The following is a 115,343-nucleotide window of genomic DNA, read 5'->3' on the forward strand; positions in this document are numbered from 1 at the left end:
TACTGTCGCCAAAAATCGTATTCATCGTCGGTTCTATACAAATATCTGTCACCAAAAAATTACAACTGACACCACAGAGTTTAAGTATTATGAAGTAGACACCACAGGTGTCGTTCGTCAGAAAAAGCTGTATTTAGATCCTTTCATGGATTTCTACAATAGTGAAATTCTATCTTATCGGATTTCTGAAAAACCAAACGCACTAGCCATAATGGAAGGATTAGAAGAAGCAATCCAGATGACAAATGATTGTCCATTTCGTAGAACCTTCCATTCAGATCAAGGATGGGCCTATCAAATGAATGCTTATAAGAATAAATTGAAGCAGCATAAAATCTTCCAGAGTATGTCTCGTAAAGGGAATTGTTTAGATAACTCACCTATGGAAAACTTCTTTGGTTTATTAAAGCAAGAGATTTTTCATGGAGAAGTCTATCGGAGTTTAGATGAATTGAAAACAAAAATTGACCAATATATCTATTATTACAACCATAAACGCATCAAAAAGAAATTAAATTGGCGAAGTCCGGTTCAGTTTCGAGAAGCTGTAAAAACAGCTGTCTAACAGTTAATTTTATCGTACAAAAAAGGAGTGGATTTCTCCACTCCATAAAAGTCTAACTTTTTGGGGTCACTACAAATCAGCAAGTAAGGGTTCTTTTTTTTAGAAAGGAAGCACAGGAAATGGCAAATACGCTGGTTGTCAATACACTCGCAAATTTAGGCGCAATTATCATCAATATTTATTTGTTATTCAAAATCAGTGACGGATTCGTTGGCCAAGGGACGTTCAAAGCGAAACAGATCGCAGCTGCGATTGCTTGTGAAACCGTGGTGGGGATGCTGATGATGAATTTCTCTTACGTCGTATATGAAACGCGATTTGACCTGCGCTTTTTGCTTTACGCTTTTTCCATGAAATATCTGGGGTGGAAGGTGACCGTACCGACGATGGTCAATCTAGCGTTAGGGCGTTTCTTGTTTGAAGTATCAAAATCGTCTTGGTTGAACTTATATCTTACGTTTTTTTTGATAGTGACACTGACATTTCTGCATGCCTGGGCCAAACGGCGATTTACTGACAAACAAGAGTTATTCCTATCAATTACCTACTTGATCGCTATCTCCTTTCTTTTTGGTTTTTATCTGACGGGTGATATTCAAAAAACGACCCTAATTTATATAGTTTATGGCATTCTCGCCTATACATTGGCGTTTTTCCTTTACTCGATAGTAAATGATATGCAGCGCATTTTGGCATTGGTCAAAATCGATGATCTTACGCAGTTGAACAACTTCCGTAAATTTCAAGATGACCGCCAACGCCTAGACACGACCGAGGTGGACTTATCGATCGCTTTGATCGATATCGATCATTTCAAAAATTACAATGACCGTTACGGACACCGTGCTGGGGATGTGATTTTGCAAGAAATCGCTCGTATTTTTTCGACCTACTGTACGGCGAGCAATCCTGTCTATCGCATCGGTGGGGAAGAGTTTGCGATCTTGATCCAAGGAGACGCACAGGCTGCTGCTTATCTCCTCGAAAAAATCCAAAAGCGCATCCGTTACCAAGAGATCATCTTGGATGCAGGCGATTCGGTCAGCATCACGTTGTCGATTGGGATCGCACAACGGCAAAAGGGCGAGTTGCTACAGCAAACACAAGAACGAGCCGATCAAGCATTGTATCGAGCCAAGCGCAGCGGTCGCGACCAACTCTGTCTTTACTGATGGAGTTGGCTTCTTTTCTTTTTTATTTTCAAAAATACTACCTTAAATGAGGAGCGCATATGGAAAATAGTTTAATCATGATTCCTTCGCTAGAACCTGACCACAAACTGCTGGCTCTGGTGGAGAAAATTCGTTTGCATAACCAGCACCTGCCGATTTTGGTCGTGGATGATGGCAGTGGGGCAGCTTATCAGCCTGTCTTTTCGGCATTGGCACAGCAGCTTGGTTGTCAGGTTTTGACCCATCCAAAGAATCTTGGAAAAGGCGCAGCCATCAAAACCGCCCTCACCGAAGTGCTGACAAACCAGCCAGCTGTTGAATTTATGGTGACCATTGATTCGGATGGGCAGCATGAGTATACCGATATGATGGCTTGTTTAGCAAAGGCCCAAGCCCATCCCGACAGTATTATTTTAGGGACCCGATCCTTTGGCAAAGAAGTGCCCTTACGGAGTAAGTTCGGCAACATATTGACCCGAAATATCCTACGTTTAGCGACTGGTCTTGCCATCGAGGATTCGCAGACGGGCTTAAGGGTTTTCCCTCGGAAATTCATGACAGATTTGTTGGCGATCTCAGGTGAGCGCTTTGAATATGAAACGCGGATGCTGATCGAAGCCCAGAAACGGGGGTGGCCGATTCTCTCGCAACCGATCGCCACCATCTATATTGAAGAAAATGCCTCTTCCCATTTTCGGGTCTTGGCAGATTCCGTCGCTATCTATAGCGTCTTTTTGAAGTATTTGTTTTCATCTGTGGTCTCCTTTTTTGTCGATGTGATCGCCTATGCGTTATTGATCCATTTCTTGTCTGTCATCGATCTGTCCTCCATCGTGATCGCTTCGTTGGGTGCCCGCTTGATTTCGGCGATCGTCAATTACTACATCAATCGCGAGCTTGTTTTTGGTCAACGGACAAAGAACAGTATGCTGCAGTATTTTTTATTAGTCATCGTACAGATTTTGCTGTCCTCTTTCCTCGTCTACCTGATCTATTTGATCCTGCCGATCGGGGATTCTGTGTTGTTAAAAATAGGCGTCGATTGCCTGCTCTTTTTCTTTAGTTACCATGTGCAAAAAAATGTCATCTTTAAGGAGTGATTGAGGTGGAACAAAAACGTTTGCCTTGGGCGAAAAAAGTCGTTTACTTTCTGGCGTTTGTCTTTTCGCTGATCTATTTATCATGGCGGGGGCTGTATACATTGCCATGGCACGAATCTTGGTTTGCCTTACTGTTTGGTTTGCTGCTTTGGGGCAGTGAGATCGTATCGAACTTTACGGGCTTGCTGTTGATTTGGAACAAAAACAAAGCAAAGCCTTTTGAAAAACCGATCGTGCCAGAAGCCGACTATCCAGCGATCGATGTGTTGATTGCTACCCATAATGAAGAAGTGCCGCTTTTATTAAAAACAGTCAATGCGGCAGTTCATATGAAATACCCCGATCCCAAAAAAGTTCACATCTACTTGTCAGATGACACCAACCGTCCAGAGGTCAAAGCACTGGCAGATAAATTTGGCATCGGCTATATCGGATTGACAGGCAATCAGCATGCCAAGTCAGGCAATCTCAATCATGCATTGTCAAAAACCAATTCACCGCTAGTGGCGACCTTTGATGCAGATATGATTCCTTACTCAGATTTTTTGCTGGAAACAGTGCCATATTTTGTGGCAAATCAGCAGGAACGCCGCAAAGATCAGACCATCAAACCGTTGGGCTTTGTCCAAACACCGCAAAGCTTTTACAATGCGGATCTTTTTCAGTACAATCTTTTTTCAGAAGCGGCGATCCCTAACGAGCAGGACTTCTTTTCCAGAGAAGTCAATGTTTTGAACAACGCCCATGATACAGCTATTTATACAGGTTCCAATACGGTGATCGCACGAGAAGCGATCGAAGCCGCTGGCGGATTTCCGACGGACACGATCACGGAAGATTTTGAATTAGGCGCCTTGATCAATTGCCAAGGTTATCGCAGTTTATCAACACTGCAGCCCATGGCCAGCGGTCTGTCTCCCATTGATATCCCAAGTGCCTTAAAGCAGCGGATTCGCTGGGGAAGAGGAGTGGTCCAAAGTGTCCACAATCTCCATCTTTTTAAGAACAAGACGTTGTCTTTGGCGCAAAAAATGGTTTTCTTAAACAGTTATTTGTATTGGTGGTCGTTTTTACGTCGGTTGCTGTTTATTTTCGCGCCGATTTTGTACACCGTCTTTAATGTAAGGGTCGTAGAGACCAACTTTTGGGTCTTGCTGCTGTTTTGGCTGCCAAGCTATACGTTCTTGCATTTGGCGATGCAGGATTTGAGCAGTGATATTCGAACGCAGCGCTGGGGCGAGATCCAGGAAACGATTTTTGCACCTTACCTAGTGATTCCTGTCTTTTTACAAGCCATTGGCATCAAAGAGACCCGTTTCAAAGTGACCAATAAAGCAGCAACTCAGTCTAAAAAAGACTTGTTGTTTGTGGTGCCGCATTTGTTGCTGTTGATTTTGAAGATTATCGGCTTAGTGAAGTTTAATTACGGCAAATTCGGCTCAGAGATTTTCTATGGCAGCGTGTTGACTTTCTGGTTGCTGACCCATTTCTTTAACTTAACCTTTGCGGTCTTATTTTATCTCGGTCGCCCGATTTACCGAACGACGGAACGGTTCAGAGCCCATTATCCTGTTGAAGTTTCCGACCAAGACGCCAGCTATTCTTTGATGACAGAAAATATCTCAGAAAACGGCTTGTCCTTTGTTTCTGACGTTCCTCTTTATTTTCCGCCAGATGCGCAGCTGACGTTTAAAATCACCCGTAATGGCTACCAAGCAGAGATGACGGGAAACGTCGTCCGCGTTTTTTCAGGCAAGGATCGCTGGGTCTATGGGGTTGCTTTACACCAATTATCAGAAAAAGACTACTTGGCTTATTTGCAGATCATTTATGATGGCTTCAATCAAAGCCTGCCAGTTCTGCGTGACCCGTGGATGACCTTCTTTGACAGTCTTTTTGAAAATCTCGGTAAGCATCTGCTGCAAGCCAAACAAAAGCCATTGCCGCCTCAGCGAGTGCCTGTCCTGTCGATTGATCAAGAATGGGTCTTTGAAGAAGGAGCCTATACGGTCACAACGTTTGGTTTTGACCAGCTCACGTTGGTAAAAACAGAAGAAGTCGAGATGCCTGCCCGTCTAACCTTACCGTTCAGTAATCTTGTGCTTCACGCTGAAAAAGCAACGCTTCAACCAACAGAAAATCAAGTGATTTATCAAGTAAGCAATCTTTCCGAGCTGCGTTTTACAGCAGCCTTTCAAGAATGGGTAGACAGCTTGCTGAGAAAGGAGGAAGATGATGATCGAGATCCTGCTGCGATTTAGTCTTTTTGGTTTATCATTAGCTGGCTATGCCTATCTTTTTGTACGAGTTTGCCATTTTCCCAAACACATCAGCTGGATCGCTGCTTGCTGTTTGCCGATCCTCGTTCTTTCCTTTGTCGCATATGGTCCAAAAGGATGGTTGATCTGGGGGGCATGGGTTTTATTTGGTCTTGGCTTACTATTATGCGTTTGGCGTTTTTGGCAGGAGCGCTATCAGGTACGTTGGGGCTTGCAAGAGCCCATCCTGCTGTGGTTTTACGGCTATTTTGCTTTGTTCGTTTTAACCTTGCTTCACAGTCATTTGACCCACTATGACAACTTCTCCCATTGGGCGACGATCGTTAAATTCCTTTATACGCAGGGACAATTGCCAACGGCAGCCGATGCCATCATCAGTTTTACTTCCTATCCTTTAGGCAGCTCGCTGTTTGTTACTTATACAGCGATCATTGTTGGCTATCATGAGAATGTCTTGCTGATTGGTCAATTGATTTTGATTTTCTGTAGTCTGTATAGTTTCTTTGCGATTATTCGTGATCCGAAAAGAAAGCTGGCTTTTGCCCTGATCTTCACCAGTATGGCGGTTTTCAATTATTTTAATATTGCGATTCGAATGAATAATTTGTTAGTGGACTTTATCCTGCCAGTGTTGACTTTAGCTGGCATCGCTGGCTTATTCGCTTTAAAAGGCAACGTACTACCGTCGATCGGTTTCTTTCTTTTGATTGGCGCCTCTCTTGATTTGGTCAAAAATAGCGCCGTCTTTTTTCTGCTGATTTTAGGTGGCTATTTACTAGTCTGCTTGTGGCAGGCATCAGTTCGTTGGCGGCAACGGCTGGGCATGATGATTGTAGGATTAGCTTCCATTGGGCTCTCTGTCCTGCCGGCGATTCTTTGGAACCTGCATGTCAAAGCGAATTTTCCTAAATCGAAGCATGAAGTCAGCGTGACCGCTTATAAACAGATTTTTGGTGAAAAGGATTCTCAGATACTGCAGCAGATTACGGATGTTTTTGTCAAAACCATCACGGATGTTGCGACGATCTCCACGCAAGGGATTCTCTTGATCCAGGTCATCCTGTTGGGCAGTTGGCTATTTGTCCGATTTATCATGAAAAAACGCAATCCATTTTTCAAAGAACTGCTGTTGATCGATGGTATCATTGGTGGGTATTATTTAGGAATCTATGCCATGTTCTTGTTCTCGATGCCCACTGATGAAGCATTGTCTTTGGCAGGGTTCGATCGCTATGCCTCAAGTATCGTGATTTTAGCACTTGGATTAATGACCTTTTTCATGGTCAGAGGCATTGATCATTTGTATCATGAACAAGCGATCGATCGGCGAAACTATCGTAGTTTTGCCAGCTTGACTACGAAAAAAATCTATCAATACAGTACCTTGATTCTGTTGTTTTTTGCGACATTGCTGATCCTTTCTGAAAATAATGGCATGCGTTATACCAATCGTGAATATGCTGCTTCGATTCCAGCACAAGTTTCAGCCGTTACTGGCGATCACTTTGACCTAAACGAGAAAAAATATTTGGTGGTCAGTACTAACAAAGAAGCAGTAGATAGCTACTTAGTTGGCTATGTCGGAAAATATTACTTGTTTTCACCTAATGTCGATGGCCGAGAGAATTTCCTCTTATCCGATACAGATTTTCGCACGCTATTAAAGCAATACGATGAAGTCGTCGTCTTAGAAGAGCACTATACCTTTAATGCCATGACGAAGAAGCTAACAGGCAAGACCTTTGCCCCAGGCGTTTATTCGGTGGCGGAGGTGTTGGGGCGTTAAGGGAAGGATTTGCTCAAGCGTATCTCGTTATTAGAGAATCAAAAGTTAAAATACCAATGAAACAGACGACAGTTCGTTTGTTCATTGGTATTTTTTTTCTGTTCCCACTGAGTAATATCCTCTATACTATGAAAATACCAAGGGACATGTAAATAATCTGGATTAAACGAAAAAGTACACATGAAAAAAACGGCGCAATATATTCAGTGCCTATGATTTACTGTAATGAATGCAGTAAAAGTAAGTGTTTTCATTTTTTTAAGAAAAAGCTACCATTAGAAATGTAGACGAGGTGATAGTTTCATGATCAGTGAACGGGAAAAAGCAATTATTCGATATCTCTTAGAAAATGGACCAACAACGGTTGCTAAAATTGGGTTGCATATGTCGCTTTCGCAAAAGACAGTTTCGCAATCGCTAAAGAGAATTGATGAATTTTTGCAGGAAACAGCAATAAGGCTTGTTCGCAAACCTAGAGTAGGGGTATTTCTTGATGGCGATTCAGCTGAAATTCTAAAGTATCTTGATGGGAACGAGGAATCAAACTTACCGACGAGCAAAAAAGATCGTATTCAGTTTCTTTGCTTTGAAATACTGAAACAAAAAACGTATTTTACGCGTCAACAACTGCAAGATGCACTCTACATCAGTAAATCAACTTTAGAAAATGACATGGGGCAGGTAAGCGAGATCTTTCGTCACTTTAACGTTACGATTGAAGTTTTACCGGGGAAGGGTTCCTTTTTGAATTTGTCAGAACAAGAAAAACGTCGATTAGCATTTGATTTGATCTACTATTTCTGGGGTGGAAATTGGAAAATAACACAAGAGCAGCAACGCTATTTGCATTCGATTCAAGGAATTCCTCAGTTTGTTAATGATTTTATTGACCTGACAAAGATTTCTTTAGTTGATACGCTCTTACAAGAGTATTTGAAAAAAGAACAAATTACGCTTAATGATGCTGCCTATCACTCACTATTGCTTCATCTAATCATCATGATTGATCGGGTCAAAGAGAAGAATTATCTGACTTTCGAAGAAAGAAGACATCCTTTGATGGAGAACAGAGCTTTTTATCGTTTTATTGCTTCAATAGAAGAAACGTTTTCTCTGTCATTGCCAGTTTCGGAAGTTCATTATATTTCGCTTCATATCTATGGGGATTCGTTGATGAAGAAGAATGACTCCGATGATTTGCTTGATGAAACGATACGCAAATTGATTCATGAAACGATCTCCCTACGCAATGAAAGTCTTTTGTTAGGATTGGTATCACATATCAAAGAAGCTATTTATCGCATTCAAAAAGGATTAGTCATTCATAACCCTTTTCTAAATGATGTGAAGAAGAATTTCCCTTTGTCTTTTGAGGAAGCGCTTCGATTAGCTCATGCCTTAAATTGGCATTTTTCGATTTCGATCCCTGAAGATGAGGTTGCCTTTCTGGCCGTACACATCCAAGTGATGAAAGAACAACGAGAAGAAAAACAACCTAAGAAAGTGAGTGTCTTATTAGTTTGTAGCAGTGGGAAAGGCACTTCACAGCTACTAGCTGCTCGTATTCGGAGAAATTATGAGCAAATCGATATTTCCAGGATTCTTTCAATTCAAGAGTTGATTCAGACCAATATTTATGAGGACTTGATTTTATCGACAGTGGATTTAAAAATCGATTCGATTCCAACAATCCATGTTTCACCTGTACTGAATAAAGATGAGCAGCGAAAAATAGAAGCCTTTTTAAGAAAAGTCGAAGAAAAACAAAATGGTTCTTTCAGTCAGTTTGCGAAATTGATTCATGAGGACTTGATTTTTTTAGATCATCATTTTGAAGATTATCAAGAGGTGATTACATTTATTGGGGAGCAATTGATTACTCGTGGGTATGTAAACGAGGAAATGATTGACTCTTCGCTAAAAAGGGAACAGCTTTCCTTTACTTCTTTTGGACGATTCGCAACACCTCATGGTACACCAGAATACGTGAAAAAATCAGCGATTGTATTTTTACGTCTTAATAATGAGATCCACTGGGGAGAAACAAAGGTGAAATATGTCTTTTTCATCTGTATCAAAGATGAAACTGTACAAGAACTTGAGGAAATCTATGACACGATGCTTAATGTGATGGAATCAGATGAACGAACCTTCCTCCTTAAAGGGACGAAAGAGGAATTAAAAAAGTATTTACAAGGGGGAACATAAAATGAATATAGAAACACTACTACCTTTTGAACATATTGTTCTTGGTCTAGAGGCAACCACTAAAGAAGAAGTGGTCCGTCAATTAGCGAAAATATTGGTAACTGGAGGTATCGTTCAATCCGAAAATGAGTATGTTCAATCAGTTATGGAAAGAGAAGATCACTCGACCACAGGAATAGGCAATAATATAGCAATCCCCCATGGAAAAAGTCGTGCAGTTTCTGAACCCGCAATCGTTTTTGCTCGGTTAAAGGCACCATTAGAATGGCAATCCTTAGATGATGAACCAGTAACGGTTGTGATTATGCTTGCTATTCCTGAAGAACATCAAGGAGACACCCATTTACGGATTTTATCAGAAATTGCCATGAAATTGATGGATGAAGACATCACAGAAGCGCTGAAAAGCGAAACAGATAAAGAGATTATCGCGAAACTATTAAGCGAATAAAACGGAGAAAAGGAGAAAGAAGAATGAAGAGAAAAATTATTGCAGTAACGGCGTGTGCCACAGGAGTTGCCCATACCTTTATGGCGGCACAGGCGTTAAAAAAAGCAGCAGCGAAACGTGGGGATTTAATCAAGGTTGAGACACAAGGAGCAACAGGTATCGAAAATGAATTGAACGAGCGGGATTGTCAAATTGGGGAAGTCGTGATTTTTGCCGTTGATACGAAAGTGAGAAATGAAGAGCGTTTCAATGGCAAGGAGATCCTTAAAGTCCCGGTAGCAGCCCCTATAAAAAATGCAGAAAAAGTAATTGAAGATGCATTAAAGCTGATTGATCAATAAAGAGGAGGAAAATCAGATGAAAAAGTTGGCAAGTGAAATGAAAAATCATGTTTTAACAGGAATATCTTATATGATTCCTCTGGTGATTGCCGGAGCAGTTATCATGGCGATTTCTCGAGTAGGCGGATCAATATTTGGGATCGTCGATATTTGGGACGCCTCTCATGGAGAAAGTGCGAATACGATCATCCGATTACTCCATAGTTTAGATGGATTCGGTGGCATCGCTTTAGGATTGATGTTTCCCGTAATATCGGCATTTATTGCTTATTCGATTTCCGATAAGCTAGGGATTGCCCCTGGTCTTGTTGGAGGGATGTTAGTAAAAGACATTAACGCAGGCTTCTTAGGCGCAATTGTTTCAGGGCTGATCGCTGGGTACATCTGCTTGTGGATCAAAAACCATATAAAGCTGCCAAAATCGATGGCATCGGTAGTTCCAGTGTTCTTAGTTCCTGTTTTAGGTACTTTAGTCACTGTCCTACTTGTGAATTATGTGATCGGTACACCATTTGCAGCTATCAATGTGGGCTTAGAGTCATGGTTGAACGGATTGAGTGGCGGAAATGCGATCGTGATGGCGGCAGTTGTAGGGGCAATGGTTGGATTTGACCTTGGGGGACCAGTAAATAAGGCAGCTGTGACAACCGCGATGGCTTTATTGACAAGTAACGTTTATGCACCAAACACTGCAGCGCAAGTGGCAATCATTATTCCACCAATTGGTTTAGGCTTAGCGACTGTTTTTGCAAAGAGTAAATACAATAACGAATTAAAAGAAGCAGGAAAATCGTCGATCATTATGGGTCTAGTAGGCATTTCAGAAGGAGCGATCCCATTTGCGGTGGAAAATCCACTAAAAGTGATCCCAGTGAATATGATTGGTTCAGCGATTGGTTCTGCAATGGCTGTAGGTCTTGGAGCTGTCAATACAGCCCCAATCTCTGGTTTTTATGGCTGGTTCACTGTAGAAAAATGGCCACTGTATGTTTTATCGATTGCTACTGGCTCATTATTCATTGCGATTTGTACAAGCTTGCTACGTTCAAAAGATGCGGGGAAAGAAACAGATACCACGATGGAAGAATTTGACGAAGCTGCTTGGGAAGAGCAGTGGGAAGCATAGCTATGACAAATGTACACATAGTAAACCACACCCATTGGGATCGTGAATGGTATTTTACTTCAATGGACTGTGTCGTTTTGAGTGATCAATTATTTAGTGATGTACTAAAAGAACTAAAGAGGCAACCGACTGCTTCTTTCGTGTTAGATGGACAAATGTCTATTCTAGACGATTATTTAGAACTCTATCCTGAGCGCTTGACTGAGGTCAGAGAGTTGATCGCCAATGGTCAATTGTTCATCGGTCCTTGGTACACCCAAACAGATGCCTTTTTTGCTTCTGGTGAGTCCATCATTCGAAATGCCATGATTGGTATATTTGATAGCAAAAAATATGGCAGCTATATGTCGATCGGCTATTTGCCAGATACATTTGGTTTTAATGCTCAAATGCCAACCATATTGAACGAAGTTGGACTTGATAACATTATCTTTTGGCGAGGCATCGATTTAGGGGAACAGGTCAAATCCCCTTACTTTAAATGGACGAGTTTAAGTGGGCAAGATTCACTGTATGCGGTGAATTTTCCTCAAGGATATGGTGCACAGCAGCAATTGGAGCCAACGAGCAGTTATGTAGATGGCAGACTCGATAAAGGTGTCGATTTTATTAAGAGCTACGCGAATGAACCTGAAATCTTGATTCCAACTGGAAATGATCAGTTAGGCATTGTTTCTGCCATAGAAGAAAAACTAACGAAAATCAATCAGCTTGGAAAATACAAGTATCAATTGAGCACCTATCCAGCATTTATGGAGATCGTCCGTCAAAAAGAACTGGAAGTTTATCAAGGAGAGTTTCGTGCACCGGTTTTTGCTCGGGTCCACAAAACAATTGGTTCAGTACGAATGGATCTGAAACGTGAGATTTTTCGATTAGAAAACAAATTAGTTTTAGAAATTGAACCAATGCTAGTTATTGCGAAAGATTTAGGGATTGAATTAAGTAATCGATTGCTAATGAAAGCTTGGAAAAAGTTATTTGAATGTCAAGCCCATGATAGTTTGGCAGGCTGTGTATCAGATAGTGTTGCTCAAGATATCAGTCATCGATTAAAAGAAATCAGTGAGATTTGTGCTAGTATTGAAAATTTGATTTTAAAAAGAATCAGTGAAGGACTCGCTTTACAAGCCAATCAATTTCTGATTCTTCATCCAACACCAGTGCCATTTCAAGGGGAGAAATTCGTTAAGATCGTATCTAGAACCAACAATATCAAGGTTATTGGAGCTGATTCATCTGTTCTTCAAGCAGTGTATATCCCAAGCAGGAAAAATATTATGGAAGAAACGCCTGCTGGCAACCGTTTTATTGAAGAAGAGGGGTATTATCTGTTAACTGTTCAAGTGACTTGTGCCTTTTCAGGTCTTGGTTATCGAGTCTTTACATTTGAAGAGCAAGAGACAACTCCTGAATTGTCTTTAGATCAAAACCCATGGATTAGAAATGGGAAATACACGCTTTCCTTTGAAGACGGCCACCTGATTTATTCAGATGGAAAACAACAGATCGTGGATTTCTTGTCGATCATCGATGATAGTAATGCCGGTGATACGTATGACTATTCGCCTATTTTGAATGATCAACCGATCACGCTTTCTTTTGCCAGCTGCAAAGGAAAGCAAGAAACGTTGGTTTTGGAAGGAAGTTTACATCTACCGTATACGATCGAAGAACGGATGAAAGGGATCGCCACCAAAACATTCGCCTATACATTGATCCTCCAACTGACAAAAAACGGTGAGGTAAACGCAAAGCTACGTTTTAAAAATACGCTTTTAAATCATCGGATTCGAGTGAAAGCTCGACTAAACAAGCCGATAGAAAGAGCGGTTGCAGCCATTCAATTTGGTTATCTTGAAAAAAGAAATCAAACACTGGAAAATTGGCAAGAAAAATATGCAGAAAAACCCGTCAATATTGAACCATTTGAAAAACAAGTGGTTGTTTATGATCAAGAAAACGCCCTCGTTTTTTATAGCGAGCAGAGCAAAGAGTATGAATATCTCGACGACTCCTTATATGTAACGGTACTAGCTACAACCGACTCCCTTGGAAAACCGGATTTGTTGTATCGACCAGGTCGCGCTTCTGGCGATACAACCAAAAAGGGACATATTATGATGGAAACGCCTCTTGCTCAAATGGAAAACTATGAGATGGTCTTCGATTTTTCCCTGCGAGTTGCATCAACAGCTATTTCTGAAGAGTTGTTGGCTACTTGGAAAACTGTTAAAGAACAGCCATCGATTTCTTATCAATTGCAAGATTTGAATTACTTTATTTATCGCATAGATAATAAAATTCAAAAGCTCATTGATCCATTATCTCTGACCGACATGTCTCTTTCTTTGCTGTCCTGCAGCTTAGAACCGGGTGTGGGAGTCAGTGCGCTTCATAATGCGTATTACTCTGAGGGAATCGTTATCCGTTTCGTCAATTCAACAAACAAAGAACGATCTCTTGAGCCAAAAAAATTATTTAATGGGTACGCATATCAACGAATCAATGCATTAGAAGAACCGCTTGAAGCGGATCATATCATCCATGCTTATGGGGTAGCAACCTATTTATTAACTAAAAAATAGGAATAAAGAACACAAAATTTGTCGAGAAGGAATTGCTTCTGTAACGTTTTCCTCTACAAGATTTTGTGTTCTCGCTTTTTACAATGTTTAGAAGGAGTTTTTATGTCCGTACAACTTTTATTGCTTGCCTCACTGCCTGCACTAGGATGGGGCTTAATGCCAATCGTCGCTAAATTGATGGGAGGGAAATCAGAGGAACAACTGCTAGGAACAACAATCGCAGCCTTGATTTTCGGTAGTGTATTTGGTTTTTTGAATCAAGTGAGTTATGCCATGGTGCCATTTTTCATCAGTTTATTATCTGGGGTTTTTTGGGCTTGCGGACAATACTTCCAATTTCTCGCTTTGGAAAAAGCGGAGGTTTCTAAAGTAATGCCCGTCTCCGTCGGTACCCAATTATTATTTGTTACATTAGCATCTGGCTTCTTTCTCAAAGAATGGAAAGATTTAACGACGGTAATTTTCTCAATCATGGCACTAGGAGTCATCCTAACAGGTGTTTACCTTGTAACTAAGACAACTCATCAGAAAACAAGCTTATCACAGCAAGTACTTCTTTATCTATGTTGTTCTTCAGCTTTTTTGATGCTATATGTGACAGTCACTGGTCTGTTTCAGATAAGTGGAGCACAGATTTTCTTGCCTCAGGCAGTAGGGATGGTTCTCGGGGGAAGCGTGATTTCCTTGAAAAGTAAGAAACAACTGCGTTTCCGCAAAATAATCCGCAATTTAGGTACTGGTAGCACTTGGGTTCTCGCGAATGCTTCGTTATTCGCTGTGTCGTCTTCTTTGGGTGTAGGCGTAACCTATTCATTTTCTCAAATGAGCTTACTTGTTGCCACCTTTGGAAGTATTATTTTCTTAAAGGAACGAAAAGTTGGCAGAGAAAAGCAATTTGTTGCTCTTGGTAGCTTGCTCTATATTGTTGGTGTATTAGGGATGAGTTGGTTGAAATAAATTTATCAGTTGAGCAATTTTAGTTAGCGACCAATAAAATAGCAGATAATAGTATAATCAATAAATGAAAAGAAACATGAAATCAGTGAATGATTTCATGTTTCTTTTTTACCGTCCATTCTCCGTCTGTCGATAATCACTAGGTGAAATGCCGACTTTTTTCTTGAATAAACGGCTGAAATAGACGGTGTTTTCGATGCCGATCGCCAATGAGATCTCTTTGATGGAAAGGCGAGAATAGCGCAAAAGGTCTTTCGAATAAGAGATGCGTTTGCTGATCTGGTACTCGATGGGGGGCAAGCCCATATATTTGGAAAACTCCTTGACGATTTGATACTTATTGATATGATACCTTTCCTCCAAAGATTCCAATGTGATCCCTTGACGGAAATCTTCTTCTAGCTGGTCACGAATCTGCAAAATATAAGGCGGGATTTCACTATCCGAAAAGTCGAGATGATATTTTTGCAGGAGCAGTTCATTGAGCAGCTGATGGATCAAAACAGAGCTTTGGAAGGCAGTTTTCGCATTTGGTTCTGGCTGTAACATCAATAAATCTTGTAAGACCAAATGGATCGGATTTTGACGACTGCTGGCAGGATTGGTGTGAAAAACTGGACTGCCATTTTTGAAAAATTCCTCATAAAACGCTGCGACGTTGGCGCCATATAGATGGATCCAGTCCATTTCCCAGGGCTCTTGACTAACGGTACGGTAGTACTGATAGTCTAGACAGTCGATAAAAAACACATCACCTGCTTTCAATTGATAGCTTTTTCCTTTGTAGCGCAATTCACCGCAGCCGGACAATGTATACTTGATCAAATAAGAAGGCAGGTTCTCTCGTTCTGTAAAGTAAGGTTTGCTTGCTTTGAAATAGCCGATTTCTTGAATGTAATAAAAAAGTTCACGCTGCTTTTGGGTTGAAGTATTGATGTAACGCAGTGAATCAGTTGACCATGAGTGGTTGGCTTTTTCCCAGTAATCCATCGGATCCTCCTTTTTACCAAGATTGTGCAAGTCTTTATCAAAATTGTGTGATGAAACTCGTTGATTGTCAAGCTAAAATTGAGGCAACAAGAATGAATCAATGAATTGTAATCGATTTTTTTTTTAACAAGATAATGAAAGGTGGAGACCAGTGAACACATTTATCGCAATCGATATCGGTGCATCAAGCGGTCGTCTGATGCTGAGCCGTTGGGAAAATGAGCAGATCACTTTAGAAGAGATCCATCGCTTTAAAAACGGCTTTCGTCCTCATGAAGGCTTTGACCGTTGGGCGATCGATTATTTGATCCAAGAGATTTTAGTAGGACTGCAAAAAGTGAAACAAGCAGGTATCCATGACTGCTTCGTCGGAATCGACACCTGGGCAGTGGATTACTGTTTGATCGATCAAGCAGGCGAACGTTTAGGCGACCCAGTCGCTTATCGAGATAGTCGCACCAATGATGCGATCGCAGCTTTTGGTCAGCGCTATTCTTTGCAAAAACTGTATGAGAAAACAGGCATTCAGCTGCAGCCCTTCAACACGATTTTTCAGTTAGCCGCAGAAGAAGCGCAACTGCTGCAAAAAGCCGACAAGCTGCTGTTGATTCCAGACTACTTGGGCTACGTTTTTACTGGTAAGATGGTCACGGAAAAAACCAATGCTTCGACGATGCAGCTTCTAAATGCCAACACCCAAACATGGGATGCAGAATTGTTAGCTGAGATCGGTGTAACAGAAGGACTATTCCCACCATTGGTTGATGCAGGAACGGTTTTAGGCGCACTGCAAACACAGAAGTTTCCAGCCTATGATTTGCCACAAGCGACCTTTGTCACTGTCGCTAGTCATGATACGGCATCAGCGATCATCGGTACACCTGGAGAGGGGGCAGATTGGGGCTACATCAGCAGCGGGACTTGGTCATTGCTGGGGATCGAAACCAAAGTACCCAATGTTTCCCTTGCCGCCTTCGATGAAAATTATACGAACGAATGGGGTGCCCACAACACGATTCGCTTTTTAAAAAATATTATGGGCATGTGGCTGATCCAAGAAGTGGCTCGGCAGCAAGACTATCAGTATTCCTATGCAGAATTGGCGGAATTGGCGCAAGCAACGCCTGCTTTTCAACAGTTTGTCGATGTCAATGATCCTCGTTTTTTGAATCCAGAAAACATGATTACTGAACTGCAAGCGTATTGTCGAGAAACCCAGCAGAAAGTTCCAGAAACCTCAGGGGAACTGGCTCGCTGTGTGTATGATAACTTAGCGCTTTGCTATGCCAGTGAATTGCAAAAGCTGGAACAGCTGACAGGTACGACGAACAAGCTGCAAAAACTGCATATCGTGGGGGGCGGTTCCAATAATCGCTTTTTAAATCAACTGACGGCTGATGCTGCGCAGCTGACGATCGAAGCTGGCCCAAGTGAAGCAACGGCGATCGGTAATCTTTTAATGCAGATGATGAGTGCTGGCATCTTCACGTCGCTGGCTGAAGCACGCCGCGCGGTCAAACACTCATTTCCTTGCAGTGTTCATGAACCACAGTCTTTTGATCACAAGATTTTAAGCAACTATCAACGTTTTATAAAAGGAGTAGGAAAAAATGACAACGATTCAACAGCGTTATGAAGAAGCTAAGACAGCATATGCCAAATTAGGCGTCGACACGGATGCGGTTTTGAAAAAATTAGCCGATGTGAAAATCTCGATGCATGTTTGGCAAGGGGACGATGTCCAAGGATTTTTGAGTGATGAAGCATTATCTGGTGGGATCTCTGTAACGGGGAATTATCCTGGTGCTGCCCATACCCCAGAGAAGTTGCGCCAAGATTTAGAAAAAGCCTACTCTTTGATTCCTGGAAAACACAAATTGAACCTTCACGCCATCTATTTAGACACCGAGGAAGCAGTGGATCTAAATGAATTGGAGCCGAAGCATTTTGAAAAATGGGTTGCTTGGGCGAAAGAACAAGGCTTAGGTTTAGACTTCAATCCAACCTTTTTCTCACATCCCATGTTCAAAGATGGCTTTACCCTTGCTTCACCAGATGAAGAAGTTCGTCAGTTCTGGATCGAACACGGCAAACGTTCTCGTCAAATCGCTGCTTATATGGGGAAAGAAACTGGGCAAGTCTGTGTCAATAATTTCTGGGTGCCAGATGGCTACAAAGACAACCCAATCGATCGTTTTACACCACGGGAACGCTTGATGACAGCATTAGATGAGATTTTTGCTGAAGAATTGCCAGCGGAATACACGGTAGATGCCGTGGAAAGCAAGTTGTTTGGTCTTGGTGCCGAAGCCTACACCGTCGGCTCTCATGAATTTTATATGGGCTATGGCTTGACGCGCGATAAATTGATTTGTTTGGATGCTGGACATTTCCATCCAACCGAAGTGATCTCCAATAAATTGTCTTCATTGGCACTATTCAGCAAAGGCATTTTGCTGCATGTCAGCCGTCCTGTACGCTGGGATAGTGATCATGTCGTGATCATGGACGATGAATTGCAAGAGATTGGCCGCGAATTGGTTCGCAATGACTTATTGCCAAAAACCAACATTGGGTTAGATTTCTTTGATGCGACGATCAATCGGGTCGCTGCGTGGGTGATCGGGACGCGCAATACTCAAAAAGCGTTGCTAAAAGCGATGCTAGAACCGATCGAAGAACTAAAAGCAATCGAATTGTCAGGTGATTTCACCACTCGTTTAGCCATGACGGAAGAATTAAAAGACTATCCGTATGCAGATGTTTGGAATTACTTCTGTGAAAGCCAGGGGGTACCAGCAGGTCTGGATTGGCTATCAGAAGTGAAAGCCTATGAAGAAACCGTCTTAAAAGCCAGAAAGTAGGAGAACGATGAAAAAGATTGATATTTTACAAGCAAATTTTGTACAAGAAATGATGGAAACGACAGCAAACCTTTACCGTTTAGGGTGGGATGAGCGCAACGGCGGCAATATTTCTTACTTATTAACAGAAGAAGAGATCTTGCCTTTCATCGATCCGCAAAGCGTCTTGCGGGAAATTCCCATGATTTTTGATGCCACGGCACTAGCTGGCAAGTACTTTATCGTGACAGGTTCAGGAAAATACTTTAAAAATGTAGCGGCACATCCAGCGGAAAACCTTGGTGTGATTCGAGTCAAAGAAGATGGGCAAACATTGGAATTGCTTTGGGGCTTGGAAAATGGTGCGGTGCCAACGAGTGAACTGCCAAGTCATTTCATGAGTCATATCGCTCGCTTGTCGGTCGATCCAGAAAACCGAATCATCATGCATAACCACGCATCGCATCTTTTAGCCATGAGTTTTACCCATGAGTTGGATGAACGCAGTTTCACGCGGACCTTGTGGCAAATGTGTACGGAGTGCTTGGTGGTCTTCCCAGAAGGTGTTTCCATCATTCCTTGGATGGTTCCAGGAACGAACGAGATCGGCGAAGCAACGGCTGCTAAAATGAAAGAGACCCGTTTGGTTCTTTGGCCGCAACATGGCATCTATGGTGCTGGCAAAGATATGGACGAAGTCTTTGGCTTGATTGAAACGGCAGAGAAAGCTGCGGAAGTGTACACCTATGTCAAAGCGCAAGGCCCAATTTTACAAACCATTACAGATGAAAATCTGAAAAAATTGGCTGACGCTTTCAAAGTCACTCCCCGAGCAGGCTATCTTGAGGTATAATCAATGGTAGAAGAATAGAAAAGGCTTTCAGTTTTTTCTATTTAAAATATATTGTGAATAAACAAACAAACGGAGGTAGGAAGAATGGCAAATAGAATGATTTTGAATGAGACATCGTATTTTGGAAAAGGAGCGATCGAGAACGTACCGACCGAATTCAAGGCACGAGGGTTTAAAAAAGCGGCAGTGATCACCGACAAAGATTTGGTGAAATTTGAAGTTGCGACCAAAGTGACGAAATTATTGGAAGAAGCAGGTGTCGATTATGCGTTATATGATGGGATCGTGCCGAACCCAACGATCCAAAATGTCAAAGACGGCTTAGCGTTTGTCAAAGAAGCCCAAGCCGATTGTATCATTGCGATTGGCGGTGGTTCACCGATCGATACGGCAAAAGCGATCGCGATCATTGCTACGAATCCTGAATTTTCAGATGTGATTAGTTTGGAAGGCGTGGCAGACACGAAACATCCATGCTTGCCGATTTTAGCGGTACCGACAACTTCTGGGACTGCAGCCGAAGTAACGATCAACTATGTGATTACGGATGAAGAAAATCATCGGAAATTTGTTTGTGTAGATCCTCACGATATTCCTCTGGTAGCCTTTGTGGACAGCGATATGATGATGGGGATGCCTAAGAGCTTGGCAGCCGCAACGGGAATGGATGCCATGACCCACGCCATCGAAGGCTTCATTACCAAAGGCGCTTGGGAAATGACTGATATGCTGCACATCAAAGCAATTGAGATCATCGGCCGCTCATTGAGAGATTCCGTGAATGGCGATCAAGCAGGACGAGAAGCGATGGCGTTAGGACAATACATTGCCGGTATGGGCTTTTCAAACGTCGGCTTGGGCTTAGTCCACGGCATGGCCCATCCATTGTCCGCTTGGTACAACATTCCTCACGGAGTAGCGTGCGCGTCCTTGTTGCCAACCATCATGAAATACAACAAAGACTTTACAGGTGAAAAATACCGTGAGATCGCGATCGTTTTAGGCATTGAAGGGGCAGATACGATGTCACTTGAAGACGTCCGCGATGCTGCTTGCCAAGCAATCGATCAGTTAAGCAAAGATGTGGGCATTCCAGCGACCATTTCTGAATTAGGCGTCAAAGAAGAAGATATCCCAGCCATCGCCAAAGATGCCTTGAACGATGTCTGCACACCAGGCAACCAGCGGGATACGACTTTAGAAGAAATTATTGAGCTTTATCGTTCGTTGATGTAATCTTGTTAAAGGTATGAAATTCGAAGAAATGAACGATACTTCTGCAAGTTTCCCTTAACAACGATCTGCTGATCAGTTGCTGTTTTATTCTGAAGATTTCAGTAAAATTGCGAGGCAAAGCGTTAGATTTTTGAAGAAATCGTTGTGCCCATATACTAGTAATCAAATCAAAAAAAGTGATCATTAGAGTTGGTTCTCTAATGGTCACTTTTTTGCTGTACGCAAGATCACAGCGTACCGATCGCTTCAAAATCATCACCTATCAAGAGCTGAGAGTTTCAGAATTGGTTAGTCAGCCATCCAATCATCTCTCGATAGCACTCATCAGCGCTCGCATTTGGTGTCCGATCAAAGTCATGCTGATCTAAGTCGAGCCAAAGTGTTTTGGCATGGGGGACTTGTGCTGCGAAAGCTTCGGATGCGCTGAAGGGAACATCTGGATCTTTTTTGCAATGAACGACAAAGCAAGGAGGAAAGTCTTGGTAAGCGGCAGCAGGAATCGCCAAGGCTGCTAGCTGTTCCCGATTCCCTAAATAACGCTGCCAGTTGCCATATTGACGGGCGGAAAGGTACAAAGGGAATCGTTTTTCTAACGTGCCGTGGGTGATGGGTTGGCTTTCGATCATGGCTTCAGCGACGAATGGTGGGACTTTCGGAAATTGTGTGTAAAAGCGTGCCGGTTGCAAAAATTCTTTACAAAACAACTCTTGGTAACCGTAAAATCGGATCAAGCCCTTTTGCTCCGAGTGCTTTGTGCGTGCGGTCAGTAAGGTCGCTAAAAAACCGCCGGCGGAGCGACCGAACAAAACGTACTCATTTGTACCAACGCCGCTGAACTGCCAGCCTTCGGCCAAAAACCACGCCACTGCCTTTTTGGCATGAAGGTAGATATCGTGTAGCGCTACTTCGGGAGCCAGTGGATAATCGAACAGGTAAAGGCTAACACCGGCAGCCAGCAATTGGTGGACATAATCATGCGGAAGGTCTTCTCGCTGACCATAGAGGAAGCCACCACCATGAAAATACAAAAGGCTGATCCGAGGCTGCGCTGCTTTTAGGATCGTCACTTCTAACGGCAAAGTGCCATAGGTATCAAATTGGATTTTTTCTGTTTGCGCAAAGGCATTTTTAGGATAAACCATTGTTTTCTTCCTTTCTCTTCTTCGATAGTATAAGGAAGAGTATAGGAGAAGGAAGCGGTTTAAAAAACAGCGTTATGACTAAAAATAGAAACGGTTTTGTCGAAAGTGAACAATGATGTCCTTCAGTAACACGCTTACAATAACTGTATAAATCAAAGGAGGCAGAACAATGGAGTTGAAAAAAGAAGTAGCGGCAATGATCGATGCACTATCTCAGATTGGGAGTGATCCAACTGGAGGAATGACTAGACTGCTTTATACCGATTCATGGAAAGAAGCGCAATCATTTGTAGAAAAACAATTAAAAGAAACTGGCTTAACGACGTCCTATGATGCAGTCGGCAATCTCTTCGGCAGAATGGAAGGCAGCCAGTATCCAGAAGAAACGATTCTTTCAGGGTCACATATCGATACCGTCGTCAACGGTGGCACATTAGACGGTCAATACGGGGTCGTTGCTGCTGCTTTAGCGATCAAGTATTTAAGAGAGACCTATGGGCAACCTTTACGCTCCTTGGAAGTCATCTCAATGGCAGAAGAAGAAGGCAGTCGTTTTCCAACCGTTTTTTGGGGAAGTAAAAACTTTGTCGGAGAGGCCAAAAAAGCCGATGTTGAAGCGATCGCAGATTTTGAAGGCAATCGCTTCGTGGCAGAGATGCAACGCCAAGGCTTTGATTTTCGCGACCCACAAGAACCGGTTCGATCAGACATCAAAGCCTTCGTGGAAATCCATATCGAACAAGGCAGTGTTTTAGAAAAAGAAAATTTGCAGATCGGTGTCGTCAATAGTATCGCTGGTCAAAAGCGCTACACCTTTGTCTTAAAAGGACAAGCCAATCATGCAGGAACCACACCGATGGGCTATCGCCAAGATGCTGTGTATGGTTTTGCCAAAATGTGTGCCGCAGTGATCGACCGTGGCTTAGAGCTTGGGGATCCATTAGTAGTGACATTCGGTAAAGTTGAGCCAAAACCGAATACGGTCAACGTGGTTCCTGGTGAAGTGTTGTTTACGATGGATTGTCGCCATACCGATGGGCAGCTATTGGATGCCTTTACTGCTGAAGCAGAACAGATCATTCAAGCGATCGCCAAAGAGCACGACCTGACAGTGGAGATGGATCTATGGATGGATGAACGCCCTGTGCCGATGGACGAGACGATCGTTGCCACGGTGGAACAAGCGGTGAAGCAAACCGGCAAACGTTACAAAGTCATGCATAGTGGGGCGGGGCATGATTCCCAAATCATTGCACCACATTTTCCAACTGCGATGCTGTTTGTACCAAGTATTGATGGGATTAGCCACAACCCAGCCGAAGCAACGACTATCGAAGATTTAGTAGCTGGGGTTGAAGTTTTAGCAGCTTCCCTTTACGAGCTAGCATACAAAGAATAGAAAGCAGGGACACACATGGGATATAAAAATAATAATACGGGCTATTTAGATGGATTGCTGCAATCACGAGCAGTCATTAGAAAAAATAATTTTGCGATCTTGCCGCATGATGGGCTAGTGAATAATGTCATTCCAGGATTCGAAAACTGTGAATGTTCGATACTAGGCACACCAAAATTAGGGGCGTCTTTTGTCGATTACATCATTTCATTCAAAAAAGATGGCGCCAACCAATTGGGCTTCGGCGGTCCAGAGATCGAGAGTTTCTTGTATGTCATCTCGGGCAAACTGGAAGTAAGTGATGGCAAAGAAACCCATACATTGACGGACGGAGGCTATATCTATCTGCCTGCTGGAGAAAAACTGTATATGAAAAATCTCCAAGAAGAAGCGACAGAAGTGTTCTTGTATAAGAAGCGTTACCAATCGCTAGAAAATTACCAAGCCTACAAAGTAGTGGGGAATCTTTCAGAGTTGACACCGATCCAATACGAAGGGATGGCAGACGTCCTACTTTGGGATTTCTTGCCAAAAGAGTTGGGCTTTGACATGAATATCCATATCCTTTCCTTTGAACCAGGGGCAAGTCATGGCTACATTGAGACCCATTACCAAGAACATGGGGCGTACTTACTGTCAGGTAAAGGGATGTATAACTTAGATAATGAGTGGTTCCCAGTGGAAAAAGGCGACTACATTTTCATGAGTGCCTATGTACAGCAAGCGGCCTATGGTGTTGGTCGTGACGAACCATTGACCTATATTTATTCCAAAGATTGCAACCGCGATCCGGAAATTTAAAGGAGTTTATAAGATGGAAGAAACGGTTATTGTACAGTCACAAGAGTTACAGCAATTGATCCAAAACAAATTAGCGGCTGCTGGTTTGTCTGAAGAGCACGCAGCCATCGTTGCAGAGCATTTGGTCTTTGCCGATGCCAGCGGGATCCACTCTCACGGGGCTGTGCGGGTAGACTATTACGCAGAGCGGATCGCTAAAGGCGGGATGAATCGCACCCCGCAGATCACGTTTGAAGAGACTGGGCCGAGCAGCGGGATCGTTCACGGTCAAAATGGCGCAGGGCAGGTCGTCGTATTAGAAGCGACAAAGTATGCCATTGAGATGGCCAAACGTTCTGGGATCGCGGCGGTTGGTGTGCGGAAAACGAGTCATAGTGGGGCACTATCCTATTATGTCAAAAAAGCCGCAGAAGCTGACTTGATTGCATTATCTATGTGCCAATCGGATTCAATGGTGGTTCCTTTTGGCGGCAAAGAAAATTATTTTGGTACCAATCCGATTGCCTTTGCGGCACCGCGAAAGCATGGTGCGCAGGTGGTTTTTGATATGGCAACGACGGTCCAAGCGTGGGGCAAAATTTTAGATGCTCGTTCCAAAGATAAAGAGATTCCAGCAACATGGGCCGTTGATGCCCATGGCAAGCCAACGACAAATCCGCATCATGTTCATGGGTTATTGCCAATCTCAGGACCAAAAGGCTTTGGGTTGATGATGATGGTGGATATCTTGTCTGGAATGCTCCTTGGGCTGCCTTTTGGCAAGCATGTTTCCTCTATGTACAACGATCTGACGAAAGGCCGCGACTTAGGGCAATTTATTTTGCTGATCGATCCGCAACGATTTACAGATTTAGAGACATTTAAAGAGTCAGTCGAAACGATGATCGAAGAGCTGCACGCCATACCGGCTGCTGAACAGTTCCAGCAAGTCTATTATCCAGGCGAGATCAATCAACTAACCTATGAAAAATATATGGCAGAAGGCATTCCTATCGAAAAGAACATTTATCGCTATCTCATTAGCGACACGGTTCATTTTGACCAGTATTCTGGGTCAGATGCCTTTGCACAGACAGGAACAGGAAAGTGAGGAGACCCATGTTACACACTATTATTCAAAAAAACAATTACCAAGATTCCATTGTTTTAATGCTTTTGACCAATCGTTTACTGACGATCGAAGGGATCAACAACGCTTCGGTCATGATGGGTACACCTGCCAATAAGGATATCTTCAAGACGGGTGGTCTTTATACCGAGGAGATGAGCAATGCGACCTCCAACGATATGGTGCTCGTGTTAGACATTGAAGAGGAAGAAATCATCGAAACAGTCCTGTCAGAAATCGATGCCTTCTTATCGGACCAAAGCAATAGCGCAGGAGAAGAAACCCAAAGCGTCAAAACTTGGGAAAAAGCCTTAGATCTTGGAAAAGATGCGAAGGTCGCTGTCTTATCGATTCCTGGTACTATGGCAGCACCAGAAATTGAAACCGCATTAGCAGCGGGCAAACATGTCTTTTGTTTCAGTGATAATGTTTCATTGGAAGAGGAAGTTCGGCTAAAGAAAATGGCTCATGAAAAAGGGCTTCTTTTAATGGGACCCGATTGTGGCACAGGGATTCTCAATGGGATACCAGTAGCCTTTACGAATGCCGTCCGTAAAGGGAAAATCGGTGTTGTCGGCGCTTCGGGTACGGGCATCCAAGAAGTCACCACCATCATTCATAAATTGGGTGCCGGTGTGACACAAGCCATCGGAACCGGTGGACGAGATCTCAAAGAAGCCGTCGGTGGGATCACCATGAAAGACAGCATTCTTGCCTTGGAACATGATCCTGATACGGAGGTGATCGTGGTGATCTCCAAACCACCTGCACCACGTGTCCGCGATGAAGTGTTGGCATTATTAAGAATAGGAACAAAACCTGCAGTCACGATTTTTCTTGGGGAAGAGCCAACGGACCACGAAGAAAATCTTTACCGAGCTTACACGCTGGAAGAAGCGGCTCAATTAGCCGTGCAGCTCCTACGTCAAGAACAGATTGGATTAGAGCCAGTAAAAGAGGAAACGGCAGCTGCCGCTTTTGGACCTGAACAGCAAAAAATCAAAGCTTACTATTCTGGCGGAACATTGGCGTACGAAGCAGCGATGCTGGTCAAAGCAGGATTAAATCTAGAACAAGAAGATGCCCATCAGGAAGGGTACATCTTAAAAGCAGCTGGCCATGAGATCATCGATTTAGGTGATGACATCTATACGCAAGGCAAGCCCCATCCGATGATCGACCCAACAAAGCGGATCGAACTGTTGAAACAAGCGGGAGAAGATCCTGAAACGGCAGTGATTTTGTTAGATATCGTTTTAGGGTACGGCTCTCATCAAGATATGGCGAGTGAATTGGCACCGACCATCAAATCGTTGAAGGAAGCTGCACAAGCAGCTGGCCGGGAGTTAGCGGTGATCGCTACGATCGTCGGAACTGATTTAGATCCCCAAGACAGCAACGAGCAAGCAGAGATTTTAACCGCAGCTGGCGTGATTTTGTGTCAAAGCAATGCCCAATCAGTCAAACAAGCTTTAGCAATGCTCGGTCACCCATTTTCCCCAATTAGTCGTAAGCTGTTGCCAAAAGCAGTGACAACTGCCGATACATTGCCAGAGCCATCTGAAAAGAGCCGTGAATTGTTGGCGAATGACGCGTTCATCAATGTAGGGTTGCGTAGCTTTGCGGAAGCGATCCAGGCGCATCACGGTCAAGTCGTTCAATATGACTGGCAGCCAATTGCTGGTGGAAACGTAACGTTACAAAAAGCCTTACGTTTCTTAGCACAAGTGTCACTATCAGAGTAGGAGGAAGTTATCGTGTACGAAACTATTGAAGAAGCAAACCAAGCCGTTATTGCCAAAATCGTTGCGGGTTCGCCTTTTTTGCTGGATGTCGTTCCAGCAGTCAGTGTCATTCCAGAATTAGGTGAAGGAAAAGTCCTATTGCATGCAGGACCACCGATCCGCTACGACCAGATGATCGATCCGATTCAAGGTGCTTGTGTTGGTGCGGGGCTTTTTGAAGGCTGGGGCGAAACGGAAGAAGAGGTACGTCATTTATTAGCATCTGGGGAAGTTCAACTGATTCCTTGTCACCACGTGCAAGCGGTTGGCCCAATGGGGGGCATCACCTCTGCCAATATGCCAGTGCTCGTAGTGGAAAACAAAACCGATGGCAACCGTGCGTATTGTACGATGAACGAAGGGATCGGGGCAGTTTTGCGATTTGGCGCCTATTCTCAAGAAGTCATTGATCGCTTGCATTGGATGAAAAATACGTTAGCACCAGTTTTAAGTGCTGCACTACAAACAAAACCCGATGGCTTGAACATCAATGTCTTAGTCGCAAAAGCTATCGCCATGGGGGATGAGTTCCATCAACGGAATATCGCTGCTTCGTTGGCGTTCTTAAAAGAAGTAGCACCAGCGATCGTTACCCTGGAAGGATTTGAAAAAGAAAAACCAGAAGTCATTCAGTTTCTTGCAGACACGGATCAGTTCTTCTTGAATATCATGATGGCTTCTTCAAAAGCGGTGCTTGATGGCGCCCGGACGATTGAAGAAGGCACGGTTGTGACCGCAATGTGTCGCAACGGGCATGAATTCGGTATCCGTATTTCTGGCATGGGAGATGAGTGGTTTACTGGTCCTGTCAATACACCAAAAGGGCTGTATTTCTCAGGATTCAGTGAAGAAGATGCCTCTCCAGATATGGGCGACAGTGCCATTACGGAAACCTTTGGTGTTGGGGGAATGGCAATGATTGCTGCCCCAGCTGTGACACGCTTCGTTGGTTCTGGTGGATTTCACGATGCGTTGAAAACCAGCAATGAGATGTTAGAGATCTCCATTGATACCAATCCGAATTTTCCCGTTCCTACATGGGACTTCAAAGGAATCTGTTTAGGGATCGATGCTCGGAAAGTCGTGGAAACAGGGATCTTACCGGTGATCAATACAGGGATCGCCAATAAACAAGCTGGACGGGGACAAATTGGTGCCGGGACAGTGACACCACCAATGGATTGCTTTGAAAAAGCTGTCTTGGCTTATGCAAAAAAATTAGGATTTGAAGAATAAATCAGGGACTGAAAACGTGAAAAAGGAGCAACCTAGCGATGATACAGGCAAAATGGATCGACCAAGCTTTATTTGAACCCGCATTTATCAATGGCAACTGGCTCGTTCACAGTGTGTTTCAGCATAGTTTCAATCTGCAAGATCCTCGTCAGGATCAGCTGATCTGTGTTTCCAAACAAGCGACTCGCGTGCCCAAAGGGATGATTTTAGCTGCCGACGATTATGCAGCGTTGGCGACAGGCTTAGTTGCTGGTACCACTCTTTTGGTTCAGCAACGGGTGATCCATTTTCCGCATCATCGTCTGTCTTTTCAAGAGGCAGCCCAATTTACAACGACCGTTCCGGCTGGCACAGTCCCATTTGATCGAGAACTGTTTTGGTCAACCCTTCAAAACGTCACGGAAAAGACGGGGATTCAAGAAGCTGTTTCAGAAACCATCCGCAGCAATCATCCGTTTTATGACGCAATCGATCAGCTATGCACGCCTTCATTTAAGGAACAACGGCAAGCAGTCGCTTATTTAGTCGGACGGGGTGTCGGATTGACCCCCACAGGCGATGATATGCTAGTTGGTCATTTACTGGCTCGCCGAGTGATGGGGCAAGAAGATACCCGCTTGGTGGCTTATCTACAAAGAAGGCTGTTGACAGTCAATGATTTAACGACTGACGTCAGTAAACATTATCTTCTGCATGCACTGACAGGCGCATTCAATCAATCGGCATTATCCTTGACCAAGTGTACCGATTCAGTGGCTTTTTCCCAAGTAATTAAAGAGATACTAGCGATCGGTCATACCTCGGGGGCCGACTTTTTGGCAGGGTTTGCTCGCAGTATCGATCAATTTCAAAACAATAGAAATGAGGAATTCATATGGCAAAACGAGTGGTCATCGCTCTAGGGGGCAATGCAATTTTAAAACCGAATCAACTAGCGACCGTTGAGACACAGCTTGCAAATATCCAGTTAAGTGCAGAACAGATCGCTAAAATCGAGAAGCTTGACCATCAAATCGTCGTGACTCACGGCAATGGTCCGCAAGTCGGCAATATTTTACGACAAAATGAAGAAGCCAAAGAAGTCGTGCCGCCTTTTCCACTGGATGTCTGCAATGCAGAGTCACAAGGCTTTATCGGTTATTTAATGGAGCAAAGCATCAAAAATAAAATTGAGCAAGAAGAATTGACCAGCAATGTCGTGACCTTATTGACCCAAGTGGAAGTGGCAGCGGATGATCCCGCGTTTGAAAAGCCAACGAAGCCAATCGGCTTGTTCTACTCAGAAGAAGAAGCAAAAAAGATGGCTGAGGAAAAACATTGGGTGATGGAAGAAGATGCTGGACGTGGGTACCGTCGCGTCGTGCCATCTCCACAACCTGTGACGATCCACGGCGTGGAATCAATGGTTCATTTATTGAATCAAAATACCATCGTGATCGCTGGTGGCGGCGGAGGGATTCCAGTCGTAAAACAAGCGGAAGGCTTGAAAGGGATCGAAGCAGTCATCGATAAAGACCGAACCGGGAAGAAATTGGCAGAACAAGTGGATGCCGATGTATTTATGATGCTGACCGACGTCAACAACGTTTATATCAATTATGGAACACCGGAGCAAGAAAAATTAACGGGCTTATCCGTAAGTGAAGCGCAAGCATATTTTGATGCGGGGCATTTTGCAGAAGGTAGTATGGGGCCGAAAATGGAAGCGGCGATTGCGTTTGCCAAACAAGGAAAGACAGCAATCATCTGCTCATTGGAAGAAGCGGACTTAGCATTGTTAGGTGAAGCAGGCACAAGGATCGCTGGGTAACACCAGCGATCCAACTGCTTGATTCGCCTATTAGTCGCCTTCTTCGGACAGCTCAAGGGCTAAACGCAGATCCAGGCTGATGCTAGGATCATGCACGTTTTTTCCTAGTAGCTTTTGACACTGTTCGATGCGGTATTTGATCGTGTTGCGATGAACGAACAAGGCTTTGGCGGTGCGGGTGATCTCACATTGATAATCCAAGTAAGCTCGTAAGGTTTTGCGCAATTCGATGGTGGCATCTTCTTGCGGAAACGCCAATTCTTTAAGAATAGTACGGCAGAAATAATGGATATCTTCAGGACTCATTTTTTCAAATAGACTCCGCATTCCCCGTTGATGGTAGAAAGAGACGATGGACGAATCATGTTGGCCTCTTCGTTCTTCATAAGCAGTCTTTGCTTCGATGTAGGAGCTGGCTAAATCATTGATACTTTCACAGACACTCCCTACCCCAAAGGCCATTCGAAATGGCAACCGATTGGTCAAAGCATTGGCGGTCTCGATCAAATGGTCTTCTAAGGCATCACACTTGTGCTGCACGAAAATCGCAAAGTGATTGCTGCCCTTTAAGCGAAAGAGACAAACATCTTTGATGCGATAAGGTAGTTGTTCACTAAACCACTGATAGACCAGGTCACTTTCTTCTTTTAGGTATTTGTCTTTGCCTTTGGTTTCTTTGGTTGGTTCACAGGCACCATAGATGACACGATAATGGCGGGCTTTGACCAACCCGTAAGTCTTTCCGAGATCTAACCAATCCTTTTGTTCTTGCTTGGTGGATTGCTGGTATTCGATCATCCGTGTTAAAAAGTCACTTTTTAAATCTTCAAAAGATTCTTGCACTTTTTGGTTCTTGTAGAGCATAAACGACAAGACCAAGGCTGCTTGTTCCAGCGCAAAATCCGAGACAGGATAAGGAATCGCCTCAGGATTCAAAATGACTAAATAATGCGGGAAATAAGTGGAGGTTTCAATAGCATAATAAGAAATTTGTGACGTTTTTTCATGAAGATCTTTGATAGGAATCGCCCCGCTTTTTTCACCAGTAAAAACCCCTTTCGTTTGTCCTAATTGATGGATGTAGTACTCCGCGGGTTTTGACATGCGGGTGAAATGCTTGGAGTGGGCAATCACTTGTTTAAAAGGATTCAACAAAATGATCGGTGTATTGACCATTTGGCCAAAATCAGCGATAAAGCGAGCGATGCTGACATCCTTCATCAAGGAAGCAGAGAACCGTTTTTGAATGTCTAACGCATAACTCAGCTGCTCGGTTTTGGTGTTCCACAATAAATTCAAAAGCTGGTGCATCAAACGACCTAGCGGCATCGTGGCAGGTACTTCTACGATGGGGAAACCCAAGCTATCGGCGTAGGCGATGACTTCAGGATCGATGACATCCAAAAAACGACCGATCTTGATGCCTAATCCAGCGGCATTTTTGGCTACGAGAGAATCGATCAGCTCCAGAAGCGCTCCTTGATTATCTTTATAAACCATCGCCGTGCTTAAGATAAAGGTATGCTCAGGAATATAGTGGGCGATATCGGGGGTCTCGGTGATTTCGATACTGTCGACGGGAATTTCCGCAGTCAGGGGATCTGTCAATAAACGCAAATTGGAAAAGCGTGGTATAGCAAGCAATTCAGCAACTAACTTCATAGAGAAACTCCTTTTGGAATTGAACAAAATAAACAAAAACATGTCCTTTTTTAGCTTTATTGTACAACAAACTTGGAAACGTTGACAAGGCGTTGAACAGTGAAATCAAAAAGAGAAATGAGGGAAAAAGATGTATAAAGAGTTAACGATCGCACAACGTACGATCATGACACCAGGGCCTGTGGAAGCCCATCCAGCTGTTCTACAAGCAATGACCAATCGCATTTTGGGGCAGTTTGATCCGAATTTTTTGGCGATCATGGATGAGGTCAAAGAAATGATCAAACAACCATTTGGAACCAAAAACAAAGAGGCATTTGCCATTGACGGGACTTCCCGAGCTGGTTTAGAAGCGGCGCTGATCGCTTTGATCGAACCAGGGGACAAAGTCTTGATCCCAGCCTATGGGCGCTTTGCTTTCTTACTGGGAGAAATCTGTGAACGTGCTCAAGCACAAGTCAAATATGTAGAAAAAGAGTGGACGGCTCCTTTTGCACCCGTAGAGGTCATCAAAGAAATCGACGCATTTCAACCCAAGATCGTGGCGATGGTCCACGGGGAAACCGCCAACGGGCAAATGCAGCCGTTAGCAGAAATCGGGCAGTATTGTCGCGCAAAAGATATTTTCTTTGTCGTTGACATGGTGGCGACTTATGGTGGCGTGGCCCTGTCAGTCGATGATTGGTGTGTCGATTTAGCGATTGCCGGTACACAGAAGTGTTTAAGTGTGCCGTCTGGTCTTTCATTAGTGACCTACAACGATCGCGTCGAAGCCGTCCTTAATGCCCGTTACCAAAAAGAATTAGGCTTGAGTAAAACGGATCGAAACAAGCGGCACATTATGAGCAATTACCTGGATTTGAGTCAACTGCAACGCTACTGGAACACTGAACGAATCAACCATCACACAGAAGCGACGAGTATGATCTATGCGCTTCATGAAGGATTACGGATGCTGCTAAACGAAGGCCTTGATGCAGCCTATCAACGTCATTTGACGAATGAAGGCGCGTTGGTCGCTGGACTGGAGGCAATGGGGCTGTCGATTTATGGGGAAAAAGCAACCAAAATGCCGACAGTTACCCCCATCTTTATTCCAGAAGGGGTTGATGGCGAAGCTGTCCGAGAAGAGATGCTTCACTCCTTTGGTGTAGAGATCGCTAGTTCATTTGGTGATCTAAAAGGAAAAATCTGGCGGATTGGAAATATGGGCTACAGCAGCCGCAAAGAAAATATTTTACATGTCCTAGCCGCGTTAGAAGGGGCACTATTGTACCAGCAAGCACCAATTTCTGCTGGCAAAGCGCTCATCGCTGCGTTAAATTACTACCAAAAAACGACTTAAATTTTTAGCACAAATGCACAACGACTGAAAGCGCTTTGTGAAAAATGACAAATGCAATCGTCGGCAAAAAAACGTACACTAAGACTATCTTAAAGCGCTTTCGTTGGCGTGCTTCACAAACTTTACTTGTGTAACTGATGGAGGGAAAAAAATGGAAATCAATAAAGAACGTGGTGGGCTTGCCTACTGGAAACAAATTATTATCTTAATGTGTTCAGGCTGGGTCACTATCTGGATTTATCGCGCTGCGTTATCGCCAGTCTATCCGCAAATCAATGAGTCACTTGGCGGCAATATTTCTGATACAGCATTAGGATCGATTGCCAGCTTTTACTTTTTCGGCTATGTGATCATGCAGATCCCGGCCGGCTTTTTGGTGGATAAGATTGGGAAGAAAACAGTTCTGCTTCCAGGATTCGTGGTATTTGCACTGGCAGCTTTACTGATTTCACAAGCCTCTTCAATCTCCATGATCTATACCGGTAGCTTTTTAGCAGGGATCGGCTGTGGGTCATTTTACGGTTCAGCGTATTCTTTGACCTCACAGAACATTCCGAAAGAAAAGAAGAGCTTCTCAACAGCGATCGTCAATAGTGGTTCTGCCGTTGGTTCAGGGTTTGGGATGATCTTATCAAGCTTTATCGTTATTCAGATGAACATGCCTTGGCAAACAATGATGTATTTATCCGCTTTCTTGATCGTTTGTATGACGATCGCTTTTGCATTGGTGATCCGTAGCAACAAAGAAGACGTGGCTTTCTTGGAGAGCCAAGCAGCAGCTGAAGAAGAAACAACGGATCAGCCGAAAGAAAAAGTTTCCCTTTCGACCTTGTTCTCACTGCGGATGCTCTTTACTTATGTGTTATATTTTGCGACGTGTTATGCCTACTATATGACGGTTACTTGGCTACCAAACTTCTTAGGAACAGAACGAGGCTTCCAAGGAGTCGCGATCGGTTTCTCTTCTTCATTAGTAGCATTTGCTTCCATTCCTGGGGCATTGTTCTTTAGCCGCTTGGCAGACAAATACATGCACAAAAAAGTAACTTTTATCGTTATTTTAGAAGTATTGGCGGCGTTGATGTTATTAGTAACGGTGCAAGCGACAAATTCGACCTTCTTAATGATCGCGTTGATCTTGTACGGGTTCCTTGGGAAATTAGCGGTTGAACCAATCATCATTTCTTGGCTAGGGGAAAATGCACCCAAAGTTGGGGTCGGTACGACATTAGGGGTCTTCAACTTTTTCGGCATGATGTCTTCCGTTATCGCACCAACATTGACCGGATCGATCTCGGATGCAACAGGGTCAAAAGTAATGGGCTTTTATATCGCAATTATTTTGTTGATCGGTGGTACATTCTTATTCTTGACTGTAAACTCTAAGAAAACAGCCAAGTAGAAAAGTGAGGCACAACAGATGAAAAAACGATCCTTAAAAATCAGTTTGACCAACCAAATCATGATTGCAACGGTATTGGGGATTTTTTGGGGCGTTTCCTTTCCCGGGTTAGGTGATCAAATGCAGCTAGTCGGGGACTTCTTCTTGCGACTGATTCAAATGTCTGTGGTCGTGCTGGTCATGGGCTCGGTGATTGAAGCGGTGGGGGGACTTGATCCAAAAGAATTAGGTGAGATCGGCGGGAAAGTCTTCCTCTGGTTTACTGGATCGACCCTCGTCGCCGCTATTTTTGGTCTCTTGTTCGCCTTGATCCTCAAGCCTGGCGCAGGCCTTGATCAGTCCCTGCTGCAAAGTACAGAAACCGCATTAAGTACCAGCAGCATGGAAGAAGTCATCTTAAACTTTGTTCCACTGAACATTATTCAAGCCATGGTGGAGCAGAATATGATCCAAGTGATTATTTTTTCGCTCTTCTTTGGCCTTGCCTTGAGCTTGATCAAGCATGAAAAAAAGAATCAGCTGTCTCTAGATATGATCAGCAGTTTTAATAATATTTTGATAAAAATGGTCAGCATGATCATGAAGTTGGCGCCGATCGGGATTTTCGGCCTTGTTGCTTCCTTAGTAGAAGATACCGGTATTCGTGTGTTGGGAATGTTAGCCAGTTTTTTATTGACGTTAGCAACAGCATCTTTGCTCTTTTTGTTTCTTTGGTTTCTCTTGACGTCACTCTACTGCAAAGTTCCCTTGTTTCGTTTGATAAAGAACATGTGGCGCCTCTCGGTGGTTTCCTTTACGACCACCTCCTCTGCTGTTTCATTGCCGTTTCAAATGGAAGATGGCAAAGAGCGATTTGGGATCAGTGATCGAATCAATAAGCTCGTGATGCCTCTGGGCATGACCTTAAATAGCAATGGGCTCTCCTTATTTTTAGCCCTGGCAATCGTAACCGTTGCTCAGGCGTACCAGATCCAATTGAGCTGGGGAGATCTTTTGCAAGTGGTCTTGTTGTCCTCGTTGGCATGCTTGGGAACGATCGTCGTTCCAGGCGGCGGATTAGTCACACTGGCTACGGTTTTACCTATGTTAGGACTGCCTAATGAAAGTATCGCCTTACTGGCAGGGATCGATTGGTTTTTTGGGATGTTTCGGACCCTCTTGAATGTTGACCCTGACGTCACAGTGGCGTTGATCGTTGCTCATGATGAAGGAGAACTGGATCATGCGGTCTTCAATGGTGAAAAAGCCTCGGTCAAATTAGCAGAAAAAATCACCGATGGCGTATAAGACCAATCATTCTTGTGATGAAACTTTACTCTTTTTTGAAAACGTGCTACGATTGATTCGTTGATAGACTAAAGAAGCTTCCTGAAATACCGTAAACGGTAAACAGTAGCGGCTGATTTTCCGCTGGTCATTCAACAGACAAATACGACAAAAAGAGGAGGAAAAAACATGACAGCATCGATGAAATTGTGGATTGACCTTTTGAATAGCTAATTTAAATCTATTTCAAAAGTCTAGGCAATCGTGATTTCAAGGGATGAGTGTCCTCTTTTTTCCAATTTCTTATTAAAATCAGGGTATAGCGGTAGGCTATGCCCTTTTTTTGTGCTTGCGTTTTCCTAGACGGGAAGGACAGACTGATGGAACAATTAAGTGTAAAAATAAACAATCTAATCAAAAATTATGGGTCCAAAGAAGTACTGAACATTGAAGAACTGAGCACCTATCAAACGGATCGTATCGGGATCGTGGGAGCAAACGGGCAAGGCAAGTCTACCTTGCTGAAGTTGATTGCGGGAGTGGTCGATCCTGATTCAGGAACGATTCAAAAAGAAAATTCGTTTCACTATTTCCCGCAAATCGCTGAGGTGACTGAAAAGACGGAGGCCCTTGACTGGGCGCTGTTCGGTCGTTTTTCGATCCCAACAAATGAATTGGCGACACTAAGCGGCGGGGAGGAGACCAAATATCGGTTGGCACAAACGTTATCTTCCTATCAGTTAGGACTTTTGCTAGATGAGCCAACGACCCACTTGGACCAGCAAGGAATTCAAGTCTTGATTGAGGAACTGCAGTATTATTATGGCACCCTGATCGTGGTCAGTCATGATCGGTATCTATTGAATCAGCTGGCAACGAAAATCTGGGAAGTCGATCAAGGAAAAGTCACCGAGTATGCTGGCAATTATGACAGTTACCGACAGCAAAAAGAGCAAGCGGCACAGCGTGTTGCCTGGGAGGCTGCGCAGTATCAGCAACAAAAAAAGCAGTTGACCCAAGCAATCCAAAAGAAAAAAGAACAAGCGATCAAGAGCAGTCGTATTTCTGAAAAAAAGCGGCAGCAGAACATCCGACCAGACCGTTTGTCGTCATCAAAACAAAAAGACTCGGTGCAAAAGTCATTGCAAAAAACAGTCAAAGCCATGGAAAGCCGCTTGGATCAGTTGGAAGAAGTGAAGGGCGTCGCCCGGCAGCAGGTGATTCGTTTTCCAGTAGTCCCTGCAGTGGAGCTGCATAATAAACGACCGATTCGTGGAGAGCAAGTAACCATTCAAAGAGGGGCGAAATGTTTGCTAGACAGCAGCAGTTTCCAGTTTGCTGCCGGGAAGAAAATCGCTATCGTGGGTCCGAACGGTTCGGGAAAGTCGACTTTACTAAAAGAAATCATCGCAGGCGGAGAGGGAATCTATGTATCACCGAAAATCGTCTTTGCGGTCTACGAGCAAATGGGCTATCGAAAAAACAGCACCACACCGCTTTTGACGGAATTGATGGCTCAAACAGACTATCAGGAACCACTGGTCCGCAGTATTTTACACAATCTGGGATTTAGCCAGATTGACGTGATGAAGCCAGTCAATGTGCTAAGCGGCGGAGAAGCGACACGGGTCGAGCTCGCACGCATCTTTACTCAACCTGCCAATGTTTTGATACTTGATGAACCGACGAACTTTATTGATCTGCCGACAATCACCGTCTTGGAACAATTGATTCGCAGCTATCGAGGCATGGTTTTGTTCACATCTCACGATCAAGCGTTTATCGATGCCGTCGCGGATGATGTGTATCAAATCGATCATGGGAAATTAACATTGGTTTCCAGTAACTAGCAGCATTGTCGCTTTTATAACTGTATAAAGAAAAACAGCGCGGGAAAGGAAGCGACCGCCCAACGTTCGATCAACAATCGGCCGTTGAGCGGTCACTACAAAACCCGTGCTGTTTTTTTCGCAATCATCGGTATCGCCTAGCTGTTGTTGCATCGCTTAATAAATCTTTTTCGTAAAGTATTTTAAGATCAGGGGAGAGATCAAGGTACTCAACAAGACAACGATCACCAAAGGGGAATACAATGCGGACGAAATCAATTGGTTTTGTTGACCAATCTGCAAAATGATCAATGCCATTTCACCTCGGGAAATCATTCCAGCTCCCACCATCCAAGCACTGTTGTTCGAGAATTTCGCGATTTTCGCCCCGACATAGCCGCCGACCAGCTTGGTCAAGATCGCGACCACGGTAAAGGCAAGAATAAAGAATAATTGCTCATTTAAGCGGGAAAAATCAACTTCTAAGCCAACGCTGACAAAGAACACCGGAATGAAGACGGCGTAACCTAATGCTTCGACACTGTGTTCCACTTCCTCACGAACCTTCGTTTGACTGACAGCGATCCCTGCGAAGAAGGCACCAATGACAGAGCTTAACCCAACGAGGTCAGCAAGATACGCCATTCCTAAGCAGATGATCAGTGACATGATGATCACTGCGGAATTTGCAAATAGCTTTTCTGCAAGTGCCAATAAGAACGGAGCGATCCATTTCACCAATAGAAAAATCAACACAAAATAAATCAATTCTACCAATAAGGTGACCGGCAGTGGTGTTGCTTGGCTGCTTTCGCCGCCTAAAAAGGAAAGGCTAAGACTCAAAACCAACACGACCAAAATATCATCCACGACGGAAGCACCAAGAATCGTCGACCCTTCTTTCGTATTCACCACATTCAACTCTTTCAATACTTCGACAGAAATACTGACTGAGGTGGCAGCTAATACGATCCCGAAAAAGAACGCTTCTGTGGGACTGCTTTGAAAACCGACCCCCGTGGCATACCCGAAGAGCATAGGGAACACGATCCCCAAAAGGGCAACGAGCATCCCTGGACGAAAATAGCGTTTCAATAAAGAAATATCACTTTCCAATCCCGCTAAAAACATCAGCAAAATAACACCAATCTCTGAAAAATCATGAACCAGAATATCTGGATGGACCCAATTGAGTCCTGCGCCTCCTAATAAAACCCCCGCTAACAACTGCCCGATAACAGCAGGAACGCCCATCCGTCTCGCGAGATGCGAGAAGAGGGTCGTCGTGATTAGGATCAAACACAAAATCCCGACAAAATGCATAAAACCTCATCCTTCTTTCCTATAACATACTCCCCTTTAGTATAGCATTCTCTCTTGAATTGAGCCTGTATCAAGCCTTTTTTTATTAAAAGAGTTTCATTAAACCGCACGTTTTTTGAGATAAGGAGGAAGCGAAGGCAATCAGAGTTTTTCTGTGCACTCGTCGAAATAAAAAAACATTATTTTCACTTTACTTGTATCAAATTATTGTTTGAGCCAACGGGCGAGCTGCTGAAACACCATTTGGACTTGCGGCTCCTCGACGTTTTTCAAAAAGTCGTGGGGCAAATCATAGACAGGGACAAATTTGCTTTTAGGCACTTTCTTCAAGCCTTTGCTGTAACGAAAAGGAACTTCCTCATCGGTACTGCTGGCACTGCTGAAAATTGGAGGAAATTGAGCAAGCAGCTCAGGATCAATGGCATAGTCAGAAAGAGCTTCAGCTGTTAGACCATAGATCGTGGTGAGTTCTTGCTGTTGAACCCAATAAACATAAGGCAAATAGCGCTGAAACTGCGGATCATCCCAAACGATCTCGGTTTGATCCAAAGAAGGGACTTGCTCTTTGCTTAAGAGCGGCTGCTGCAAGACTCGTTTGTTTTCAATAAAAGAAAGATCGGTATACCCATAAAAATTGACCAGTTTTTCAGGCAATCTCTGTTGTTCCTTCAGTAATTGCTGGGTCAGCGCCAGCATCAAATAACCGCCAGCTGAGCGTCCGCAGAAACAAAACGGGTTATCTTTAAGCACAGTTGCTTGCAATTCTTGAAAATTTTGCCAGTTCAGCGCCAAAATCTCCACTAACGAGGAATTGGGCGCCAGCAAATAATCGACTGTGAGGACGCTGTATTGCTGCTCTTGAAATAGTGCGATCAGTGATGCGGGAATGTCTTGACGGGTTCCAAAAACAAAACCGCCGCCGTGAAAGTAAATCACGTATTTCTCCGAAGCAGGATAAAGGGACACCGAAGCACCGGTGGTCAATTGCCATTCTTTTTTCATTTTGCTTGACTCCTTTTCTGAAGCTCTAATAAATAGGTGCCGATCTCGTAATTGACTAATTGGATCGGACTTGTCAGATCGATCTCTAGTAGCTGTTCGATTTTGCTTAGCCGATAACGAATCGTTTTGGCATGAAGAAACAAGGTTTCAGCCGTATTTTTGTAATTGCGATTCGTGATAAAAAAGGTATACAGCGTTTTGAACAGCTCTTCATTTTCTTCCGAGAGTTGATACAGCTTCGGGGGAATGCTTTGCTGCAGCTTTTCCAGTTGGTTCTCCTTGATAAAGGAACTAAAGATACCTAAGTCGCTATAGGCAATGATCGGCGCCAAATAAAACTGCCGATTGAAGCGGATCGCATCCAAACACTCTGGCAGGATCTCTTTGATCTGTTCCTTGCGCAAGACTTCGCTGACCACCAAGCAGCCATGTTCATCGGCTAACAGGGCATCATCAAAATGTGTCTGCAGCATCTGTTTCGTCACCTGATGGGCGATCGATTGGAAATTATAGAGGATCACCAAATAATTGTGGTGTTCAAAAAAGACGTGGGGTGTTTTCAACGCCCGTAGCTTGTGCAAAACGACGGACTTACGCTCCTTATCTTTGAAGCTGTTGGAAGCAAAGGCAATGCCTTGGTAGAAATCGTAGCGATCCAGTTGCGCTTCTTCTAACAAAAGATCCAGCTCAGCCAAATTACTAGGAGTGTTTTGTAAGATTGCATCGGCAAGATTGTTCATGCGATTGTAGCGTTCTTTCTTCAACAAATACTCCATTTGGAGGCGTTCATAAATGACGTCGATCACATTTTCAATGATCATGACTTTTGCCTCAGGGATCTGCGAATCTTTCTGATAAACGATCAAGGTACACAGATCATTGTAAGGATTGATGATCTCTACTTTTATGGCAGTCACATATTGATTGTTCTCATGAGAAAATAATTCCAAATATTCGTAGTGGTTCTTGGTAAACTCGATGGTTTTCATGGGTTCTTGTTTGGTCACCACGAAATTCTTAAAGGATTGACCGACGGACACATGCACATCTAAATGGGGGATGCGCAACGAACAAGGCTTTTCGATCAATTGATAGAACTCCTGCATGATCTGATCGAAAGAAGAGTGGTTGCGCTCAACTTTCATGAAGCGCTGGCGAACTTCGTAATAGGTACGCAGCAGCTGGGTTTGGTGATTCAGCAATGGTTCGTAAACCGCTAGCATGATGGCTTCATAGCTGACTTCTTGCTGCACTTTGATCAAAGGGATCTGATAAGCAAAGCTAAGCTCAATCACCCAATCTGGGATCATAGGGATCAAGCGATCCACTTTGATCACTAAACTGCTGACACCGATTTGCTGCATTTTTTCAAAAAAAACACGCAGTTCCTCAGGGGATTGGTCTTTGAAGGCATAAAAAGAAGTCAAAATCAATTGATGGGCTTTGCTCCACTTCTCAATGTCCATCGCTTCCAGCACCATGACGGAACCAACGGAATTTGTTAAACCAATGGAGCCAGTCAGTACTTTACTTTTTTCAAAAAGCGGCAGTTCAACCAATTCTTTTAATTTCATAAAATGCTCCTTTTTTCTCTTTTGGATAAAAAGTATAGCATTTTTTTAGAACTTTATCCAATGAAAACGCAAACAAGGCTCGTTAGAATGAGAGTATAAGAAAAGGAGGAGAACAAATGCTGCACACAGTAATCTTAAAGAATAACTACCAAGATTCCATTAACTTAATGCTGCTGACGAATACGATCAATGATCTAGGCGATGTCGAAATGAGTCAAATCATGATGGGGACGGATGCAAACAAAGACATATTAAATAACACTGGCTTGCTTTCTGAAGAGGCTGAAGGTGCTTCACCCAACGATATGATGATCGTAGTCGATAGCCAAAACGAACAGATCATGGATCAAGTAATGCCAGCGATCGATTCATTTTTAGCTGATCTTTCAGCAAAAGATCAAAGCAAAGAAACGCCAGCGGCGGCTTCATGGCAAGAAGCCTTGAGCGCAATGCCGGATGCCAATGTTGCATTATTTAGTATTCCTGGGGAATATGGCGCAGCCGAGATGGAAAAAGCCTTGAAAAATGACTTGCATGTTTTCTCGTTTACGGACAATGTTGCTATCGAAGATGAAGTTCGTTTGAAAAAGCTGGCTCATGAAAAAGGTTTATTGATGATGGGGCCTGACTGTGGGACCGGTATTATTTCCAGCATTCCGATTGCCTTCACGAATGTCGTGGCACCAGGAAATATCGGCGTCGTTGGTGCCTCTGGTACGGGGATTCAAGAAGTGACGACGATCATTGACCGATTAGGCGGTGGTGTCGTTCATGCCATCGGGACCGGCGGACGTGACTTAAGCGACAAAGTTGGGGCGATCACTGTCAAAGATGCCATCGTTGCTTTAGAAAATCATGAACCGACAGATGTGATTTGCGTGATCTCGAAACCACCTGCAAAAGAAGTGCGGGATGAAGTCGTTCAATTGCTGCAAAGTATCAGCAAACCAGTGGTAGCGATTTTCTTAGGAGAAAAACCAGAAGCCCATGAAGGAAAAGTCTATTTGGCACATACTCTGGAAGAAACAGCGCGCATCGCTGTTGATCTTGCCAATGAAGAACCCGTCAAAGCGAACTATTTTGAACGCGTGGCAACCCCAGATGTGCCCAAACTCGCTGAAGACAAAGTGGTCAAAGGTCTTTATTCTGGCGGTACATTAGCTGCCGAAGCAGGAATGCTGATCTCCGAAGCCTTGAATCTAGAAGGCCTTGTAAAACAAGAAGGCTATATCTTGCATTCCCACGGCTATGATGTGATCGACCTTGGTGATGATATCTATACCCAAGGCAAACCGCACCCAATGATCGATCCTGAAGTGCGCATCAAAAAAATCGAAGACTATGCGCAAGATGAGCAAACCGGGGTCATTTTATTTGATGTGGTGTTAGGTTACGGCGCACATGCAGATATGGTAGGTGCACTGTTACCAGCCATCGAAGCTGCACAGCAAACAGCCCAAGCAGCTGATCGCGCGCTATACTTTGTTGCTACCGTCTGCGGAACTGAAAAAGATCCGCAAAACTATCAAGAAGCAGTCAACCGTTTGAAAGCAACTGGCGTCTATGTGGCACCAAGCAATGCTCAAGCAGTGCAATTAGCCCTCGCCTTAAAAGGGGCGACTCTTTCTGAAGCAGACAAAGCGGTCAATGATTATACTGGTAGCAAAGTTGAGGTGCCGACAGTTAGCGAGAAAGTGATGGAGCTGTTGACCACCAAACCACGGATCATCAATGTTGGCTTGCAAAGCTTCAATGAATCGATCCTGCAATATGGCGGGAAAACAGAACAATTTAACTGGCGTCCTCGTGCCAACGGCAACAAGAAAATGATCCGTATTTTAGACGCGTTAGAAGAATTTGACGAAAAAATCACAGCTGAAAACCAAGCAGTGACGGATAAAATCAAAAATGCCCAACCATTCTTGATTGATGTCGTTCCAGCTAAATCAGTGATTGCTGAATTAAACGAAAGCCAGAAAACCTTGCTGCATGCAGGACCGCCGATCCAATGGTCGGAAATGACGGGACCGATGCAAGGGTCTTGTATCGGCGCTGCCTTGTTTGAACGCTGGGCGAAGGATGAAGACGAAGCCCGACGCTTACTCGAAAGTGGGGAAGTCCGCTTTATGCCATGTCACCATGTCCAGGCAGTTGGACCAATGGGGGGAATCACTTCTGGGAATATGCCTGTCTTTGTGGTTGAAAACCGCCTTGTCGGCAACAAAGCCTACTGTATTTTGAACGAAGGGATCGGTAAAGTCTTACGATTTGGTGCCTATTCACAAGAAGTCATCGATCGTTTGGATTGGATCAAAGACGTCTTAGGACCAACCATTGCCAAGGCATTACAATTAACAGAAGAAGGCATCAACTTGAATGTATTGATTGCCCGGTCGATCACAATGGGGGATGAATTCCATCAACGAAATATTGCAGCATCATTGAACTTTTTGAAAGAGATCGCGCCGTTGATCATCCAAACAGAGATCGATGAAAAGCAAAAATATGAAGTGATCAAGTTCTTAGCAGATACCGATCAGTTCTTCTTGAATATCATGATGGCAACCGGGAAAGCCATCGTTGACGGTGCCCGTGTCGATGCCAAAGGAACGATCGTGACCACCATGACGAGAAACGGTGTTAACTTTGGGGTTCGTGTCGCCCAAACAGAAGACCAATGGCATACTGCACCAGTCAATACGCCGAAAGGTTTGTACTTTACTGGGTTTACCGAAGCAGATGGCAATCCTGATATTGGGGACAGTGCCATTACTGAAACCGTCGGTGTCGGAGCAATGGCGATGGTAGCCGCACCAGGGGTAACACGCTTTGTCGGCGCTGGTGGCTTTGAAGATGCGCTGGAAACTTCCAACGAAATGGCAAAAATCTGTTTCGGTCATAATCCGACCTTCTCGATCCCAACATGGGACTTCCAAGGGACTTGTTTGGGGATCGACATCCGTAAAGTCGTTGAAACAGGCATCACCCCAATCATTAATACTGGGATTGCCCATAAAGAAGCAGGTGTCGGTCAAGTCGGCGCAGGCACGGTGCGTGCACCGTTAGGCTGTTTTGAAAATGCCTTGACGGCTTATGCGAAGGATCTGGGGATCGATGTTGACTGAGAAAATCAAAATCAGTGATTATCTAGACCCACTGCAACGATTCGGTCGTACCGGTCGGGTGCATAGCGTGTTTGATCGTTCATTCAATGTGATGATCGGGCAGCAGCTGGTCAATATCAACAACTATCGCTACTATTTAACTGGCTTCGGCGTCTTTTTACCCGATGCATTGTTTGAACAAGTCCTACCTTTGATCGAAGTCGGCAATCGCGTGCAAGTCCGAGAGCATGGTCTGACCTTTTACAGCACAAAAGGAACATTTTCTCTTTCATTAGAGGAGAAAGAATTGGTTTCGCTGCAGGTGAAGGAGTTATCCTTCACCTCTGCGGAATTGCAGCTTTTGAAAGAAATACTGCTTCAACAAGAACTAGAAACCAAGATTGGGTTGCCAGAAGATGAGAAAACCCAAGCAGTGTTTGCGGCATTGCGGCAGTCTGTCTCAGATTGGGAACCAATCATTGACCACCTGATTGGTCGCGGCAAAGGATTGACACCTAGCGGCGATGATCTTCTCGTTGCCTATCAAGCGATGCTCTATGCCTTGCAGCAGCCAGAAGCCGAAACGTTAGCGCAAGCATTGGCAAAACCGCTGTCTACGACGGATGTCAGCCTTGCATATATTCAAAGTGCCAGTCAAGGGTATGTCAATTCGGTAATGCTGCAATTATTCCAAGACGTAAAAAGCAAAAACCCACAGGTGCTGGAAAACGACGTGCAGCAGCTGATGTCCATCGGTCATTCGTCAGGCAAAGATCTTAGCTTTGGGTTGTTGTTAGCGTTGGAGTCATTGTCACTTGAGGAAAAAGAATAGAAAAGGGGAGAAATCATGGAAATCAGTAACCAGAAAGATGCGGTCAAAGTAAGCAATTCTTACTGGAAAAAAGTCGTTGCTATTTTCTTTGTCGGCTGGATTTTAATGTACGCCACACGGACGATCTTCAATCCAATCATGGGTGTGATCGGTGAAGAATTCAATTTAAGTAACACACAACTAGGACTTGCCAATAGTATTTTCTTTTTGACTTATGCCGTTGCGCAAATTCCTTTTGGGATCATCGGCGACAAAATCGGTCGCAAATTAGTGATCGCTCTAGGCTTTGTTTTATTGGCGGTGACTACGTACTTCAGTGGGCTAGCCACAAGCTTTGTTTTGTTTTTAGTGATTCGTGCCATTGCAGGGATTGGTCAAGGTGCCTATTACGGTCCGCAATACGCATTGTCTACCGAAGCGATTCCCGACAACAAACGAACCGTCGGAAATGCCATTATCAACAGTGGGATGGCGTTTGGAACGTCTGGTGGGTACTTGCTTTCTAGTAAATTAGTCTTGGATAACGGGGGCCATTGGAGCCAACCCTTCTTCCTAATGGCAATTCCGACCTTGATCGTCGGTGTCTTGTTCTATTTTGTTTTGAAAGAAAAAGTGATTCGTCCAGAAGATGAAGGACAAGAAATAAAAGAAGAAGGGCCGAAAGAAAAGATTTCCTTGAAGCAGATTTTTTCAAACCGCAATCTCGTGGCAGCCTTTGTTCTATGCTTTACCAGCATTTATGCAAACTTTGTGATCATTACTTGGCTGCCGCAATTCTTGATTGCCGAGCGTGGCTTTGAAGGGGCGAGTGTCGGCTTTATTGCTTCCTTAGTCCCATGGGCATCAATTCCAGGTGCGTTGATTTTTGCTCGATTGAATGATAAAACAGGCGCAACGAAAAAATTAGTCTATTTATTGGTCCCATTGGCGACCCTTTCCGTATTTGCCATTGCCTTTGTAACGGATCGTACCTTATTGATCACTGTTTTGATTTTGTATGGATTGACTGGCAAGCTGGCGCTTGATCCAATCGTCGTGACCTTTGTGACGAAAAACGCACCAAAAGGCGCCTTAGGAACGACCTTGAGTGCCTATAATTTTATCGGGATGTCGGGGTCGATCTTAGCACCTTATGTTACTGGCTTTTTAGCCGATTCTTTAGGATCGATGCAGGTCGGGTTTTACCTGTCTTGTCTATTACTGCTGATCGGATTAGGTGTTTTTGCCGTATTAGCAAAGGAAAATCAGAAGGAGAGCATAAAATGAGTTTGAATGTGATCGCGTTAGGCGGCAATGCTATTTTAGATAAAGACCCTAGTGATGAAGGACAAAAAGCAGTTGTTGCGCAAGCAGCACGTTATATTGCCGATTTTGTCGAAAAAGGGGAAAAAGTCATTGTTTGTCACGGCAATGGACCACAAGTCGGCAACTTACTGTTGCAGCAAAAAGCAGGGGAAAGTGAAAAAAATCCCCAATTGAAATTAGACAGCTGCGTGGCGATGACCCAAGGAAGTATCGGTTATTGGCTGCAAAATGCCTTGATCAATGAGTTTGCCACACGTCAAGCACATCCTTCGGTGATCTCATTAGTCACCCAAGTTCGTGTCGATCCAGCAGATCCATCCTTTGAGAAACCTTCCAAACCAGTCGGACCTTTTTATAGTGAAGAGGAAGCCAATGCTGCGATGGCAGCCAATGGCGGGGTATATCAAGAAGATGCTGGGCGTGGTTACCGGAAAGTGGTTCCATCCCCGAAACCGCAAGAAATCGTTGAAAAAGAAGCCATCAAAACATTGGTCGATGCTGGTGTGATCACGATTTGCGCCGGTGGTGGTGGCGTACCTGTCGTTCGCAACGACAATGGGTTTACTGGCGTGGAAGCCGTCAACGACAAGGACTTTACCGCTAGTGTCTTAGCAAAAGACGTGCAGGCCGATCGCCTGATCATTTTGACTGGTGTCGACAATATCTACATCAATTACAACCAGCCGAATCAGCAAGCCTTAGGGGAAATCAGTGTGGCACAAGCCAAGGGCTACATCGAGGAAGGCCATTTTGCAGCGGGTAGTATGTTGCCAAAAATAGAAGCTGCGATTGATTTTGTCGAAGAAGATGCAGCCAGAACCGCGATTATTACCTCAATCGAAAAGTTAGCTGAACTGGATCAGCATACAGGAACCATACTTCGAAAATAAAGAGGGGATCAAAGTGAAAGCAAAAAAACTACCGATGGTGACGCAGATCGTTATTGCCGTTCTTCTAGGGATTCTTTGCGGTTTGTTCTTTGGGCAAGCCGCTTCGTTCCTAAAAATTTTGGGCGATCTTTTCTTGCGTCTGATGCAAATGGCGATCCCGTTATTGATCGTTGGCCAAATCATTCAAGCAGTTGGGGGGATTGCCCCGAAAGAACTCACTCGTTTGGGTGGAAAAACGATCGCTGTCTTTGGGATTTCCTCCTTATTCGCTGCTGCATGGGGCGTGCTGATGGCGCTCTTCTTTGCTCCAGGCAAAGGGATCGACTTTTCACAAGCTGCCGGCGAACCTCTGCAAGCACAAGAAATTTCTATATCAGAGACAGTGATCAACTTTATTCCCACGAATATTTTCGATGCGTTGAGTAAAGGGTCAATTATTCAAATCATCGTTTTTGGGTTATTTTTTGGTGTTGCCCTCAATCGCTTTGTGCAAAAGAAACCTGAGTCAGCTCTTTATGGGCTGATCGTGGATCTGAATGAGGTCGTCATTGCCATCATTCGTTACGTGATGATCGTGGCACCAATCGGTATTTTTGCTTTGATCGCTTCAACGATCAGCTCCCTGGGCTTGCAGATCATTTTGCCATTAGGCAGCTATTTGCTCGTCTACGGTCTAGCCACCGTCACGTTCCTTGGGCTGTGGCTAGTCTTGTTGACCGTGTATTGTCGGATCAATCCGTTACGATTGATCAAAAATATGAAAAATATGTCGGTCATGGCATTGGCGACAACCTCCTCTGCCATCACGCTGCCGATCGCTATGGAAGAATCCCAGAATAAATTAGGACTCAGTAGCCACATCACCAATTTGGTATTGCCGTTAGGGATGTCTTTGAACAGCAATGGGTCAGCGATGCATATGGCGATTACAGTCATGACGATCGCCCAAATGTATCAAATCAACTTTGACGGGATCCAAATGGTGACGGTAGCTGTAACTGCGACTTTCGTTTCTTTAGCCAATGCAGTTGTTCCCGGAGCGGGGTTAGTTTCCTTGGCAATCATTGTTCCCCAGCTCGGTTTACCAATCGAAAGCATTGCGCTATTTGCTGGTGTCGAATGGTTTGTTGGTATGCTGCGGACGATCTTGAACGTGAACTCAGACGTCTATTCAGCGCTTTTGATCGCTAAGTCTGCTGATGAACTCGATCATCGCGTGTTTAATCAATAAGAGAAGCCGTTGCCAAGCGTGCTTCTCTTTTTCTAAGGAGGAGAAAAGATGGAAGAAATGAGCAGACGATCTTTGCTGGAATTAGAAGCATTGATGAAAAAGAAACTCTTGGCTGCTGGTTTGCCAGAAGCCGCTGCCAGTGAAACAGCGGCGCATTTGACCTTTGCGGATGCGTGCGGGATCCATTCTCATGGTGCCGTGCGGATGGACTACTATGCCGAGCGCTTAGTAAAAGGCGGCATCACGCTAGAACCAAACATGTCTTTTGAAAAAACAGGCGCCGCTACTGGAATTTTTCACGGAGATAACGGCATGGGGCATTATGTGTGCAACGAAGCGATTGCGATCGCCATTCATCTGGCGAAAGAAGCAGGGATCGCTGCAGTAGGAATCGAGCAGACCAGCCATAGCGGGACGATGGCGTATTACGTCAAACAGGCTGCTGAAGCCGACTTAGTGGCGATCGCCATGTGTCAATCGGATCCGATGGCGGTGCCTTTTGGTGGGACCGAAAACTATTTTGGCACCAATCCAATCGCGTTTGCAGCACCACGAGCCAATCATCCGCCGGTGGTTTTTGATATGGCGACAACGGTTCAAGCGTGGGGCAAAATTTTGGACGCTCGCTCGAAGAAGCAGCAGATCCCCGATACTTGGGCCGTAGACGAGCAAGGCTTGCCTACCACCGACCCCTATGCAGTCCAAGGATTATTGCCAATCGCTGGTGCCAAAGGATATGGCTTGATGATGATGGTGGATATTTTAGCTGGCTCGATGTTGGGCTTGGCTTTTGGTAAACAGGTCACCTCCATGTATGCGGATTTGACGGAAAAACGCCGCTTAGGACAATTTCTTCTTGTGATCGATCCGTCTCGTTTTACGGAAACCGAAACCTTCAAGCAAAGCGTCGATCAGATGGTGACTGAGCTGCATGCAATCTCGCCAGTAAAAGGGCAATCACAAGTCTACTATCCTGGAGAGATCAGCCAAATACACTTTGAAAAAGCTCAGCAAGAAGGGGTCCTGATCCCCAAAGCGATCATCGATTATCTCGAAAGCGAAACCCTCCATTTTGATCGCTATGGTAGTCAAGATTCCTTTGCTAAATAAAGATTTGCAGAAGACGGTTGGTTCATAGGGGTATTGAACCAACTGTTTTTTTGCTGTGTGGAGCAAAGAGAATTTTTCCGTCAAAAAATCGCAGCTTTTTGACAGGAGCAGACGAATTCTTTGAGTTGGTTCATTTTTTTCAAAGCATTTCTTAAGCCATTCGCCCTTTGATTGCTTGTTTTTTGGAATATGGTAGAATAGGTCGCATAAGTTTAGATCACTCAAGAAATGAGAGAAAAGCGAGGATGCAGCGTGGCAATGAATAAAGTGGTTCTTACTGGGAAAATCGCAGCGATGCCTAGTAAAGAAGCGTTTGATGCGGCGGACGATCAGGGCGTACGTTTTGATCTTGTCATTGTATCTCAATGGCAAAACAGTGAAGAAGTGCATCATGAATGGTTTGCTTGTGTCGTTCATGGGAAACAGGCAGAGACCTTTTTACGGTATACTCAAAAAGGAGCAAGTATCAAAATCAACGGACACTTGCAAGGCTGTCCGTATGAAACAGCAGAAGGGCAAAGATTTTGTGCGGCAGAAGTGGTGGTGGATACCTTTCAAATTTTAGAGTTAGCAGAAGAACCAGCGACGCCTTTTCCTAAAAAGCGACCATCGACACTTGATGAAACGACGCAAACAAAGTCGATCCGCAATGAAAAAGATCCCCTAAAAACACAGATGCTGGAGTTTTTAAAAGACAATCGATTATTTTAATGACGAAACATGCGGAAAGCCACGGCTTCTCGCATGTTTTTTTACGTAGAGAAAGCATTGGCAAAATTCAACTATATCTGACTAGCGGTGTTCTTTATTGCGAATCAAAGAGGCGGTTGAATAGAATGGTGATTGTAATAAATGATCGCGAAAGTGAAAATAGTGTTTCACAAAAAGTGCCGATTGGTTTAGAATAGTTGAAACATATCTTGAGGGAAAAAGTGGCGCTTGCCTTGTTCAACTGCTAGATGCCGCTTTTTTCTGAAAAATTCGTTAATCAGGGAGGGATGTCGATGGGCAAACCAATTATAGGGATTGCTGCGAATGAAGTGCAAGATGCTGGCGATGTGCTGCATCATTTGCCGATCGCCTACACACCATTAGGGTATGTGCGAGCGATCCAGCAAGCGGGCGGACTGCCATTGCTCTTGCCAATCAGTGAACCAGCTATAGCCAAGGACTATGTTTCACAGATCGATAAACTGGTGTTAGCTGGTGGACAAGATGTTTCACCCAAGTTTTATGGGCAGGAGGCCCATCAGGCAACTGGAAGCGGCTTTTTGGCACGGGATGAGTTTGAACTGGCGCTGATCGATGAAGCGCTGCTGCAAAAGAAACCAATTTTTGCGGTTTGTCGGGGGATGCAGCTGGTCAACGTGGCCTTTGGGGGCACGCTGCAGCAAGACATCAGTACCTTCAGTGAGATCATTCATATGCAGGCGCCGATTCCGAAAGAAGTGCCGACCCATGCCATCGCGACGGCTGAAAAAAGCATGTTGGCTCGTGTATACGGTCAAAAAACAAAGGTCAATTCCTTTCATCATCAAGCGGTGGATCGATTGGCTCGTCCATTGCAAAAGACAGCTTGGAGTCCTGATGGCATCATTGAAGGCATTGAACACGTGGGTCAGCGCTTGTTGGCGGTTCAATGGCATCCAGACTTTGCCTATGATGCGCTTTTACAAGAACAAGCGGTTTTCAAGTATGTCGTTGATGTGTTGTAAGAAAGAGGGTCACGCAAGGAGGAGAAAAATGAAAAAGAAAATGATTGGTATCACTGCTTTCACAGTATTGGTTTTAAGTGCCTGCAGTACCACGAGTCCCACGACGGATTCTGGACAGCAAGAGGAGCAAGGCGCTGTTGCGCAAGAGATTCAAGTGTCAACCGCGGGCGCCTTATCGACCCTTGATAGCGGGCAATACACGGATGTCAACAGTTCCGATATGATCGGACAAGTGGCAGAAGGGTTATACCGTCTGGATCAAGAGGGGGATCCTGAGCTTGCGATGGCCGCTGAAGAGCCTACGGTATCAGAAGATGGACTGGTTTATACCTTCACCATTCGTGATGCAACATGGAGCAATGGCGATCCTGTTACAGCGGATGATTTTGTCTACGCCTTTCAATATGTTGCCAATCCAGAGAACGGTTCTAGCAGCAGCAATCAAATGGATGTGTTGAAAAATGGCAGTCAAGTACGTCAAGGAGATGCTGAGGTCAGTGAGTTAGGTGCCAAAGCATTGGACCAGCAGACGTTAGAGCTGACATTGGCAAGTCCAATCTCGTATTTGGATCAGATTCTGGTCGGGACACCTTTTATGCCAAAAAACCAAGCGTTTGCTGAAGAAAAAGGTGCCGATTATGGGTTATCAGCGGAAAATTTTGTTGGCAACGGCCCATTCTTGATCGAAGGGTGGAACGGAACCAATGAATCATGGACGTTAACGAAAAATCCTGATTATTGGGATTCTGAGAATGTCCAATTGACCAAGATCGACGTGCAAGTAGTGAAGGAAACGGCAACTGGTGTCAGCCTTTTTGAAACAGGAGAACTGGACTACACCACCTTAACGGATACGTACGCACAGCAATACCAAAACTCAGCTCAAGCCAACTATGTGCCAAAGGCGCTGGTGGGGTATTTAAGTGCCAACCAAAAACGAGAAGTCACAGGCAATGTCAAGGTACGTCAGGCGATTTTACAAGCTATTGACAAAGAGGCATTTGCTGAAAATATCTTAGGTGATGGGTCCACTGCATTAAACGGCTTTGTGCCAAGCAACTTTGCCAAAGATCCTGAAACAGACCAAGATTTTCGTGAAGAAAATGGCGATTTACTGCCGTATGATCTAACAGCCGCACAAGCGCTTTGGGCACAAGCCAAAGAAGAGTTGGGACAAGACGAGATCACTTTGGAACTGTTGTCAGCAGATACAGCAGCAGCCAAGAAAACCATCGAATTTGTCCAAGGACAGTTAGAAACCAATTTGCCTGGATTAACCATCGATGCCAAGTCGATTCCTTTACAAAACCGCTTGGACTTGCAATCCCAAGGTGAATTTGATCTCGTCTTCGGGACTTGGACACCAGATTACGCGGACCCGATCAACTTCTTAGAATTTTATGATTCGACAGGTGGCTTGAATACCTCTGGGTATGCTAGTGAAAGGTACGACCAAGGGTTACAAGAAGCACGGACGACTTTAGCAAACGATCCAGTTGCCCGTTGGGACTTATTGAAAGAACTCGAGAAACAATTGATCGTTGAAGATACAGCCGTCTTGCCGTTATATCAAGGAGCGGTAGCGTATTTGAAAACAGATCGTTTGCAAGGAGTGCAAGTGTTTCCTTTTGGACGAACAGTATCCTATCGCCTAGCATCTGTCTCAGAATAAACAGGAAGTAAGAAAACAGAGGAACTTTTTTTCAACCAAGTGTGCTGACCAAACAACGCTTGTTGAAGTGAGGGGCATCTGTTTTTTTATTTTGCCAAATTCCTTGCAACGCTTAGGATAAACCGAGAATTCGTTTTCAAAAAATAGTTGTTAAAAAGCGAGAAATTGAGAAACGCCTTTTTAGAAAAGTCAATCTTTTTGAAAAAAAATTAATAAAAATTGTTGCATTCTCAGAAACTTATCTGTAAAGTGTTAGGTGTAGTCAGCAAAAATAAAAAGAGAAGGAGGGATTACGATGCAAAAAGTATTTGATAAAAAAACAACCAAATTGAATAAAGTGAATCCCTCATTCGGTAACCATTAGTGTACAGATAATGTCTATAATAACGACGTTTATGCTCTGTCCTTTTTCCGAAGGGACAGAGCTTTTTTGTGTACTTTTTTAGAATGTGAGGGATAAAACATGAAGTATGTATTAAAACAATTAACAACGTATTTTAAAGAACATAAGGTGCGCTATACCTTTGTATTCGTCTTTATGGTGATCGCTAGTGCGATGTATGTCGCACCGATCTATATTCTGCGCTTGTTCATCGATGCGTTGATTCAAGATAATTTTGATTACTCCGTACTGATCCAATATGTGAGCCTCTTCGCGGGAGCTATCTTGTTAGGATATTTGGCGGAATTTGTTTGGACGTTTAATTTATTTATTGGTTCCTACGATCTGCAAAAACAATTACGGGAACAATTGATGAGCCACTTTCTCAAAATGGGGGCGCCGTTTTACCATCGTTTCCGAACAGGTGATTTAATGACTCGTTCCAGTGACGATGTCCAAGTGATGGGGATGACCATTGGGTATGGACTGATGGTTTTCTTAAATACTAGTTTGTATCTAAGTTTTATCGTAGCGATGATGGCTGGGACGGTTTCTTGGCTACTGACCTTGATTGCCTTGATTCCAATGCCGCTTTTAGCCTATTACATTTTCAAATGGGGCTCGCAAGTCGATAAGGCGTTTACGGAAGCGCAGAATTCTGTTTCTGAGATGAACAGTGAAGTGCTGGAGATCATTGATGGCATTCGGGTCGTCCGAGCTTATGGATTAGAAGGAGCCACCACGGAACAGTTTCAAAAGAAAACACTGGAAACACGAGCGAAAAACAATATCGTTTCTGAGATCGATTCCCGTTTTGGGCCGCTGATTACCATCATCTTAGCGATCAGTTTCGTGATGAGCTTTGGTGTGGGGGCGTTTCTTGTTGCCAACCAAACGATCACCATCGGTGCGATGGTCTCTTTCCAAGTGTACTTGACTATGGTCGTTTGGCCGATGATCTCAGCAGGAGATCTTGTGAATGTGATGCAGCAAGGTGCCGCATCCTGGCGTCGGATCAATGAAGTGCTGCAGACGGGGGATGAATTAGAAACGCCAGGCGAAGCCGACCTGCAAGCCATCAATACGATCCGTTTTGAAGCATACCATTTCCAATACCCGCAAGCAGCTCGTTATGTGTTAGAAGGACTGGATTTGACGATCACTCGTGGAGAAGTCTTAGGGATCGTTGGGAAGACCGGCAGCGGAAAAACGACGCTGCTAAGACAATTCGGTCACCGCTATCCATACTCTGATCAAGTCCCCTTGATCAACGAGCAGCCGTTGACGGCCTATCAAACAACAGCAGTGCGCAACCACTTTGCAGAAGTACCGCAAGAACATACCTTGTTTTCACGAACGATTCGCGAGAACTTGTTATTCGGGCAACCAGACGCTTCCGAAGAAGTATTGTGGGAAGCACTGGAAGCTGCTTGCTTTAGCGAAGACATCAAGCGGATGCCAGAAGGGCTCGAAACGGTCGTCGGTGAGAAAGGAGTTTCCCTTTCTGGTGGACAAAAACAACGCTTGTCCTTAGCACGGGCGTTTTTACGAAACAGTGAAGTCCTCTTACTGGATGATGCCCTTTCGGCAGTTGATGCCAAAACGGAACAAGCCATCATCACGAATTTGAAAACGATGAAGCAGGCACCGACCTCCATCATCGTGACCCATCGATTGTCCGCCATCACCGAAGCGGATCAAATCATCGTCTTAGAAGACGGTCGGATCACACAACGTGGTACCCATCAGGAGTTGATCGAAACGCCAGGCTGGTACCAAGAGCAGTATTATCATCAACAGTTAAAGGAGGACGATACGAGTGTTCTCAACGATTAAACGTTTGCTCACGTATTTGAGCTATTATAAAAAACAATTTATCGTGGGTGCGATCTTGCTGTTGCTGGCTGCAGCGCTCGAACTGACTTCCCCACTGATTGCCAAGCAGCTGATCGACCGAGTGATGACACCGGCGGTTAACAGTAGCAATTTAGACACGATGCTTTTGATCCAATTACTCGCTGGGTATTTGCTGGTCAATTTGATTGGTTCCCTCTTTCGTTATATCAGCTTGCTGCAATTGCGAAAAATGTCCAACAGTATCGTCAAAAAAATGCGGGATCAGCTTTTTGACCATATGCACAAATTACCGGTTTCTTACTTTGACCAGATCCCAGCAGGTAAAGTCGTCGCACGAATAACGAATGACACTGAAGTCTTGCGGTCGAATTTCTACGTGATCGTGATCAGTAATTTGTTAAGCAACATCATCCAAATCATTGGGGCGTTTATTGCATTGTTTCTTTTGAACCGCACCTTAGGAGCAGCGATGCTGATTTTGATCCCGATTTTAGGAATCTGGCAGCATTTTTATACCAAATATGCCTCCCGTTACAATTTAGCAATGCGGGAATACATCTCACAAATCAGTGGGCAGTTGAATGAATTTGTCCAAGGAATGGCGATCATCCAAGCCTTCCAACGAGAAAATCAGTTGCAGAAAGAATTTAATGAAACAGTAGAGAAATGGTTCAAAACTGGACGTAAATACCTCTTGCTCGATTCAAGTATCGCTTGGGGATTAGGCAACTTGTTGCGAAATTCAACGATCTTGATTTTGATCACGACCTTGGCCGCCTTTTTCCTTGATGGTCGCTTGGCGATCTCAGCAGGCTTGCTGTATGCCTTTATTGATTACATCAACCGCCTGTATGATCCCATCGAAGGGCTTGTCCAAACCATCACCAATGTGCAGCAATCATTAGCTGCTGGACAGCGGGTCTTTGAGTTTGCTGATCAGCCGGTTGAAAAACAACAAAGTGAGCAGCTGACTGTTACGAATGGCGATGTTTCTTTCCAACAAGTGACCTTTGGCTACGACCCTGAGCAAGCGATCTTGCACGATATCAACTTTGACGTTGCCGCAGGAGAGACCATTGCTTTAGTTGGTCATACTGGTTCTGGAAAATCGAGTATTTTGAACCTGTTGTTCCGTTTTTATGATCCGCAGCAGGGAAAAATCGTTGTGGATGGACAAGTGATCGCTGATTATGATCGTCATAGTTTAAGAGATTCAATGGCGATCGTCATGCAAGATCCCTATCTATTTACTGGAACGATCGCCAGCAACATCGGGATGAACGATCCAACGATCACCGAAGCGATGATTATCGATGCCTTGAAGCAAGTCGGCGCTGACTACCTTTTGAGCCGCTACGAAAAAGGCATCCATCATCCAGTCGTTGAAAAAGGCAATGAGTTTTCTAGTGGAGAACGCCAGCTGATCAGTTTCGCCCGTGCGCTGGTGTTTGATCCAAAAATCTTGATTCTGGATGAAGCGACGAGCCATGTGGACACTGAAACAGAGTCCATCATTCAAAAGGCGATGACCGTCTTGCAAAAAGGACGGACGACCTTCATGATCGCTCACCGTTTGTCAACGATCAAACAAGCCGATCAAATCTTGGTCCTAGACCAAGGGAAGATCGTGGAACGGGGAACCCATGCGAGTCTTGTCCAAGGGCAAGGAATCTATCAGCAAATGTATCAAATGCAGGCAGAGCAGCTGTAATCAGCGGTGATTGCCGACAACAGTAACCGTAAAAGAAAATCCTTGAGCCTCCTGCATGGGAAGTGGCTCAAGGATTTTTTATATAATGCGAAGGTGCAGCCAATCATCTATGGGGAGTAGGAAGAGGAGGCCTTCGCTTATATATCAGTAGGAAAAGCGGCAAGGTGTTGTCGTAATTTTGTTAAGAAACGCTCGCCGATCACTGATAATGGGCGATCGTTCTTTTTAATGAGGATGATCTCACCCTCGGACGCGTCGATCAAAGGAAGAAAAGCCAAGCCTTGGCGTTCTGGTTGGGCAACGATCCCCGAGCCGGTTCCATAAAGATCCGTCTGCTGTAATAGCTGGACCATTGTGCCTCGATCGCTGACATGCACCACTTGAGGGCTTTGAGCAAAGTCGATCAAATCCTCGGAAAAGAACGAATAGCGTTCATCTTCTTGCAAAAAGCGTACTTGCGGATAAGGCGCAAGATCCTTTAAGGAAAGCTGCTTTTTTTCTGTCAAGGGATGAGTCGCTCGTAAAAAGACATGGGGGCGAAACCGTCCCAACGCTTCGAAGGACAATTGGGCGCCTTGTAACAGTCGTTCCAATCCTGCTTGGTTTTGCTCATTCAAATAAAGAACCCCAAATTCACTTCGATATTGCTGCACGTCCGTGATCACCTTTAAGGTCGTGGTTTCTAATAGGCGAAACTGGCGGCAGTTGGGAAATTCCTGTAGCAGTTCACTGAAAATTCCAGCCGTGAAATCATAGTGCTGGCTTGCGATGGCGAAGGTTTGACTCGCTGCTTGCTTGCTGGAATAACGCGTTTGCAGCTGCGCCACTTGACTCAAGATCGGCTGGGCATGGTCTAGAAATTCCGAGCCTTCGGCAGTCAAGCGGGCACCTTGATTCGTACGCTCGAAAAGCTGGACCTCCAATTCTGCTTCCAACTCTTTCACGGCTTGGGAAAGACTTGGCTGTGAGAGATACAGCCGTTTGGCTGCTTCACGAAAACTTCCATGGTCAGCGATCGCTTGCACGATCCGCATTTGTTGAATATTCAATTTTTGACCTCCTTTACAAAGATTCAGACGGAAAAAGGGTTCACCAATCAATAGTAGTCAGTTCTTTTCCTTCTATAATAGAAGCTTCTTAAAAAATAAGACGACAGTTGCTGCTTATTGCTACTTGTGAAGCGGTTATTGCAATTCTTCAGGAATAAACCAATAGCCCGTTTGATTCTCTTCTGCCAGCAGTTCTTTAAAGGCTTCAGAACGATATGCTGCCACCACTGCCTGTGCCCAATCACTGTCTTGGTTGGCTTCTTTGACCGTTGCCACCAGTTCATACTCTTGCAAAATGTCTTCACTTAATAAGCTTTCCTCTGCAGCAATTCCAGCACTATAAACGATGCTGCCGGGAATCACCGCATAGTCTAAGTCTGCTAAGCTGCGGGGGATTTTCGCAGAATCCATCTCGACGATATCCAGGTTATAAGGATTGTCAGTAATGGTTCTTAACGTCGCGTCAATGGGCGCCACTTCGGGGTCAAGTTCGATCCAGCCAGCTTTTTGCAGCAGCAACAGGGCACGGGCGCTGTTTGACGGATCATTGGGAATCCCGATGGTATCGTTTGCTTCAATCGCTGCTAAATTGTCCTTTCTGCCAGGATACAAGCCAGCTGGAACGGTAGGGATCGGTGTGATACCCACCAAATCGGCACCCGTGTTTTCATTAAAGTTCTCTAAATAGGCGGTATGCTGATCCACGTTTAAGTCGATTTCGCCATCGTTCAGTGCAATGTCTGCTTCCAACACCCCAGTAAAGCCAATATCGGTCACGGTATAGCCAGCTTCTTCTAAAATCGGTTTGATTCCCTGAAGAAACAGCTCGCTGTAAGGTCCTGGTGTCGTACCAACTCTGATTTCTGTCTGCTGTTCTTCGGCATTTCCGGTCACTTCTTCTTGGTTGCCACAGCCCGTAAATAAGACCAAGGACAACAGACCAATGCCCATACCTAATCGAATCCTTCGTTTCATACCTCTTCCTCCTTTTTTATAAAAAAAACCTTCCCAAAGACAATTCTTTGGGAAGGACGATCATTTCGCGGTACCACCTTCATTTGTTTTTTGTTGAAACAAAAAACCTCAGTCAGTTCATCAAATAAACTGCATTGCGCTATCGGGCTTTCTCCGTCGGGGATTGTTCGTCCACGAATGCTCAAAGGTCATCTTCGGATCGTCTTCCTTACTCGTTTCCACCAGTTCCGAGCTCTCTTGAAAGAAAGGGGGGATCGTACTCTTCTTCTCACTGCATGTGTATGAAATTAGTAGTATCTTAGAACAAGATGAGAAAGTTGTCAATTGCTTTCGTGATAGGTGATTCCAATCACTACGCAGGTAGTAGGGGAACAAATGGGGAAGGGTAAGAATAGATCAATAAGGCAGGAAAAGCAGATGAATGGTCGAAATCGCTTGGTTGGGTTAGAATCGAAGCACAAAACAAAAAAAGAGGCGAGGAAATGAAATTACTTTTGATTGGACATACCGGCACACTTGGGCAGCTTTTAGTTGAAGGCTTTCAGCAGCTACCAGAGGTGGAGCTGATCACGGCTAGCCGTAGCAGCGGCGATCATCAAGTCGAAATTGCGGATGCAGACAGTGTCAGCCAGCTATTTGCAGCTACTGGGAAAGTGGATGCCACTGTTTCCGCTGCGGGAAGCACAGTGTTTAAACCCTTTGAGGAATTGACGCCAGCAGATATTCAACAGTCGGTGGCTTCGAAGCTGCAAGGACAAGTCAACCTTGCGTTGATTGGCCAGCATTTTCTCAATGAAGGCGGCAGTATCACACTGACTTCTGGAATTATCAAAGACGAATTTATCCCAATGGGCACGCCTTCAGCACTGGTCAACGGCGGTTTAGAAGCCTTCGTGGCATCGGCAGCTTTTGAGATCGGTCATGGGGTACGAATCAATGCAGTCAGTCCCAATGCACTTGTGGGCTCTTGGGAAACCTTCGCCGATTCTTTCAAAGGCTTTATTCCCGTTGGTGACGCACCCGTTTTTGCAGCGTATCAAAAAGCAGTCTTTGGGATCATGACTGGCAAAACCTTCACCGTTTATTAAGAAAAAGCAAAAGTAGGAAAAACCGCCAAATCAAAGCTGACTTGGCGGTTTTTGTTCTGCTGAAAAAGAAGTAGCAAGCAGTTAAGAAGAGAGCAATTGGGTTTTCAGCTTGGGCATTTCTGCTTTGAGTTGTTGGCGAGCAAAAGCCAAGTCATTGATCCAAGAAGCAATCGCTTCTTTTTCTAAGAACAGAGGCATTCGATCATGGACTGGTTCAACAGAATCGTTCGCGGCAGTCGTTAGAATGATTGATTCGGTTTCGATCTGATCCTCTTTTTGAAGGATGCGATAAAAACCAGCGGCATAAATCACGTGATCTTGCGAAAAGAGAAACTTTTCCTTTTCATGATTCCATTCATAGAAACCAGACATCGGAAAGACACAGCGATGCTCTTGGAAAGGTTTGCGAAAAGTCGGTTTTTCTTCAACGGTCTCAGAACGGGCATTGATCATCAAATGCCCTTTTTTAAAGCCGGTAAAGCCCCATCTTGTCACACCAGCTACAACTTGTTGTTGTTGATTTGCACCGATGGTTACGACATGATTGGAAGGGAAAACATCATTGACAGCGACAGTCTGTTGGCGCTTGCGGGCTTTCGCCGCGGCTTCTTGATAATATTCTGACAATTCGCCAGTTGATGGGTCAAATAAGTATCGGCCGCACATGGACGGGTCACTCCTTTTTTTGGATTGGCTGGTGCCTTTGTTTCAGTATAAAGACTCAAGGCGTCAAAACCAACTAACTTGCTTCACTTCTCGATTCAACAAGAAAAGGAGCTTAAACATATGTAAAAAGTCAGGAGTATTGCTTGATTTGCTGGAAATCAGATAACAAAAAAAGGCAGTCACCTACTGAGGTTGACAGCCTTTTTTATTCTAGTTGGTTAGCCAATTTTTTTAACTCTCCCGCCGATTTTATTTGCGAAACGTTCAGCATCTTCTCTGCAAGTATAGGTTAATGCAATTGTTTTGTCCCGTGTTCTTTTTCCTTCGGCGGTTAGATAACCATGAAAGATTTTAATCGCATACAATAGATAAACACCTCCTTATCCTTGGTAATAATAACAAATTTACCGCTTACATTCAAGGGATATAGTAAAAGTTTATTTTTTGTTAGTTATTTTATTAAGAATTTATTCAAAGGTTTAAAAAACGATTGAAGGAGAAAGTAAGGGGTGATGGAATAGACCAATGTTTGCTGTTAAAAGGAAAAAAACTCCAAGGAAAAAGAGGCATGTTTCTGAATTTCCATCAAATAAAGAAACTGGCAACCGCTTAAATTATTCTTTTGCTGCGCCAATCGAATAGACCAATCCACGCGAATCAAAATGGCCGAAAGAAAACCTATGATAAAGCATAGCTGCCAAGCAGGGAATCCATCGTAAGGGATAGGGGCAAGTACGAAAAGGGAGAGTGGTCCAAACTAAGCACCTGTTTCTGTATTTTTTTATCAAAGAAAAACACCAGACCTTGTACTTTCACAAGATCTAGTGTTTCATCAGTTGCCCCGATAAACAAATTGCCCATCAAATACGGTCGCTTCAACAGTCGTTTGAAGCAATTCTTCGGCAGTCAAAGGCAAGATATTTTGGGACAAAATACAAAGATCGGCTAAACAGCCAACTTCTAATCGACCGATATCTTGCCGACTCAAGGCTTTGGCGGCGCCTGCGGTGTGGGCATAGAGGGCATCGGCGATGGAGATTTTTTCTTGTGGCATCAATCCGCCTGCTGGCTGGCCGTTTTTTTCCTGCCGAGCAACCGCATAATACAGCGAGTCTAAAGGAGTCACGTCGATCACGACTGGCGTATCAGTCCCAAAAGCCAAGGTTGCGCCTTGCTCTAGAAAGGACTGAAAAGGAAACATTTGACTGGCACGCTGAGGGCCTACTTCTTCATCGAGGGTCTCATAACCGACTAATAAATGGCTAGGCTGTACGGAGAGTACCAGTTGTTCTTGGCGAACTAGTGGCAGATCAGCGGCATCCATCACTTCCAAGTGTTCCAAAGTATTGGCTTTGCCTTTAGAAAGCGGGTGAGCAGCAGCACTTTCTTGATAAAAGAGGAGTGCTTGTCGAATCGCTTCATCACCGATGGTATGGATGCGCATCGGCCAGTCTTGCTGGTTGGCTTGTAAAATAAAGCGGCGCATCCGTTGAACATCGATCAACGGCATCCCGACATCACCAGCAAAATACGGTGTTTCATATTCCTCTTTTAAAAAAGCCGTGTGCGTACTCGTCACACCATCAAAAAATTGTTTGACGCCGCCCATTTGTACTTTTTCGGAGCGATAAGTACGGTAAGTTTTTTTCAGTTGCGTGATGTCTTCTCGCATGGCTGGATAAAAGACAGCGCGCAAGGTCGCTTCTGCTTCTGTTTGCCGATAAAGAGTGGGGTAGACCAAATCGTCCCAGCTTTCTCCTGTCAAGGCAACATCACCGATCGTCGTAATGCCGTATTGATTGAGCTGCTTCATATAGGTCAGAAAGGCAGCAGGGCTTTGTGCTTGGAAAGACTGTAAGACCTTTGCTAAATAATGAATGGCGATCGCTTCTAAAAAGCAGCCGCTTAATTGTCCGCTGTTTTCGTCAAGCAGTGCCTCGCCGCTGATCCCTGCTGGTAAGTTCTCAGGTGTGATCCCTAAAGCAGCGATCCCTTGGCTATTCAACCAAATACTGTGGGCATCACCTGAAATCAGCATGACAGGCGTGTCGGCACAATAGTTGTCGATCGAATCTTTCGTCGGGTAGACTTGCTGACCGAAATCACTGCTGAACCAGCCGATGCCGATTTTCCATCCATGAGTGATGGGCAAGGCGGGCACTTGCTGGGCAACGGCTTCTTCTGTCACTCCCGTAAGATGGGTCAGTGCCCCTTGATGGAGTAATGCGGAAAGATAAAAATGAACATGAGCATCAATAAAGCCTGGAATGATCATTTGTTCTTTGAGATCAATGACCTGGGTGTCTTCAGCAAGTGTTGGCAGCGCTGAAAGAGGACCTACAGCCATGATTTTCTGGTCTTCTATCAGGAGAAAGCCCGCAAAAGTCGTTTTCGTTTTGGTATCAAAGATGTGTTCAGATTTTAGTAATAGTGACAATTATAATCCCAACTTCCATTCAAGGAAAAGGTCGTTATAAAGCTCAACCGCTTCTTTTCCTAAGTATTCATAATGTTCCATTTGTTCCATCGCACTTGGCTCAGGGTAGAAAGCCTTGTCAGCAGTCAGTTCTACTGGCAGCATGGCTTTGGCCGTTTCACTCGGCGTGGCGTAGCCCACGTATTCGGCATTTTGTGCGGCATTTTCTGGTCGCAGCATAAAATTGATGAAGGCGTAGGCTCCCTCAAGATTGCCAACGGTTTTCGGGATCGCAAAATTGTCTGTCCAAATCGCACCGCCGTCATTGGGAACGATATAGGTGACGGCAGGATTTTCCGCCATCACATAAGCGGCATCGCCCGAATATCCGATTCCTAAAGGGGCATCGTTGTTGATCATCAAGGTTTTGATCTCGTCGGTCAAAACTGCTTTGACATTGGGACGGATACTTTCCAGCTTCTTCAAGGCTTTGGTGACCTTGGTCGGGTCTTTTTCATTTTGGGAAAGACCGAGCGTCTGTAACGCGATTCCTAAGGTTTCGCGAGCACCATCCACCATCAATACATCATTTTTAAATGCAGGGTCCCATAAATCACTCCAGCCATGGATCGAAGAAACATCAACTTCTTCAGTATTTGCCATGATTCCGATCGTGCCCCAAAAATAGGGGATCGAGTAGGTATTGTCAGGATCAAAGGCTTGATCCATCAAAAAAGGCGACAGATCTTCCGTTCCCGTCAATTTCTGATGGTCTAAAGGCACTAACAGTCCTTCTTCGATCATTTTCGGAATGATCGATTCGCTAGGGAAAACCAAATCATAGCGCGAGCCGCCTTGTTTGATTTTCGTTTCCATCGCTTCGTTGGAGTCAAATGTATTATAAATCACTGAGTAACCAGTCTCAGTTTCGAATGTTTTGATCAATTCGGGGTCAATATATTCGCCCCAATTGTAAATAATCACTGTATTTTTGTCGGACGACGTTGCTGCCCCCGATTCTTTCGTTAACACCGAAGCACCTAAAAACAGCAACGCGGTGATGCCGATCACACCGCCAAAAAATACCCACAACCTTTTCAATTCATCAATTCCTTCTTTCTCTACAATTTCGTATTTCTTGAGTAGCGTAATTGATTTTTAAAGAAAAGGCAATAAAAAAATGAAGAAAAAATAAACCCGTTTCTTTCAAGGCTTTGAAGGAGGAACGGCCAGGTGGCTGGGGCAGTTTCCAAACATATCATTTGTCAAATTCCCTCCTTTTGCCTAAGCTAGGGAAGTGAGAAATCAAGGGATGGAAAAACAGGAACCTCTCTTTGATGAAGAATGAATGTAAGGAGTGAAGCATCAATGGAAACACGTGCTGTCGTTATTGAAGCCTATGGTGGAAAAGACCAATTAAAAGAAGCAACGGTCCAATTACCAGAATTAAAAGCAAATCAATTATTAGTCAAAGTTGCCGCAACATCCATCAACCCGATCGATTGGAAATTAAGAGAAGGCTATTTAAAACAAATGTTTCCGTGGGACTTCCCAATTATTTTAGGCTGGGATGTCGCAGGGGATATCGTAGAAATAGGTGCTGACGTGACAGAATTCAAAGTTGGTGATGCGATCTATGCCCGCCCTGAAACGACTCGTTTTGGGACGTATGCTGATTACGCCATCGTGGATGCTGAGTTAGCAGCGATCAAACCAGAAAACCAAAACTACGCAGAAGCAGCTGCAGTGCCATTAGCTGGTTTGACTGCTTACCAAGCGTTGTTTGAACACGGTCGTTTAAAAGAAGGGGAAAAAGTCTTGATCCATGCCGGAGCAGGCGGAGTTGGTACCTATGCGATCCAACTAGCAAAAGCAGCTGGCGCTTACGTCATCACGACGGCTAGTCCTCGTAACCATGAGTTATTGCAAAAACTTGGTGCCGATGAGATCATCGATTACCATACGACAGATTTTGAAGAAGTCTTGCAAGACATCGATTTGGTCTTTGATACGATGGGGGGCGACACCCAGAAGAAAAGTTTCACTGTCTTAAAACCTAAGGGCCGTCTGATCTCAATTTTGAGTATTGAAGACGAAGACTTGGCAAAAGAAAAAGACATCTTCGCCAAAGCAATTTGGTTACGAACCAACGGCAAACAATTGGCAGAATTGACAGAGCTGATCGAAGCAGAAAAAGTCAACAGTGTCATCGGTGCAACCTTCCCATTGACGGCACAAGGAATTTACGATGCCCACGCATTGAGTGAGACACACCATGCAGTCGGCAAGATCGTTATTGAAAATCAAGACAATTTCATCAGCCAGGACGCAGAATAAAGGAGGCTGAACCGATGCGCTTATGGCATGAAGCGCTGATACCTGCTTTGCCTCGGCAGCAGCTGTTAGGCCAGCATCGTGAAGCAGCAGCCTTACGGGGGCTAGGCTGGGGTAAGAAGCACGCAACCGTCGATTACGTTTTTACCCATCCGCCCTATAAATTGTTTCAATACCATCAGTTAGTGCTGGATGAAATGACCTATCGAGGCTATCGGCCAGCACCTGAATGGTACGATCCAGCGTATCGTGGCAAAAATCTGCCGCTGGAACCCTCCGTTCAAGCTGTTCCTTTGACTACGCCGATCTATCCAGAACATGATGAAGCATACTTGGAAGAATGCTTAGTGAATCTCCATAGTAAAGGGATCTATCTTTAAAGACCAAACACTTTCCTGAATTTTTGTTCGGGAAAGTGTTTTTTTGCTTTAAAATTGGCAACTTACAAAAAGTAAGCATATTGTTCGCAACTTTTTTTGTTCCTTGTTATAGTGAGAACAGAGAATCAGTAATGAGAAATGAGGAAAAGAAAATGACCATCAATCACAGAAATCTTGAATTTGGGTTAGATACGTTTGGCGATCTAGCCTTTGATGATACAACGAAAGAACGGATCAGTTATAGCGAATCGTTGCGCAATATCGTGGCAGAAGGGAAATTAGCCGATGAAGTCGGCATCGATGTCATTGCCTTAGGGGAGCACCATCGGGAAGAATATTCGATCTCAAGTCCTGATACGGTACTAGCGGCTTTAGCGATGGTTACCAATACCATCAAATTAGGTACCGGTGTAACTGTCTTGAGTTCGGATGATCCCGTGCGGGTCTACGAACGGTTTGCGACCGTTGACGCGTTGTCGAACGGTCGTGCACAAATCATGCTGGGACGAGGATCTTTTACTGAATCATTCCCTCTATTCGGCTATGACTTGCAAGATTATGAAGAACTATTTGAAGAAAAAACAGCGATGTTTAGTGAACTGAGAAAAGGCAAACCATTAACTTGGGAAGGCAAGTTCACGCAATCCTTAAAAAATGCCGACGTTTTTCCAAAAATCGAGGGACACCAATTAGATACCTATGTAGGTGTCGGTGGAACCCCTGAATCGATCATTCGTGCCGTCCGTTATGGGTTTCCCGTTATGTTAGCGATCATCGGTGGCGAGCCTGCTCGTTTTGCGCCCTATGTTGATCTGTATAAAAAGGCAGCGCAGCAATTGGGGCAACCGATTTTGCCAATCGGCATGCACTCCCATGGTGTGATCGCCGACACCGACGAAGAAGCCTATGAAATCGGCTGGAACTACATCAAAAAGAGCATGGACAAAATCGGTCTTGATCGCGGCTGGCCAGCCATGAGCAAAGAGCGCTTTGACTTTGAAGTCGAACATGGATCTTACTATGTAGGCAGTCCAGAAACCGTAGCGCAAAAAATCGCCCGTATGATGCCGCAAGTCGGTGTAGAACGCTTTGATCTGGTTTACGGTACTGGCGGACAGCTGCAAAAAGACCGTTTCAAAACGATTGAATTGTATGGAACCAAAGTGATTCCACGGGTGAAAGAATTGTTGGCAGCAGGTGATAGCAATGCCTAAAACCATCGGTATTTTAGGCGCAGGCAAGTTAGGCTTAGCACTCGCAAATCTTGGTGCCCAGGCGGGCTATCGGGTCTTGATCGCCAGTACGAAGCCAGCAGAAAAAATCGCCTTGTCCGTTTCTGTGTTGGCTCCGGGAGCGATCGCAAAAAATGCCGTTGAGGTGATGACAGAAGCCCAAACGATCCTTTTGGCAATCCCATTGAGTAAGTACCAACAGCTGCCAGCAGAAGCTTTGGCTGGCAAGCTAGTGATCGATGCCATGAATTATTGGTGGGAAGTCGATGGCAAAGAAACAGAATACTCATCCATCGAGCAGACTTCTTCGGAACGTGTGCAACGCTATTTTTCCCAAAGTAAAGTAGTCAAAGGATTCAATCATATGGGGTACCACGATATCCAAGAGGAATCCTTGCTGACGAGAACGGCTGCTCGAGGAACTGCCAAAAAAGCCATCGCCATTGCTGGTGATGACCAAACCGCCCTCGATCAGATAGCAGAAATCGTTGCTGCCTTCGGCTTTGATCCCTTTCCTATCGGTGCTTTAGCTAATGGCATCATGTTAGAACCCGGCAGTCCTTTCTTTGGTGCCAATCAAACCAAAGAGGGATTGACGGCATTGATGAAGGCGTTTTGGAGCAGTGAGAAAGGGCAAGCGTTTCTGGCGCGTCCTTCCGCTGTGAGTAACAAGCAGCAGGTTCCTCAGTAAAAGAGCCGGCTCCACGTACGGCTGGATACGATAAAAACAACCCTCTTCTCAAAAAAAGAAGAGGGTTTTTCCCATCCAGTCAAATCAGCACGTGGTCGCTAAAAAATACAATGTGATTGTTACGATTGTGATTCGTAAGCAGTGGTTGTTACGTTTACGTCTCTGCCAGACGTTCCATAGTGTACATATTAGCCTGTACCTGCTTTGTGCTCGCCTTTGACACCCACCCATGTTTGTTAAAGATCGACTAGCCAGTTGGTTTGTTGGATCTTTCCATCTAATTCTCGCAGCTGTTTGGCGGTCGTATTCAATTGCTCCGTTAGCGTTTTTGTATCGATCGTGCGCACCAGTCGAATTTCGTTGCGACCCATTCGGGGAGCTGCTTTGGTTTCATCCAGTGCTTGCGTAAGCAGTGCATGCTTGCGGCGCAGCTGTTCTCGCTGTTCTAGTGCTTCCATCAGCAATAACGCACTATCTGCTAAAGAGGCAGTCGCATTTTTCCGATTGATGGCTACGACTAATTCTGAATACTGTTGATTGATCTCATCGTATTCCTTGAACAATTCTGTGATACTACGATCCAAGGTATCGCCTTCTTGGACTAACACACTGCTAGAGATTTCGTTGCGCAATTGAAACAGACGATTGTTCAAATCTCGTCTTAAAAGTAACGCTTCTGCTAATTTCATTTTGGCACACTCCTTTTTACAAATGAGAAGGCTTATCTAGTTCTTATCCTAGAGAAGAACGTGACGAAAGGCAAGCAAGACGCAAAACAAGCTCTGATAGAAAAATCATAAAAAACTGAATATTCGCAATTCTTGTTGACTTCCAAAAACACCAATAGTATACTTTAAAACAATCATGAAATAGACAAAAAAACGTCATTTACCTGTTTTTTAGATAAAAAGAAAGACGATGAAGAGAAGAGTAGCTTTGGAATCTGTTAGAAGAGAACCCGGATGGTGAGAAAGGGCAGCAGAAAAAAAGTGAAGATGAGCTCTGAGTGATCTGATTTGTTCACGCAAATCAGACGGAAAGCAGCCGTTACCGTGCCAAGTATCTTAGCGTACTGTTGAGGTGCCATTTGTGAGAATGGTGCGAAAAAGGGTGGTAACACGAAAATCTCGTCCCTTTGTTTGTCAAAGTTGATAAGCAAAGGGATGAGGTTTTTTCTTTTTATCGTTGAATGCGTTTTTTGCTGTCATGAAAAACACTTGCGTTGGTTGCGCAATCACATAGGAGGAAGAATGAAAATGATCTGGAAGAAGCGTTTATTGGTTGCAGCAGGAGTGATTGGGTTGACCCTTTCTGGCTGCACGACAACAGGAAATACCGAGGGATCAGAGGCTGAAACTAACGGTGCGCCGAATCAAGCGATTGCGGTGAGTCTACCAGCTGAGCTGACGACTCTCGATACGACCCAAACGACGGATAAAGCAACGTTTACCATCGTACAACATTTATTCGAAGGGCTCTACCGTTTCGATGAAAACAGTGAACCAGTTCCAGGCTTGGCAGAAGGAGTCGAAATCAGTGAAGATGGCAAAACCTATACCTTTACTTTGCGAGACGATGCGAAGTGGAGCAATGGCGAAGCGATCACTTCGGCTGACTTTGCTTATGCGTGGAAAAAGTTAGTTGATCCAGCAACGATGGGACCAAACGCCTATTTGTTGGATAATGTAGTCAATAGTAAAGACATTCGTGAAGGCAATGCAGACGTAGAAACGATTGGTCTGGAAACCCCAGATGACGCGACCTTTATCGTACAGTTGGAGCAGCCGCAGCCTTCGTTTTTATCCTTGATTTCCATCGGCTGGTTGGCACCGCAAAATCAAGCCTTTGTTGAAGAAAAAGGCGAGACCTATGCCCGGACAAGTGAAGATTTGTTGTATTCTGGTCCCTTTACTTTAACCGATTGGCAACAGACAGGAGACGAGTGGACGCTAGTGAAAAACGACCAATACTACGATGCTGATGTCGTTCAATTGGAGGAAATCAAAGGCTCCACCATCAAAGAAGAAAATACGGGGATCCAATTGTTTGAAAGCGGCGACCTTGATTTGCAAAAAATCAGCGGGATCTACGTCCAACAATACGGGGACAATGAAGAACTAGTTACGCAAAACGATGTGGCGAACTTTTTCTTAGACTTCAATAAAACCGCCAACGATGCCTTAGCAAATGTTCATGTGCGTAAAGCAATCGCGTTGGCGATCGACAAAGAAAGTCTCGTGGATAATGTGTTGAACGATGGAGCGAAAGTTTTAAATGGATTGATCCCTACTGGCTTAGCTGCGAATCCAAATACTGGCGAAGATTTTCGAGCATATAGCGGTGATTATAATCTGTATGATTTAGAGGCTGCCAAGGAAGAGTGGGAAAAAGCCCAAGCGGAAATTGGTGAAAGTACGACGCTGCGTTTATTAGTGACAGATGATGACAATGGTCAAAAAATCGGGGAGTACTTGCAAAGCCAACTGCAAGAAAACTTGCCAGGCTTGTCGATCTCCATCAACAAACAGCCACGTGCCAGCTTAAATCAATCAAGAGCAAATAGTGATTATGAGCTTTCCGTTTCTGGCTGGATCGCTGGAAGCAGTGACATGGATATGTTCTTTATCTTATACAAAAACGGCGCTTCCTTTAATTACGGCGGCTATGTCAATGAAGAATATACGGCGTTGACGGAAGATGCGCGCACCGTTCATGCCAATGACCCCGATCAATATTTTGAAGATTACAAAGCGGCAGAAGAAATTTTGTTGGAACAAGATGCTGCGCAAGTCCCTCTTTACCAAAGTGCTTCAAATTATTTGATCAAATCAAATGTTAAAGACATCCAATTCCCAGCTTATGGTGCGCATTTCTTTTTCCGCACCGCCTATGTTAGTGAATAAGGGGAAAAATAGTTGAATGAAACGCGCATGTTTATTCGATGAACATGCGCGTTTTGCAACAAAAAAAGCAGTTCAGAAAGCTGAACTGCTAAATGCGGAAGATGGGAGTTGAACCCACACGAGATAAACTCACACGCGCCTGAAGCGTGCGCGTCTGCCATTCCGCCACTTCCGCATAAGATAAAGATAATCCTTTCTAGGAAGAAAATCAAGTCCAATCTCACAAAAAGGAGCCCGCCAGCGGGGACTGGCGGGAAGGAGTAAAAATGAAAAAGTGTTAGGGTTGTTCGTTGGTATGCATTTATAATAGCGGGAAAATGTGAAAAAAAGTTGACGAATCAAACAGAATTCTGAGAAGAAATCGCCAAGAAAAAGTGAAACCATCTAGAACAGTCAGAAGGCAAAAAGGAGCCCGCCAGCGGGGACTGGCGGGAAGGAGTAAAAATGAAAAAGTGTTAGGGTTGTTTGTTGGTATGTATTTATAATAGCGGGAAAATGTGAAAAAAAGTTGACGAATCAAACAGAATTCTGAGAAGAAATCGCCAAGAAAAAGTGAAACCATCTAAAACGGTCAGAAGGCAAAAAGGAGCCCGCCAGCGGGGACTGGCGGGAAGGAGTAAAAAATGAAAAAGTGTTAGGGTTGTTTGTTGGTATACAGGTATCATACCGAGAAAATATGAAGAATTTTCGAGTGAAATTTAGAAATTGCGTGAATCTTTTGACAAATTATGGCTTCTGTTTGAATTTTTTCTTAAAAGAGAATTGACAAAAGGCACAAGCTTTGATAATTTTAATGAAACAAAATGCAAACGCGATGAAAAAGAAAGTAGAATCACGGGCGTTGTCTAGCAGAGAGTTCCAGCAGGTGAGAAGGAACGACAACAAATGATTTGAAAATGACTTTGGAGCGGATTTTCTGACTAATTAGGAAAATACGGTTGCCCCGTTAACAAGCGACAGTCTCCGAGTGTTTTCGGGTACTGAATGAGGTGAGGCCTGTGAAGGTTTTACAGATTAAGGTGGTACCGCAGGTGATGCCCTTAGCTTTGGCTAAGGGCTTTTTTTGTGTCTGTAGGGTCAGCTGTTTCATGCGAAGGTTTTGTTGAAAAGGAGAAAGGTTGTTGGGAGGAGAGAAAATGCACAAATTAGTGGTTCAAACCGATTTTGGTTTGCAAGATGGAGCGGTCAATGCGATGTACGGGGTAGCCTATCAAGTGGCACCAGAGCTGGTCATTGCGGATTTGACTCATGAGATCGAGCCATACAACATTCATGACGCCAGCTATCGCCTGCTACAAAGCGTCACCTATTGGCCAGCAGGAACCGTCTTTGTTTCAGTGGTCGATCCTGGCGTAGGGTCTGATCGACGAAGTATGGTTGCCAAGCTGGCGACCGGGCAGTTGGTTTTGACACCAGATAACGGCACCCTGACCTATTTAGCGACTTATATCGGAATCGCTGAACTTCGGGTGATCAATGAGGCAACTGAGCGCTTGGCAGGATCAGCCGAAAGCCATACGTTTCATGGTCGGGATGTTTATATGTATAATGCCGCTCGGCTCGCCAGCGGCGCCATCAGCTTTGAAGAGCTAGGAACACCTGAACCTAAAGAAGCGATCCAAGTTTTTGCCATTGAAAAGCCAAGCCAAACAGCTGAAACGATCACAGGGACGATCGATATTCTCGATATCCGCTTTGGTTCGTTGTGGACGAATATTCCCCACACGTTCTTTAAGCAATGGCAGGTCCAATACAATGAGTCGCTGCTCGTCAGTATCTACTACCAAGATACCCTGCGTTATCAAGAAGAAGTGCGTTTCGGACGCTCCTTTGCGCAAGTGGCAGAACAAGAACCCGTCTTATATGTCAATTCCTTGCTGAATATCGGTTTAGGGCTCAACTTGGCTTCATTTGCTGAAAACTATAAAATAGGGACTGGCACGAATTGGAAAATTACCCTTAAAAAAAGGAGAAATGAAAAATGAATCAATCAAAATTTACAGTAAAACACATTGTTGCAATCGGTATCGGTGCTGCGGTCTTTTTCGTCTTAAAACGTTTCGTCACGATTCCGACGGGTTTCCCAAATACAGATATCGCCACAGCCTATCCTTTCTTGGCGCTATTAGGCGTTGTCTACGGTCCGATCGTGGCTGGTTTAGCAGGTTTTATCGGTCATGCTCTAGGAGATTTAACGACTTATGGTCCATGGTGGTCTTGGATCGCCGCCTCTGGGATCTTAGGGGTGTTCTTTGGACTTTTGACTCGTTGGATTCCAATCCAGCAAGGAACCTTTGGCGCTAAAGAAATTCGGACCTTCTTGATCGGTGAAACGATCGCAAATTTGGTCGTCTGGGTGATCATTGCCCCGATCGGGGATATTTTGATCTATGGCGAACCAGCGAACAAAGTCTTTACGCAAGGAGTCATTGCGGGATTGACCAATGCAGTCGTAACTGGGATAATCGGAGTGATCCTGCTAAAAGCCTATGCCCAAACCAAAACCAAAAAAGGCAGCTTGAGTAAGGAATCCTAACCAAAGAAATGTGTGAAGGCTAAAAATGAAACAAAAAATCATTCAATTTACGAATTTTTCTTTCCAATATGATGCACAAGCGGAACCGACCTTGAAAAACATCGATCTAACGATCTATGAAGGAGAAAAAGTCCTGATCGTCGGTGCCAGCGGTTCTGGCAAAAGTACATTAGGAAAATGTTTGAACGGTTTGATCCCGCAAAACGACAAAGGCAGTAGTACTGGAGAATTGACAATCGGTACCAATGCCTTTGGGCAAGCTTCCATCTATGAGCTGTCTTTGACCGTCGGCACGGTGCTGCAAGACACCGATAGCCAATTTGTAGGCTTGACCGTATCAGAAGATATCGTGTTTTCATTGGAAAACGATCAGCGCAGTCAAGCAGTGATGCAAGAGGCGCTGCGTTTTTGGGCAGAAAAGACTGACTTAATGGATCATTTGGCGAAAAAACCGCAGGAATTATCGGGTGGCCAAAAGCAACGTGTTTCAATGGCAGGTGTTTTGATCGATGAAACACCGATTCTACTGTTTGATGAGCCGCTAGCCAACTTGGATCCGCAAACAGGTGTGGAAGCCATCAAAATGATCGACCAGCTGTATCAAGAGAAGCGTTTTACCACCATCATCATTGAACATCGCTTAGAAGAAGTGTTAGCCGCAGCTGTCGATCGCATCATCGTGATGGAAGAAGGCCGCATCCTTGCCGACAGTACACCGAATGAACTATTAAAAACGGATATGCTGCAGCAAGTCGGCATTCGTGAACCGCTGTATTTAGCTGCTTTAAAAAAAGCGGGGGTTCCCGTGACCGACGCTGCTGATTTGGTCGCGGTAGAAGCATTTGCATCACCTGAGATTGCCGAAAAACTGACTCAGTTTCAAGAAAAATTTCCGAAACCGGCGCTTCCTAGCCACCAGCCGCCGTTGTTGGAAGCGAAGAATCTATCGTTTTCCTACCAAGTGGGCAAACCCATTTTGCAAGCACTGGATTTTACCATCCATCAAGGAGAAATGATTAGTTTGGTCGGGCATAATGGCGCAGGAAAATCGACCTTGTCCCATTTGATTACCGGCTTTTTAACTCCGACTTCTGGCAAGTTGCTTTGGCAAGGAACGAACATGGGCAATGATTCCATCAAAGAACGAGCGCAAAAAATCGGGTATGTGTTGCAAAACAGCAATCAAATGCTGTCAAAAAACTTCCTGTTTGACGAAGTTGCCTTAGGCTTGCGCAACCGAAACGTTCCAGAGGCTGAAATTACAGAAAAAGTTCATCAGACCTTGAAAATTTGTGGTCTTTATCCGTTTCGTTCATGGCCATTGTCGGCACTAAGTCATGGGCAAAAACGCCGAGCCGCCATTGCAGCGATCCTCGTCTTAGATCCTGAACTCATTTTATTGGATGAGCCGACAGCGGGACAAGACTATCGCCATTACACCGAAATGATGCAATTTTTACAGGAGTTGAACCAGCGGGGATTAACGATCGTTATGATCACCCACGATATGCATTTGATGTTGGAGTATACACAGCGGACGATCGTTTTGACAAAAGGAACGATTTTGCTGGACGCTCCGCCAGAAGTTGTCTTAGCAGACAAACAAGTGGTGAGTGCCGCAAACCTCAAAGAAACCAGCTTGTATACACTGGCGACCCTTAACCAGCTGACAGATCCCGCCGCTTTTACTGCCGCCTTCATTGCCAGCGAGAAGGAGGGACACGATGGAGAGTAATCTAATCGGCTATCTTGACCGCAAAACGTGGATTCACCAATTAAGCGGTGCTGCAAAACTGATTTGTTTTTTGCTGCTATCCGTCATCGGGATGATTTCTTATGATACGCGCTTTCTCATTGGACTGGCATTGTTTTCGGTCTTTCTATTTGCCAGTGCTGGAATTCGCTACCGAGATATCGCTTTTGTATTAAAATTTATCATCTTCTTTTCGCTTTTGAATTTGGTGGCGGTCTATCTTTTCGCACCAGAATACGGGGTGGAGATCTACGGTACGCGCCACGTGATTTTCGAAGGGATCGGTCGGTATACATTGACCCAAGAGCAAGTGTTTTATGAGTTGAATCTATTGATCAAATATTTTGTCACGATTCCGCCAGGATTGATTTTCCTGTTTACCACCAATCCTAGTGAGTTAGCGTCCAGCATCAACCGCATCGGGATTTCCTACAAGATCGCCTATGCAGTCGCACTGGCTTTGCGTTACATTCCCGATATTCAAGATGATTTTCGGACCATTGCCAAAGCGCAGCAAGCACGGGGCGTGGAGCTTTCTAAAAAAGCACCTTTGCGCAAGCGAGTGGCAGGCAATGTCGCGATCGCGATTCCTTTGATTTTTTCCAGCTTGGAACGGATCGACCATATTTCTGCTGCCATGGAGCTAAGAAGGTTTGGCAAACATAAGCAGCGTACCTGGCTGAAAGCTAAGCCGATCCAAGGCAAAGATCTTTTGGCGATTGCTGTCGTTTGCTTGATCGTGGCGCTCGGATTGTCCTTGATGGTACTTAATGGCGGACGTTTCTACAATCCGTTTCGTTAACAAATCACCCCATGAAAACTAAAAAAACGGACGCATTGTCAATAATGAAAGTGGGACGGATGATTCAGAATTGATTCATCCGTCCCAGAAATGATCGAGCCAAAAAACGCAGGATAGTCAGTCAATTGACTTTAGCGAGTGCTACATTTGCTAAAGTCAGTTGCTGCTAGGTCTGCGTTTTTTTGCCGCAAAAAAAAGGAGCCCGCCAGCGGGGACTGGCGGGATAGGAGTAAAAATGAAAAAGTGTTAGGGTTGTTTGTTGGTATGTATTTATAGTAACGGGAAAATGTGAAAAAAATAGGAAGAGAAAGCAATAGAAGTGTGTCAATCTGTTGATGATTTTCGTAAAACATTCCAGCGGAAGCCTTTTAGATCTTTGATTGACGGAAACGCCAAATAAGGCTACACTGATGGCATCAAAGCAGTACAAGGAGGGGACAGGATGGATGCCATTACGATCAACGGACTAAGCAAACAATACAACAAGAAGTACGCCATCGAGAACGTATCATTGCAAGTGGCAGAAGGAGAGATTTTTGGCTTTATTGGACCAAATGGTGCGGGAAAATCAACGACCATCAAAGTATTGTTGAATTTTATCAAACCAGATGCAGGACAGGCGGCGATTTTTGGACGAGATTGCCAACAAGCAGCCAAAGAGATCAAAACGTTTACTGGGTATGTTTCCAGTGATGTACGGTTTTATTCAAAAATGACGACAGCAGAACTACTGGCATTTACGGCGGATTTTCATCAAGTCAAGCAGCCAAAAAAAGAGATTCAGGAGTTGATGGAGCTTTTTCAAATTGATCCAAACAAATCGATCGCAGAACTTTCTTTAGGGAACAAGAAAAAAGTCGGGCTTGCGAGCGCCTTGATTGCACAACCGAGAATGTTGATTTTAGATGAGCCGACCAATGGCTTAGATCCCTTGATCCAAAAACGGCTGTTTGAAGAGCTCCTTAGAAGAAACAAACAGGGGATGACGATTTTTCTATCTAGCCATGATTTGCATGAAATTCAGACCTATGCCCATCGGACCGCCTTTATTCGTGAAGGACAGATCATCACCGTGAAAGAACTGAGTGAGGAAGAAAATTTCGGCAAAGTTGTAACGCTCACGAATGAGGGTAGCCTCTCATTAGCCGGCTTGGAAAACGTACAGGTTCTTGCTCAGGAATCACAAAGCTTGCGTTTTTTCTATCAAGGGGACATGAATCAGCTGGCACATTTTTTAACCAATCCTGCCATTAAAGAGTTCACGATCGAACACCCAACCCTTGAACAGCAATTTATGCTCCTGTATGAAGGAGGTTCTCAAAAATGACTTTAATGAAAATCGATCTTAAAAATACCTTCAAAGGCTGGCTAGTCTGGGCGATCCTTTTTGCAGCAATCATTTTTGCATTTACGGCTATCTATCCTCAAATGATCACGCCAGAAATGAAAACGTCGTTAGACCAGATGTTGGGCTCTTTCAGCCCAGAATTACTAGGCATCTTTAACATCCAACTGACAGGACCCTCAAGCTTGGTTTCCCCGACAGGCTTTTTCGGGTACTACTTTCAATACTTATTTATCGCTGCGTGTATTTATGGGATGCTTTTAGGCTTGAACAGTCTGATCACTGAAGAATCAGAAGGAACGATCGAGTATTTATACGCTCAGCCTATTAGCCGCAGAGAAATCGTTGGGTGGAAGTTCCTCGCTCGATTGTTGTTGCTGACTGGCTTTTGGCTGATTGCTTATGGCAGTAGTCTGGCCTCATTTGCTTTGTTCAAACTACCTGAAGATGACCTGTCCGCTTTTATAGAAGAAATCAGCAAAATCTTCGTTGCCGAGTACGGTGTCTTAGTCTTTTTCCTCTGTCTAGGTTTCTTTTTATCCACGATCTTGCGTTCCAGCAAACAAACCGCCAGCGTCGGCTTAGGCTGCGTGTTCGGTCTGTATTTGCTCGGCATCGTGGGGGAACTCTACGATAAATTGGAATGGCTGGCAGGACTTTCACCTGTGCGGATGGCATTACCCGTCCAACTCATGGATAACGGCGCGACATCAGTCCTTTGGGTACTGCTGATCGGTATCATCTGTTTCTTTGGCACCTTTTCCCGTTATGAGCGTAAAGACTTGCAGGTCTGAGTATATCAATCAAAAGACAAAAAAGAGCCTGTCAGCGGGGACTGACAGGCAAAGGAGTAAAAATGAAAAAGTGTTAGGGTTGTTTGTTGGTATGCTTATATAATAGTCTCGAAATGTGAAAAAAGTATGACGAAGCAGGCACGTTTTTGCGAAAAAATCATTGCGAAAGTTAAGAAAGCGTAAAGCGTCCCTTCACCAAAAGGCTTGAAGGGGCAACAAGAACCTAAAATCACTCCGAAGCAGCAGGCGGTTCATGCTGTTTCGGAGTGATTTTTTAATTGAAGCTACTTGCTCAAGTCAAGGCTATCGACATTAAAGGTGTCGCCATGTGCTAAGTCACCATAACGATAGCCACGGTTAAACCAGTCCACGCGTTGCTGCGATGTGCCGTGCGTAAAACTATCTGGAACAACATAGCCTTGGTATTCTTTTTGCAGCGTATCATCCCCGATGGCATTGGCAGCTGTGATTGCTTCTTGAATGTCGCCAGCTTCTAAGATCGGTTGTCCTTGATAGGTTTCGCCTTGCAAGTATTTCGCAAAAGTACCAGCTAAGTAGTCAGCTTGCAGTTCCAAACGAACGCTGTACTGATTGTATTCCTTTTCTGAAACTTGCTGGCGGATTTTGTCCAATTGTTGGGTGATCCCCAGCTCATTTTGCACATGATGACCGACTTCATGGGCGATGACATAGGCCATTGCGAAGTCGCCGCTTGCGCCATATTTATCGGAAAGCTCATTGGCAAAGCTAAGATCAAGGTACACATTCTCATCTGCTGGGCAATAAAACGGACCAACCTGTGACGTGGCATAGCCGCATGCCGACTGCACGCTTCCCGTAAATAATACGAGTGTCGGGTCTTGATAGGTTTCTTGCCGCTCTTGAAAAACGTCTTGCCAATAATCTTCTAAATAGCCGAATACGACTGCGGAAAACTCTTTTTCCTCCGTGTACTCACTGGTGCCCACATTTTCTGTCTGGTAATTGGCTGCTTGACCGCTGCCACCCAAGACATCCGGCAGCGAATTTAAATCACCACCGCTAAACAGGAAAAATAAAACAGCGATGATCACCGTACCGATCCCGCCACCAGCAGCCAGCATCCCGCCTGAGCCAGATGATCGCCCCGTTCGATCATCGACATTTCTGCTTTGTCTACCCCCACGCCATTTCATGTTATCTCCTCCTATATAAATCCTAGCTTAATTATAAGAGAAAGGCGGCAGATTGTGAAAAAAAGCGACTTGAAATTGTTATAAAATGCCTGCAGGAGCCTTGAAAATCAAAGTGTACACTCCTTTTAATCATTCTTTAATCTAACAATTAGCCTTCTAATTTGGTACAGTAGCAATAAAATAGAGGTAGAGGGTGAGCGTATGAAAATGAATTATTCGGGGACATCGGAACGAAGGATTTTGATTTTTAAACGGTTGATTGCTGGCGAGCACCTCAGCTATCAGCAGTTAGCAGAGGATTATTTCGTTTCCCGCAGCAGTATTGCAAAAGATATTTCTTATTTAAAAGAACTGTTTCAAAAAGAAAGCTTGCGCCTGAGATTTGATAATTCAGGTACATTTTTTGAAGGAAGTGAATCCCAGATCCATCGGGTGCTCAAACGCTTTTGCTTAATGATGCTGGATCAACCAGCGGCGTTTTCCTTGTTGGTGGAACCTGCGAAATACCAGGAAGTAAATCAGGCGTTTCGTCGAGCGTTAATGGAAAAACAAGTGGAAATGCCCGACAGCTACATCCAAAGTATCGTCCTTTCCATCGTGCTGCTGATCGAACGGGCGAGTCATGCGGAAAACTTAGTGATTGAAGAAAATCGCCAAGTGGGGAAACTGTTTTTGGAGTTCGACAAATATCCGTTAGTCTATGAGCTACTGAAAGAAATCGAAGAACAGCACATTTATCAATTTTCACCAAAAGAAGTGCAATATCTAACCTACCTGATTGTCGGTAGCGGCTTGAAATTTTTTATGAAAAGTGAAAAAGTTCCTTTCGTCTTTCGGGGAAAAGTGCGCAACTTGATTCAAAAAATCAGCGAAGGCTTAGGCACCGACTTGACCCAAGACAATCGATTGGAAGAAGATGTGACGATCCATCTGTATCAACTGCTGTTGCGGATCGAAGCGCAAACCACAGTCGTCAACCCTTTGTTAGAGGAAATCAAGCAAAACTATCCTGCCTTGTATGGCGTGGTCTGGTTCTCGCTCCATGATTTTTTGAAAGCGTATCAAGTGGGGATCTCTGATGATGAGATCGGATTTGTCACAATCCATTTTCAAGCAGCGATCGAGCGAATGCGCCGCATGAATAAAATCATTTTTGTCTGTCCCAATGGCGTCGGCACTAGCTCGTTTGTCTCTGCGAAAATTCGTCGCATTCTGCCAGAGATCGACAGTATCGAAACCGTTTCAGTTGAAAAATTAAAGCAGATGGACATCTCGGCGATCGATTTTATTATTTCAACCATCGATCTTGTCGGGATTCAAAAACCTGTGGTGCGGATCTCGCCTATGGTGACCAATCGCGACATGAAGCGGATCATGAATCACTACATCGATTTAGTCATCGATAATGAGGCGGTGGTCGATCAAAATGGTTTACTTCTTCAAGCCCAATCGATGATCCAGCCAACCGTCTTTTTCGAGCGATTTGCCAGCAAAACAGAAGCCATCAATTTTCTGATCGAACAAACCCCTTTTAGTGATGAAAAACGAAAAGCGCAGTTTCAGCAATCCGTCATTGAAAGAGAGCAGCTACAATCAACCTATTTAGATAATGGCTTTGCCATCCCTCATGGCAATCCAAATTATGTCGAAAAAACAGCCATCTCGATTTTGCTTTTGGATCAGCCAGTAGAATGGGGCAACCAAAAAGCCGACATCATTATTTTATTGATGATCCGAGAGGATGAGACGCAAAAGGTGGAACCAATGATGAAATTGATCATGCAAGGAATCGAAAACAAAGAATGGTTCCTATCAAAAATGTTGGAGGTTAAATCAGAATGAAAGTGAAGGATTCTTTGCCTGAAAAGCATATACAAACGGATGAGACAGTGACAGATTGGCGCTCAGCCGTAAAATTAGCCAGCCAGCCCTTGCTGGATGAAGCGCTGATTACGTCAGCTTACATCGAAGCGATGATTCAAAGTGTGGAAGAAAATGGTCCTTACATGGTGTTGGCGGATTACTTTGCGCTGATGCATGCCCGTCCTGGAGAAGGGGTTTTGGAACAAAGTATGAGCCTTTTAGTAACGAAACAGCCCATCGATCTTGAGGGCAAACCGGTGCGGATATTTCTTGTCTTAGCCGCCGCAGATAGTCAAAGCCATCTAGAAAGCTTGAAAGAGATCATGGCGATCTTTATGGATGAAGAAAAATACAACGTGATATTAAATGGCGATTGGGAACAAATTTGTCAATTATTCCAATAGGAGGAAAAGGATATGAAAATTTTAGCAGTATGTGGATTTGGTGTAGGAAGCTCAATGGTATTGAAGATGACGATCGACAAGGTAATCAAAGAGTTAGGGTTGACGGCAACTGCCGAGAATACTGATTTATCGACGGCAAAAGCGACACCAGCAGATGTTTATTTTACGAGTAATGAATTATTGAATGAGTTAAAAGCATCCGTGAAAGCACCCGTTTATCCAATCAAAAAGTATATGGATAAAGAAGAAGTCAAACAGCAAATGGAAAAATTTTTAGCTGAAAGAGAGGGATAATCATGAATTTTGTCACGGATTATATTTTAAAAAATCCGCCAGTCCTACTGGGGATCATTGCCATGATTGGGTTATTGGTACAAAGAAAACCTTTTGCAGAAGTCGTCAAAGGAACCTTAACAGCTTCCTTCGGGATGGTGGCATTGACGGCTGGGGTAAATATGTTGGTGGGAACGATCGCACCGATCAATGCAGCGGTTCAAACCCAATTAGGCGTTGCTGTGTCAGATGGACTCTCTGACATCACCTTTACGGCAGAATACGGCGGAACAGTTGGTTTAGCGATGTTTTTCGGACTTGTCATTCATTTATTGATTGCTCGCTTTACACCTGTGAAGACGATTTTCCTCACCGGTCACATGTTGTGGTGGTTCCCATTTGTCATCGTCGCTGGGGGCGTTGAAGGCGGACTTACCGGAATCCCATTGTTGATTTTAGGGGCGGTTCTATCTGCTTGTTACTGGTCCTTCATGCCATGGATCATGCGTAAATATGTGTGGGATGCCACAGGCGATGATTCATTCTTGATCGGTCATCCAACGGGGATCTTGTCATTGGTTTCAGGCTTTGTTGCAAAACGGGTCGGAAACAAAGAAAAATCGACGGAAGATTTGAAAGTGCCAGAAAATCTCTCGTTTTTCCGTGAAATATCGATTACTGGCGCGTTAGTGATGTTTTTGATGAATATCGTTATCGGTTTGATTGCGCCCGTATTAGTTCCTGAAGGGGGCAACTTGGTGATGTTTGCGGTTGATGCTGGCTTGAACTTCGGTGCAGGACTATTGATCATGTTGTATGGGGTACGTCTATTGATCAACCAAATCATTCCCGCCTTTCAAGGGATCGCAGAAAAAGTCGTTCCTGGAGCGAAACCAGCTTTTGATGTGCCCATCTTGTTCAACTATCGTCCAAATGCTGTAATCATCGGCTTTATCGTGGCGATGATCACCTCAACGATTTTAGTGGTCATTGCCAATACGACCAACGTCTTTGGCATTTTGATCGTTCCTTTAGTCATCACCAGCTTCTTTGAATGTGGCGGTGCTGCGGTGATCGGCGAAGGGCAAGGGGGCTTGCGAGGTGCCATTATTGGTACGATCACAGCTTCTGTCGTTATGGTAGCACTCGTTGGGATCTCTGCAGCGATGTTCTCAACGACGATTCAAAACTGGATCTTGATTTTCGGTGGGAACGATTTATCTCTATGGGGCATCCTTGGTGAATTGATCGGCAAGCTGTTTGGAGGGTTTTAAATGTTTCAATACTTTGAAAAAGCAAAAGAACTATTGTCTATTGTAGAAGAAAAAGAAGCACCAGCGATTGAGCAAGCCATTGAATTACTGACGCAAGCCAACTTGACCAAAAAAGCCATCTACATTTTTGGCGCAAGTCACGCTGGGATCTTAGCTGAAGAGATGTATTATCGAGCAGGTGGCATGATGACCATCAATGCGATCTTTGGAAGAGAACTGATGCTTGATCGCAGCCCAATCACCTTCACTAGTAAAATGGAGCGCTTAGAAGGCTACGGTAGTGCCTTGGCGGCGACCCAACCCTTTACAGCAGGTGATGTGCTGATCTTGCATTCGGTGTCTGGGCGAAACCCAGTTATCATCGATATGGCGCTTCATGCCAAAGAAAAGGGGGTCAAGATCATCGCATTAACGAATCTTACCTATTCGAAAACAGTCACCAGCCGCCATACTTCAGGCTTGCGTTTGTTTGAAACGGCGGATATCGTCATCGACAATCATGGGGAGATTGGCGATGCAGCGTGTACGATTCCTGACGTCGAACAAAAAGTCGGCCCCACATCCACCGTAGTCGGCGCAACGATCTTAAATGCGATCATCGTTGAAGTTTGCCAAAAACTAAAAGAAGCCGGTGTCGACTATCCGCCGATTTTTTATTCAGCGAACCTAGATGGCGGGGATGAATTGAACCAATCCCTGTTTGAAAAGTACCAAGAAGCGATCCATTATCAGCTGTAAGTCAAGAGTTAGTCGTTCCTTAGCGAAGTAAGACGGTCAAAGAAACCATTCAAGACATTTTCTCCTTGCGAGAGAATGTCTTTTTTGTAGTTACTTGTTAGAAAAGGACCGGAGCATAGGGATGAAAAAGCGATTCAAGCAAAGAAGGCTTAAACTGGAATTGTGTATTTTTACTTAATAATGGTCTTTAAAAATAAAAATATATAAAATGTTAGCTAAAATATGAATAAAATACTACAAAACGATTGTTGTTTAACTTCCCGCTCGGTATAATTAGCTTGGGAGCTACAGCAAGACAACAAATAATGAATAAAAAATCTACAAACCGTTGATTAGAAAGGAGCAGCTTATGGAGTAGGTAGAGAGGAAGATCGAAAAAAGACAACATTGTAAGAGTAACAGGTGGTGAATTCTTCCATATCTCTAACTTCCAACAATTAGCTGATTTTAACTAATGAAGAAATAATCATTTGATGGACATTTTTCATAAACTTCGAAAACCTTAGATGTAAGGAGTGAATTGAATGCAATCAGATAAACGCATAACCGCAATGAATAAGAAAGAGGCTGATAGAGCAGATCCCTTATGTATCATTCTTTGTATTTTATTTATCTATTTCACCATCTATCACTTTTTAGTTTTACCTGTAAAAGCAGCCGAAGTTTCAGATACTGATTCAATTCAGATAGAAGGCACCTTAGCCGCCATCCTTAACAGCGAAAGGAATACTAAAGAACCCACAGTTCCGCTCACTGAACCATTGCTGGAAATCGTCACAGAACTTCCTGATTCAGAATTAATGATTCCCTTTATTGAATTGATTTATGCAGTGACACCAAGTGCGGGGCAAACGCTGGAAGAAGTCTATGTCAATGTAAACGGCGAATACGATCGACATTTGTATCAAAGAGCGATAGGGGAGCCGAAGGTCACAGAGCGAACATTTGGTGAAGCTCGTCTCTTTCTTTCTACCGATGAACAGGAGAGCCGATTTGAATTGGTCGCCGTCGATAGCAGTAACAAAATGACTTATTATCCCATTGAGCATTCATTTTGGTTATCCGAAAATCCCGAACCACCGTCGCCGACTATCGCTGATGTAACGACGGAAGATTATTATGGGAAAGAAGTGACCTTTATTAATAACCGGCTCCATCTCCAATTGAACCATGAGACTTATACGCAAAAAAATGATGAAGGGTTCGAAACGATGCTTGACTTTGTTCTTGATGAATTTTCCTACTACGATATGGAACTGATTGCTGGACCAGACAGAAATGATCGAGTAGTGATCCAGTTGAAGCAAACCTCGTATGAGGAACTGGACAGACTTATTTCTGATTTGAATCTTTTCACGCGTGATGTGATTGCCAATGGGAGGAGAGAGGAAATCAATTTAGCAGCAGCTGAACATCTCCCAAAAACAGAGGAACCTGTCAATCGTTCTGTAGAATTCAAACCAGAGATGCTTAAAATCGGCTGGGTACCTGGTTTGTTTTTCCGAAGGTATCAGGACAATGTGATATTGTTCAAATTTCATGAGGAATCCGCTTTTTTAAATCCAGAGTCGTTTCCTGAAACTTATCTTAGCAAGGCACTGATAAAAGAAAAAATCGATGAAGCTGTTGCAACGATTGGCGGCGTTCGTTTAGAAGAAAATCGACCTTCCTATCCTTATGTGGAAGTAGGCGTTGCAGGAAATACCCCAAGGAATTTAGTAAAAAAAGGGCAGCAACTACTAACTGATTATCCAGAGATATTTTCGGAAGCAAATTTAATAATCAGAGAAATTCAGAAACTTCATAATGTGTCAGATGTTTATTTACCACGATGGCGTGTTATGAGCACCTTTGAAGAACGGAACTACCCTATCTGGGCAATCATCAACCCGAATGGCACAGTTTCGTCGTTAACGAGTATGGGTTGGCACGGCGTGACTGTCAGCATGGCGTTAGTGATAGGATTTGGTTCTATCGGCTTTATTGTGTTTATATTTGAACTTTTTGCTTGTCAAAGGGCAGAAAGACGGAAAAGTAATAGACAATCAGGTAAAAACTGATTCTCGTTGGCCATTCTTAAATTCTAATAGAATTCTGTTACCTCCAAAGAAGAAAGGAGCAAAGTGAATGCAAGTCGCTGCGCAAATAAATTCAACCGAAGAGAAATTTTTTGAAAATATCTTTCCCATCTATAAAATCTTTAGTCTGTGTTTCTTTGCTCTTGCCATCTATCATATGACCAGTTGGCAAGTATTAGCAGCCGAAGGACCAACCGACCAGTCCCAAGGCGTCATAGCCGACATCCTCAACAGCGAAAGGATTACCCCAGAACCTACAGAGCCGCTCACTGAACCATTGTTGGAAATCGTCACGGAACTTCCCAATTCAGAACTAATGGTTCCCTTTTTTGAATTGATTTATGCAGTGACACCAAGTGAGGGGGAAATGCTGAAAGAAGTCTATGTCAATGTGAACGGTGAATATGATCGGCATTTGTATCAAAGAGCGATAGGAGAGCCAAAGTTCACGGAGCGAACATTTGGTGAGGCGAGGCTTTTTCTTTCTAGTGACCAACAGGAAAGTAAATTTGAATTGGTCGCCGTCGATAGTAGTAACAAAAGGACTTATTATCCCATAGAGCAGTCATTTTGGTTATCCGAAAATCCCGAACCACCGTCGCCGACTATCGCTGATGTAACGACGGAAGAGTATTCCGGTGAAGAAGTGACCTTCATTAACAATCGGCTCCATTTTCAACTGGATAGGGAGCGCTTTAATCAAGAATTCGGGTCAAACCATGAAACGGTTTTAGACAAATTGCTTTATGAACTTTCATATTTTGGTGGTGAACTTCTATCCGGTCCAGATAAAAATGATTTTGCAACAATTCGTTTGAAGGGAACTTCTTATGAAGAGCTTGAAAGGATTATACAGAAGTCAATCTCAGAATCCTATGGATTTATCGCTGATGGAAAGATCCAAGAGATAGCTTTAGCCACATCAGACTTATTGCCTAGTGAGGAAGAATCTGTCAACTGCTCCTTTGAGTTAAAACCTGAAATGGTGCGAGTTGGTTTTGTTCCTGGATTGTTTTTGAGAAGGTACCAAAACAATGTGTTGAGCTTTCAATTGCATGAAGAAACATCTTTTTTTGAATGCTGAAACGTTTCCAGAGACTTACCTTAGTAAAAAACTGATTGAAAACAAGATTGATGAAACAATTACAGCAATAGATGGGATTCGCTTGGAAAGAAATCCTTCTAGTTATTCTCTTTTCCGAGTAAAGGTTGCTGATGGGACACCTAGAGAATTGATAAAAAAAGCCCAAAAACTATTGGCAGAGCACCCCAACATTTTTGCAGAAGCAGGTTTAGCTGTATTGGCAGACATAAAAACACCACGTTATGACACAACTCCTGAATACGAAAGAAAACCTCTTGATAGGCGATTAAATCACTTAGAACAACAAATATACCAATTTTGGGGAAGGATTAATGAAAATGGCACAGTTTCTTCAATGGCAGATATGGGCTTAAGAGGGCTGCCGACTATCGTGAAACTACTAGGAGGTGCCGGTCTATTTTGTGGCATTCTGAGTTTCGCCATCTTCATTTACCGAAAAAGACCTCCTCGCAAGAAACACGAGTTTTGGGGGTAACGTTCACTGATGGGCATGTGGAAAGTCCTTTCAAGCTGAAGGAAAACAGGGAAACGTTGTTGTCTTTAAGTGTCGAAACAGTGAAGGACAACCTTCTTTCGAGAAACCGACATTCGATTAAAAGCTGTGATGAACGCATAGCTGACGCTTGTCACCTTTAAGAAAATCGAAGTGCTAGCAAGGGAATTTCTGCCAAAAAGAATATTTTGATCGTACGACTTTGATCCACGCAAAGCTAACCACTGGAGCCTTGGTTACATAAAAACCTCTCAAAAGCAGCTGGTCGCTGATTTTTGAGAGGTTCTGTCTGCCAAGAGATAGCTATGGTGTTTTTTTCAGTTGAAATTGTTTATTCAAATTCTTCATACTCATTTGGGTCTTGACCATCGATGCGGCCGTCTGCTTTGTTTAACTGATTGATTTGATTGATTTCATCTTCAGTAAGTTCAAAGTCGAAGATCGCAAGATTTTCTCGTTGATGGGCGAGGTTTCTTGATTTTGGAAGGGGCAAAATGCCACGATCCACATGCCAGCGCAAGATGATTTGACCAGCTGATTTTTGGTATTTTTCAGCTAATTCAGTGATCAGTGGTTCTTTCAGGGCATCGCTGCCACGACCTAATGGGCTCCAAGCTTCCGTTACGATGCCGCGTTTTTTGTTTTCTGCGACCATTCGTTCTTGGACCCAGTAAGGATGGATCTCAATTTGATTTAGTGCAGGAGTCACACCAGTTGCTTCAATGATGGCATCCAAATGTTCTGGTTCAAAATTGGAAACGCCGATGGAACGGATCAAGCCTAATTTTTGGGCGGTCACTAAGGCTTGCCAAGCTTCGACATATTTGCCGCGTTTTGGTAATGGCCAGTGGATCAAAAAGGCATCGAAGTAGTCGAGTCCCATGCGAGCAAGGGATTCTTGAATGCTGGTTAGGGCATCATCATAGCCATGGTATTTTCCTGGTAATTTTGAGGTGATATAAAATTCTGAACGTGGGATACCCGAGCGACGGATCGCTTTGCCGACAATGCCTTCATTGTCATAATTGGTTGAAGAATCGATCAAGCGATACCCGTCGGCGATCGCTGCTTGCAGCTGGCTCAATCCTTCGCCACCTCGGATCTGATAGGTACCGATGCCCACTGCGGGGCGTAAATTGCCGTCGTTTAATGTCAGTAAAGGTGCTTTCATAAAATGATTCCTCCTTTTCTTCTCTACATTCTACTCTAACGCTTTTTTGACAGGAACGTAACCAACTTGCTCAAACAGACAAAGAAAAAAGAGCAACGGTTTCTGTTTCAGAAACAATTGCTCTTTTTGATCAAGTTATTTTTTAGGTGGTGTGCCATACATCTTAGGTGTGACTTGATCGAGTTTTGGCGCTTCTCCTTCGACTTTTGGTTCAGCTAACCATTGATACTCGCCTTCACCGTCGAGGGCTTTGCCTTTTGCCCAAGGACCTTCTTTGCTTTGATCGCCTTCTGAGAAGTTATAGAAATCATAAGCGATGTCTAAGCGTTCGTTTTTGCGATCAAAAGTACTTGGCACTAAAATCGTTCCTTCATTTTCTTCCAGTTCTTTGACAGCAGCTGCCCATTGATTTTGGTGGTAGCTATCACGTGCTAATAAGACCGAAAGTAAATCTTTGACCCCACGGTCATCGATCATTTCATAAATGCGTGCTACTTGCAGACGACCTTGTGATTCCGCATTTAAGTTGGCACGGAAATCAGCAAGTAAGTTGCCACTAGCAATGATATTCGCACCTGACCATGGATTGCCAACGCTATCAGCAGGACGTGGTCCTAAGCCTGCAACGATGGCATGTTGCGGATTCATTCCAGAAATGATCGCACCGATCGTTGGGTCTTTTTTCATGGCCGCTTCTTGATCTTCCACAGGCGCACCTTCCAGTAGACGTGCAACCATCGTTGCTAACATTTCAACGTGTCCAAGCTCTTCAGTAGCGATATCCATCAACATGTCTTTGTATTTTTCTTCCCCACGGCAGCTCCATCCTTGGAATAAGTATTGCATGGCAACACTCATCTCTCCATATTGTCCACCGATTAATTCTTGAAGGTATTTCGCAACTAACGGATTTGGTTTTTCTGGCTTAGCTTCAAACTGTAATTCTTTCTGATGACGAAACATACGATTCCTCCTAAAATTTTTTATTGGGCCCATAAAAAGTTTCTCATGAATCGAAAGGTTCGTCTAATAAAACGCACTTTGCCAAAATGAAAAAAGCATCGAAAAGAAAAGCCATTTATTTTGACAAAAAGCCTGAAGCGTTAGATAGTTAAATTAAGAGAGAATTAGAAAAGGAGCGAGTCACCATGTTTCAGTATTACAAAATGGAAGACCGAAAAATAAGGAAATCTTCGGAGGAGGATTACAATTGGCTAGTGGTTTCTGGCACAGATCCAGAGGAACAACGACACTTGTTAGATAAGTATCAACTGCCTGAAGATATTTTTATTGGCGCCAATGAACCGGAAGAAGTGTCACGTTTGGAATACTTGCGCAACACCAAGTTAAATCATCCGATTCTCTATACTTTGATCGATTTGTCGGAAGTGACACAAGATCGGATCGAAGACCGTCTTGAGCCTGTGACTTTTATCTACACCAAGGATTTGTTGATCACCTACGTATCTGAACAATCCAATCTGATCAAACGATTGATCGAAAAGCATGAGCAAGATATCCAGCGGTATGAAGATATTGTTGCTTATGCCACGTTGATGATCTACACCCATTACATCAAAGGTTTGCAGGAGATGAAGAAGCAAATCGATGATTTGGATCAAGCAGCCCGTAAAACGACGGAAAACAAGGAATTGTTTAACTTAGCCGATACCGAGCGAGATATGGTCTATCTTGATCACACCTTGCGGGACCAAAACCATACTGTCGATCGATTGATGGATCGCAAAGAATTTTTGGATCGTTTGGATAATGAAGCACTCGTTTATGACATCAAGCTGCGGCAGAAATTTGCCATGAAAATGGTCACCATCTATCGCGACTTGTTAGAAACCATCGGTGGCTTGTTCTCCGATATGATGGACAACAATCTAAACCATCTGATGAAATACTTAGATTCTGCGGCATTAGTGGTGGCAGTGCCGTCCTTGATCGCGGGGCTATGGGGGATCAACACCGGGGGACTGCCAGGAAAAGACAATGCGATCGGTACGATTGTCGTCTTTGGCTTGGCTATTTTAGTCGGCATTTTAACTGCCGTCTACTTGTCACGAAAAGACTTTTCAAAATAAAAAGCGCCGCTGCTCTGTGGCACCGTTCATCCATAAAAGGAGAAAGGTGCGACGAAGCAGTAGGCACTTTTTTTATTTTAGTCCGCTGTCTAAATTGCTGTCGAGAATCCAGCGCTGAAAGGCGAGGAAGACCAGCAGCAAAGGCAAAATGGAAATTACCGAGGCAGCGATCAAAATCGTCCAATTGATATTTTCCGCGCCCACCAAGCTGCGGATCGCCACTTGCAAGGTATATTTTTTCGGATCATTCAAGACGATCAAGGGCCAGATATAATCATTCCACCGCCACTGGAAGGAAAAGATCCCCAGTGTCATAATGATTGGTCGGGCAATCGGCAGCATGATTTTCAAAAAGATCATCCCATCCGAAGCGCCATCGATACGGGCTGATTCAATCAGATCGTCAGGAACGGAGACGAAAAAGGTCCGAAACATAAAGATACCTGTTGCTGTATTGATGGAAGGGATGATGATCCCCAATAAGTTATCATATAAGCCTAGTGAACGAATGACAGAAAACGTTGGGTTCATGATAACTTCCGTCGGCAGCATGGTGGTGGCGATGATACAGATGAAGAAAAAACGCAGCCATTTCGCATCATATTTTGCAAAGGCATAGCCACAGGCGGCGCTGACTAGGATCGTCAATAAAGTGGTGACCACCGCTGAAATCAACGTATTATTGAAGTAACGAAAGAAATCCAATGTTGTCCAAGCATCAATAAAGTTTTGAATGGTTGGATTTTCAGGAATGATTTTCAAGGGATAAGCAAATAGTTCGGTCCCTGGTTTAAAGGCACTCAATAAGAACCAAAGCAGTGGAAAAAGGTACAGCAGGGAAGTGATGATCAGTGCCAACGTTAAAAAAAACATCGCTGACTTTCTTGTGACAGGTCGTTTGGTTTTGATGGTCTTAGATGTCATTCTTGCCGCCTCCAATCTTCATTTGTGCTAAGCCTAACAGTAAAAGAATCACGAAAAGTACCATGGAGGCAGCACTGGCATAGCCGACCCGCATTTTGTCAAACCCAGCCGTATAGATATATTGCACGATCAACATGTTGTCGGTTCCTGGACCACCATTGGTCAGCGATTGCACGAGGGCGAACTCTTTCATAGCGCCGATCGAAGCCAATAAGATGACCATAAAGGAAGTCGGCCGCAGCATAGGCAAGGTGATGTAGCGTAATTTGTGCCCAAAGCTGGCGCCGTCGATCTCGGCAGCTTCATACAATGAGCGAGGGATATTTTTCAAAGCTGCAGTAAATTGCAGCATGTTAAAGGCAGTCCCGCCCCAGATGGCAGCCAAAATAATGACAGAAAAAGCAGCATTCGAGTCGGTAAACCACGGGACAGTTTGTTGTCCCGCTTGCTCTAGAATAAAGTTGATAAAGCCAAAGTTTTCACCAAACAGCCATTTCCAGATAACCCCAGCGATGATCCCAGAGATGGTCCATGGTAAGAAAAAAATGATCTTTGCGAAAAATTTGCCTCTCGCCAGCTGACTGTTCAACATCAAAGCGACGGCGAGAGAAACGACATAGATACTTGGGACCAGAATGATCACATAACGAAATGTACGAAATAGTGCTTTATAGAAGCTGGCGTCTTGAAACAATTCTTGATAATTCGCCAAGCCGATAAAATTGGCTGTCGCAAAGCCTTTATAGTCGGTTAACGAGTAATAAAGTCCTAAGAGTGCTGGAATCAAAAAGAAGATAATGAACAAAATGATGCTTGCGCCAGTGAATAGCAACGGCCATTTGTTTTTTTGTAAAGTACTCACAGAAAATTCCTCCTCCGACGATCGTATCAGCAACAAAGAACCCGCAGTCTGCAAAAAGCCAGACTATGGGTTCTTTGTGGTTGAACGTCTGTTTATTTCTTCAAAAACCCATCATTGTAATCTTTGATCGTCTTGTCGATTGCCTCATCTAATGTAATTTCATCATTTAATACTTGCACGATGGCATCACGGTAAGCCCCTGTCAATCCAGTGTAGCCTTTCATACTCATCGTCACTTGATCGGTAGTTTGCTTGCTGCTGATTGGTTGAGCAGCGGCTGCGATCTCTTGGTTGTAGATTTCATAAGCATCCTGGCCTTGTTCATAGTCGACCGTCAAATCTTCCACCGCAGGTAAGTAGCCAGCATAGGTACAAAGCTGTTTGAAATTTTCTTCTTCGTACAACCATTTGATGAATTTTTCGCCTTCTTCACTGTTTTTACTATTGTTGAAGCCAGTAATGAAGTTGCCGCCCATATTGACCGCGCGGGTCTCTTCATAAGGAGAATAGGTGGATTGCCAGTTAAAGTTGCTGATGTTGGTAGAAAAATCAACGATCTGCCAGCTGCCAGAAAAGTAAGCTGGAACACGGCCGCTCTTGAACATAGCAGAAGCATCTTCTCCAGAGGTCCAAACCGATTTTGGCATCACTTCCTCATTGTTCAAATCAACAAATTTTTGCAAAGCCGCTTTCGTAGCATCATCGGTCGTATAAGAATCACCGCTGTCATCTAAAAAGAAATCTTGTCCTCCGTATTGATAGGTGAAAGCCCGTAAACGGTGATCCGACGCGTCCATGACCATGCCGTATTTGGCATCGGTTTTTTCAACGACTTCATTGATCGCAGTTAAAAATTCATCCCAAGTCCAAATGTCCTCTTCCGAAGTGGGGTAGGTCACACCAGCTTCGTCAAACAAATCCGTATTGATAAACAACCCAGTGGCAGTGACATCAGAAGGGAGTGCTTTGACGACATCTGCTTCATCTTTGATCGTCATCGATTCCAATGTTTTTGCCTCACTGGCGATGTCTGATAGATCCATCAGATAGTCATTCCAGTCAGGTTGAACAGTAGAAACCCTTACGACTTCTGGCGCATCATCCGCTTGAACAGCTTTGGTGATTTTTGTCAGCAAGTCTGCATAAGGCACGTCGGTGACTTCGACAGTCACACCAGTTTCTTCCTTGTATTTTTCCGCCATTTTCGAATAAGCGCCGCCTTCACTGGTATCTCCAGAAACGAACATACGAATCTGCTTGTTCTCGCTGGCACTGTCACCACTGCCGCAGCCAGCGACCCCTAACATCACTGCCGCCAAAGACAAAACTGAGTACCCTATTTTTTTGTTCATTTTGTTCCTCTCCTTTATTGAATGATTTTTGTTCAAAAAAACGTTTCCAATCGAAAACGATCGAAACGTCCCCCAATGAAAAATAGCTGATGTACTGAAAAGATAGCAGTCCTAGGACTGATCGAGGAGTGAAAAGTGCCAATTATCTGACAAAATAAGAGTGGTTCTCCCTCAGTTTAGCGGATAAGATGCAAAATACAAAATAAAACGATTTCAAAAAATGCACCAATACTAAAAAAAAACGAATTAAAGCTCTTACAACGATAATTAAGAAGTGCTGATAAACGTTAACATAACAAGGTTTGAAAATTATTTTTGCAAATTGAGTGCAAATCTTTTGTCTAAAACGGGGATTAAGCGTAACATAATATGTGTAATAACTACTTAAAAGAAAGAAGGAGAAAAATATGCATTGGTTATGGGTATTAATCGTAGGAGCTATTATCGGTTTGATCGCCGGAGCTATCACAAATAAAGGTGGATCAATGGGTTGGATCGCCAACATCGTTGCAGGTTTAGTAGGTTCAGCTATTGGACAAGCGATCTTAGGTTCTTGGGGTCCATCACTTGCTGGAATGGCAATCGTCCCATCAATTATTGGTGCGGTTATTGTAGTTGCTGTTGTTTCATTCTTCTTAGGACGTTCAAACGGCTAGTCCATTCAGCAATTGTTTTCATTCATTTATTTCGGGTAGGAACTACCTTGAATAGACAGGCAAATCCAGAGTTTCTGGGTTTGCCTTTTTTGTTTTTTAAAAGGATGCATAAGCAATCCTTTTGTCAGATTAGAAAATTGTCGTTACACTTGAAGTAGGTCAAAAAAAGAAAGGAAGAGGTTCAATGAAAAAGCAATATGAAACAGCGATGATCAATCGAGGCGGACGTGTCGGAGAGGTCGAAGCACCAAACGGTAGTTTTCACCTGAAAATCGACAAGCCAGGTCTTCATAGTGAAGGGACCAATCCAGAGCAATTATTTGCCGCAGGCTATGCTTCATGCTTCAACGGTGCCGTACAGCATATGCTGAAAGAGCATAACATCGAATCCGAATCCGAAGTTAAAGCAAGAGTGTCTTTGTATCAGCATGAGGACGGTAGTTACCAAATCGGCGTGATTTTAGAAGTATCGTTACCAGGCGTTGAAAAAGCCGAGGCAGAGAAAATCGCAGAAGAAGCTCACGATTTTTGTCCGTATTCTCGGGCCACTCGCGGCAACATTGATGTCGAAGTTCAAGTAGTCTAAGCAGTATTACGAATAGACAAACAATAAGCGGTTGGTAAATCAGCCGACAAGAGGGAATTCATCAAGGAGGCCAATCAATGAGACAAACAGAGAGCTTGCTGCTTTTGGGCGTGTTTGCGGTTGGCCTTTTTGTGGTGTACTGGCTGAAAAAGCACCGACATACACGCCACAACCAAGCACTGGCAGCTCAACTGAAGCGTTATCCCAGCGTGCGGCAGGCGTGGCTGGCAGCCGGGGCAAACAGGGAAGCAGTCCTTTTGGTTCCTGGTTTAAAAGAAGCCACTGCCGCAGTGGCAACGACGGCAACGGCGAAAGCAGAAACGAGGCTGCACAAGCATGCGGATCAGTGTGAAGCAATGACCCCACAAGGGTTGGCCGTTTCAGAGGACTATTTGTTCCTCTCAGCGTATTGTTCGCAGCAGGAACATCACTCACAGCTTTATATAATAGAAAGAACGAGCGGGCGGCATCTGAAAACGGTGGTTCTGCCAAAACGCCCCCATGTCGGTGGGCTAGTCTTTGATCGAGCAACGCAAATGCTGTGGCTAACCATTACAGGGAAAGGAATGGGGCGCGTGGCGTGTGTTTCTCTACAAGCACTGCTGGAAGATGATTCCTTGGCAACCAATCAGCCTATCGCTTATCAGCAAATCATCGAATTGGTAGGCATCACTCACAGCTCCTATTTGGCAGCCGATAGCGGTGAACTTGTCTCAGGGACCTTTGCCTTGAAACAAGGGGGCGTGGTGGCGAATTATCCGCTGCCTGTTCTTTCAGCCAGCGGTCGCAAAACGCCTCCTCGCATCAAGCCGCGTAAGAGAAGGGTCACCACCACGAAAGTCCAAAGTATCGCCTTTACCACGGAATACATGTTGCTGGCACGTTCCTTTGGACCCGGGTCGGCGGAGTTATGGGTCTTTTCAAAGGATGCAACGGTGCTGACCCGCAAACATGCGTTGCGGCGCATCAAGTTTCCCCATTACCTTGAACAGATCGTGGTAGAAAAAGGACAGCTGTACTGCTTGTTTGAAAGTGGGGCATGGGCGTATCGGCAAAAAGGCGGCAGCATCGATGAAGTCGTAGTATTGGATCTTGCGACCTTGCTCCAGTAAAAGCACTGCTTAAAAAGAAAAAAGACCAGCCTCTTAAGAAGCTGGTCGTAAGTGCAGTGATTAGTCCACGATTGCTCGTTGGATATCTAAGACGGTGCCTGTATGAGCATCTGCCAAAAATTCATAGGTGACAAGCTGCCCGTCTTCGGTGCGGGTGATGCCGCCAGTATAACCTTGGGAAGTGATCGCAAATTTGCGCAAAGGTTGTTTTTCGAAATTGATCCAAGAACCTTCGATCGGTCCTTCTTTGATAAATGCTGCTTTTATATTGTCTAAGACATCATCGGCATTCATGGCTTGCCTTTTCTTCAACCAGATCGTTGAAAAAATCCCTCCTGCAAAGCCAAGACCTAAACCGATGGTCAGTCCATTTTTAAAATAATGCAATGGATGCTCATTCTCCATCTAATGTCCCTCCTAAAGTAAGTTTTCCCGAATGTTTTGATCTCGGTGAAAGCACAGGTTCTCTTAACAATAGTTTACCATAGTTTAGAAATATTCTATAAGAAAAATAACCAACAATAGAAATTTGCGCTATAATAAAGAATATCAGTAGGAATAAGGAGGAAGAGAGCACATCCGTTGTTTCACCCAAAAATTGCTGGAAAACACAGCAACAGCAAGCGTTGCTTTTTCAAAAAAAGCAGCTTTGTTTCTTTAGGGCAGCAAACAACCGATACGTGTTTCTCGAATGATCATGGAAGAAAAAACATTTCAACGCATCAAAGAACTAACGGAGTTACAAGGAACCAGCGGGTTTGAACACGACGTGCGGGCGTATATGCGTGAAGCGATGACCCCCTTGGTGGACGAGATCCAACAAGACGGCTTAGGCGGCATTTTCGGTTTGCGTCACCACCAAGAAGCAGATGCACCACGAGTGATGGTAGCTGCTCACATGGATGAAGTTGGTTTCTTATTGACGACGATCACCGATCGCGGCTTATTCAAAGTCACTCCTTTAGGCGGATGGAACCCTTATGTGGTTTCTGCCCAACGCTTTACATTGAAAACAGCGAAAGGCGATTATCCATGTGTTTCTTCTTCAGTACCGCCACATTTGTTGCGAGGAAGCAGCGGTCAAAAAAATGTCGAAGTCACAGATATTTTGTTTGATGCTGGGTTTGAATCAAAAGAAGAAGCAGAAAGCTTTGGTGTACGTCCTGGCGATACGATCGTCCCACAAGTGGAAACCATCAAAACAGCCAATGGGAAAAACATCATCTCGAAAGCTTGGGACAACCGTTACGGCTGTGCAGTCGTATTAGAAGCACTTGAAGCCTTGAAAGAGGAAACGTTAGGCCATACGCTGATTGCTGGTGCCAATGTTCAAGAAGAAGTCGGCTTACGAGGTTCTCGTCCGTCTGTGACGAAATTCAAACCAGACTTATTCTTTGCGGTCGATTGCTCGCCAGCAGATGACACAGTCACCAAAAATGGTACCTTTGGTCATCTAGGGGCCGGTACTTTGATGCGAATCTATGATCCAGGCATGATCATGTTGCCACGGATGAAAGAATTCTTGTTGGATACAGCAGAAACCAACAACATTCCGTACCAATACTTTGTTTCAAAAGGCGGTACCGACGCTGGTGCGGCACACATGGCAAATGAAGGGATCCCAAGTTCAGTCATCGGTGTTCCTGGACGTTACATCCATACTCACCAAACATTATTCAGTATCGCTGATTTTGAAGCGGCACGGGAAATGGTGATTCAAGTCTTGAAAGGATTGGATCGTTCCACTGTTGATACGATATTGGCAGGACAATAAGCGAGAACGAACGAAAGCAAAGAGACAGCCATCCGTTGTCTCTTTTTTTCTGCAGGGCTTTGCAAGATCAGCATGTCAGTTGGTAGTCCCTGAAAGAAAGGTGTATACTGAAAGAAAAGAAAGTGGTGAGCATTTGATTATTCCAAAAGATTTAGCAGAGTTAGCAACATATGTGGAGAAAGGCAAAAATGTCTTCTTTTTCACCGCCGATTGGTGTGGCGATTGTCGATACATCAAACCGCAATTGCCTGAGATCGAAGCGGACTTTCCAGAGCTTCAATTTATCGAAGTCGACCGTGATGAATACATGGATGTAGCGGTTGAATGGAACATTTTTGGTATTCCTAGCCTCGTCGTTATCGAAGACGGCAAGGAGCTGGGACGGTTAGTCAACAAGGATCGCAAAACCAAAGAAGAGATCGAAGCCTTTTTAACCAGCGTACAATCAGCATAGGAGGGGAAAAAGATGGAAGCACAAAGATATCAAAACATTTTAGTAGGGATCGACGGTTCAGATCAAGCGATGTCTGCCTTCAAAAAAGCAGTGGAAGTCGCTCGTCGAAATCAAGGGAAGGTCTATGCCGCAACGATCATCGACCAGCAAGTGCCGACCATGATGGGCTATGCACCTTTGGATAGTTCGATCTTGGAACAAGAAAAAGATACGGCGAAAAATCTGATCGACGACTGCAAAGCCTACGCAAAATCAGTAGATTTTGATCTAGTAGAAGGCATCGTCGCTTACGGCTCCATCAAAGACGCCCTTGCCACTCAATTACCAGACCAATACGACATCGATTTGATCATGGTGGGGCAATCTGGGCTGAACGCCGTGGAACGCTTCATGATGGGGAGTGTCGCCAGCTTCGTTATCCGTGAAGCCCGGTGCGACGTGCTGATCGTATCGCCTGAAGAAACCAAAGCGTAAGGTCATTTTTTGAAAAAATAAGCTTGTCGTTGCCGAGTTCTTTTCCTTAGAGAAGATGGCAGCAAAAGAAGACAAGGGTTAAAAGAAAGTTCCTGAGAACCAGCGATGTTTCACTTGTTAGCAAAGCACCGTCTTTCACTGATGAGCTGCAGCTGGTTCTCAGGTTTTTTTGTGCTCATTTTGAGGGAAGACATCTTTCGCTGTTGTCTTGTTATATAGGTAGTAGTGCCAAACAGAAGTTTTTAGAACCAGCGTTTATTGGCTCGTTAGCAAAGCAGCGTTTTAGCTAATAAGCCGCAGCTGGTTCTTAGTTTTTTCCTGTATACAGTTTTTGGAAAACTTATTGTTGTTGCCTTCTTTCGTAGAAAGTATTCTACCAGCAAGTTCTTGAGAAGCCGCGGGTTCTGCTCCTTCGCCAATTTTCAACCTAAGCCAGCCAGCAGAAGTTGGTTCTCAGGCGTTTTTTGTCTTTGAAAATAAGTAGAATTTCAAGGAAAACAAAGAAATTCCATGACGGATGCCGAAAAATTTGTTAAGATTATGGGCGGAATGTGTAAGTACCTAAGGAGGAAAAAACGTGATTTTTGCTTATAACAAAGAATATGTTAGTGATACACTGCTTGCCATCACAGCAGATGATAAAGGATTAGAACAAACCGTCGAACGCAAAGGCAACGTTGCCCAAATCAAAAATGAAGAAGGCACGATCGTCGGCTGGAACTTTTTTGCGATCTCAGAAGTGATGACGATCGAAGGCCGTGGCCAAGTGACGTTGACGAAAGAACAAATCCAACAATTAAACACCATGATCAAAGAAGCAGGATTCAGCGAAGAACTGCCAGCAGATACAGAACCAAAAATCGTCGTTGGCTATGTGAAATCTTGTGTGGAACATCCAGACAGCGACCATCTGTCTATCACGGAAACAGAAGTCGGGGATGGGGAAGTCTTGCAAATCGTCTGTGGTGCTGCCAATATCCGTAAAGGCTTGAAAGTCGTTGTCGCAAAACCTGGGGCAATGATGCCAGATGGCTTGATGATTTGGCCGGGGACGCTTCGTGGCGTAGAAAGCTTCGGAATGATCTGCTCTGCTAAAGAACTGCATTTAGAAGGTGCACCAATGAAAAAAGGCATCCTTGAGCTGCCTCAAGATGCCGTTGTAGGTGAAGCTTTTCCAGTCGGTAAAGCCTAAAAAAAATGAACTGCCGCTTCCTGTTTTTGCGGCAGTTCATTTTTTGATTGTTTCGATTGGTTTTGGTGATTAGTTGCTGCTGTCTGTTGATTGTTCGTTGATCGACGTATCAACGGAAAGTTTTACTTCTGCCGTTTTTTCTTCATCGCCACGATAGAAGGTTACAGTGATCGTGTCACCGACTTTGTGTTTGTACAACGCAGATTGCAGATCCGTTGTTGTGCTGACTTCTGTGTCATCGATCTTCGTGATAACGTCATATTGTTGCAATCCTGCTTGTTCTGCTGGTGTTGCATTGTTGACTGAGTAGATCACAACGCCAGAAGTTACGGATGAAGGAACTTTCAAGATTTGTTCTTGTTGTTGTGATGTGATGGAACCTAAATCGATCGTTTGGATCCCTAGTGCAGGGCGAACCACTTTGCCGTCTGCTTCTAGTTGATTGATGATTTCAACGACATCGTTACTTGGGATCGCAAAGCCCATCCCTTCCACACTAACACCTGAAGCAGAGCCAGAGGTGCTGGCGATTTTACTTGAGTTGATCCCAATCACTTGACCATCAACGTTGATCAGTGGACCACCTGAGTTCCCTGGGTTGATCGCAGCATCCGTTTGGATCGCATTGATGCTGATCGTACCACCAGATTCGTTTTGGCTTGTTACTTGACGATTCAAGGAAGAAACGATCCCTTGTGTCACAGAGTTTGCGTAGTCAGAGCCGAGAGGAGAGCCGATTGCGATTGCTGGTTCGCCGACTTTCAAGGCACTTGAATCACCAAATGTTGCGGCAGTCTTCACATGCTCTGAAGAGATTTTCAATACAGCCAAGTCTGTGTAAGCGTCAGTACCGACCAATTCAGCTTTGACTTTCGTACCGTCTGCTAAAACAACTTCTAAACCGTCTTGACCTTCTACGACGTGGTTGTTGGTTACAACATAGGCATCGTCACCATCGATTTTGTAGATGACCCCACTCCCTTCAGAAGAAGCTTCTAAAGCACTGTCGTCATCGCTTTGGCTATCGCCTTCACTTTGTCCGCCTTGCTGACCAAAGAGGCTGTTCCAGTCGTTGCTTTGACTTTGTTGTAGATTAATGATGGAAACGACAGAATCTTGTACTTTTTCAACTGCCTCAGTGACATCGCTAGTCACATCAAGTTTTACATTGGATACTTGGGTTTGTCCGTTAGAATCTTGGACCCCGCTGTTGGTCGTGGTTTCTGGTGTTGAAGTCAAAGAGGAACCCATTGCCAGATACAGACCGCCGAAGGTCAATAAACCGCCGACCATACCGCCTAAAATCCCAATACCTAATCGTTTTAATAAACCAGGAGAAGTTTTCTTGCCTGGTGTGACATATTTTCTTGCCATTACTATTTCCCCCTTAATGAATAATTCGTTATAATCAGTATATTCCTTCTATCTGAGATTAGTCTACTAAGAGATTTTGAAAAAAATATGAAGAAGTTGCGTAAGAATCTGTTTCAAACGATGAAATTTTCTTCGCAAAACCCGTTCATTTTTGAATAAAAATAGCAGGCAAAACTGGGGAGAAGCAAAGGTCTGTTTATCCACACCGTGTGGACAAACTTGAAAGCTTTGGTTGGGTGGATGAAGAAACCCTTGAAGTGTCGCATTTTTATAGATAAGATAGAAGAATTTCAAAGAAAGTCAAAGTGTGTAAAAGGTTGTGGATAGCATTGTCCACATTTTCATAAAATAAGGGGATAACGAGGAGGAACCTATGAAAATCAAAATCGTCACAGTAGGAAAACTAAAAGAAAAGTACCTCGTTCAAGGAATCAACGAGTACGCCAAACGATTGGGGGCATACGCAAAGCTTGAGTTTGTCGAAGTATCGGATGAAAAAGCACCAGAAACCTTGAGTGAAGCCCAAATGCTGCAGATCAAAGAAAAAGAAGGGCAGCGCATTTTAGCCAAAATCAAAGACACCGAATATGTCTTTGCCTTAGCGATCGAAGGCACCAACCCCACAAGCGAAGCCTTCGCCAAACAAATCGATCAACTCGGCATCCAAGGAAAAAGCCAACTGACCTTCGTCATCGGCGGCTCCCTAGGCTTGAGTCAAGAAGTCATGACCCGCAGTGATGCCAAAATCTCCTTTGGCAAAATGACCTACCCGCATCAACTCATGAAGTTGATCTTATTGGAGCAAATCTATCGCGCGTATCGAATCAATACGGGGGCGCCGTATCATAAGTAAAACGAATTAGTAAGGATAATCTATCAATAAAAGGAAAGTAAAAATGAAGGAAATTAATCAGTTTTCAGCTTCTACGCTTGCAACATTAAAAAAAGATGAGAAGCATCTATATTATGTATATTATTTAGTTGATCCTAGAAACAACCAGCCTTTTTATATTGGGAAAAGAAAAGGGAATCGTATTTTTGCCCATCGGCAAGCTGCTTTAAATAGGATGAAACAAGCAAATTTAGTTGGAGAAAATGAAACAGCAATTACTTTAAAAATTAAAACGATTCAAGAAATTATTGAATCAAATTTACAAGTATTAAGTTATATCCTAAGTTATGGGTTATCTGAAAATGAGGCATATGCAAGCGAAAATGTTATGATCAATTATGCACAGCTGGTACAGGGGCTTTCACTGACAAATTTGGTGAAAGGACATGGTTCTAAAGTAATGCTCGTTGAGGAAATCGAAGAGCGTTTTGGCTTCCAACCAATGTCTATCAGTGAAATAGCAACGGATGACTTGATATTAGCAGTAAAAGTAAGAGATGCTTTTTCTTTGAGTAAAGATGAATCTAAAGAATACCCTATCGATGAAGAATATCGGGATATTTCAAATCTAAAGTCGCGAACTTTAGGGAACTGGGTTATTGGGCGCAATAAAATTCAACACATCCGTTATATCATCGCTATTAACACAGGAGCAGAAAATGCTGTTGTGGCAGCTTATAAAGTATCTGAGCAGTTTTCAGAATCAAAGAAACTAGAAAACGGCCTAACGCGATATGCGTTCCGTGCACTATCAACCAGAGAAGAAACACTGAAGGAACTCAATTTAGTAAAGCGTTCATTGCCAGAAGTTAAATTTGGAAGCGGTAGTGCGATCGCTTATATAAACACAAAACAAGCGAGATAACGTCATATTGTTCTTTTAAGAACTTTTTGGTTGACAAAACGTTTATAAATAATAGAAATAGTATGAAAAAAAGAAAAATTTTGTGTACTGTTTCTTGTATCAATGCACTTGTATATTCTTTAAAAGTCACTTTAAAAAACAATCACAACTATCCACCGATAGTATCGGTAAAAAGGAGCAACAACCATGCGAAATATCAAATTAACGATTGAATATGACGGCAAGCGCTACTTAGGGTGGCAACGACTAGGAGATTCTGAAAAAACGATCCAAGAAAAAGTTGAAGGGGTCATCAAATTATTGACGGGAGAAGAAATTGAGATCGTCGGTTCTGGCAGAACCGATGCGGGCACACATGCTCGAGGACAAGTGGCGAATTTCAAGACGACCCATCAAATGAGTTTGCCAGAGATGCAGCAGTTCTTTAACCGCTATTTGCCTCAAGACATCGTCGTCAACAAGATTGAAGAGGTGTCTGAGCGCTTCCATGCACGCTATCACGCCAAAGGCAAGCAATACAGCTATTATGTTTGGAACAACGCGATCCCATCGGTCTTTGCTCGCAATACCAGTTTTCATTGCCCGCAGCCCCTTGATTTGGAAAAAATGCAGCAAGCGGCTGAGAAGTTGATCGGCACCCATGATTTTATCGGCTTTTCTGCATTGAAAAAATCAAAAAAATCAACGGTGCGCACGATCGATGAAATCACCATCACACCAGAAGGCGACCTATTGCGGTTTACCTTCAAAGGCAACGGCTTTTTGCATAAAATGGTCCGAATCTTGACAGGCACACTGATTGCCATTGGCGATGGCACACTGCCGCCAGAAGTGATCGATCAAGTGTTAGCCGATAAGGTACGACAAGCAGCTGGTGAAACAGTGCCTTCTCATGGCTTATTTCTAGATGAGGTGTATTATTAAAAGAAACATTGTAATGGCTATTTAAGGAAAGGAGATCATCTATTGATCACATTAAAATCCCCACGAGAGATCGAACAAATGAAAACTTCTGGTCGTATCTTGGCAAGTATTCACGAGCAGCTACGGGAAAAAATCGTTCCCGGTATCACCACGAACCAAATCAACGCCTTTGTCCATCAACAGATAGAAGCTGCAGGGGCAACAGCCGCGCAAATCGGGTTTGAAGGGTATGAATTTGCGACGTGTATCAGTGTCAATGAAGAGATTTGTCATGGTTTCCCTTCAGAATATGTTTTAAAATCAGGCGATGTCGTCAAAGTTGATTTTTGTGTCGATTACAAAGGGGCAATCTCTGACAGCTGTTGGACGTATGCGGTAGGAGAGATTTCACCAGAACATCAAGCACTGATGGAAGTCACGAAAGAAGCCTTGATGAGAGGCATCGAGCAAGCACAAGTCGGCAACCGTGTTGGCGATATTGGTTATGCGATCCAAAGCTTTGCTGAAGAAAAAGGGTATGGTGTCGTGCGGGACTTTATTGCTCACGGCATTGGCCCAACCATTCATGAAGAACCATTCTTTCCTCATTTCGGGTTACCTGGCAAAGGAATTCGGTTGAAAGAAGGCATGACGATCACCATCGAACCGATGATCACGACAGGTACTTGGCGCATGAAGATGGACCCGAACGGCTGGACAGCACGCACCATTGACGGCAGCTACTGTGCCCAATATGAACACTCGATCGCCATCACCAAAGAAGGTCCAGTTATCATGACGTTGCAAAAGGAAGAAACGTGAACACAAGGCCGATAGAATAGAAGAAAATACGAAAATCGTTCGAGTGTTTCTACACGAACGATTTTTTGCATTTACTTGTCGAAGTTGCGAAGCTAGGGTATAGCACATTAAAATTGGAAGAAAAGTAGGTCTTTTTAGGAAATGATTATGAAACAATCAAACTACTTCCAGTAGAAGCTTTTTGGAGTAAACATTAAAAGATATAAAAGCTGGATATAAGAAGAGTCAGTATCGAATTATTTTTTTGTTACTTCCTTTTTAAAATATCGTCATAGTTTTGAGAGAACGAAAAAAATTCTCGGAAAAATCAGAATCGTTAAATTTAGAAGTTTTTATTCATCTATATTTATCTCTTTATAGCCTTTATTTACTGAAAAAACCGTGATATACTTTCAAGATAAAAAAATAAAGGAGAGATAAAGTGAAAAAACGTGTATGGGGTATTTTATTATTAGGAATTGGTTGTTTTTTTTGTTCATAATTTCACATTCCAATCTGTACAAGCAGATGAGTTTGACGATGGGCAGGTGACTTTTGAAGACTATTCAAAGGATAATCGTAGTTCAGTTATGACATATGAAGAATATGTAGAATTCATCAATGAAATTAATTCTCAAAATAATCAACTAACAAGAGAGGTCGTATCTCGTTCATTATCAGGCGGTAATCTGAGTCAAAGAGAGCAAATTGTAGCAGAAGCAAAAAAACATATAGGTAAACCATATACTCAAACAAATCCTGATAGATTGGGACCTGACAAATTTGACTGTTCTGGCTTAGTTTATTATGTTTTTAATCAAGTTACAGGAAAAGATGTCGGAAAATTGACGTGGGAGCAAGAGTATGCTGGAAAGCAAATTCCTATCTCTGAGGCTAAACCAGGTGACTTACTTTTTTGGGGAAGTAGAGGGAAAACGAGTCATACTGCCATTTATATTGGAAATAATCAGTATATTCATGTTCCAACTTTTGGAAGAACGGTTGAATTATCTCCAATCTGGGACAGTTTCTATCCATCATTTGCCATCCGGATGGATCTATCAGAATACCAAACAGTGCCTTATGGAAAAACGGTTATGGCGGTCAGTAATTATCCAGTATGGAACAACTTAGAATTTACTTCTCAAAATGGAAATACTTCTAATTTTCAAGATGGTTTAGTTTATTATGCGAAAAATCAAATCTCTTTTAGTGATGGTAGAACGTTTTATGAACTATATCGTGGAGATTCCTTTGTAGGATTTATTAATACTGTAGCAGTTGAAGAATTAACCGCTACAAGCGAGAATAAAAATATTATGGCAACTAAAAATTATCCAAGATGGGGAAATCTCTATTGGACTAGTAAACTAGGCGATACTTCTGATTTCGCCGATAATCCAGTGTACTATACATCTGTTAGTTATACTTTAACAAATGGTAAAAAGTTTTATTCTCTCTATCGTGGTGATCAATGGTTTGGTTATATCAATGCTGAAGCGGTTATTGATTTGAAGGCTGAAAATATTGATAAATTTGTCAGTGCGACGAAGAATTATCCGATTTGGGGAAACCTATATTGGACGAGTAAATTAGGAAGTACAGAAAATTATTCGAGTGGTCTGGTCTATAAAGCAAAATATAAATATACTCTGTCAAATGGAAAGATACTTTATTCTATATATCAAGGCGACACATGGATAGGTTATATTAATTCTGATGCTACTGAAGATTTAAGAACTGAAAATATTAACATAGGAGTACAGATTACTAGCAAAAACTATCCTGTGTGGAACAATTTTTATTGGACTAGTAAAAAATTCGAAGCAGGTCAGTTGTATGGTAATAGTTACACTGCTAAAGTAAAATATACATTAGGAAATGGAAAGACCTTCTATTCCTTATATGATAATACAAATACATGGATTGGATATGTTAACACTCAAGGTACAAGTGTTAAATAAGTTCTCGCAATAATTATCAATATTTTTTATTATCCTAGATGAAAGCAAAAAGCGAATCCACACTTGATTCGCTTTTTGCTTTCTCAAGTTTAATTAATATAATTAGGACAATGAATTTCGAACAATTCATTTAAAAGGAAAAAAACTCAAATCGTTTTGCCCCTTTTTCTTATCCCTCTCACCGCTCCAGTGAAAGCTTTATTCAACAACCCTTTAGCAAGCACATCAATCATCCCCATGATTGAGTTTGTCAGCCACAAAGGTTTCTACACTATACCTGCCCCATTTTGAGAGACTCTCTATAAATAAAGGGAAGGTTACATCTGTAAAATGACTGACCAAGAGATAACAAGCTTGACCTGAAACTTTATGAAAGACCTCAATTTCTTTGTATTGATTCACGAAGGCTTCAAAAGCTGTATAGCGATTTGAATCCATAAAAAACCGGATGTATTGCGTACTTGGGTAGTTTACTACAATACTAAATCGTTGAATGATTCCCTCATCTTGCAATTTCAAGATCCGATTGCCCACGGCTTGTCCCGTCAGGTGGACCATTTCGCCGATTTCTTTGTTCGATAATTTGCTGTTGTGTTTCAGGATAGCTAGGATTTGTTCATCGATGATGTCCATAAGGGTTCCTCCTTTCATAATGAAAGTAAATTGACTTTATCTTTTTCAAGAGACGCTTTGTTGTAGGGTCATATGTATTTATACTGGATTATAACAAATAAGAAAAGAAATGGTGATTCTATGAAAAAAGCTTTAGTAATTATTGATGTCCAAAATGACTATTTTAAAGAAGGAAGAATGGCCCTTCATTCCCCTGAACAGGCGCTTGCAAACATAAATAAACTAGAAGCGTCTTTTATCGAAAAGCAACTCCCGATCATCTATATCCAACACATCAACGATCAAGAAGCAGCTGATTTTTTTGAACGAGGGACCAAAGGTGTACGGCTGCATGAACAGTTAAAAACAACGCATTCTTCTATTATTATCGAAAAGCACTTTCCTAACTCCTTCATTGAAACAAATTTAAAAGAGACGTTAGACTCTTTAGGTGTTCAACAAGTTATCATCACTGGGATGATGACGCATATGTGCATCGATTCAACCACAAGAGCTAGCAAAGAACTCGGTTATCAGCCCATACTGATTTCTGATGCCACGGCAACGAAAGCATTAACATTTGAAGCGCACGAAATTCCTGCGGAAGCTGTTCAACGAGCGTTTTTATCGGCGTTGGAAACCTTCTCTACGGTGATGAAAACTGATGACTATTTAAACGGATTGTAGAAAAATTGCGTATTTACTAACAAAGGCAAAGGTTCATTTGCATTGAGTGGTTCTTGATCACTCTTTGAAATTGGCGATCCTATCTCATTCCGCTTCAATGTTTCTAAAAAAAATGAATGCCCAGTTGCGTACCCACCAATGATACTGAGCTGATCCCTCAGAGGATGAATAAGAACCAACCCATACAAAATCCAAAAACGTTCGAGAATTTCTCTCGAACGTTTTTTTGGGCATCAAATTGGGCGAATCGGCGAAACTATGGTACAGTGCAACCAAACAAGGAGCGAGAGCCGCTCCTTCATGAGACAAAGGGGCAATGGTGATGAAGCAAACAACGATGGCGTGGCTGTCAGAAATCTATAATTTGATCTTGCATCCTGGCACGAGACAGTGGGAACGAGAACAACTGGTGCAAGCAAAAAATACCCTGGAAACCCAGCTGGCGACCAAACAAAAAGCAGGCAAACACGAAAAGGAATCGTCAAATAGCCTTGAAGACCAACAGACCAGACGGGTTTTGGAAAAACTAGAAGCGTCGTTGCGTCCGTTGGCACTGAGAAACAATCTGACCCCGAATGTCGCCGAGTTTTATCAAACAATCAGCCAGTCAGCACTGAAAAAGGCAATGAATGAAGAATCAAGCAAAGTCCAACCAGCAGAAGTTTCCGTGGAGCCGAACGAAACAGGTGGAAAAGCACAAGAAGTGGCTATTTTTGCTGGCGGCTGCTTTTGGTGTATGGTAGAGCCTTTTGAAGACCAGCCGGGCATTCTTTCCGTCTTGTCGGGGTATACCGGGGGAACAGTCCCGAATCCGACGTATGATCAAGTACTAAGCGGAACAACAGGGCATGTCGAAGCGGTAGAGATCATTTTTGATCCCAAAATCATCACCTATCAGGACTTGTTGCAGTTGTATTGGCAAGTGACAGACCCGACAGATGCTTTCGGACAATTTCAAGATCGCGGCAATTTTTATCGCCCAATCATTTTCTATACGACTGCTGAACAGGAAGTGCTTGCGCAACGAGCCAAAAAGGAACTAGCCCAATCTGGTTATTATCAGCAACCCATCGTGACCGAGATCCGCAAGGCCACGCAGTTTTGGCCAGCGGAAAACTACCATCAAGCATTTTACAAGAAGCAGCCAAAGCGCTACCAGCGGATCAAGCGAGCGCGCAAACAACTGATGCTTTTTTATCGGCTGAAACGCTGGACAAACCGAGGAAAAAAACGATCATAAACAGAAGATCACTAAAAAAAGCGGGGTTCCGAGAAAAGGGCAAATGGATCAAATGAAGGCTCTTTTCTCCACAAGCTGCGCTTTTTTCTGCGCTTTTAGCCAATTGGATAAAAAACGTAGGTTTATTTTAGAATAATGTCCAAAGAAAGCGTTAACAACAAGAATTATAATAGAGAAAGAAAAAGTGGCGAAAAAGGTCGCAAAAGCAGGTGTCTTTTGCTTGATTCCTTTCTTCGAGGAAAGAAGGTGGAAACACCAGAGAAAAATCAGCGGAAAAATCAATCGGCAACACCCCATAGCAACACAACATTTATTATATGAAGGTTCATATAAGTTAGGAGAAATGTGATGAAAAAAAAGGGAACGTTCGTCTCACTGTTTATGGCTCTCATTCTTTTTATCTTTTCAGAAAGAACAGTGTTTGCGGCAGAAGCGATCAATGAGATCGTCGCACCAACAGGAGTCAAAGCATTTCTAGTACTGATTCCATTAGTGTTAGTGCTGGTTTTGCTCTTTAAAAAAGTAGATATGATCATTGCTGGCTTGATTGCTGGGATCTTGGCGATGATTATTGGCGGGATCAGTTTAGCTGAAGCCAATTCGCAACTGTTGGAAGCTATTCCGACGATGTTGAGTATTACGGTGCCAATCATCAATTCCGCTGTAGCGATGGCGGTCTTCAAAGCGGGCAGTTATACGGCGGCCTTAACCTTAGCCAAAAGAGGGACCAAAGGAAAAGTGGAATATGTGGCTGGTTTTATTGTCATCTTATTGGCAGCAGCGACTTATATGTCTGGGATCGGCGGCGGGAGTGCGATGGTGATCGCACCGTTAGCATTTGCGGCAGTTGGGGTGGTACCCGAATTGATCGCAGCGATGTCGTTAGCGGCAGCGGTCTCCTTTACGACCTCTCCTGCCTCTTTGGAATCTAGTATCGTGTCTGAACTAGGCGGCTTTAGTGTCGCTTCTTACGTCGATCAAATGCGCCCATTTTGGTTGCTATTCGTTGGTTTGGCGATTTTATTGGCATTCTTCGGGACCAAGCGTCGTCATCTGGGCTTCAAAGAATCTGCCAACCAAGAGTACGAAAACAAAAGCAATGGTGAATTGTTCAAAACGACACTGCCTGCGATCTTCTTGCTTTTTGCGGTCATCTTTGGTCCGTTGATCAATGACCTGATCGGCTTTGTCCTCTTTACGCCGTTAGTTTATATGGTGGTCACGTTGGCGTTGATTTTTGTTTGTACCGACTTTTCGATGAATCAATCGGTGGAAGCGATGGTGGACGGATCCACGTATATTTTGACCCGCTTGTTCCAAGTGGGGATCTTTTTAGCCTTCATCAACGTAATCGCTGAAACTGGGACGTTTGCTGTAATTGCCGGTGCGGCACAAAATGCCCCCGCAGCGATCGTCGTTCCCGTGGCGATCTTGACGGGTGTCTTGATTGGGATTCCCGCAGGTGCCTATGTCGGCTCCGTTTTAACACTCGTGCTACCAGTTGCCGTTTCATTAGGCTTCCCAGTCTTAGCTCTTGGCTTTGTAACGATGGGGGTTGGCCTCGGCAGTCAAATGAGTTTCGTCAACATTACGATGCAAGCTCTATCTTCTGGTTTCCAAATTCCGATTCTGGATGTAGTCAAAGGAAACGTGAAGTGGTTGAGTTTAGCAGCCGTATTATTATTAGTCATCGGCTTAGTGTTTGGCTGATGGATAGGAGGAAAAAATGGATTTATTGATCAAGCAAGCACGTCTTGAAGACGATGCAGAATTAGTAGACATTGCAATTTCAGAAGGAAAAATCACCGCAGTTGCACCCAACATTGAAGAATCAGCAACAACAACGATTGAGGCGAAAGGCAAAGTGGTGATCCCTGGATTGATCGAAAGCCATATCCACTTAGACAAAGCCTTGATCGCCGATCGTGAGCCCAATAATTCAGGTACGTTGCAAGAAGCGATCCAAGTTACGGCAAAGCTGAAACCGACCTTTACCGAAGAAGACATTTATGATCGGGCGAAACGCGCATTAGAAATGCTGATCGTACATGGCACGACTGCTGTGCGCACCCATGCCGAATTTGATCCAGCACAAGGCTTCACTGGATTTGACACCATCATGCGCTTAAAAGAAGAATACCGCGACCTGATCGATATTCAGGTCGTTGCCTTTCCGCAAGAAGGGATTTTTAAAGCTCCAGGAACGGATAAAATGATGATCGAAGCGATGGAAAAAGGTGCCGATGTTGTTGGCGGGATTCCTTACAATGATGCGCCAGCCAATGAACACATCGACTTGATCTTTGAGATTGCCAAACGATTTGACAAAGACATTGACTTGCATCAAGATTTTGCTGACGAAGCAGACGATACATCGATCGTCTACCTGTGTGAAAAAACCATCGCAGAAGGCTATCAAGGTCGGGTATCAGTAGGACATTTGACTGCGCTGCACGCTATGAAACCGGATCAGCTGGCAGAAGTCATCGATTTGATGGTCAAAGCCCAAATCAATGTGATGCCGTTGCCTGCGACCGACTTGCACTTAGGTGCTAGAAACGATGCCTACAACGTTCGCCGTGCCGTGACGCCGATTCGCAAGTTACGTGATGCTGGTGTGAATATTTGCTTAGGCAGCAACAATATCCGAAACGCCTTTACGCCCTATGGCAATGGGGATTTGATCCAAATCGCTATGTTGGCTGTGCCAGTGGCGCATTTAGGCGGCGCCGATGACCTGCCGACGGTCTTGCCAATGATTACGACCAATACCGCCAAAGCATTAAATATCAAAGACTATGGAATCGCTGTTGGCAATCGCGCAGATTTGATTCTTTTAGATACCCAGAGAAAAGCCGATGTGCTGATCGATATTCCTGAACGTTTGATGGTCATCAAAAATGGCCGCATCACCGTGGAAGTCAAAAAAGAAGTGACGATCCACCGTTAGCAACAGGTCATGTTTTCTTAAGTAGTACGATTTATTCGTGCTGCTTTTTTGTCGTAGTATAGTCGAAATGAAAAATCATTTTCTAGTCATTTGTTCTTTTTTCATCTATGATAGAAAGAAAACCGCTATCACGGAGAGTTTGTTTAAGAAAATCCTGTCAAAACTGTTTGACAATGCTTTAATATCAATGGATTTGAGCAGAAATCACAGCAGGTCTGCGTTAAGGTAGGAGAAGGAGGCCAAGATGACGATTGGGGAAGCACTAAAGAACCATCGAGTCACACAGCAAATGAGCCAAGAAGAAGTAGCAACAAAAATTTTAGTGACCCGCACATCGATCTCAAATTGGGAAACCGGCAAGACGGTCCCAGACAGTTTGAATTTATTAAAACTGAGTACCCTTTATGGGTGCAGTGTCGATGAGCTATTAAAAAAGGAGCGAGCAGGAATGAAAAAGAACTTTCGTACGATGACCTATGGTGCTGGATTGAAAGATGGAACGATGCGTTTGAAAATCGAGACCGATGCCAGCAAGTTTTTCCCAAAAGGGGTTGAAGTCAAAGCATCCGTCGATTTAGAAACAGGAGAAGTGACCTTTTTTGTCGAGCAAGAGGAGTTGAAAAAACTGAAAGCAGCCACTGACGAAAAATAAATTTTTTATGCAGTATTTTGCTGAATTTTGCTTGAACAAGAGAAAAAAAGTGATGGATAAAAAAACACGAGCCTAGCTGCGTCGTGTTTTTTTATGTGGGATGAAAGAGGGCTGAGGCAATCGATGAAAGCTGATTCTACTTTTTCTTTTCTGCTATTTTCAAGGTTTGTAACGTTTAAGGAAAAGTGAAAAGATGCTAACGGCTATATACAATATATAGTGAATATAACGGTTTTTGTCTAAATGGAGCACAATATATAGTATTTACTTTTTTGAGAGATTGTGTAAAATAGCAGGTGTAGTGAAGAAGGAGCTGTTGTTTTTGAGAGTAATTGTATGTTGCGGCACCCGTTTAGAGAATGAGAAAAAGTTGGCAAAGACCGCTCGTACCATCGGCAACGCCTTGGCAAAAAATCACATCGAGTTGGTGTATTGCGGCCCTTTGGCTGGCTTGATGAGGGAGATCGTGAAAGGGGTCTTTGAAAAAGAAGGCGCAGTGACGGGGATCTATCCATCAGGTTCCTTTGCAGAAGAATTGCCGCCAATCGTCACTGGATCAAGCACCTATACCGAGTTCTATACGGATACGAGGGAGGAACAAACGCAACAATTGCTGGAAATGAGCGATGCCTACCTTGTATTACCTGGTGGATTTGGTACACTAGAGGAGTTGTCATCAGTATGCTCTTTTACGACTCTTGGGCCATTGTCAGGCAAGCCGATCGGTGTGTTGATGACCGAAGGCTTAAATGATGGACTGAAGCCGCTGCTAAAAATGGTTGAAGCTTCCAGCTTTGCTTGGGCTGAACGATCTGAAACGCTCTTTTTCCTATCTGACGTTGAGTCGTTGATCCAACGATTGGCGGCGATGGGGTCAGGAAAGGAGTGCTTGGCAGGATGAAGCATGTCTATTTAGCGGGACCGTTTTTTTCAAACGAACAAGTCGCCCGACTCAAACAGGTAGAACGCAGTTTAGCTGAAAACCCGCAGCCCTTGGCGATCTATTCGCCGCGCTTGTACCAAGAAGGTTCATCTGAACCCAATACACCAGAATAGGCGAGAGAAATTTTTGAAAAAGACATGCTGGAATTGACACGAGCCGACGTCGTCGTTGCCGTTTTGGATGACCATGAAGGGATCACCGATCCGGGAACAGCCTTTGAAATCGGCGCAGCACACGTACGAAATAAACCAGTGATCACTTTTCAGGAAAAAGCCGCGGCGGTCAATCTGATGTTGACGGAGTCGTTGCAAGCGTATTTGACTGATCTGGCGGCACGAAGAGCGTATGATTTTGAAGCGATGGCGCACCGAGCATTTGTCGGTGACTATATTTAATAAAGGATGATGAATGTGTTATTAATCGCAGGAACGATCGGGGCAGGAAAAAGCAGTTTGACTGATTTTTTATCGAAGGAAATGGCGTCGAAGCCTTTCTATGAAAACGTGGAGGACAACGATGTTCTGCCATTGTTTTATTCCAATCCAGAGCGATACGCCTTTTTATTGCAGATTTTTTTCTTAAACAAAAGCTTTTTAGGGATGCGGGAAGCTTTGTCCAATGATGACAATGTCATTGACCGCTCCATCTATGAGGATAGCTTGATGTTTCATCTAAATGCGGATCTAGGTCGAATCGCACCGATGGAAGTCGAACAATACGATAACCTGTTGAACACGATGTTGCGAGAATTGGAAGAATCAGCGCCATTGAAACATCCAGATCTAATGGTTCATATTAAGGTTTCCTTGGATACAATGATTGAACGGATCAACAAACGTGGTCGTTCCTATGAACAAATTGCCAACGATCCGACATTGTACGACTATTACAAAGAATTAAATCAGCGATACGATGAATGGTATGAAAACTTTGACGTTTGTCCGAAAATGCAAATTGATGGGGATCAATTGGACTTTGTTGCCAATGAAGACAACCTCATGGTGATCCTCGAGATGATCCAAGAAAAATTGGCGGAAGTCCGTCAGACCCATGGCAAAGGACACTATTGTACGGACAAAGCCATCGCAAAAGGTGATTTTTCTAAGAAAAACGCAGCATCTGTGACAAGCTGACCCAGCAGTTGAGGACGGCTTACGAAAAAAACAAGTGTCTTATCGACAATGGGAGGGAGCAAGACGATGAATGTTGAACGATTTATTGAAGCGAGGAAACAGGCGGGCTTCTCGCAGCAAGAACTTTCGGAAGGAATCTGTACGCAAGCCACTTTGAGTAAATTTGAAAACAACGGTCAAGCACCGTCCCTCAAAATTTTGATCAAATTGTGTAATCGGATCGGCTTGCCATTGGTCGACTTGTTTTCTTCCATGAATGTCGCAACGACCAAAATCAAGGAAGAATTGGCAAAAGCCGAATTCTACTTGATCACAAGCGAGTATGA

102 protein-coding genes, 1 tRNA gene and 2 other annotated features (1 of these 105 running past the window's edge) are annotated in these 115,343 nt (G+C 43.9%); of the genes, 80 read left to right on the forward strand and 23 right to left on the reverse strand.

Annotated elements, in window-relative coordinates:
• From ECA1_RS03290 to ECA1_RS03340, 11 genes are all read left to right on the forward strand, one after another.
• A partial coding sequence (locus ECA1_RS03290; RefSeq protein WP_060791717.1) for an IS3 family transposase occupies nucleotides 1–565 on the forward strand: 565 nt, incomplete at its 5' end.
• 119 nt (nucleotides 566–684) lie between these two features.
• The gene (locus tag ECA1_RS03295; protein ID WP_005225346.1) at nucleotides 685–1,737 is read left to right on the forward strand and encodes a GGDEF domain-containing protein; all 1,053 of its coding nucleotides are present in this window, start codon (nucleotides 685–687) and stop codon (nucleotides 1,735–1,737) included.
• Between the two features lie 59 nt (nucleotides 1,738–1,796).
• Nucleotides 1,797–2,837: a bifunctional glycosyltransferase family 2/GtrA family protein gene (locus ECA1_RS03300; protein ID WP_060791718.1), complete on the forward strand. Its 1,041-nt coding sequence runs from the start codon at nucleotides 1,797–1,799 to the stop codon at nucleotides 2,835–2,837.
• Nucleotides 2,834–5,098 (forward strand): glycosyltransferase family 2 protein, encoded by a 2,265-nt coding sequence (locus ECA1_RS03305; protein ID WP_060791719.1) that lies wholly within the window; start codon nucleotides 2,834–2,836, stop codon nucleotides 5,096–5,098. Before ECA1_RS03300 ends, ECA1_RS03305 begins: the two co-directional genes overlap by 4 nt.
• Nucleotides 5,073–6,902 carry a glycosyltransferase family protein gene (locus ECA1_RS03310; RefSeq protein ID WP_060791720.1) on the forward strand — a complete coding sequence of 610 codons (1,830 nt, stop codon included), beginning with the start codon at nucleotides 5,073–5,075 and terminating at the stop codon, nucleotides 6,900–6,902. The genes ECA1_RS03305 and ECA1_RS03310 overlap by 26 nt, the downstream gene beginning before the upstream one ends.
• Nucleotides 6,903–7,205: 303 nt before the next feature.
• Nucleotides 7,206–9,110, forward strand: coding sequence for a BglG family transcription antiterminator (locus ECA1_RS03315; RefSeq protein WP_060791721.1), 1,905 nt, complete (start codon nucleotides 7,206–7,208; stop codon nucleotides 9,108–9,110).
• Between the two features lies 1 nt (nucleotide 9,111).
• Entirely contained in the window at nucleotides 9,112–9,561 is a 450-nt protein-coding gene (locus tag ECA1_RS03320) for a PTS sugar transporter subunit IIA (protein WP_060791722.1), read from the forward strand.
• Between the two features lie 23 nt (nucleotides 9,562–9,584).
• Nucleotides 9,585–9,902 carry a PTS fructose transporter subunit IIB gene (locus ECA1_RS03325; RefSeq protein ID WP_008380922.1) on the forward strand — a complete coding sequence of 106 codons (318 nt, stop codon included), beginning with the start codon at nucleotides 9,585–9,587 and terminating at the stop codon, nucleotides 9,900–9,902.
• Complete coding sequence (locus ECA1_RS03330) at nucleotides 9,892–11,028, forward strand: PTS fructose transporter subunit IIC (RefSeq protein ID WP_071859233.1); 1,137 nt, start codon at nucleotides 9,892–9,894, stop codon at nucleotides 11,026–11,028. The genes ECA1_RS03325 and ECA1_RS03330 overlap by 11 nt, the downstream gene beginning before the upstream one ends.
• 2 nt (nucleotides 11,029–11,030) lie before the next feature.
• The gene (locus ECA1_RS03335) at nucleotides 11,031–13,616 is read left to right on the forward strand and encodes a glycoside hydrolase family 38 N-terminal domain-containing protein (RefSeq protein WP_060791724.1); all 2,586 of its coding nucleotides are present in this window, start codon (nucleotides 11,031–11,033) and stop codon (nucleotides 13,614–13,616) included.
• 102 nt (nucleotides 13,617–13,718) lie between these two features.
• Nucleotides 13,719–14,573: a GRP family sugar transporter gene (locus ECA1_RS03340; protein WP_060791725.1), complete on the forward strand. Its 855-nt coding sequence runs from the start codon at nucleotides 13,719–13,721 to the stop codon at nucleotides 14,571–14,573.
• Between the two features lie 108 nt (nucleotides 14,574–14,681).
• On the opposite strand, the gene ECA1_RS03345 is transcribed toward ECA1_RS03340, so the two are convergent.
• Nucleotides 14,682–15,563, reverse strand: a complete 882-nt coding sequence (locus tag ECA1_RS03345; protein ID WP_060791726.1) for an AraC family transcriptional regulator — start codon at nucleotides 15,561–15,563, stop codon at nucleotides 14,682–14,684.
• Between the two features lie 151 nt (nucleotides 15,564–15,714).
• On the opposite strand from ECA1_RS03345, the gene rhaB reads away from it, so the two are divergent.
• From rhaB to fucO, 4 genes are all read left to right on the forward strand, one after another.
• Nucleotides 15,715–17,199, forward strand: a complete 1,485-nt coding sequence (gene rhaB / locus ECA1_RS03350; RefSeq protein WP_060791727.1) for a rhamnulokinase — start codon at nucleotides 15,715–15,717, stop codon at nucleotides 17,197–17,199.
• Entirely contained in the window at nucleotides 17,174–18,427 is a 1,254-nt protein-coding gene (gene rhaA / locus ECA1_RS03355) for an L-rhamnose isomerase (protein ID WP_060791728.1), read from the forward strand. Before rhaB ends, rhaA begins: the two co-directional genes overlap by 26 nt.
• Before the next feature lie 7 nt (nucleotides 18,428–18,434).
• A complete protein-coding gene (rhaD, locus tag ECA1_RS03360; RefSeq protein ID WP_005234418.1) occupies nucleotides 18,435–19,259 on the forward strand; it encodes a rhamnulose-1-phosphate aldolase in 825 nt (274 codons plus the stop codon).
• A gap of 84 nt (nucleotides 19,260–19,343) precedes the next feature.
• Nucleotides 19,344–20,495 (forward strand): lactaldehyde reductase, encoded by a 1,152-nt coding sequence (gene fucO, locus ECA1_RS03365; RefSeq protein ID WP_060791729.1) that lies wholly within the window; start codon nucleotides 19,344–19,346, stop codon nucleotides 20,493–20,495.
• A gap of 278 nt (nucleotides 20,496–20,773) precedes the next feature.
• Here the strand turns inward: fucO and ECA1_RS03370 are convergent, their stop codons facing one another.
• Complete coding sequence (locus ECA1_RS03370; protein ID WP_060791730.1) at nucleotides 20,774–21,637, reverse strand: alpha/beta hydrolase; 864 nt, start codon at nucleotides 21,635–21,637, stop codon at nucleotides 20,774–20,776.
• Nucleotides 21,638–21,806: 169 nt separating this feature from the next.
• Between ECA1_RS03370 and allC the strand changes: the two genes are divergently transcribed.
• From allC to arcC (ECA1_RS03405), 7 genes are read left to right on the forward strand one after another with little or no spacing between them, the layout of a single operon-like run.
• Nucleotides 21,807–23,036: an allantoate deiminase gene (gene allC / locus ECA1_RS03375; RefSeq protein ID WP_060791731.1), complete on the forward strand. Its 1,230-nt coding sequence runs from the start codon at nucleotides 21,807–21,809 to the stop codon at nucleotides 23,034–23,036.
• A 15-nt stretch (nucleotides 23,037–23,051) separates the two neighbouring features.
• On the forward strand, nucleotides 23,052–23,837 hold the full coding sequence (allE, locus tag ECA1_RS03380) for a (S)-ureidoglycine aminohydrolase (protein WP_060791732.1): 786 nt from the start codon (nucleotides 23,052–23,054) through the stop codon (nucleotides 23,835–23,837).
• A 13-nt stretch (nucleotides 23,838–23,850) separates the two neighbouring features.
• Entirely contained in the window at nucleotides 23,851–24,927 is a 1,077-nt protein-coding gene (allD, locus tag ECA1_RS03385) for an ureidoglycolate dehydrogenase (RefSeq protein ID WP_060791733.1), read from the forward strand.
• An 8-nt stretch (nucleotides 24,928–24,935) separates the two neighbouring features.
• Nucleotides 24,936–26,690 (forward strand): acyl-CoA synthetase FdrA, encoded by a 1,755-nt coding sequence (fdrA, locus tag ECA1_RS03390; RefSeq protein WP_060791734.1) that lies wholly within the window; start codon nucleotides 24,936–24,938, stop codon nucleotides 26,688–26,690.
• A gap of 12 nt (nucleotides 26,691–26,702) precedes the next feature.
• Nucleotides 26,703–27,965, forward strand: a complete 1,263-nt coding sequence (locus ECA1_RS03395; RefSeq protein ID WP_005234461.1) for a YlbE family protein — start codon at nucleotides 26,703–26,705, stop codon at nucleotides 27,963–27,965.
• A 38-nt stretch (nucleotides 27,966–28,003) separates the two neighbouring features.
• The gene (locus tag ECA1_RS03400) at nucleotides 28,004–28,867 is read left to right on the forward strand and encodes an oxamate carbamoyltransferase subunit AllH family protein (RefSeq protein ID WP_060791735.1); all 864 of its coding nucleotides are present in this window, start codon (nucleotides 28,004–28,006) and stop codon (nucleotides 28,865–28,867) included.
• Entirely contained in the window at nucleotides 28,840–29,775 is a 936-nt protein-coding gene (gene arcC, locus ECA1_RS03405) for a carbamate kinase (protein ID WP_060791736.1), read from the forward strand. Before ECA1_RS03400 ends, arcC (ECA1_RS03405) begins: the two co-directional genes overlap by 28 nt.
• A gap of 30 nt (nucleotides 29,776–29,805) precedes the next feature.
• Here the strand turns inward: arcC (ECA1_RS03405) and ECA1_RS03410 are convergent, their stop codons facing one another.
• On the reverse strand, nucleotides 29,806–31,437 hold the full coding sequence (locus ECA1_RS03410) for a PucR family transcriptional regulator (RefSeq protein ID WP_060791737.1): 1,632 nt from the start codon (nucleotides 31,435–31,437) through the stop codon (nucleotides 29,806–29,808).
• A 130-nt stretch (nucleotides 31,438–31,567) separates the two neighbouring features.
• On the opposite strand from ECA1_RS03410, the gene ECA1_RS03415 reads away from it, so the two are divergent.
• From ECA1_RS03415 to abc-f, 4 genes are all read left to right on the forward strand, one after another.
• Entirely contained in the window at nucleotides 31,568–32,782 is a 1,215-nt protein-coding gene (locus tag ECA1_RS03415) for a pyridoxal-phosphate-dependent aminotransferase family protein (protein WP_060791738.1), read from the forward strand.
• Between the two features lie 151 nt (nucleotides 32,783–32,933).
• On the forward strand, nucleotides 32,934–34,184 hold the full coding sequence (locus ECA1_RS03420) for an MFS transporter (protein WP_005225368.1): 1,251 nt from the start codon (nucleotides 32,934–32,936) through the stop codon (nucleotides 34,182–34,184).
• Nucleotides 34,185–34,202: 18 nt separating this feature from the next.
• Nucleotides 34,203–35,471: a dicarboxylate/amino acid:cation symporter gene (locus ECA1_RS03425; protein WP_060791739.1), complete on the forward strand. Its 1,269-nt coding sequence runs from the start codon at nucleotides 34,203–34,205 to the stop codon at nucleotides 35,469–35,471.
• Nucleotides 35,472–35,830: 359 nt separating this feature from the next.
• Entirely contained in the window at nucleotides 35,831–37,300 is a 1,470-nt protein-coding gene (abc-f, locus tag ECA1_RS03430; RefSeq protein WP_060791740.1) for a ribosomal protection-like ABC-F family protein, read from the forward strand.
• Between the two features lie 156 nt (nucleotides 37,301–37,456).
• Here abc-f and ECA1_RS03435 read toward each other — a convergent pair whose 3' ends face one another.
• The 3 genes from ECA1_RS03435 to ECA1_RS03445 form a co-directional block, all read right to left on the reverse strand.
• Nucleotides 37,457–38,602: a cation:proton antiporter gene (locus ECA1_RS03435; RefSeq protein ID WP_060791741.1), complete on the reverse strand. Its 1,146-nt coding sequence runs from the start codon at nucleotides 38,600–38,602 to the stop codon at nucleotides 37,457–37,459.
• A gap of 204 nt (nucleotides 38,603–38,806) precedes the next feature.
• Nucleotides 38,807–39,604, reverse strand: a complete 798-nt coding sequence (locus ECA1_RS03440; protein ID WP_060791742.1) for an alpha/beta hydrolase — start codon at nucleotides 39,602–39,604, stop codon at nucleotides 38,807–38,809.
• On the reverse strand, nucleotides 39,601–41,178 hold the full coding sequence (locus ECA1_RS03445) for a PucR family transcriptional regulator (RefSeq protein ID WP_060791743.1): 1,578 nt from the start codon (nucleotides 41,176–41,178) through the stop codon (nucleotides 39,601–39,603). Before ECA1_RS03445 ends, ECA1_RS03440 begins: the two co-directional genes overlap by 4 nt.
• Nucleotides 41,179–41,294: 116 nt before the next feature.
• On the opposite strand from ECA1_RS03445, the gene ECA1_RS16900 reads away from it, so the two are divergent.
• The 11 genes from ECA1_RS16900 (at nucleotide 41,295) to ECA1_RS03505 (ending at nucleotide 56,987) form a co-directional block, all read left to right on the forward strand.
• Entirely contained in the window at nucleotides 41,295–44,303 is a 3,009-nt protein-coding gene (locus tag ECA1_RS16900) for a bifunctional FdrA/YlbE family protein (RefSeq protein ID WP_071859232.1), read from the forward strand.
• Nucleotides 44,293–45,114 carry an oxamate carbamoyltransferase subunit AllH family protein gene (locus ECA1_RS03460; RefSeq protein WP_060791744.1) on the forward strand — a complete coding sequence of 274 codons (822 nt, stop codon included), beginning with the start codon at nucleotides 44,293–44,295 and terminating at the stop codon, nucleotides 45,112–45,114. The genes ECA1_RS16900 and ECA1_RS03460 overlap by 11 nt, the downstream gene beginning before the upstream one ends.
• A gap of 15 nt (nucleotides 45,115–45,129) precedes the next feature.
• Nucleotides 45,130–46,380, forward strand: a complete 1,251-nt coding sequence (locus tag ECA1_RS03465) for an MFS transporter (RefSeq protein WP_005225376.1) — start codon at nucleotides 45,130–45,132, stop codon at nucleotides 46,378–46,380.
• Nucleotides 46,377–47,309, forward strand: a complete 933-nt coding sequence (gene arcC, locus ECA1_RS03470) for a carbamate kinase (RefSeq protein WP_008379201.1) — start codon at nucleotides 46,377–46,379, stop codon at nucleotides 47,307–47,309. Before ECA1_RS03465 ends, arcC (ECA1_RS03470) begins: the two co-directional genes overlap by 4 nt.
• 13 nt (nucleotides 47,310–47,322) lie before the next feature.
• Entirely contained in the window at nucleotides 47,323–48,540 is a 1,218-nt protein-coding gene (locus ECA1_RS03475; RefSeq protein WP_081091705.1) for a dicarboxylate/amino acid:cation symporter, read from the forward strand.
• Between the two features lie 48 nt (nucleotides 48,541–48,588).
• Entirely contained in the window at nucleotides 48,589–49,650 is a 1,062-nt protein-coding gene (gene allD, locus ECA1_RS03480) for an ureidoglycolate dehydrogenase (protein ID WP_060791745.1), read from the forward strand.
• Between the two features lie 228 nt (nucleotides 49,651–49,878).
• Nucleotides 49,879–50,361: a single-stranded DNA-binding protein gene (gene ssb, locus ECA1_RS03485; protein ID WP_034695396.1), complete on the forward strand. Its 483-nt coding sequence runs from the start codon at nucleotides 49,879–49,881 to the stop codon at nucleotides 50,359–50,361.
• Between the two features lie 293 nt (nucleotides 50,362–50,654).
• Nucleotides 50,655–51,365 carry a gamma-glutamyl-gamma-aminobutyrate hydrolase family protein gene (locus tag ECA1_RS03490; RefSeq protein WP_060791746.1) on the forward strand — a complete coding sequence of 237 codons (711 nt, stop codon included), beginning with the start codon at nucleotides 50,655–50,657 and terminating at the stop codon, nucleotides 51,363–51,365.
• Nucleotides 51,366–51,393: 28 nt separating this feature from the next.
• Entirely contained in the window at nucleotides 51,394–53,037 is a 1,644-nt protein-coding gene (locus tag ECA1_RS03495; protein ID WP_060791747.1) for a peptide ABC transporter substrate-binding protein, read from the forward strand.
• Between the two features lie 463 nt (nucleotides 53,038–53,500).
• Nucleotides 53,501–55,255: an ABC transporter ATP-binding protein gene (locus ECA1_RS03500; RefSeq protein ID WP_010747689.1), complete on the forward strand. Its 1,755-nt coding sequence runs from the start codon at nucleotides 53,501–53,503 to the stop codon at nucleotides 55,253–55,255.
• A complete protein-coding gene (locus tag ECA1_RS03505) occupies nucleotides 55,239–56,987 on the forward strand; it encodes an ABC transporter ATP-binding protein (protein ID WP_060791748.1) in 1,749 nt (582 codons plus the stop codon). Before ECA1_RS03500 ends, ECA1_RS03505 begins: the two co-directional genes overlap by 17 nt.
• Nucleotides 56,988–57,124: 137 nt before the next feature.
• On the opposite strand, the gene ECA1_RS03510 is transcribed toward ECA1_RS03505, so the two are convergent.
• Together ECA1_RS03510 and ECA1_RS03515 are read right to left on the reverse strand one after the other, a co-directional pair.
• Complete coding sequence (locus ECA1_RS03510; protein ID WP_060791749.1) at nucleotides 57,125–58,036, reverse strand: LysR family transcriptional regulator; 912 nt, start codon at nucleotides 58,034–58,036, stop codon at nucleotides 57,125–57,127.
• A gap of 135 nt (nucleotides 58,037–58,171) precedes the next feature.
• Nucleotides 58,172–59,011, reverse strand: coding sequence for a MetQ/NlpA family ABC transporter substrate-binding protein (locus tag ECA1_RS03515; RefSeq protein ID WP_060791750.1), 840 nt, complete (start codon nucleotides 59,009–59,011; stop codon nucleotides 58,172–58,174).
• Between the two features lie 49 nt (nucleotides 59,012–59,060).
• Nucleotides 59,061–59,292: a binding site (T-box leader), on the reverse strand.
• A 201-nt stretch (nucleotides 59,293–59,493) separates the two neighbouring features.
• Here ECA1_RS03515 and ECA1_RS03525 point away from each other — a divergent pair.
• The gene (locus ECA1_RS03525) at nucleotides 59,494–60,099 is read left to right on the forward strand and encodes a short chain dehydrogenase (RefSeq protein ID WP_060791751.1); all 606 of its coding nucleotides are present in this window, start codon (nucleotides 59,494–59,496) and stop codon (nucleotides 60,097–60,099) included.
• An 81-nt stretch (nucleotides 60,100–60,180) separates the two neighbouring features.
• On the opposite strand, the gene ECA1_RS03530 is transcribed toward ECA1_RS03525, so the two are convergent.
• The 4 genes from ECA1_RS03530 to ECA1_RS03540 form a co-directional block, all read right to left on the reverse strand.
• Complete coding sequence (locus tag ECA1_RS03530) at nucleotides 60,181–60,765, reverse strand: SOS response-associated peptidase (RefSeq protein WP_060791752.1); 585 nt, start codon at nucleotides 60,763–60,765, stop codon at nucleotides 60,181–60,183.
• 218 nt (nucleotides 60,766–60,983) lie between these two features.
• Nucleotides 60,984–61,130 carry a hypothetical protein gene (locus tag ECA1_RS17605; RefSeq protein ID WP_005234527.1) on the reverse strand — a complete coding sequence of 49 codons (147 nt, stop codon included), beginning with the start codon at nucleotides 61,128–61,130 and terminating at the stop codon, nucleotides 60,984–60,986.
• A gap of 467 nt (nucleotides 61,131–61,597) precedes the next feature.
• A complete protein-coding gene (locus ECA1_RS03535; protein ID WP_060791753.1) occupies nucleotides 61,598–63,202 on the reverse strand; it encodes an amidohydrolase in 1,605 nt (534 codons plus the stop codon).
• Nucleotides 63,203–64,282, reverse strand: a complete 1,080-nt coding sequence (locus ECA1_RS03540; protein ID WP_010747695.1) for an ABC transporter substrate-binding protein — start codon at nucleotides 64,280–64,282, stop codon at nucleotides 63,203–63,205.
• 267 nt (nucleotides 64,283–64,549) lie between these two features.
• On the opposite strand from ECA1_RS03540, the gene ECA1_RS03545 reads away from it, so the two are divergent.
• From ECA1_RS03545 to ECA1_RS03560, 4 genes are all read left to right on the forward strand, one after another.
• Entirely contained in the window at nucleotides 64,550–65,518 is a 969-nt protein-coding gene (locus ECA1_RS03545; protein WP_060791754.1) for an NADP-dependent oxidoreductase, read from the forward strand.
• Between the two features lie 14 nt (nucleotides 65,519–65,532).
• The gene (locus tag ECA1_RS03550) at nucleotides 65,533–65,895 is read left to right on the forward strand and encodes a TIGR02328 family protein (protein WP_010747697.1); all 363 of its coding nucleotides are present in this window, start codon (nucleotides 65,533–65,535) and stop codon (nucleotides 65,893–65,895) included.
• A gap of 152 nt (nucleotides 65,896–66,047) precedes the next feature.
• Nucleotides 66,048–67,109, forward strand: a complete 1,062-nt coding sequence (locus ECA1_RS03555) for an LLM class flavin-dependent oxidoreductase (protein ID WP_010747698.1) — start codon at nucleotides 66,048–66,050, stop codon at nucleotides 67,107–67,109.
• Nucleotides 67,102–67,818 (forward strand): NADPH-dependent F420 reductase, encoded by a 717-nt coding sequence (locus tag ECA1_RS03560; RefSeq protein WP_060791755.1) that lies wholly within the window; start codon nucleotides 67,102–67,104, stop codon nucleotides 67,816–67,818. The genes ECA1_RS03555 and ECA1_RS03560 overlap by 8 nt, the downstream gene beginning before the upstream one ends.
• A gap of 236 nt (nucleotides 67,819–68,054) precedes the next feature.
• Here the strand turns inward: ECA1_RS03560 and ECA1_RS03565 are convergent, their stop codons facing one another.
• A complete protein-coding gene (locus tag ECA1_RS03565; RefSeq protein ID WP_010747700.1) occupies nucleotides 68,055–68,507 on the reverse strand; it encodes a DIP1984 family protein in 453 nt (150 codons plus the stop codon).
• A 561-nt stretch (nucleotides 68,508–69,068) separates the two neighbouring features.
• Between ECA1_RS03565 and ECA1_RS03570 the strand changes: the two genes are divergently transcribed.
• Nucleotides 69,069–70,721 carry a peptide ABC transporter substrate-binding protein gene (locus ECA1_RS03570; RefSeq protein WP_060791756.1) on the forward strand — a complete coding sequence of 551 codons (1,653 nt, stop codon included), beginning with the start codon at nucleotides 69,069–69,071 and terminating at the stop codon, nucleotides 70,719–70,721.
• A gap of 93 nt (nucleotides 70,722–70,814) precedes the next feature.
• On the opposite strand, the gene ECA1_RS03575 is transcribed toward ECA1_RS03570, so the two are convergent.
• Nucleotides 70,815–70,896: transfer RNA gene (locus tag ECA1_RS03575), tRNA-Leu, on the reverse strand.
• A 630-nt stretch (nucleotides 70,897–71,526) separates the two neighbouring features.
• Nucleotides 71,527–71,766, forward strand: a binding site (T-box leader).
• Between the two features lie 91 nt (nucleotides 71,767–71,857).
• Here ECA1_RS03575 and ECA1_RS03580 point away from each other — a divergent pair.
• The 6 genes from ECA1_RS03580 (at nucleotide 71,858) to ECA1_RS03605 (ending at nucleotide 77,951) form a co-directional block, all read left to right on the forward strand.
• The gene (locus ECA1_RS03580) at nucleotides 71,858–72,706 is read left to right on the forward strand and encodes an SAM hydrolase/SAM-dependent halogenase family protein (protein ID WP_060791757.1); all 849 of its coding nucleotides are present in this window, start codon (nucleotides 71,858–71,860) and stop codon (nucleotides 72,704–72,706) included.
• Nucleotides 72,703–73,257, forward strand: a complete 555-nt coding sequence (locus ECA1_RS03585) for an ECF-type riboflavin transporter substrate-binding protein (RefSeq protein WP_005225401.1) — start codon at nucleotides 72,703–72,705, stop codon at nucleotides 73,255–73,257. Before ECA1_RS03580 ends, ECA1_RS03585 begins: the two co-directional genes overlap by 4 nt.
• Nucleotides 73,258–73,282: 25 nt before the next feature.
• Entirely contained in the window at nucleotides 73,283–74,992 is a 1,710-nt protein-coding gene (locus tag ECA1_RS03590; protein WP_060791758.1) for an ABC transporter ATP-binding protein, read from the forward strand.
• Entirely contained in the window at nucleotides 74,982–75,812 is an 831-nt protein-coding gene (locus ECA1_RS03595; RefSeq protein WP_005225404.1) for an energy-coupling factor transporter transmembrane component T family protein, read from the forward strand. The genes ECA1_RS03590 and ECA1_RS03595 overlap by 11 nt, the downstream gene beginning before the upstream one ends.
• Nucleotides 75,813–76,254: 442 nt before the next feature.
• Nucleotides 76,255–77,139 carry an ABC transporter ATP-binding protein gene (locus ECA1_RS03600; RefSeq protein ID WP_060791759.1) on the forward strand — a complete coding sequence of 295 codons (885 nt, stop codon included), beginning with the start codon at nucleotides 76,255–76,257 and terminating at the stop codon, nucleotides 77,137–77,139.
• Complete coding sequence (locus tag ECA1_RS03605; RefSeq protein ID WP_016610651.1) at nucleotides 77,136–77,951, forward strand: DUF2705 family protein; 816 nt, start codon at nucleotides 77,136–77,138, stop codon at nucleotides 77,949–77,951. The genes ECA1_RS03600 and ECA1_RS03605 overlap by 4 nt, the downstream gene beginning before the upstream one ends.
• 284 nt (nucleotides 77,952–78,235) lie before the next feature.
• Here ECA1_RS03605 and ypfJ read toward each other — a convergent pair whose 3' ends face one another.
• Nucleotides 78,236–79,126 (reverse strand): KPN_02809 family neutral zinc metallopeptidase, encoded by an 891-nt coding sequence (gene ypfJ, locus ECA1_RS03610; protein WP_010747705.1) that lies wholly within the window; start codon nucleotides 79,124–79,126, stop codon nucleotides 78,236–78,238.
• A gap of 201 nt (nucleotides 79,127–79,327) precedes the next feature.
• Between ypfJ and ECA1_RS03615 the strand changes: the two genes are divergently transcribed.
• From ECA1_RS03615 to ECA1_RS17735, 8 genes are all read left to right on the forward strand, one after another.
• The gene (locus ECA1_RS03615) at nucleotides 79,328–80,968 is read left to right on the forward strand and encodes a BglG family transcription antiterminator (protein ID WP_060791760.1); all 1,641 of its coding nucleotides are present in this window, start codon (nucleotides 79,328–79,330) and stop codon (nucleotides 80,966–80,968) included.
• A complete protein-coding gene (locus ECA1_RS03620; RefSeq protein WP_010747707.1) occupies nucleotides 80,965–81,393 on the forward strand; it encodes a PTS sugar transporter subunit IIA in 429 nt (142 codons plus the stop codon). Before ECA1_RS03615 ends, ECA1_RS03620 begins: the two co-directional genes overlap by 4 nt.
• A 12-nt stretch (nucleotides 81,394–81,405) precedes the next feature.
• The gene (locus ECA1_RS03625; RefSeq protein WP_005225413.1) at nucleotides 81,406–81,687 is read left to right on the forward strand and encodes a PTS sugar transporter subunit IIB; all 282 of its coding nucleotides are present in this window, start codon (nucleotides 81,406–81,408) and stop codon (nucleotides 81,685–81,687) included.
• A 2-nt stretch (nucleotides 81,688–81,689) separates the two neighbouring features.
• Entirely contained in the window at nucleotides 81,690–82,940 is a 1,251-nt protein-coding gene (gene ulaA, locus ECA1_RS03630; protein ID WP_060791761.1) for a PTS ascorbate transporter subunit IIC, read from the forward strand.
• Nucleotides 82,941–83,678, forward strand: a complete 738-nt coding sequence (locus tag ECA1_RS03635) for an SIS domain-containing protein (RefSeq protein ID WP_005225415.1) — start codon at nucleotides 82,941–82,943, stop codon at nucleotides 83,676–83,678.
• 524 nt (nucleotides 83,679–84,202) lie between these two features.
• Entirely contained in the window at nucleotides 84,203–85,738 is a 1,536-nt protein-coding gene (locus tag ECA1_RS03640) for a hypothetical protein (RefSeq protein WP_060791762.1), read from the forward strand.
• A gap of 67 nt (nucleotides 85,739–85,805) precedes the next feature.
• A complete protein-coding gene (locus tag ECA1_RS03645) occupies nucleotides 85,806–86,840 on the forward strand; it encodes a hypothetical protein (RefSeq protein ID WP_236596074.1) in 1,035 nt (344 codons plus the stop codon).
• Entirely contained in the window at nucleotides 86,812–87,336 is a 525-nt protein-coding gene (locus ECA1_RS17735) for a hypothetical protein (protein WP_236596073.1), read from the forward strand. The genes ECA1_RS03645 and ECA1_RS17735 overlap by 29 nt, the downstream gene beginning before the upstream one ends.
• Nucleotides 87,337–87,685: 349 nt before the next feature.
• Here the strand turns inward: ECA1_RS17735 and ECA1_RS03650 are convergent, their stop codons facing one another.
• Entirely contained in the window at nucleotides 87,686–88,525 is an 840-nt protein-coding gene (locus tag ECA1_RS03650; protein WP_016610001.1) for an aldo/keto reductase, read from the reverse strand.
• 135 nt (nucleotides 88,526–88,660) lie between these two features.
• Entirely contained in the window at nucleotides 88,661–89,488 is an 828-nt protein-coding gene (locus ECA1_RS03655; RefSeq protein WP_060791763.1) for a manganese catalase, read from the reverse strand.
• Between the two features lie 185 nt (nucleotides 89,489–89,673).
• Between ECA1_RS03655 and ECA1_RS03660 the strand changes: the two genes are divergently transcribed.
• Nucleotides 89,674–90,615 carry a magnesium transporter CorA family protein gene (locus ECA1_RS03660; RefSeq protein WP_060791764.1) on the forward strand — a complete coding sequence of 314 codons (942 nt, stop codon included), beginning with the start codon at nucleotides 89,674–89,676 and terminating at the stop codon, nucleotides 90,613–90,615.
• Between the two features lie 72 nt (nucleotides 90,616–90,687).
• Here ECA1_RS03660 and ECA1_RS03665 read toward each other — a convergent pair whose 3' ends face one another.
• The 3 genes from ECA1_RS03665 to ECA1_RS03675 form a co-directional block, all read right to left on the reverse strand.
• On the reverse strand, nucleotides 90,688–91,539 hold the full coding sequence (locus ECA1_RS03665) for a carbohydrate ABC transporter permease (RefSeq protein WP_010747711.1): 852 nt from the start codon (nucleotides 91,537–91,539) through the stop codon (nucleotides 90,688–90,690).
• Nucleotides 91,529–92,401 carry a carbohydrate ABC transporter permease gene (locus tag ECA1_RS03670; RefSeq protein ID WP_060791765.1) on the reverse strand — a complete coding sequence of 291 codons (873 nt, stop codon included), beginning with the start codon at nucleotides 92,399–92,401 and terminating at the stop codon, nucleotides 91,529–91,531. Before ECA1_RS03670 ends, ECA1_RS03665 begins: the two co-directional genes overlap by 11 nt.
• A 92-nt stretch (nucleotides 92,402–92,493) precedes the next feature.
• Entirely contained in the window at nucleotides 92,494–93,753 is a 1,260-nt protein-coding gene (locus tag ECA1_RS03675; RefSeq protein WP_060791766.1) for an ABC transporter substrate-binding protein, read from the reverse strand.
• 407 nt (nucleotides 93,754–94,160) lie between these two features.
• On the opposite strand from ECA1_RS03675, the gene ECA1_RS03680 reads away from it, so the two are divergent.
• The 3 genes from ECA1_RS03680 to ECA1_RS03690 all read left to right on the forward strand — a co-directional run bounded on the left by ECA1_RS03680 (nucleotide 94,161) and on the right by ECA1_RS03690 (nucleotide 96,107).
• Complete coding sequence (locus ECA1_RS03680) at nucleotides 94,161–94,409, forward strand: GlsB/YeaQ/YmgE family stress response membrane protein (protein WP_005225422.1); 249 nt, start codon at nucleotides 94,161–94,163, stop codon at nucleotides 94,407–94,409.
• A 184-nt stretch (nucleotides 94,410–94,593) separates the two neighbouring features.
• Nucleotides 94,594–94,995: an Ohr family peroxiredoxin gene (locus ECA1_RS03685; protein ID WP_005225423.1), complete on the forward strand. Its 402-nt coding sequence runs from the start codon at nucleotides 94,594–94,596 to the stop codon at nucleotides 94,993–94,995.
• A gap of 77 nt (nucleotides 94,996–95,072) precedes the next feature.
• Nucleotides 95,073–96,107: a hypothetical protein gene (locus ECA1_RS03690; RefSeq protein WP_060791767.1), complete on the forward strand. Its 1,035-nt coding sequence runs from the start codon at nucleotides 95,073–95,075 to the stop codon at nucleotides 96,105–96,107.
• 60 nt (nucleotides 96,108–96,167) lie between these two features.
• Here the strand turns inward: ECA1_RS03690 and ECA1_RS03695 are convergent, their stop codons facing one another.
• Nucleotides 96,168–96,512, reverse strand: coding sequence for a peptidase (locus tag ECA1_RS03695; RefSeq protein WP_005225425.1), 345 nt, complete (start codon nucleotides 96,510–96,512; stop codon nucleotides 96,168–96,170).
• Nucleotides 96,513–96,804: 292 nt separating this feature from the next.
• Between ECA1_RS03695 and pepA the strand changes: the two genes are divergently transcribed.
• From pepA to ytpR, 4 genes are all read left to right on the forward strand, one after another.
• The gene (gene pepA, locus ECA1_RS03700) at nucleotides 96,805–97,881 is read left to right on the forward strand and encodes a glutamyl aminopeptidase (RefSeq protein WP_060791847.1); all 1,077 of its coding nucleotides are present in this window, start codon (nucleotides 96,805–96,807) and stop codon (nucleotides 97,879–97,881) included.
• Nucleotides 97,882–98,014: 133 nt separating this feature from the next.
• Nucleotides 98,015–98,335 (forward strand): thioredoxin family protein, encoded by a 321-nt coding sequence (locus ECA1_RS03705; protein WP_034857755.1) that lies wholly within the window; start codon nucleotides 98,015–98,017, stop codon nucleotides 98,333–98,335.
• A 12-nt stretch (nucleotides 98,336–98,347) separates the two neighbouring features.
• Nucleotides 98,348–98,809 carry a universal stress protein gene (locus ECA1_RS03710; protein ID WP_005225429.1) on the forward strand — a complete coding sequence of 154 codons (462 nt, stop codon included), beginning with the start codon at nucleotides 98,348–98,350 and terminating at the stop codon, nucleotides 98,807–98,809.
• 577 nt (nucleotides 98,810–99,386) lie between these two features.
• Nucleotides 99,387–100,001 (forward strand): YtpR family tRNA-binding protein, encoded by a 615-nt coding sequence (gene ytpR / locus ECA1_RS03715; protein WP_005225431.1) that lies wholly within the window; start codon nucleotides 99,387–99,389, stop codon nucleotides 99,999–100,001.
• A 69-nt stretch (nucleotides 100,002–100,070) separates the two neighbouring features.
• Here the strand turns inward: ytpR and ECA1_RS03720 are convergent, their stop codons facing one another.
• Complete coding sequence (locus ECA1_RS03720; RefSeq protein WP_015509239.1) at nucleotides 100,071–101,375, reverse strand: S1C family serine protease; 1,305 nt, start codon at nucleotides 101,373–101,375, stop codon at nucleotides 100,071–100,073.
• Between the two features lie 373 nt (nucleotides 101,376–101,748).
• Between ECA1_RS03720 and rlmH the strand changes: the two genes are divergently transcribed.
• From rlmH to ECA1_RS03745, 5 genes are all read left to right on the forward strand, one after another.
• Entirely contained in the window at nucleotides 101,749–102,228 is a 480-nt protein-coding gene (gene rlmH / locus ECA1_RS03725) for a 23S rRNA (pseudouridine(1915)-N(3))-methyltransferase RlmH (protein WP_060791768.1), read from the forward strand.
• 43 nt (nucleotides 102,229–102,271) lie between these two features.
• A complete protein-coding gene (locus ECA1_RS03730; RefSeq protein WP_060791769.1) occupies nucleotides 102,272–103,132 on the forward strand; it encodes an LEM-3-like GIY-YIG domain-containing protein in 861 nt (286 codons plus the stop codon).
• 186 nt (nucleotides 103,133–103,318) lie between these two features.
• The gene (truA, locus tag ECA1_RS03735; protein WP_060791770.1) at nucleotides 103,319–104,056 is read left to right on the forward strand and encodes a tRNA pseudouridine(38-40) synthase TruA; all 738 of its coding nucleotides are present in this window, start codon (nucleotides 103,319–103,321) and stop codon (nucleotides 104,054–104,056) included.
• Between the two features lie 42 nt (nucleotides 104,057–104,098).
• A complete protein-coding gene (gene map / locus ECA1_RS03740) occupies nucleotides 104,099–104,857 on the forward strand; it encodes a type I methionyl aminopeptidase (protein WP_005234612.1) in 759 nt (252 codons plus the stop codon).
• 569 nt (nucleotides 104,858–105,426) lie between these two features.
• A complete protein-coding gene (locus ECA1_RS03745; protein WP_236596072.1) occupies nucleotides 105,427–106,800 on the forward strand; it encodes a C40 family peptidase in 1,374 nt (457 codons plus the stop codon).
• A 225-nt stretch (nucleotides 106,801–107,025) separates the two neighbouring features.
• Here the strand turns inward: ECA1_RS03745 and ECA1_RS03750 are convergent, their stop codons facing one another.
• Complete coding sequence (locus ECA1_RS03750) at nucleotides 107,026–107,433, reverse strand: Lrp/AsnC family transcriptional regulator (RefSeq protein ID WP_370447890.1); 408 nt, start codon at nucleotides 107,431–107,433, stop codon at nucleotides 107,026–107,028.
• 120 nt (nucleotides 107,434–107,553) lie between these two features.
• Here ECA1_RS03750 and ECA1_RS03755 point away from each other — a divergent pair, with 120 nt between their 5' ends.
• The 10 genes from ECA1_RS03755 to ECA1_RS03800 all read left to right on the forward strand — a co-directional run.
• Nucleotides 107,554–108,099, forward strand: coding sequence for a cysteine hydrolase family protein (locus ECA1_RS03755; RefSeq protein ID WP_005225439.1), 546 nt, complete (start codon nucleotides 107,554–107,556; stop codon nucleotides 108,097–108,099).
• 316 nt (nucleotides 108,100–108,415) lie between these two features.
• Nucleotides 108,416–109,339 carry a peptide-methionine (S)-S-oxide reductase MsrA gene (gene msrA / locus ECA1_RS03760; protein WP_060791773.1) on the forward strand — a complete coding sequence of 308 codons (924 nt, stop codon included), beginning with the start codon at nucleotides 108,416–108,418 and terminating at the stop codon, nucleotides 109,337–109,339.
• 348 nt (nucleotides 109,340–109,687) lie between these two features.
• Complete coding sequence (locus tag ECA1_RS03770; RefSeq protein WP_005225442.1) at nucleotides 109,688–111,049, forward strand: hypothetical protein; 1,362 nt, start codon at nucleotides 109,688–109,690, stop codon at nucleotides 111,047–111,049.
• Nucleotides 111,050–111,065: 16 nt separating this feature from the next.
• A complete protein-coding gene (locus tag ECA1_RS03775) occupies nucleotides 111,066–112,289 on the forward strand; it encodes an amidohydrolase family protein (RefSeq protein WP_060791775.1) in 1,224 nt (407 codons plus the stop codon).
• Between the two features lie 244 nt (nucleotides 112,290–112,533).
• The gene (locus tag ECA1_RS03780; protein WP_015509256.1) at nucleotides 112,534–112,941 is read left to right on the forward strand and encodes a helix-turn-helix domain-containing protein; all 408 of its coding nucleotides are present in this window, start codon (nucleotides 112,534–112,536) and stop codon (nucleotides 112,939–112,941) included.
• 322 nt (nucleotides 112,942–113,263) lie between these two features.
• Nucleotides 113,264–113,842 (forward strand): LOG family protein, encoded by a 579-nt coding sequence (locus ECA1_RS03785; protein ID WP_060791776.1) that lies wholly within the window; start codon nucleotides 113,264–113,266, stop codon nucleotides 113,840–113,842.
• Nucleotides 113,839–113,997, forward strand: a complete 159-nt coding sequence (locus ECA1_RS17740; protein WP_223597404.1) for a hypothetical protein — start codon at nucleotides 113,839–113,841, stop codon at nucleotides 113,995–113,997. Before ECA1_RS03785 ends, ECA1_RS17740 begins: the two co-directional genes overlap by 4 nt.
• Nucleotides 113,998–114,021: 24 nt before the next feature.
• On the forward strand, nucleotides 114,022–114,279 hold the full coding sequence (locus ECA1_RS17745; RefSeq protein ID WP_060791777.1) for a nucleoside 2-deoxyribosyltransferase: 258 nt from the start codon (nucleotides 114,022–114,024) through the stop codon (nucleotides 114,277–114,279).
• Nucleotides 114,280–114,294: 15 nt separating this feature from the next.
• Nucleotides 114,295–115,017 carry a deoxynucleoside kinase gene (locus ECA1_RS03795; protein ID WP_005225447.1) on the forward strand — a complete coding sequence of 241 codons (723 nt, stop codon included), beginning with the start codon at nucleotides 114,295–114,297 and terminating at the stop codon, nucleotides 115,015–115,017.
• Nucleotides 115,018–115,083: 66 nt separating this feature from the next.
• A protein-coding gene (locus tag ECA1_RS03800) for a helix-turn-helix domain-containing protein (protein ID WP_015509261.1) crosses the window boundary here: on the forward strand, nucleotides 115,084–115,343 show its beginning. The gene runs 592 nt beyond the window's last position; 260 of the gene's 852 nt are visible here — the first part of the coding sequence; its start codon is at nucleotides 115,084–115,086; its stop codon lies off the right edge, out of view.

Origin of the sequence: Enterococcus casseliflavus NBRC 100478 (genome assembly GCF_001544095.1) — a bacterium.
Lineage (GTDB): Bacteria > Bacillota > Bacilli > Lactobacillales > Enterococcaceae > Enterococcus_D > Enterococcus_D casseliflavus.

Coding starts and splice junctions, on each gene's coding strand:
- ECA1_RS03695 (WP_005225425.1), bottom strand. CDS start 96,512: ATGGAGAATGAGCATCCATTGCATTATTTTAAAAATGGACTGACCATC.
- ECA1_RS03530 (WP_060791752.1), bottom strand. CDS start 60,765: ATGTGCGGCCGATACTTATTTGACCCATCAACTGGCGAATTGTCAGAA.
- ECA1_RS03780 (WP_015509256.1), top strand. CDS start 112,534: ATGACGATTGGGGAAGCACTAAAGAACCATCGAGTCACACAGCAAATG.
- rhaA (WP_060791728.1), top strand. CDS start 17,174: ATGACAACGATTCAACAGCGTTATGAAGAAGCTAAGACAGCATATGCC.
- fdrA (WP_060791734.1), top strand. CDS start 24,936: ATGTTACACACTATTATTCAAAAAAACAATTACCAAGATTCCATTGTT.
- ECA1_RS17745 (WP_060791777.1), top strand. CDS start 114,022: ATGCTGGAATTGACACGAGCCGACGTCGTCGTTGCCGTTTTGGATGAC.
- ulaA (WP_060791761.1), top strand. CDS start 81,690: ATGAATTTTGTCACGGATTATATTTTAAAAAATCCGCCAGTCCTACTG.
- ECA1_RS03720 (WP_015509239.1), bottom strand. CDS start 101,375: ATGGCAAGAAAATATGTCACACCAGGCAAGAAAACTTCTCCTGGTTTA.
- allE (WP_060791732.1), top strand. CDS start 23,052: ATGGGATATAAAAATAATAATACGGGCTATTTAGATGGATTGCTGCAA.
- ECA1_RS03555 (WP_010747698.1), top strand. CDS start 66,048: ATGACCATCAATCACAGAAATCTTGAATTTGGGTTAGATACGTTTGGC.
- ECA1_RS03590 (WP_060791758.1), top strand. CDS start 73,283: ATGAAACAAAAAATCATTCAATTTACGAATTTTTCTTTCCAATATGAT.
- ECA1_RS03635 (WP_005225415.1), top strand. CDS start 82,941: ATGTTTCAATACTTTGAAAAAGCAAAAGAACTATTGTCTATTGTAGAA.
- ECA1_RS03435 (WP_060791741.1), bottom strand. CDS start 38,602: ATGCATTTTGTCGGGATTTTGTGTTTGATCCTAATCACGACGACCCTC.
- ECA1_RS03550 (WP_010747697.1), top strand. CDS start 65,533: ATGCGCTTATGGCATGAAGCGCTGATACCTGCTTTGCCTCGGCAGCAG.
- ECA1_RS03545 (WP_060791754.1), top strand. CDS start 64,550: ATGGAAACACGTGCTGTCGTTATTGAAGCCTATGGTGGAAAAGACCAA.
- arcC (WP_008379201.1), top strand. CDS start 46,377: ATGAGTTTGAATGTGATCGCGTTAGGCGGCAATGCTATTTTAGATAAA.
- ssb (WP_034695396.1), top strand. CDS start 49,879: ATGAGAGAAAAGCGAGGATGCAGCGTGGCAATGAATAAAGTGGTTCTT.
- ypfJ (WP_010747705.1), bottom strand. CDS start 79,126: ATGAAATGGCGTGGGGGTAGACAAAGCAGAAATGTCGATGATCGAACG.
- ECA1_RS03690 (WP_060791767.1), top strand. CDS start 95,073: ATGAGACAAACAGAGAGCTTGCTGCTTTTGGGCGTGTTTGCGGTTGGC.
- ECA1_RS03400 (WP_060791735.1), top strand. CDS start 28,004: ATGATACAGGCAAAATGGATCGACCAAGCTTTATTTGAACCCGCATTT.
- ECA1_RS03645 (WP_236596074.1), top strand. CDS start 85,806: ATGCAAGTCGCTGCGCAAATAAATTCAACCGAAGAGAAATTTTTTGAA.
- ECA1_RS03620 (WP_010747707.1), top strand. CDS start 80,965: ATGAAAGTGAAGGATTCTTTGCCTGAAAAGCATATACAAACGGATGAG.
- ECA1_RS03300 (WP_060791718.1), top strand. CDS start 1,797: ATGGAAAATAGTTTAATCATGATTCCTTCGCTAGAACCTGACCACAAA.
- ECA1_RS03495 (WP_060791747.1), top strand. CDS start 51,394: ATGAAAAAGAAAATGATTGGTATCACTGCTTTCACAGTATTGGTTTTA.
- ECA1_RS03585 (WP_005225401.1), top strand. CDS start 72,703: ATGAATCAATCAAAATTTACAGTAAAACACATTGTTGCAATCGGTATC.
- abc-f (WP_060791740.1), top strand. CDS start 35,831: ATGGAACAATTAAGTGTAAAAATAAACAATCTAATCAAAAATTATGGG.
- ECA1_RS03625 (WP_005225413.1), top strand. CDS start 81,406: ATGAAAATTTTAGCAGTATGTGGATTTGGTGTAGGAAGCTCAATGGTA.
- ECA1_RS03655 (WP_060791763.1), bottom strand. CDS start 89,488: ATGTTTCGTCATCAGAAAGAATTACAGTTTGAAGCTAAGCCAGAAAAA.
- msrA (WP_060791773.1), top strand. CDS start 108,416: ATGGTGATGAAGCAAACAACGATGGCGTGGCTGTCAGAAATCTATAAT.
- ECA1_RS03775 (WP_060791775.1), top strand. CDS start 111,066: ATGGATTTATTGATCAAGCAAGCACGTCTTGAAGACGATGCAGAATTA.
- ECA1_RS03310 (WP_060791720.1), top strand. CDS start 5,073: ATGATCGAGATCCTGCTGCGATTTAGTCTTTTTGGTTTATCATTAGCT.
- ECA1_RS03345 (WP_060791726.1), bottom strand. CDS start 15,563: ATGGATTACTGGGAAAAAGCCAACCACTCATGGTCAACTGATTCACTG.
- ECA1_RS03440 (WP_060791742.1), bottom strand. CDS start 39,604: ATGAAAAAAGAATGGCAATTGACCACCGGTGCTTCGGTGTCCCTTTAT.
- ECA1_RS03640 (WP_060791762.1), top strand. CDS start 84,203: ATGCAATCAGATAAACGCATAACCGCAATGAATAAGAAAGAGGCTGAT.
- ECA1_RS17740 (WP_223597404.1), top strand. CDS start 113,839: ATGAAGCATGTCTATTTAGCGGGACCGTTTTTTTCAAACGAACAAGTC.
- ECA1_RS03730 (WP_060791769.1), top strand. CDS start 102,272: ATGAAGGAAATTAATCAGTTTTCAGCTTCTACGCTTGCAACATTAAAA.
- ECA1_RS03460 (WP_060791744.1), top strand. CDS start 44,293: ATGTTGACTGAGAAAATCAAAATCAGTGATTATCTAGACCCACTGCAA.
- ECA1_RS03675 (WP_060791766.1), bottom strand. CDS start 93,753: ATGAACAAAAAAATAGGGTACTCAGTTTTGTCTTTGGCGGCAGTGATG.
- ECA1_RS03320 (WP_060791722.1), top strand. CDS start 9,112: ATGAATATAGAAACACTACTACCTTTTGAACATATTGTTCTTGGTCTA.
- ECA1_RS03420 (WP_005225368.1), top strand. CDS start 32,934: ATGGAAATCAATAAAGAACGTGGTGGGCTTGCCTACTGGAAACAAATT.
- ECA1_RS03665 (WP_010747711.1), bottom strand. CDS start 91,539: ATGACATCTAAGACCATCAAAACCAAACGACCTGTCACAAGAAAGTCA.
- truA (WP_060791770.1), top strand. CDS start 103,319: ATGCGAAATATCAAATTAACGATTGAATATGACGGCAAGCGCTACTTA.
- ECA1_RS03755 (WP_005225439.1), top strand. CDS start 107,554: ATGAAAAAAGCTTTAGTAATTATTGATGTCCAAAATGACTATTTTAAA.
- ECA1_RS03605 (WP_016610651.1), top strand. CDS start 77,136: ATGACTTTAATGAAAATCGATCTTAAAAATACCTTCAAAGGCTGGCTA.
- ECA1_RS03340 (WP_060791725.1), top strand. CDS start 13,719: ATGTCCGTACAACTTTTATTGCTTGCCTCACTGCCTGCACTAGGATGG.
- ECA1_RS03325 (WP_008380922.1), top strand. CDS start 9,585: ATGAAGAGAAAAATTATTGCAGTAACGGCGTGTGCCACAGGAGTTGCC.
- ECA1_RS03650 (WP_016610001.1), bottom strand. CDS start 88,525: ATGAAAGCACCTTTACTGACATTAAACGACGGCAATTTACGCCCCGCA.
- ECA1_RS03560 (WP_060791755.1), top strand. CDS start 67,102: ATGCCTAAAACCATCGGTATTTTAGGCGCAGGCAAGTTAGGCTTAGCA.
- fucO (WP_060791729.1), top strand. CDS start 19,344: ATGGCAAATAGAATGATTTTGAATGAGACATCGTATTTTGGAAAAGGA.
- ECA1_RS03445 (WP_060791743.1), bottom strand. CDS start 41,178: ATGAAATTAAAAGAATTGGTTGAACTGCCGCTTTTTGAAAAAAGTAAA.
- ECA1_RS03410 (WP_060791737.1), bottom strand. CDS start 31,437: ATGAAGTTAGTTGCTGAATTGCTTGCTATACCACGCTTTTCCAATTTG.
- allD (WP_060791733.1), top strand. CDS start 23,851: ATGGAAGAAACGGTTATTGTACAGTCACAAGAGTTACAGCAATTGATC.
- ECA1_RS03595 (WP_005225404.1), top strand. CDS start 74,982: ATGGAGAGTAATCTAATCGGCTATCTTGACCGCAAAACGTGGATTCAC.
- rlmH (WP_060791768.1), top strand. CDS start 101,749: ATGAAAATCAAAATCGTCACAGTAGGAAAACTAAAAGAAAAGTACCTC.
- ECA1_RS17735 (WP_236596073.1), top strand. CDS start 86,812: ATGAAGAAACATCTTTTTTTGAATGCTGAAACGTTTCCAGAGACTTAC.
- ECA1_RS03370 (WP_060791730.1), bottom strand. CDS start 21,637: ATGGTTTATCCTAAAAATGCCTTTGCGCAAACAGAAAAAATCCAATTT.
- ECA1_RS03680 (WP_005225422.1), top strand. CDS start 94,161: ATGCATTGGTTATGGGTATTAATCGTAGGAGCTATTATCGGTTTGATC.
- ECA1_RS03415 (WP_060791738.1), top strand. CDS start 31,568: ATGTATAAAGAGTTAACGATCGCACAACGTACGATCATGACACCAGGG.
- ECA1_RS03600 (WP_060791759.1), top strand. CDS start 76,255: ATGGATGCCATTACGATCAACGGACTAAGCAAACAATACAACAAGAAG.
- ECA1_RS03295 (WP_005225346.1), top strand. CDS start 685: ATGGCAAATACGCTGGTTGTCAATACACTCGCAAATTTAGGCGCAATT.
- ECA1_RS03580 (WP_060791757.1), top strand. CDS start 71,858: ATGCACAAATTAGTGGTTCAAACCGATTTTGGTTTGCAAGATGGAGCG.
- ECA1_RS03750 (WP_370447890.1), bottom strand. CDS start 107,433: ATGGACATCATCGATGAACAAATCCTAGCTATCCTGAAACACAACAGC.
- ECA1_RS03770 (WP_005225442.1), top strand. CDS start 109,688: ATGAAAAAAAAGGGAACGTTCGTCTCACTGTTTATGGCTCTCATTCTT.
- ECA1_RS03500 (WP_010747689.1), top strand. CDS start 53,501: ATGAAGTATGTATTAAAACAATTAACAACGTATTTTAAAGAACATAAG.
- ECA1_RS03615 (WP_060791760.1), top strand. CDS start 79,328: ATGAAAATGAATTATTCGGGGACATCGGAACGAAGGATTTTGATTTTT.
- allD (WP_060791745.1), top strand. CDS start 48,589: ATGGAAGAAATGAGCAGACGATCTTTGCTGGAATTAGAAGCATTGATG.
- ECA1_RS03465 (WP_005225376.1), top strand. CDS start 45,130: ATGGAAATCAGTAACCAGAAAGATGCGGTCAAAGTAAGCAATTCTTAC.
- ECA1_RS03335 (WP_060791724.1), top strand. CDS start 11,031: ATGACAAATGTACACATAGTAAACCACACCCATTGGGATCGTGAATGG.
- ECA1_RS03425 (WP_060791739.1), top strand. CDS start 34,203: ATGAAAAAACGATCCTTAAAAATCAGTTTGACCAACCAAATCATGATT.
- pepA (WP_060791847.1), top strand. CDS start 96,805: ATGGAAGAAAAAACATTTCAACGCATCAAAGAACTAACGGAGTTACAA.
- ECA1_RS03570 (WP_060791756.1), top strand. CDS start 69,069: ATGAAAATGATCTGGAAGAAGCGTTTATTGGTTGCAGCAGGAGTGATT.
- arcC (WP_060791736.1), top strand. CDS start 28,840: ATGGCAAAACGAGTGGTCATCGCTCTAGGGGGCAATGCAATTTTAAAA.
- ECA1_RS03685 (WP_005225423.1), top strand. CDS start 94,594: ATGAAAAAGCAATATGAAACAGCGATGATCAATCGAGGCGGACGTGTC.
- ECA1_RS16900 (WP_071859232.1), top strand. CDS start 41,295: ATGCTGCACACAGTAATCTTAAAGAATAACTACCAAGATTCCATTAAC.
- ECA1_RS03525 (WP_060791751.1), top strand. CDS start 59,494: ATGAAATTACTTTTGATTGGACATACCGGCACACTTGGGCAGCTTTTA.
- ECA1_RS03515 (WP_060791750.1), bottom strand. CDS start 59,011: ATGAAACGAAGGATTCGATTAGGTATGGGCATTGGTCTGTTGTCCTTG.
- ECA1_RS03745 (WP_236596072.1), top strand. CDS start 105,427: ATGACATATGAAGAATATGTAGAATTCATCAATGAAATTAATTCTCAA.
- rhaD (WP_005234418.1), top strand. CDS start 18,435: ATGAAAAAGATTGATATTTTACAAGCAAATTTTGTACAAGAAATGATG.
- ECA1_RS03565 (WP_010747700.1), bottom strand. CDS start 68,507: ATGAAATTAGCAGAAGCGTTACTTTTAAGACGAGATTTGAACAATCGT.
- allC (WP_060791731.1), top strand. CDS start 21,807: ATGGAGTTGAAAAAAGAAGTAGCGGCAATGATCGATGCACTATCTCAG.
- ECA1_RS03660 (WP_060791764.1), top strand. CDS start 89,674: ATGTTTCAGTATTACAAAATGGAAGACCGAAAAATAAGGAAATCTTCG.
- ECA1_RS03315 (WP_060791721.1), top strand. CDS start 7,206: ATGATCAGTGAACGGGAAAAAGCAATTATTCGATATCTCTTAGAAAAT.
- ECA1_RS03490 (WP_060791746.1), top strand. CDS start 50,655: ATGGGCAAACCAATTATAGGGATTGCTGCGAATGAAGTGCAAGATGCT.
- ECA1_RS03710 (WP_005225429.1), top strand. CDS start 98,348: ATGGAAGCACAAAGATATCAAAACATTTTAGTAGGGATCGACGGTTCA.